General features: G+C 65.9%; 86 protein-coding genes and 1 tRNA gene. 52 read left to right on the top strand and 35 right to left on the bottom strand.

Annotated elements, in window-relative coordinates; all coding sequences use genetic code 11:
• Window positions 1-179 precede the first annotated feature (179 nt).
• On the bottom strand, window positions 180-629 hold the full coding sequence (locus tag AC1DS6_RS21195; protein ID WP_441636727.1) for an Lrp/AsnC family transcriptional regulator: 450 nt from the start codon (window positions 627-629) through the stop codon (window positions 180-182).
• A gap of 154 nt (window positions 630-783) precedes the next feature.
• On the opposite strand from AC1DS6_RS21195, the gene AC1DS6_RS21190 reads away from it, so the two are divergent.
• Complete coding sequence (locus tag AC1DS6_RS21190; protein WP_441636729.1) at window positions 784-1,392, top strand: glutathione S-transferase; 609 nt, start codon at window positions 784-786, stop codon at window positions 1,390-1,392.
• Window positions 1,393-1,414: 22 nt separating this feature from the next.
• Here AC1DS6_RS21190 and AC1DS6_RS21185 read toward each other — a convergent pair whose 3' ends face one another.
• The gene (locus tag AC1DS6_RS21185) at window positions 1,415-2,146 is read right to left on the bottom strand and encodes an oxygen-binding di-iron domain-containing protein (RefSeq protein ID WP_441636731.1); all 732 of its coding nucleotides are present in this window, start codon (window positions 2,144-2,146) and stop codon (window positions 1,415-1,417) included.
• A 220-nt stretch (window positions 2,147-2,366) separates the two neighbouring features.
• Here AC1DS6_RS21185 and AC1DS6_RS21180 point away from each other — a divergent pair, with 220 nt between their 5' ends.
• The gene (locus AC1DS6_RS21180; protein ID WP_441636733.1) at window positions 2,367-3,530 is read left to right on the top strand and encodes a CapA family protein; all 1,164 of its coding nucleotides are present in this window, start codon (window positions 2,367-2,369) and stop codon (window positions 3,528-3,530) included.
• A gap of 4 nt (window positions 3,531-3,534) precedes the next feature.
• Here the strand turns inward: AC1DS6_RS21180 and AC1DS6_RS21175 are convergent, their stop codons facing one another.
• The 4 genes from AC1DS6_RS21175 to AC1DS6_RS21160 form a co-directional block, all read right to left on the bottom strand.
• Window positions 3,535-3,993 (bottom strand): GNAT family N-acetyltransferase, encoded by a 459-nt coding sequence (locus tag AC1DS6_RS21175; protein ID WP_441636735.1) that lies wholly within the window; start codon window positions 3,991-3,993, stop codon window positions 3,535-3,537.
• 295 nt (window positions 3,994-4,288) lie between these two features.
• Window positions 4,289-5,767 carry an efflux transporter outer membrane subunit gene (locus AC1DS6_RS21170; RefSeq protein WP_441636737.1) on the bottom strand — a complete coding sequence of 493 codons (1,479 nt, stop codon included), beginning with the start codon at window positions 5,765-5,767 and terminating at the stop codon, window positions 4,289-4,291.
• Window positions 5,768-5,769: 2 nt separating this feature from the next.
• A complete protein-coding gene (locus AC1DS6_RS21165) occupies window positions 5,770-8,922 on the bottom strand; it encodes an efflux RND transporter permease subunit (protein ID WP_441636738.1) in 3,153 nt (1,050 codons plus the stop codon).
• Window positions 8,923-8,952: 30 nt separating this feature from the next.
• Window positions 8,953-10,185 carry an efflux RND transporter periplasmic adaptor subunit gene (locus tag AC1DS6_RS21160; RefSeq protein WP_045241947.1) on the bottom strand — a complete coding sequence of 411 codons (1,233 nt, stop codon included), beginning with the start codon at window positions 10,183-10,185 and terminating at the stop codon, window positions 8,953-8,955.
• Window positions 10,186-10,618: 433 nt separating this feature from the next.
• Between AC1DS6_RS21160 and AC1DS6_RS21155 the strand changes: the two genes are divergently transcribed.
• Window positions 10,619-11,362 carry a TetR family transcriptional regulator gene (locus AC1DS6_RS21155; RefSeq protein WP_441636740.1) on the top strand — a complete coding sequence of 248 codons (744 nt, stop codon included), beginning with the start codon at window positions 10,619-10,621 and terminating at the stop codon, window positions 11,360-11,362.
• Window positions 11,363-11,383: 21 nt separating this feature from the next.
• Here AC1DS6_RS21155 and AC1DS6_RS21150 read toward each other — a convergent pair whose 3' ends face one another.
• Entirely contained in the window at window positions 11,384-12,526 is a 1,143-nt protein-coding gene (locus AC1DS6_RS21150; RefSeq protein ID WP_477103014.1) for an ABC transporter substrate-binding protein, read from the bottom strand.
• 300 nt (window positions 12,527-12,826) lie between these two features.
• Here AC1DS6_RS21150 and AC1DS6_RS21145 point away from each other — a divergent pair, with 300 nt between their 5' ends.
• The 9 genes from AC1DS6_RS21145 (at window position 12,827) to AC1DS6_RS21105 (ending at window position 22,804) form a co-directional block, all read left to right on the top strand.
• Window positions 12,827-13,501, top strand: coding sequence for a response regulator (locus AC1DS6_RS21145; RefSeq protein ID WP_035865540.1), 675 nt, complete (start codon window positions 12,827-12,829; stop codon window positions 13,499-13,501).
• A complete protein-coding gene (locus AC1DS6_RS21140) occupies window positions 13,501-14,970 on the top strand; it encodes a sensor histidine kinase (protein WP_477103013.1) in 1,470 nt (489 codons plus the stop codon). Before AC1DS6_RS21145 ends, AC1DS6_RS21140 begins: the two co-directional genes overlap by 1 nt.
• 371 nt (window positions 14,971-15,341) lie before the next feature.
• The gene (locus tag AC1DS6_RS21135) at window positions 15,342-16,310 is read left to right on the top strand and encodes a Bug family tripartite tricarboxylate transporter substrate binding protein (RefSeq protein WP_441636762.1); all 969 of its coding nucleotides are present in this window, start codon (window positions 15,342-15,344) and stop codon (window positions 16,308-16,310) included.
• Between the two features lie 259 nt (window positions 16,311-16,569).
• Window positions 16,570-17,043, top strand: coding sequence for a tripartite tricarboxylate transporter TctB family protein (locus AC1DS6_RS21130; protein WP_035865703.1), 474 nt, complete (start codon window positions 16,570-16,572; stop codon window positions 17,041-17,043).
• Window positions 17,044-17,056: 13 nt separating this feature from the next.
• Window positions 17,057-18,571: a tripartite tricarboxylate transporter permease gene (locus AC1DS6_RS21125; protein WP_441636765.1), complete on the top strand. Its 1,515-nt coding sequence runs from the start codon at window positions 17,057-17,059 to the stop codon at window positions 18,569-18,571.
• Window positions 18,572-18,725: 154 nt separating this feature from the next.
• Window positions 18,726-19,784 carry an AbrB family transcriptional regulator gene (locus tag AC1DS6_RS21120; RefSeq protein WP_441636767.1) on the top strand — a complete coding sequence of 353 codons (1,059 nt, stop codon included), beginning with the start codon at window positions 18,726-18,728 and terminating at the stop codon, window positions 19,782-19,784.
• Between the two features lie 51 nt (window positions 19,785-19,835).
• Window positions 19,836-20,264 carry a PaaI family thioesterase gene (locus AC1DS6_RS21115; RefSeq protein ID WP_441636769.1) on the top strand — a complete coding sequence of 143 codons (429 nt, stop codon included), beginning with the start codon at window positions 19,836-19,838 and terminating at the stop codon, window positions 20,262-20,264.
• A 30-nt stretch (window positions 20,265-20,294) separates the two neighbouring features.
• The gene (locus tag AC1DS6_RS21110; RefSeq protein WP_441636771.1) at window positions 20,295-21,227 is read left to right on the top strand and encodes a patatin-like phospholipase family protein; all 933 of its coding nucleotides are present in this window, start codon (window positions 20,295-20,297) and stop codon (window positions 21,225-21,227) included.
• 83 nt (window positions 21,228-21,310) lie between these two features.
• Window positions 21,311-22,804: an FAD-dependent oxidoreductase gene (locus AC1DS6_RS21105; protein WP_441636773.1), complete on the top strand. Its 1,494-nt coding sequence runs from the start codon at window positions 21,311-21,313 to the stop codon at window positions 22,802-22,804.
• A 13-nt stretch (window positions 22,805-22,817) separates the two neighbouring features.
• On the opposite strand, the gene AC1DS6_RS21100 is transcribed toward AC1DS6_RS21105, so the two are convergent.
• The 5 genes from AC1DS6_RS21100 to AC1DS6_RS21080 form a co-directional block, all read right to left on the bottom strand.
• Entirely contained in the window at window positions 22,818-23,699 is an 882-nt protein-coding gene (locus AC1DS6_RS21100) for a ChaN family lipoprotein (RefSeq protein ID WP_441636775.1), read from the bottom strand.
• Window positions 23,700-23,766: 67 nt separating this feature from the next.
• Window positions 23,767-24,087 carry a DUF2149 domain-containing protein gene (locus AC1DS6_RS21095; protein ID WP_477103012.1) on the bottom strand — a complete coding sequence of 107 codons (321 nt, stop codon included), beginning with the start codon at window positions 24,085-24,087 and terminating at the stop codon, window positions 23,767-23,769.
• The gene (locus tag AC1DS6_RS21090) at window positions 24,084-24,593 is read right to left on the bottom strand and encodes a MotA/TolQ/ExbB proton channel family protein (protein ID WP_035865554.1); all 510 of its coding nucleotides are present in this window, start codon (window positions 24,591-24,593) and stop codon (window positions 24,084-24,086) included. The genes AC1DS6_RS21095 and AC1DS6_RS21090 overlap by 4 nt, the downstream gene beginning before the upstream one ends.
• Window positions 24,594-24,599: 6 nt before the next feature.
• Complete coding sequence (cobN, locus tag AC1DS6_RS21085; protein WP_477103011.1) at window positions 24,600-28,649, bottom strand: cobaltochelatase subunit CobN; 4,050 nt, start codon at window positions 28,647-28,649, stop codon at window positions 24,600-24,602.
• A 21-nt stretch (window positions 28,650-28,670) separates the two neighbouring features.
• Window positions 28,671-30,947 carry a TonB-dependent hemoglobin/transferrin/lactoferrin family receptor gene (locus AC1DS6_RS21080; RefSeq protein WP_441634332.1) on the bottom strand — a complete coding sequence of 759 codons (2,277 nt, stop codon included), beginning with the start codon at window positions 30,945-30,947 and terminating at the stop codon, window positions 28,671-28,673.
• On the opposite strand from AC1DS6_RS21080, the gene AC1DS6_RS21075 reads away from it, so the two are divergent.
• The 7 genes from AC1DS6_RS21075 to AC1DS6_RS21045 all read left to right on the top strand — a co-directional run bounded on the left by AC1DS6_RS21075 (window position 30,946) and on the right by AC1DS6_RS21045 (window position 38,822).
• Window positions 30,946-31,077 (top strand): hypothetical protein, encoded by a 132-nt coding sequence (locus AC1DS6_RS21075; protein WP_441634330.1) that lies wholly within the window; start codon window positions 30,946-30,948, stop codon window positions 31,075-31,077. The two genes, AC1DS6_RS21080 and AC1DS6_RS21075, sit on opposite strands and share 2 nt — an antisense overlap.
• A gap of 446 nt (window positions 31,078-31,523) precedes the next feature.
• The gene (locus AC1DS6_RS21070; RefSeq protein ID WP_441634329.1) at window positions 31,524-32,798 is read left to right on the top strand and encodes a beta-barrel domain-containing protein; all 1,275 of its coding nucleotides are present in this window, start codon (window positions 31,524-31,526) and stop codon (window positions 32,796-32,798) included.
• Window positions 32,799-32,918: 120 nt separating this feature from the next.
• A complete protein-coding gene (locus AC1DS6_RS21065) occupies window positions 32,919-33,158 on the top strand; it encodes a hypothetical protein (RefSeq protein ID WP_441634327.1) in 240 nt (79 codons plus the stop codon).
• Window positions 33,159-33,266: 108 nt separating this feature from the next.
• The gene (locus AC1DS6_RS21060; protein ID WP_441634325.1) at window positions 33,267-34,289 is read left to right on the top strand and encodes a radical SAM protein; all 1,023 of its coding nucleotides are present in this window, start codon (window positions 33,267-33,269) and stop codon (window positions 34,287-34,289) included.
• A complete protein-coding gene (locus AC1DS6_RS21055; RefSeq protein ID WP_441634323.1) occupies window positions 34,286-35,230 on the top strand; it encodes a cupin domain-containing protein in 945 nt (314 codons plus the stop codon). The genes AC1DS6_RS21060 and AC1DS6_RS21055 overlap by 4 nt, the downstream gene beginning before the upstream one ends.
• Window positions 35,230-36,747 (top strand): S41 family peptidase, encoded by a 1,518-nt coding sequence (locus tag AC1DS6_RS21050; protein ID WP_441634321.1) that lies wholly within the window; start codon window positions 35,230-35,232, stop codon window positions 36,745-36,747. Before AC1DS6_RS21055 ends, AC1DS6_RS21050 begins: the two co-directional genes overlap by 1 nt.
• Window positions 36,744-38,822, top strand: coding sequence for a peptidase domain-containing ABC transporter (locus AC1DS6_RS21045; RefSeq protein WP_441634319.1), 2,079 nt, complete (start codon window positions 36,744-36,746; stop codon window positions 38,820-38,822). Before AC1DS6_RS21050 ends, AC1DS6_RS21045 begins: the two co-directional genes overlap by 4 nt.
• 178 nt (window positions 38,823-39,000) lie before the next feature.
• Here AC1DS6_RS21045 and AC1DS6_RS21040 read toward each other — a convergent pair whose 3' ends face one another.
• From AC1DS6_RS21040 to AC1DS6_RS21025, 4 genes are all read right to left on the bottom strand, one after another.
• Window positions 39,001-42,204: an efflux RND transporter permease subunit gene (locus AC1DS6_RS21040; protein ID WP_441634317.1), complete on the bottom strand. Its 3,204-nt coding sequence runs from the start codon at window positions 42,202-42,204 to the stop codon at window positions 39,001-39,003.
• Window positions 42,205-42,222: 18 nt separating this feature from the next.
• Window positions 42,223-43,458, bottom strand: a complete 1,236-nt coding sequence (locus AC1DS6_RS21035; RefSeq protein WP_477103010.1) for an efflux RND transporter periplasmic adaptor subunit — start codon at window positions 43,456-43,458, stop codon at window positions 42,223-42,225.
• A 195-nt stretch (window positions 43,459-43,653) separates the two neighbouring features.
• A complete protein-coding gene (locus AC1DS6_RS21030) occupies window positions 43,654-44,283 on the bottom strand; it encodes an MOSC domain-containing protein (RefSeq protein ID WP_441634313.1) in 630 nt (209 codons plus the stop codon).
• A gap of 120 nt (window positions 44,284-44,403) precedes the next feature.
• Entirely contained in the window at window positions 44,404-45,579 is a 1,176-nt protein-coding gene (locus AC1DS6_RS21025; RefSeq protein WP_441634311.1) for an MFS transporter, read from the bottom strand.
• 247 nt (window positions 45,580-45,826) lie between these two features.
• On the opposite strand from AC1DS6_RS21025, the gene AC1DS6_RS21020 reads away from it, so the two are divergent.
• Genes AC1DS6_RS21020 through AC1DS6_RS21010 form a run of 3 tightly spaced genes read left to right on the top strand, consistent with a single transcriptional unit; the run spans window position 45,827 to window position 49,165 of the window.
• Complete coding sequence (locus AC1DS6_RS21020) at window positions 45,827-46,822, top strand: glycosyltransferase (protein ID WP_428178334.1); 996 nt, start codon at window positions 45,827-45,829, stop codon at window positions 46,820-46,822.
• Window positions 46,819-47,211, top strand: a complete 393-nt coding sequence (locus AC1DS6_RS21015; RefSeq protein WP_441634309.1) for a GtrA family protein — start codon at window positions 46,819-46,821, stop codon at window positions 47,209-47,211. Before AC1DS6_RS21020 ends, AC1DS6_RS21015 begins: the two co-directional genes overlap by 4 nt.
• Window positions 47,212-47,251: 40 nt before the next feature.
• A complete protein-coding gene (locus AC1DS6_RS21010; protein WP_441634307.1) occupies window positions 47,252-49,165 on the top strand; it encodes a hypothetical protein in 1,914 nt (637 codons plus the stop codon).
• 3 nt (window positions 49,166-49,168) lie between these two features.
• Here the strand turns inward: AC1DS6_RS21010 and AC1DS6_RS21005 are convergent, their stop codons facing one another.
• Window positions 49,169-50,182, bottom strand: a complete 1,014-nt coding sequence (locus tag AC1DS6_RS21005; protein ID WP_035865572.1) for a D-2-hydroxyacid dehydrogenase family protein — start codon at window positions 50,180-50,182, stop codon at window positions 49,169-49,171.
• Between the two features lie 565 nt (window positions 50,183-50,747).
• On the opposite strand from AC1DS6_RS21005, the gene AC1DS6_RS21000 reads away from it, so the two are divergent.
• Window positions 50,748-52,604 carry a phosphoenolpyruvate carboxykinase (GTP) gene (locus AC1DS6_RS21000; RefSeq protein WP_441634305.1) on the top strand — a complete coding sequence of 619 codons (1,857 nt, stop codon included), beginning with the start codon at window positions 50,748-50,750 and terminating at the stop codon, window positions 52,602-52,604.
• A gap of 107 nt (window positions 52,605-52,711) precedes the next feature.
• Here the strand turns inward: AC1DS6_RS21000 and AC1DS6_RS20995 are convergent, their stop codons facing one another.
• On the bottom strand, window positions 52,712-53,374 hold the full coding sequence (locus AC1DS6_RS20995; RefSeq protein WP_035865578.1) for a response regulator: 663 nt from the start codon (window positions 53,372-53,374) through the stop codon (window positions 52,712-52,714).
• Window positions 53,371-54,777, bottom strand: a complete 1,407-nt coding sequence (locus AC1DS6_RS20990) for a cache domain-containing protein (RefSeq protein ID WP_441634303.1) — start codon at window positions 54,775-54,777, stop codon at window positions 53,371-53,373. Before AC1DS6_RS20990 ends, AC1DS6_RS20995 begins: the two co-directional genes overlap by 4 nt.
• A 393-nt stretch (window positions 54,778-55,170) precedes the next feature.
• On the opposite strand from AC1DS6_RS20990, the gene AC1DS6_RS20985 reads away from it, so the two are divergent.
• The 3 genes from AC1DS6_RS20985 to AC1DS6_RS20975 all read left to right on the top strand — a co-directional run bounded on the left by AC1DS6_RS20985 (window position 55,171) and on the right by AC1DS6_RS20975 (window position 58,130).
• Window positions 55,171-57,243 carry a carbon starvation CstA family protein gene (locus AC1DS6_RS20985; RefSeq protein WP_441634301.1) on the top strand — a complete coding sequence of 691 codons (2,073 nt, stop codon included), beginning with the start codon at window positions 55,171-55,173 and terminating at the stop codon, window positions 57,241-57,243.
• Between the two features lie 58 nt (window positions 57,244-57,301).
• Window positions 57,302-57,496, top strand: coding sequence for a YbdD/YjiX family protein (locus tag AC1DS6_RS20980; RefSeq protein WP_013958452.1), 195 nt, complete (start codon window positions 57,302-57,304; stop codon window positions 57,494-57,496).
• A 157-nt stretch (window positions 57,497-57,653) separates the two neighbouring features.
• The gene (locus AC1DS6_RS20975) at window positions 57,654-58,130 is read left to right on the top strand and encodes a hypothetical protein (RefSeq protein ID WP_477103009.1); all 477 of its coding nucleotides are present in this window, start codon (window positions 57,654-57,656) and stop codon (window positions 58,128-58,130) included.
• Window positions 58,131-58,526: 396 nt separating this feature from the next.
• Here the strand turns inward: AC1DS6_RS20975 and AC1DS6_RS20970 are convergent, their stop codons facing one another.
• A complete protein-coding gene (locus AC1DS6_RS20970) occupies window positions 58,527-58,832 on the bottom strand; it encodes a hypothetical protein (protein WP_441637266.1) in 306 nt (101 codons plus the stop codon).
• 192 nt (window positions 58,833-59,024) lie between these two features.
• Between AC1DS6_RS20970 and AC1DS6_RS20965 the strand changes: the two genes are divergently transcribed.
• Window positions 59,025-59,927, top strand: coding sequence for a LysR family transcriptional regulator (locus AC1DS6_RS20965; protein ID WP_045241972.1), 903 nt, complete (start codon window positions 59,025-59,027; stop codon window positions 59,925-59,927).
• Window positions 59,928-59,990: 63 nt separating this feature from the next.
• Here the strand turns inward: AC1DS6_RS20965 and AC1DS6_RS20960 are convergent, their stop codons facing one another.
• The 4 genes from AC1DS6_RS20960 to AC1DS6_RS20945 all read right to left on the bottom strand — a co-directional run bounded on the left by AC1DS6_RS20960 (window position 59,991) and on the right by AC1DS6_RS20945 (window position 65,712).
• Window positions 59,991-62,675, bottom strand: coding sequence for a DNA topoisomerase III (locus AC1DS6_RS20960; protein ID WP_441637268.1), 2,685 nt, complete (start codon window positions 62,673-62,675; stop codon window positions 59,991-59,993).
• A gap of 214 nt (window positions 62,676-62,889) precedes the next feature.
• A complete protein-coding gene (locus AC1DS6_RS20955; RefSeq protein WP_441637272.1) occupies window positions 62,890-63,306 on the bottom strand; it encodes a thioredoxin family protein in 417 nt (138 codons plus the stop codon).
• Window positions 63,307-63,400: 94 nt separating this feature from the next.
• Window positions 63,401-64,543 (bottom strand): DNA-processing protein DprA, encoded by a 1,143-nt coding sequence (dprA, locus tag AC1DS6_RS20950; protein WP_441637270.1) that lies wholly within the window; start codon window positions 64,541-64,543, stop codon window positions 63,401-63,403.
• The gene (locus tag AC1DS6_RS20945) at window positions 64,540-65,712 is read right to left on the bottom strand and encodes a LysM peptidoglycan-binding domain-containing protein (RefSeq protein WP_441637274.1); all 1,173 of its coding nucleotides are present in this window, start codon (window positions 65,710-65,712) and stop codon (window positions 64,540-64,542) included. Before AC1DS6_RS20945 ends, dprA begins: the two co-directional genes overlap by 4 nt.
• A gap of 162 nt (window positions 65,713-65,874) precedes the next feature.
• Here AC1DS6_RS20945 and def point away from each other — a divergent pair, with 162 nt between their 5' ends.
• From def to AC1DS6_RS20895, 10 genes are all read left to right on the top strand, one after another.
• A complete protein-coding gene (gene def / locus AC1DS6_RS20940; protein WP_441632555.1) occupies window positions 65,875-66,390 on the top strand; it encodes a peptide deformylase in 516 nt (171 codons plus the stop codon).
• 110 nt (window positions 66,391-66,500) lie between these two features.
• Entirely contained in the window at window positions 66,501-67,514 is a 1,014-nt protein-coding gene (gene fmt, locus AC1DS6_RS20935; RefSeq protein ID WP_477103008.1) for a methionyl-tRNA formyltransferase, read from the top strand.
• 43 nt (window positions 67,515-67,557) lie between these two features.
• Complete coding sequence (locus AC1DS6_RS20930) at window positions 67,558-68,199, top strand: LysE family translocator (RefSeq protein ID WP_441632551.1); 642 nt, start codon at window positions 67,558-67,560, stop codon at window positions 68,197-68,199.
• Between the two features lie 185 nt (window positions 68,200-68,384).
• Window positions 68,385-69,245, top strand: a complete 861-nt coding sequence (gene htpX / locus AC1DS6_RS20925; RefSeq protein WP_035865619.1) for a zinc metalloprotease HtpX — start codon at window positions 68,385-68,387, stop codon at window positions 69,243-69,245.
• A 210-nt stretch (window positions 69,246-69,455) separates the two neighbouring features.
• Complete coding sequence (gene rsmB, locus AC1DS6_RS20920) at window positions 69,456-70,808, top strand: 16S rRNA (cytosine(967)-C(5))-methyltransferase RsmB (RefSeq protein WP_035865621.1); 1,353 nt, start codon at window positions 69,456-69,458, stop codon at window positions 70,806-70,808.
• A gap of 19 nt (window positions 70,809-70,827) precedes the next feature.
• Window positions 70,828-71,697: a DUF4390 domain-containing protein gene (locus AC1DS6_RS20915; protein WP_441632548.1), complete on the top strand. Its 870-nt coding sequence runs from the start codon at window positions 70,828-70,830 to the stop codon at window positions 71,695-71,697.
• Window positions 71,694-74,162: a sensor histidine kinase gene (locus AC1DS6_RS20910; RefSeq protein WP_477103007.1), complete on the top strand. Its 2,469-nt coding sequence runs from the start codon at window positions 71,694-71,696 to the stop codon at window positions 74,160-74,162. Before AC1DS6_RS20915 ends, AC1DS6_RS20910 begins: the two co-directional genes overlap by 4 nt.
• Before the next feature lie 52 nt (window positions 74,163-74,214).
• On the top strand, window positions 74,215-74,919 hold the full coding sequence (locus AC1DS6_RS20905) for a response regulator (RefSeq protein WP_045241983.1): 705 nt from the start codon (window positions 74,215-74,217) through the stop codon (window positions 74,917-74,919).
• 60 nt (window positions 74,920-74,979) lie between these two features.
• Window positions 74,980-75,055, top strand: a tRNA-Phe gene (locus AC1DS6_RS20900).
• Between the two features lie 606 nt (window positions 75,056-75,661).
• Window positions 75,662-76,450 carry an aquaporin gene (locus AC1DS6_RS20895; protein WP_441632559.1) on the top strand — a complete coding sequence of 263 codons (789 nt, stop codon included), beginning with the start codon at window positions 75,662-75,664 and terminating at the stop codon, window positions 76,448-76,450.
• Here AC1DS6_RS20895 and AC1DS6_RS20890 read toward each other — a convergent pair.
• Window positions 76,434-78,227: a carbohydrate porin gene (locus AC1DS6_RS20890; protein WP_441632544.1), complete on the bottom strand. Its 1,794-nt coding sequence runs from the start codon at window positions 78,225-78,227 to the stop codon at window positions 76,434-76,436. The genes AC1DS6_RS20895 and AC1DS6_RS20890 overlap by 17 nt on opposite strands.
• 416 nt (window positions 78,228-78,643) lie before the next feature.
• Between AC1DS6_RS20890 and AC1DS6_RS20885 the strand changes: the two genes are divergently transcribed.
• Both AC1DS6_RS20885 and rarD read left to right on the top strand, forming a co-directional pair.
• Window positions 78,644-79,777: a TRAP transporter substrate-binding protein gene (locus tag AC1DS6_RS20885; RefSeq protein WP_441632542.1), complete on the top strand. Its 1,134-nt coding sequence runs from the start codon at window positions 78,644-78,646 to the stop codon at window positions 79,775-79,777.
• Window positions 79,778-79,885: 108 nt separating this feature from the next.
• Window positions 79,886-80,776 (top strand): EamA family transporter RarD, encoded by an 891-nt coding sequence (gene rarD / locus AC1DS6_RS20880; RefSeq protein ID WP_441632540.1) that lies wholly within the window; start codon window positions 79,886-79,888, stop codon window positions 80,774-80,776.
• A gap of 275 nt (window positions 80,777-81,051) precedes the next feature.
• On the opposite strand, the gene AC1DS6_RS20875 is transcribed toward rarD, so the two are convergent.
• From AC1DS6_RS20875 to AC1DS6_RS20860, 4 genes are all read right to left on the bottom strand, one after another.
• Window positions 81,052-82,035: a 2-dehydropantoate 2-reductase gene (locus AC1DS6_RS20875; RefSeq protein ID WP_441632538.1), complete on the bottom strand. Its 984-nt coding sequence runs from the start codon at window positions 82,033-82,035 to the stop codon at window positions 81,052-81,054.
• A gap of 53 nt (window positions 82,036-82,088) precedes the next feature.
• Entirely contained in the window at window positions 82,089-82,853 is a 765-nt protein-coding gene (locus AC1DS6_RS20870) for a class II aldolase/adducin family protein (RefSeq protein WP_441632536.1), read from the bottom strand.
• A 169-nt stretch (window positions 82,854-83,022) separates the two neighbouring features.
• Window positions 83,023-84,000, bottom strand: coding sequence for a DUF2272 domain-containing protein (locus AC1DS6_RS20865; protein WP_441632534.1), 978 nt, complete (start codon window positions 83,998-84,000; stop codon window positions 83,023-83,025).
• A 238-nt stretch (window positions 84,001-84,238) separates the two neighbouring features.
• Window positions 84,239-84,517, bottom strand: a complete 279-nt coding sequence (locus tag AC1DS6_RS20860) for an HU family DNA-binding protein (RefSeq protein ID WP_006162250.1) — start codon at window positions 84,515-84,517, stop codon at window positions 84,239-84,241.
• A gap of 1,475 nt (window positions 84,518-85,992) precedes the next feature.
• Between AC1DS6_RS20860 and AC1DS6_RS20855 the strand changes: the two genes are divergently transcribed.
• Entirely contained in the window at window positions 85,993-86,559 is a 567-nt protein-coding gene (locus AC1DS6_RS20855) for an SET domain-containing protein (RefSeq protein WP_441632531.1), read from the top strand.
• 51 nt (window positions 86,560-86,610) lie between these two features.
• Here AC1DS6_RS20855 and AC1DS6_RS20850 read toward each other — a convergent pair whose 3' ends face one another.
• The 4 genes from AC1DS6_RS20850 to phhA form a co-directional block, all read right to left on the bottom strand.
• On the bottom strand, window positions 86,611-88,242 hold the full coding sequence (locus AC1DS6_RS20850; RefSeq protein WP_441632529.1) for a sensor histidine kinase: 1,632 nt from the start codon (window positions 88,240-88,242) through the stop codon (window positions 86,611-86,613).
• A gap of 24 nt (window positions 88,243-88,266) precedes the next feature.
• Window positions 88,267-88,971 carry a response regulator transcription factor gene (locus AC1DS6_RS20845; RefSeq protein WP_035865653.1) on the bottom strand — a complete coding sequence of 235 codons (705 nt, stop codon included), beginning with the start codon at window positions 88,969-88,971 and terminating at the stop codon, window positions 88,267-88,269.
• 143 nt (window positions 88,972-89,114) lie between these two features.
• Window positions 89,115-89,432 (bottom strand): 4a-hydroxytetrahydrobiopterin dehydratase, encoded by a 318-nt coding sequence (locus AC1DS6_RS20840; RefSeq protein ID WP_045241992.1) that lies wholly within the window; start codon window positions 89,430-89,432, stop codon window positions 89,115-89,117.
• A 177-nt stretch (window positions 89,433-89,609) separates the two neighbouring features.
• Window positions 89,610-90,542, bottom strand: a complete 933-nt coding sequence (gene phhA / locus AC1DS6_RS20835) for a phenylalanine 4-monooxygenase (RefSeq protein WP_441632557.1) — start codon at window positions 90,540-90,542, stop codon at window positions 89,610-89,612.
• Between the two features lie 266 nt (window positions 90,543-90,808).
• Between phhA and AC1DS6_RS20830 the strand changes: the two genes are divergently transcribed.
• The 4 genes from AC1DS6_RS20830 to pbpC all read left to right on the top strand — a co-directional run bounded on the left by AC1DS6_RS20830 (window position 90,809) and on the right by pbpC (window position 100,429).
• The gene (locus AC1DS6_RS20830; RefSeq protein WP_035865659.1) at window positions 90,809-91,282 is read left to right on the top strand and encodes an Lrp/AsnC family transcriptional regulator; all 474 of its coding nucleotides are present in this window, start codon (window positions 90,809-90,811) and stop codon (window positions 91,280-91,282) included.
• Window positions 91,283-91,368: 86 nt separating this feature from the next.
• Window positions 91,369-97,401, top strand: coding sequence for an alpha-2-macroglobulin family protein (locus AC1DS6_RS20825; RefSeq protein WP_477103006.1), 6,033 nt, complete (start codon window positions 91,369-91,371; stop codon window positions 97,399-97,401).
• Entirely contained in the window at window positions 97,398-98,099 is a 702-nt protein-coding gene (locus AC1DS6_RS20820) for a lysoplasmalogenase (RefSeq protein ID WP_441632524.1), read from the top strand. Before AC1DS6_RS20825 ends, AC1DS6_RS20820 begins: the two co-directional genes overlap by 4 nt.
• Window positions 98,096-100,429, top strand: a complete 2,334-nt coding sequence (pbpC, locus tag AC1DS6_RS20815; protein ID WP_441632522.1) for a penicillin-binding protein 1C — start codon at window positions 98,096-98,098, stop codon at window positions 100,427-100,429. Before AC1DS6_RS20820 ends, pbpC begins: the two co-directional genes overlap by 4 nt.
• Here the strand turns inward: pbpC and AC1DS6_RS20810 are convergent.
• Window positions 100,341-101,885 (bottom strand): MFS transporter, encoded by a 1,545-nt coding sequence (locus AC1DS6_RS20810; protein WP_477103005.1) that lies wholly within the window; start codon window positions 101,883-101,885, stop codon window positions 100,341-100,343. The genes pbpC and AC1DS6_RS20810 overlap by 89 nt on opposite strands.
• Before the next feature lie 153 nt (window positions 101,886-102,038).
• Between AC1DS6_RS20810 and AC1DS6_RS20805 the strand changes: the two genes are divergently transcribed.
• From AC1DS6_RS20805 to AC1DS6_RS20795, 3 genes are all read left to right on the top strand, one after another.
• A complete protein-coding gene (locus AC1DS6_RS20805) occupies window positions 102,039-102,929 on the top strand; it encodes a LysR family transcriptional regulator (protein WP_441632518.1) in 891 nt (296 codons plus the stop codon).
• 260 nt (window positions 102,930-103,189) lie between these two features.
• A complete protein-coding gene (locus AC1DS6_RS20800) occupies window positions 103,190-104,167 on the top strand; it encodes a delta(1)-pyrroline-2-carboxylate reductase family protein (protein WP_441632516.1) in 978 nt (325 codons plus the stop codon).
• Window positions 104,168-104,447: 280 nt separating this feature from the next.
• Window positions 104,448-105,176: an OmpW/AlkL family protein gene (locus AC1DS6_RS20795; protein ID WP_045241997.1), complete on the top strand. Its 729-nt coding sequence runs from the start codon at window positions 104,448-104,450 to the stop codon at window positions 105,174-105,176.
• Between the two features lie 91 nt (window positions 105,177-105,267).
• On the opposite strand, the gene AC1DS6_RS20790 is transcribed toward AC1DS6_RS20795, so the two are convergent.
• The gene (locus tag AC1DS6_RS20790; protein WP_035865681.1) at window positions 105,268-105,468 is read right to left on the bottom strand and encodes a heavy-metal-associated domain-containing protein; all 201 of its coding nucleotides are present in this window, start codon (window positions 105,466-105,468) and stop codon (window positions 105,268-105,270) included.
• Between the two features lie 260 nt (window positions 105,469-105,728).
• On the opposite strand from AC1DS6_RS20790, the gene AC1DS6_RS20785 reads away from it, so the two are divergent.
• The 5 genes from AC1DS6_RS20785 to AC1DS6_RS20765 form a co-directional block, all read left to right on the top strand.
• Window positions 105,729-108,203 (top strand): heavy metal translocating P-type ATPase, encoded by a 2,475-nt coding sequence (locus tag AC1DS6_RS20785; RefSeq protein ID WP_441632513.1) that lies wholly within the window; start codon window positions 105,729-105,731, stop codon window positions 108,201-108,203.
• Window positions 108,200-108,667, top strand: coding sequence for a Cu(I)-responsive transcriptional regulator (cueR, locus tag AC1DS6_RS20780; RefSeq protein ID WP_441632511.1), 468 nt, complete (start codon window positions 108,200-108,202; stop codon window positions 108,665-108,667). Before AC1DS6_RS20785 ends, cueR begins: the two co-directional genes overlap by 4 nt.
• A gap of 76 nt (window positions 108,668-108,743) precedes the next feature.
• A complete protein-coding gene (locus AC1DS6_RS20775) occupies window positions 108,744-109,712 on the top strand; it encodes an alpha/beta hydrolase (RefSeq protein ID WP_441632509.1) in 969 nt (322 codons plus the stop codon).
• Window positions 109,713-109,880: 168 nt separating this feature from the next.
• Complete coding sequence (locus tag AC1DS6_RS20770; protein WP_441632507.1) at window positions 109,881-111,581, top strand: GMC family oxidoreductase; 1,701 nt, start codon at window positions 109,881-109,883, stop codon at window positions 111,579-111,581.
• 357 nt (window positions 111,582-111,938) lie between these two features.
• On the top strand, window positions 111,939-112,179 hold a 241-nt coding region (locus AC1DS6_RS20765), incomplete at its 3' end, for an ATP-binding cassette domain-containing protein (protein WP_441632505.1).

Here is a 112,179-nt window from a genome sequence, read left to right as displayed (position 1 = left end):
GACCTTGGCACGGATGACTTTCTGTTCCTGAGTCATGGCGGACTCCTTGTGGATTCCGCCGCACACTGGCACTCTGGGCTACGCCCTTCGCACCGATGTGCGGCGGCATGGATAACCAACCACTGTCAGATTTAGTCTAGGCTATTACATTTTAAGCCTTTGAAGTTAAGCAGCCAAATTCACCTCACTTGCCCCCCAATCGTCACCACCTTCCGCACCGGACTCGACAACACCAACGACGTAGTCACCGCCCCATGCACCGCCAGCGCATCCACCACACGCTCCAGCCCGCTAGGATCGCCAATCGCGCAACGCACAATAAAGCAATGCTCTCCGGTCACACGATCGGCACTCAACACCTCCGGCATACTCTCAAAGAGCCTCACATACTTCTGGATATAAGCATGCGTGGTCTCGATATGGATGATTGCCTGCAGGCCAAGCCCCACCGCCCGCAAGTTCACCCTCGCCCCATATCCCTCGATCACCCCCGCGTCCTCCAGCTTGCGCACCCGCTCGCTCATGGCAGGCTGCGACAGCCCGATGCGCTTGCCGAGCGCCGCCAGGCTCTGGCGCGCGTCGGCCTGCAAGGCTTCGAGGATCAGTCGGTCCTTCTTGTCCAGCTCCATCCAGCGCTCCCTTGACGCCCGGCGCGCGCCGCCGATGACTCATCGGTACGCCGCGCTGTTTTCCAATGCCTTCCCATGTATCGCAATGGCATGCCCCGATTATGCTGGAACACGCCCGGCTCGATGCAGGGCCCCATTCTCTTGCGGAGACAATATGCAACTCGTAGGCATGCTCGATTCCCCCTATGTGCGCCGCGTCGCCATCTCGCTGCGCCTGCTGGATTTGCCGTTCGAACACAAGCCGGTCTCGGTGTTCAGCACGTTCGCGGAATTCCACGCGATCAATCCCGTGGTGAAGGCGCCCACGCTGGTTTGCGATAACGGCGTGGTGCTGATGGAGTCCGGCCTGATCCTCGACTACACCGAAACGCTGGCCAGGCGCAGCCTGATGCCAGCGGATCCCGGCCGGCGCCAGCACGCGCTGCGCTTGACCGGGCTGGCACTGGCCGCCTGCGAGAAGACGGTGCAGATCGTCTACGAGCGGAACCTGCGGCCGGCGGACAAGCAGCATGAACCGTGGATCGGGCGCGTGCAAGGCCAGTTGCTCGCGGCGTACTCGGCACTGGAAGTGGAACTGGCGGGCGCGGCGCTTCCAGCGGACGAGCGCTTGCTCACGCAAGCCGACGTGACCACCGCCGTGGCGTGGAGCTTCACGCGGATGATGCTGCCGGAATCCGTCGATGCGCGCACGTACCCGGCGCTCGCGTCGTTCAGCGCCGCCGCGGAACGGCTGGCCGCGTTCAAGGACACGCCGCAGACGTGACCCCTTCCGCGCCGGCCGGTCATCAGTGCGCCAACGCCTGTGCAAGCGCGCGCAACAAGCCGGCGCCATCGCCCCGCCAGGCACTGCCATGCATGCAGGCCAGGGTCGTGGGCTCGAGCAGCGCCATGCGCTCAAGCATGGCGCCTGCGTTCGGCGTGTGTGAGAAATAATCCATGCCGCGCCGGAACGCTTCGCTGGGCCCCAGGATATCGGCGTCGGTGAGAGGGGGAAGGCCGGAACCGCCCTGGGTGAACAAGTCGCCGCAGAGCAGCGTGCCGGTGCGCTCTTCCATCAGGAACCCGCACTCCCAGGCATGCGGCAGATGCGGCGTATCGAGCCAGCGCACGGTATGGCGGCCAAGCGCTACGGCTTGCCCGTCCGCCAGGCCCTGCGCGGGCCGGTCGGCCAGGTCGTTGATGGACACCATCGCCGCAATGCTGCCGCACAGCGGCGATGCGTGGGGCGCCGCGGCCAGCCAGTCATTGAGCGAGCCGCATTCGTCGGCCTCCACGTGCGAAAAGGAAATATGGCGCAGCCGGTCTGGCGCCATCACGCTGGCCAGGGCTTCGCGCACCAGCGGGAACATCTTGCGCGGCCCTGTGTGGAACAACAGCGGCTCGTCATCAAGGATCAGGTACTGGTTGAAAGAGAAGCCGCCGGGACCGCCGTCGATGGTGACCGGGGTATTGATCCGATAGATCCCGTCTGCGATTTCATGGACATTGGTACCCGACAGGGCATTGGTGACAGTCATCGTTGTCTCCTGGAGATCGTCGGGGCGCGGGGCCCGGCCGTCGGTGCCGGCCTGCTTCATTCTAGGCATTGAAACACCGCTGGCACGCCCCCTTTTGCCTGCCTGGATGCACATCTGCTGCCGGCGCATTTTCCCGCGCACCAGCGCAAAATGGGAATGGCTGCGATCTCGCAAGCGGGTAATCGCGTATCCGCGCCAGCCTGGAAGACGGAAGTGCACGATGAATGACGTCAGCGGGACAACCTCCGGCAACGCGGCTCCGGCCGGCAACCGTGCCTGCGTGCGCTTGTTCCTGTGCGGCGACGTGATGACCGGCCGCGGCATCGACCAGATCCTGCCGCATCCGGGCAGGCCGCGCCTGTACGAGCGCGGGGTACGTTCGGCAATCGGCTATGTCGAGCTGGCGGAGCGCGCGACAGGCCCGATGCAGCGGCCCGTTGACCATGCCTATCCCTGGGGCGACGCGCTCGCGCTGCTCGATCACTTCCAGCCGGATGCGCGCATCGTCAACCTGGAAACCGCGGTCACCACCTGCGAGGATGCGCAGCCGGGCAAGGGCATCCACTACCGCATGCACCCCGCCAATGTGCCGTGCCTCACCAGCGCGCGGCTGGATTGCTGCGTGCTCGCGAACAACCACGTGCTGGACTGGGGATGCGCCGGGCTCGACGAAACCCTGGCTGTCTTGCACGGCGCCGGCTTGCTTACCGCCGGCGCGGGACGCGACGAGACGCAGGCCGCCGCGCCCGCCGTGATCCGGCTCGCGCGAGGAGGAAGGGTTCTCGTGTTTGCCTATGCCACCGCGACCAGCGGCGTGCCGGCGGACTGGGCCGCGGCAGCAGGCCGCGCCGGCGTAAGTTTCCTGCCGGACATCTCGGCGCGCGCCGCCGATCGGGTTGCCTGCCAGACAGCGGCGTTACGGTGCGCGGGCGACATCCTGGTGGTGTCGCTGCATTGGGGTGGCAATTGGGGGTTCGATATTTCGCATCAGGAGCGGGCCTTCGCGCACCGGCTGATCGATGCTGGCGGCGCCGACATCGTGTACGGGCATTCGTCACATCATGTGAAAGGCATCGAGGTGTACCGCGAGCGCCTGGTTCTCTATGGCTGCGGAGACTTCCTCAACGACTACGAAGGCATCGGCGGCCACCAGACATACCGGCCTGACCTGGTATTGATGTACGTCCCGCTAGTGGACGCCGCGACCGGCGCATTGCGCGCGCTGTCCGCCGTGCCGATGCAGATCCGCCATTTCCGCCTGCACCGCGCGCCGGAGGAGGGCGTGGCATGGCTGCACGCCACGCTCGACCGGGAAGGCGGCAAGCACGGCGCGCATGTGATCCGCGCAGCGGACGATACCCTGGTGTTGCGCTGGAACGGCTAGCGCGCTACGCGCGAACGGCCTTGGCCATCTCGCTGGTCGCATGCCAGCCCAGCGCCACATACAAGGAGCGGCCCATCTCCGTTGCGTGCAGGATGGCGAACTGGATCTCGCGCCTGGCGAATTCATCCTCGGCCAGTTGCATCAGCCTGCGCCCCAGCCCCTGCTTGCGGTGCGTCTTGTCCACATACACGTTCAGCACGTACCCGCGCTTGTCCTGCGTGGGATGGGACGGATGCGGCGGCCAGTCGATCCCCATCAGGCCGATGCCGGCCACGGGCAGGCCCTGATCCTCCAGCACGAATCCAAAATAGCTGCCATCGCGCAGGCGCGGCTCCAGCCACGGCCGGAACTGCCGCGTCATGGTCTGGAGAATGTCATTGTCGCGGCCGGCCTCGCGGAACATTTCCTCGCGATGGCGGCAGACCAGTTCGACATCGTCGACACCAAGCGAGCGGACTTCCATGGACGGCTTCCTTCGGGTAGCGGGTTGGAGAGAAGTGCGCGCGGCAAGATATTGTCCAGGCCGCGCCAGCACTATCCTAGCGCACGCTCCGCGATTCGAAAATTCTCCGCACCGGCAGCGTGGGCGCTCGCAGCGATTGGCATGCATCATGGTTCGCCGTGGATCCGGAATTGCACTGGCGCGCCAGAACGCATGCAGGGAACCCAGGAAGAAAAAAAGCGAAGCACCAAAGGCGCTTCGCTTTGAGGCCATCCGGCAAGCACGCGCCGGATGGCAGGACGAAAAACTGTCTGTCTTACTGCGTCGTCACTGCTGGCTTGATGCCGTCGGCCGAAGCCACCGGACCGGTCTCGCTCAGGCCGCCGCCAAGCGACCGGTACAGGTCGATGGCGTTGTTCAGGCGCAGTTGCCGCGCCTGGATCAGGTTCTGCTCGGCGGTGAACAGCTGGCGCTGCGCGTCGAGCTGGTCGAGCTGGCTGGAAATGCCGCTGCGGAAGCGACGCGTCGACAACTCGAAGCGCGCCGCCTCGGCGTCGCGCACCTGCGCCTGGCTTGTGACCTGACCTTCCAGCGTGCCGCGCGCCACCAGTGCATCCGCCACTTCCGCGAAGGCCGTCTGGATGGTCTTCTCGTAGTTGGCGATCTGGATATTCTTGCGTGTCTTGGTCAGGTCCAGGTTGGACAGGTTGCGACCGTAATCGAAGATCGGCAGTACCAGTTGCGGCGCGAACGACCACGCGCCGGTGCCTGAGTCGAACAGGTTCGAGAAGACCGGGCTGATCGCGCCAGCATTGGCAGTCAACGTGATGCGCGGGAAAAAGGCCGCGCGTGCAGCGCCGATATTGGCGTTTGCTGAAAGCAACTGCTGCTCGGCCTGGCGGATATCGGGACGCTGCTCGAGCAGGTCCGACGGCAGCCCTGCCGGGATGTCGCTGATGATGCGTTCGTCCGACAGGCGCATCGCTTCGGGCAGGTTCTCGATGGTGCCCAGCGGCTTGCCCACCAGCACTTCGAGCGCGTTCTGCGCCTGCGCGCGCTGGCGTGCCAGCTGCGCCGCGGAGACGCGGGCCTGCGCCACCAGCGATTCGTTGTCGCGCAGGTCCAGCGCCGACGTGGCGCCCGCTTCGAAGCGCTGCTTGGCCAGGTTCAGTGTGTACTCGCGTGTCTTCAGCGTGTTCTGCGCCAGTTCATACTGCTCGGCAAAGGAACGCTCGGACAGGTAGGCCTTGGCAACTTCCGAGACCAGCGAGATCTGCGCGGAACGGCGCGCCTCCTCGGTGGCGAAGAACTGCGACAGCGCGGCATTGGAAAGGCTGCGCACGCGGCCAAAGAAATCGAGCTCGTACGAAGCGATCGACCCGCCCGCCTGGTAGTAGTCGACGATATAGGAATTGCCCGTGGCCGACTGCGCGCGCGCGAACCCCTGGCGCGTCCAGCCGGCCGTAGCGTTGACGGTCGGCAGCAGGTCGGAGCGCTGCACCTGGTACAGCGCGCGCGCTTCCTCGATGCGCAGCGCGGCGGTACGCAGGTCGCGGTTGTTTTCCAGCGAGGTGGCGATCAGCGTTTGCAGGCGCGGATCGCGGAAGAACTCGCGCCAGCCGATCTCGCTCGCATGGCGGCTTTCGCCGGTCTTCACCTCGGCGGCCGCGTACCCTTCCGGCGCGTCCGGATAGTGCGTGGCCACCGGCGGGGCCGGGCGCTCATAAACGGGTGCCAGTGTGCAACCCGAGAGGACGCCCGCCACCAGCAACAGCGTGGTCAGTGTCTTTGTCATTGTCAGATTCCCTCTTTGGGTTCGAGCCGCTGCTGGTCCAGCATATGCTCGCGCTTGCTGCCCTTGAAACGGCTGCGGATCACCACGAAGAACACCGGCACCAGGAAAATCGCCAGCACCGTGGCGGTGATCATGCCGCCGATCACGCTGGTACCGATGGCGCGCTGGCCACCCGAGCCCGCGCCGGTGGCGATCGCCAGCGGCAGCACGCCCAGGATAAAGGCCATCGAAGTCATCAGGATCGGGCGGAACCGCAAGTGCACGGCTTCAAGCGTAGCGTCGATGACGCTGCGGCCCTGCGCCTGCAGATCCTTGGCGAATTCCACGATCAGGATGGCGTTCTTCGCCGACAAGCCGATGGTCGCGATCAGGCCCACCTTGAAGTACACGTCGTTGGGCATGCCGCGCAGGGTCACGCCCAGCAGCGCGCCGAGCACGCCCAGCGGCACCACCAGCAGCACCGCGACCGGGATCGACCAGCTCTCATAGAGCGCGGCCAGGCACAGGAACACAATGATCAGCGACAGCGTGTACAGCATCGGTTCCTGCGAACCGGCCAGGCGCTCCTCATAGGACTGGCCGGACCACTCGAAGCCGAAGCCCGGCGGCAGCTTGGCGAAGTTCTCTTCCATGATTTTCATGGCTTCGCCGGTACTGCGCCCCGGTGCCGCCTGGCCAGCGATCTTCACTGCCGGCAGGCCGTTGTAACGCTCCAGGCGCGGCGAGCCCATGATCCACTTGGAAGTGGCAAAGGCGGCGAACGCAACCATGTCGCCATTCTTGTTCTTCACGCGCAGCTTGGTCAGGTCGTCGGGCAGCTTGCGGTCGCTGCCTTCGGCCTGGGCAATCACCTTGCGCACTCGGCCTTCGTAGATGAAGTCGTTCACGTAGGCGGAGCCGAACGCGATGGCCAGCGTCGAGTTGATGTTGGCAACCGAAACGCCCAGCGTGCGCGCCTTCTCGCGGTCGATGTCGATCTGCAGCTGCGGCGCGTCTTCCTGGCCTTCGGGGCGTACACCCACCAGCGCAGGATTCTTCGCGGCCATGCCGAGCATCATGTTGCGTGCTTCCATCAGCTTGGTGTGACCCTGGCCGGTGCGGTCCTGCAGGCGGAAGTCGAAGCCCGAGGAGTTACCGAGCTCGGAAATTGCCGGCGGGTTCAGCGGGAAGATGATGGCGTCCTTGATGAAGGACAGCGCACCGAACGCCCGGCCAACCAATGCCTGCGCGGTCTCGTTGGCACCCGTGCGCTCCTTCCAGTCCTTCAGGCGCACGAACGCGATACCGCCGTTCTGGCCGCGGCCGAAGAAGGAGAAGCCCGCCACGGTGATCATCTGGTCCACCACCTTGGATTCCTTCTGCAGGTAGTAGTCCTCGATCTGCTTGAGCACGCCGATGGTGCGCTCCTGCGTGGCACCGTTGGGCAGCTGCACCACCGTGATCATGTAGCCCTGGTCTTCCTCGGGGAGGAAGGACGAAGGCAGGCGCTTGAACAGCACCACCATGCCGACGATGATGAGGGCGTAGATGATCAGGTAGCGGCCGCCACGCTTCAGGATGCGTGCCACCGTGCCCTGGTAGCCAGTGGCGGCGCGCGCGAAGGTGCGGTTGAACCAGCCGAAGAAACCCTTCTTCTCGTGATGATGCCCGGCCTCGACCGGCTTGAGCAGCGTCGCGCACAGCGCCGGGGTGAGCGTCAGCGCCAGCAGCGCCGAGAACGCGATCGACGAGATCAGCGACAGCGAGAACTGGCGATAGATGTTACCCACCGAACCCGAGAAGAACGCCATCGGGATGAACACGGCGGTCAGCACCAGCGTGATGCCGACGATGGCGCCGGTGATCTGGCCCATGGCCTTGCGCGTGGCGTCACGTGGCGAGAGTCCTTCCTCGCTCATGATCCGCTCGACGTTTTCCACCACCACGATCGCATCGTCCACCAGGATACCGATCGCCAGCACCATGCCGAACATCGTCAGCACGTTGATGGAGAAGCCGAATGCCAGCAGCATGCCCGTGGTGCCCAACAGGGCCACCGGCACCACCACCGTGGGGATGATGGTGGCGCGCATGTTCTGCAGGAACAGGTACATCACCAGGAACACCAGCACCACGGCTTCGACCAGGGTCTTGATCACTTCCTCGATCGAGATCTTGACGAAGGCCGAGGTGTCGTAAGGCACCGAGTACTGGTAGTCGGCAGGGAAGAACTTGGACAGCTCTTCCATCTTGGCGCGCACCGCGGTGGCGGTGGCCAGCGCATTGCCGCTCGGGGCCAGCTTGATGGCGATGGCCGCCGACGGCTTGCCGTTGGTACGGGCCAGCGTGGAGTAATCGGCACCGCCGAGCTCGACGCGACCGACGTCCTTGACGCGCACCGAGGAGCCGTCCGGGTTCGTGCGCAACAGGATGTTGGCGAACTGCTCCGGCGTGCTGAGACGGCTTTCCGTGGTGACAGTGGCGTTGAGCTCCGTGCCCTGGGGCGACGGCGTGCCGCCAAGCTCACCCACGGCGACCTGCACGTTCTGCTCCGAGATGGCAGCGGTCACGTCTTGCGGCGTCAGGTTGTAGCCGGTCAGCTTGGCCGGGTCCACCCAGATGCGCATGGCGTACTCGGTACCGAACAGGTCGGCCTGGCCGACGCCCGGCACGCGACGGATCGAATCGATCAGGCTGGCCGAGACGTAGTTACCCAGCTGGATAGCATCGGCCTGCCCGGACTTGGACGAGACCGTCAGGAACATCATGTAGTTGTTCCCGGCCTTGTCCACGCGCACGCCCTGCTGGCGCACCTCCGCCGGCAGGCGCGCTTCCACGCGCTTGAGGCGGTTCTGCACCTCGACCGAGTTCAGGTCGATGTTGGAGCCCGGCTGGAAGGCGATCGTGATCGTCGACAGGCCGGTGGCTTCGCTGGTGGAGTTGTAGTAAAGCAACCCGGGAATGCCGTTGAGCTCTTGCTCGATCACCGAAGTGACCGAGTCTTCAAGCGTCTTGGCGGATGCGCCCGGATAGGTCGCCGTCACCGAGATCGTCGGCGGCGCGATGTTGGGGTACTGGGCGATCGGCAGTTGCACGACCGACAGCAGGCCCCCCAGCACGATGATCAGCGCGAGCACCCACGCGAACACCGGCCGGTCAATAAAAAACTTGGCCATAAAACTGGCTCCCTTCGTTTTGCGCTGTGATTAGCCCTGCTTGGCGTCGGTCTTGTCAGCGGTCACCGCGGCTGGAGCAGAAGCGCCGCCGGCGGCAGGCTGCGCGGCAGGCGCCGAAGCGGCGGCGGTCTTCGAGACAAACGGCACCGCCTTGGCGGGCGCGCCGACCTTGACCTTCTGCAAGCCCTCGACGATCACCTTCTCGCCACCCTTGAGGCCTTCGGTGACGATCCAGTTCTCGCCGATCGCCTGGGGTGCCTTGACCGGCACCGAAGCCACGTTGCCGTCGCCGCCGACCACCAGCACCGATGCGCCCTGGCCGGTGCGGATCAGCGCGCGCTGCGGCACGGTCAGCGCGTTCTCGTCCACGCCCTGCTCGATCTTGACGCGCACGAAGGTGCCCGACAGCAGTTCCCGCTTGGGATTGGGGAATTGCGCGCGCAGCGTGATGGCGCCGGTGGTCGGGTCGACCGTCATGTCCGAGAACAGCAGCTTGCCGGTTTGCGCGTACTCGCGGCCATCCTCGATAAACAGATGGACGCGCGCGCCGCCGTCGACGCCCTTGACCTGGCCGCTCTCGATGGAGCGGCGCAGCTTCATCACTTCGCTGGCGGGCTGGGTGAAGGTGACCCAGATCGGGTCCACTTGCTCGACCGTGGTCAGCTTGGTGGCTTCGCCGCTGCCTACCAGCGCGCCTTCGGTCACCAGCGCACGGCCCACGCGGCCACTGATGGGCGCGGTCACGGCCGTGTAGCCGAGATTGATCTGGGCGGTGGAGACGGCGGCCTTGGCCGAGGCGATGTCGGCGGTGGCCTGGCCGGCGGCGGCCACGGCTTCGTCATATTCCTGCTTGCTCACCGCATTGACGGCGACCAGTGGCTTGTAGCGCTCGGCCTTCTGGCGCGCCGCCACGGCATTGGCCTCGGCACGGGCAAGGCTGGCCTTGGCCGACTCGAGTTGGGCCTGGTAGGGCGCAGGGTCGATCTTGAACAGCAGCTGGCCAGCCTTCACCTCGCCGCCCTCGCTATAGTTGCGGGACAGCACGATACCTGCGACCCGCGCCCGCACTTCGGCGGTACGCACGCCTTCCAGGCGGCCAGGCAGTTCGTTGATGACGGAAACGGTGGTGGGCGTGACGGTGACGACACCCACTTCCGGCGGCGGCATGGCGCCGCCCTGCGGCTTCTTGTCGCCACAGGCGGAGAGCGCGAGCGCCGACAGAACAGCGGCGGCAACGCAAGTGATACGTTGGGACTTCCTCATCGATAACCCCATGATGGCAATTTGAGATCGGCCGCATGAGTTCCCGGTGTCGTGTCCGGATACGGCGCGGCCCGCCGTCCTGCAAAGCGCCGGAAAGCGGGCAAAAAGTTTGATGCTAGCCACAATTGGCAACGCTGGCGTGACGCTTGCGACGAACGGTTGCCAATTAGTAACGACATGCCGACATGGCACCGCGAAATGAAGGAGGGCGCTGCGGTGCCGTTCGGCCGATAGACTGGCCGAAAGTCAGGCGAACGCGTATTATATATACATTCAAGCATGTATGTAAGAACTTGTTGCAATGCGGCGATAAGCACCCCGCACACCGGTCCTCATGTACCGGCACGGCGCGCACGTGCACAGGCGGACCCCACCCCTGCATTCAGGGAGACAGAACCAGACCGGTCCTTCGTGGCCGGCATCAGAGAACATCATGGTCAGACGCACCAAGGAAGAGGCGCTTGAAACACGCCATCGCATTCTCGACGCGGCCGAGGCCGTCTTTCACGCCCGCGGCGTTGCCCGTCCCTCGCTAGCCGATATCGCCGAAGCAGCCGGCGTGACGCGCGGCGCCATCTACTGGCATTTCAAGAACAAGAGCGACGTTTTCGCCGCCATGTCCGACCGCGTCCACCTGCCGCTCGAAGCACTGTGCGAGCCGGAACGCATTGCGAGCCAGGAAGACCCGCTGGGCAGCATTCGCGACATCTGCGCCTTTGTGCTGCGCCAGACCGTGGAAAACCCGCAATGGCGGCGCGTGTTCGAGATCGTGTTCCACAAGTGCGAAATGGTGGAGGACAACGGCGCCATCTTCGAGCGGCAGCGCCAGTCGCACCAGGAAGGCACGGTGAAGATGCGGGAGCATCTGCGCATGGCCGTGGAGCGCGGGCAGTTGCCGGCCGACCTGGACCTGGACTTGGCCGTCAATGTGTTCCACGCCTCCATCGGCGGCATGCTGTCGCACTGGCTGTTCGCGCCCGACGATTTCGATCTCGAGACCAATGCCGAGCGCGTGTCCGACGCCTTCATCGACACCCTCAGGCTGTCGCCGGCCCTGCGCAAAGGCTATGTGCCGCGCCCCGTCCCGGAGCTCAAGGCGGAAGTGGATTCAATGTGCCAGGAAGCACAGAAAGCGCAGACCGCTCTGAGCGCGCAGAAGCTAGCCGGGAAATCGTAAGCGGCCATCGCAAGCGGCCGCTCAGCCGCGCACGGCGTCGCGCCAGCGCGCCAGGAAGGTCCGTTTGCGCAGCGTATCCTGCGCCGCCAGCAGGCCGGGGCCCACGCTGATCGGCTTGAGCGCGTAGCCCAGCCGCTCGGCCAGCGCCGCGGCGGTGTGCTCGCTGTCGGTATCGGTACGGATCGTGTAGAGCTGCGAGGCAGTCTGCCCGAGCAGGGTCTGGCCAGCGCGCGAGAGCAGGAAATCCAGCCATAGCCGCGCCGCGTTGGGATGCGGCGCGCGGCGCGCGACAAACGCCACGCGCGACATGACCAGCGTGTAGTCACGCGGGGCAATCACATCGATTTCGGCGCCGCGCTCCATCAGCGAGAGCGCGTAGGAGCCGAGCAGGTTGTAACCCATCACGAATTCACCGGAAGCGATGCGCTCGATCATGCTCGCGGTCGATGCCGACAACTGCACGCCGCAGCGGCCCAGGGCCTGGGCCAGATACCAGAACTCGTCGCCCATGCGTGCGTCCTGCTGCGCCAGCAGATAACCCACTCCTGACTTTTCCACATCGTAGGTCACTACCCGCTGGCGCCAGCGCGGCGTGTTCTCCTGCAGCAGGCGCGCCAGGCCGGTGCGGCTTTTCGGCACTTGCATGCCGGCGAAATGGCGGCGGTTGTAGACGATCACGGCGGGCTCGAAGGTAGTGCCCCAGGCTTCGTCGCGCCATGCCGCCCAGGCCGGCAGGCCGGCGCGCTCCGGCGAGGCGTAGCGCAGGGCATGGCCATCGTTGACCAGCTTGATCTGCAGGTCCATCGCCGTGCTCCACAGCACGTCGGCATAGTCCGGTCCGGCCGCCTGCCCCGCGCCCAGGCGCGCGCTCTCCGTCAGGAAACGATCGTTCAGCTCCAGCGTATTCAGATCCTGGTAGCGCACCTTGAGGCCGGGGTAACGCGCCTCGAACGCTGCCACCAGCGGCCGCGCGATCTCCACGTCGGTGGAAGCATGCACATTGACCATGCCCTCTTGCAGCGCCCGCGCAATGATCTCGGCATAGCCCGCCGGGTAGCCGGCCGGCACCGGCGGGCCGGCCTGGGCGCGCGCGCCGCCGCTTAGCCCGGCACCCAGCGCGGCGGCGCCGGCCAGCACGCGGCGCCGCTTCCAGCTTGCCGGCATACCGGCGACAGCGGACGCCGCCGGGAGCGAAGGCGAAGCCGGCGGCTGTACGGGCAGCTGGGACAGGTGAGGGGACAGGTACGGGGACAGGAAAGGGGGCAGCTTGCGCAAGGCAGGAACCATCGGTGCTGACATCGGTGGCTGGAAAGGGCCATGGCACGCTCGCCGCGCGCGGCCCGGGGCGGAGGTATTATAGGCGCCCGCGGCGTGTCCCCGCGGCGGGCGCGGCGTTGCCAGGCTTGGCAGCGCCGCGAAACGTATTTGTTGAAACGGACGCCTATCGAGCAGGGGAGGACCGCCGTGCGCTTGTTGCTGGTGGAAGACGAGATTGAACTGGCGCGCTGGGTGGCGCGCGCACTGGAGCAGGGCGGCTTCGTGATCGAGCACGTGGCCGACGGCCTGCAGGCCGAGGCGCGGCTGATGGCCGAGGAATACGATGTGGTGGTGCTGGATCTCCGCCTGCCCGGCAAGGACGGCCTGGCCGTGCTCAAGTCCATGCGTGGGCGCGACGACCGAACGCCGGTGCTGATCCTGACCGCGCAGGACACGCTCGACGAGCGCGTGCGCGGCCTCAACCTCGGCGCCGACGACTACCTGCCCAAGCCCTTCGCCATTGCCGAACTCGAAGCCCGCATCCTGGCGCTGATCCGGCGCAGCCGGGGGCGAGCCCACCCGCGCCTGCAATGCGGCACGCTGGTATTCGACGGCGAGACCCGCAGCTTCACGCTGGCCGGCGCGCCGCTGGCGCTGACGCCGCGCGAGTCGACCTTGCTGGGCGCGCTGCTGGCCAAGAGCGGCCAGCCGCTCACCAAGGCGCAGCTGCTTGACAAGGTGTTCTCACTCGATGCCGACGTCAGCCCGGACGCCATCGAAGTGCTGGTGTACCGGCTGCGCAAGAAGCTCTCCGGCCACGGCGTGACCATCGTCACGCTGCGCGGCTTCGGCTACCTGCTGGAACCGGAAGGTCAGCCCTGATGCTGCGCCGCCTGCCACGGCACTGGCTGCGGCGCTGGCTGCAGGGCAGCCTGCGCCGCCAGTTGCTGTTGCTGCTGGTGCCCGCGCTGGCGGCAATGATGGCGCTCGACACCTGGCTGACCTACGGCACGCTGCGCGACGCCGCCAACGCCGCCTACGACCGCTCGCTCTACGGCTCCGTGCGCGCCATCGACAACGCCATCGGCATGGCCGGCGAAAGCGTGCAGATAGCACTGCCGGACGCCGCCATGGAGATGTTCGAGACCGCGGCCCAGACCCACGTCTTCTACCGCGTATCGCTGGAACGCAATGGCCGGATCGAAACCGTCACCGGCTACGATGACCTGCCGCTGCCCAAGGGTGGGATCGCCAGCAACCAGCCGCATTTCTACGATGCCGACTATCGCGGCGATCCGGTGCGCATTGCCGTGCTTGCGCATCCGGTGTACCGGCCCAACGCGCATATGCGCGTCATCGTGCAGGTGGCGGAAACCGCCGAGCCGCGCTTCGAACTCATCGCCACCGTGTGGCGCGGCGCGCTGGCGCGCGGCGTGCTGCTGATCCTGGTCAGCGCCGGCATCCTCGTGGCCGGCATCACCTATGTGCTGCGCCCGCTGGCACGCGTGCGCGACGATGTGCAGGCACGTTCCGCCGGCGACCTGACGCCGCTGGCCTTCGACCACGTGCCGATGGAAGTCCGCCCCCTGGTGGACGCCGTCAACCTGCATGTCTCGCGCTCCGACGCGATGACGCAGGCCCAGGCGCAGTTCATTGCCGACGCGGCCCACCAGTTGCGCACGCCGCTGGCCATCCTCAAGACGCAAGCCGAGTTTGCCCAGCGCCAGCTTTCCGCCGGCGCCGATCCCGCTCACGCGCGGGATGCCGCCGGGGAGGCGGTAGGCGGCATCGTCACGCAGCTGGAGCAGGCCGCGCGCCTGACCAACCAGCTGCTGGCGCTGGCGCGCGTACGGCAACACCCGGGCAGCGACACACCTGGCGACGCCGAGCCGCCGGACCTGATCGATGCCGTGGCCGTGGCAGAGCAGGTGGCGCTGGACTACTTGCCGCTGGCGCGCGGCAAGCAGCAGGACTTTGGCTGGGAGCGGCCGCAGGGGCTGGTGCTGCCGGTACGGGCCGATGCCGCGCTGCTGCGCGAGGCATTTGCCAATCTTGTCCACAACGCGATCCAGTATTCGCCGCGCGGCAGCAGGATCACGCTTTCCGCCGCGCGTTTCGCGGATAGCGCCTGCCTGGTGGTGGAGGACGATGGGCCGGGCATTCCCGTCGAGGAGCGCGAAAAGGTATTTGCGCGGTTCTACCGGCGGGTCGGGAATGTCGAACCGGGCTCCGGCCTGGGGCTGGCGATTTCCCGCGAGATGGCCGCGCGGTTCGGTGGCACGGTGGAGCTGGGAGTCGCGGTGCAGGGCAAAGGGGTTCGGGCGGTGCTGGCGCTGCCGATCGGGGAGTGAGACGGCGCCAGAAAGACCAGAAAGTCCAAAAGAACCAAATGTCCATACATCCACCCCCACGTAAACCCCACCCCATTCCCTGACAAATTGACAGCCTTTTGACAGTTTCCACCCCATAGAATCGCGCCATGGTCGCCGTACGGGCCAGACCAAGTCAGAAAACCAAAGAACAAGTCCGGCATGCAAGCGCTGCCGGGGACAGGAGACAACGCCAAGCCGGCCGCCCAACGCAGGCAGCGCCGGCGCACCGCACGACTCTCCCGCCCCCGACAGCCAGCTTCACCGCCAGCCGGACACCTCCGGGTCGGTCCTCGCCAGCATCGCCGGCAACCGTTCACCGGCAATCCTCTGAAAAAGAACAGGAGACCGTAATGCGTCGTTCGATTCATCGCTTTGCCCACGTCGTCATGGCTTCGGCCGCGATCACCGCCAGCGTGGCTGCCGCGCCCGCGTTCGCGCTCGACAGCGTGAAGTTCATGATCGGCGCCAACCCGGGCGGCGGCTTCGACCAGACCGGCCGCTCGCTGGGCGCGGCGCTCGTTGCCGCCGGCGTGGCCAAGACGGCCTCCTACGACAACAAGGGCGGCGCGGGCGGCACCATCGGCCTGACGCAGTTCGTCAATACCGACAAGGGCAACCCGAACGCGATGATCGTCACCGGCGCGGTGATGGTGGGCGCGATCGAAACCAACAAGCCGCCGGTCACGCTGAAGAACGCAACCCCGATCGCTCGCCTGTTCGCCGACACCATGGTGATCACGGTGCCGGCCAGCTCGCCGCTGAAGTCCATCAAGGACCTCACCACGCAGCTCAAGGCCAACCCGGGCAGCGTCAGCTGGGGCGGCGGCTCCAAGGGTTCGATCGACCACATCCTCGCGGGGCTGGTGGCCAAGGAAAGCGGCGTGGATCCGAAGAAGATCAACTACGTGCCGTTCCAGGGCGGCGGCGAAGCCTCGGCCTCGATCCTGGGCGGCCACGTGACGGTCGGCATTGCCGGCGTGTCCGAGTTCCTGCCCTTTATCAAGAGCGGCAAGATGCGCGCGCTGGCCGTGACCTCCAAGGAGCGCACCGCCGATATCCCGACCCTGAAAGAGCAGGGCATCAATGTGGAGATCTACAACTGGCGCGGCGTGTACGGCGCGCCCGGCATCACCGCCGAGCAACGCAAGGCGCTGGTGGATGCGGTGGTGAAGGCAACCGAGACGCCGCTGTGGAAGGAAACCCTGGCCAAGAACGACTGGACCCCGTTCCTGCTGACCGGCGACGAGTTCGGCAAGTTCGTGGACAGCGAGTCGGCCCGCCTGGGTGGCACGCTGCGTGAACTGGGCGTGGCGAAGTAAGCAGCCCGGTCTTACCGCTTCATTGCTTCACCGCTTCACCGCTTCACTGTTCGAACGTTTTACCTGTCGGCCCTGCCTGCGGCGCACCATAACGCCCGGTGCGCATGCAGCTGGCGGGGGTCCGGTGTCCACCTGCGATACCCAAAAGACCAAACTACAAATCGCCGGGCCCCCGCCTTAAGCGGGGACGACAAACCGCGGCAAGCCAAGGGTCGGCCAACACGACCGCAGGCGCCGCATGAAGGAGCCACTTCACATCATGAAACCCTCGCACCTGGCGATCGGCATAGCCGTATTGCTGCTCTCCGTTTTCTATTTCGTCGGCCTGTCTGGCATCTCCGGCGACGAAGGCTATGCCGGCCTGTCGCCGCGCTTCATGCCGACGCTGGTCGCCATCGGCCTGGCCGTGTGCGGCGCGGCGCTGACCTGGCAGGGCATTCGCGGCGGCTTTCGCAATATGCCCGAGGAAGACGCCGAGCTGCCCTCCGCACCGCATAACTTCCGTGGCTTCCTGTGGGTGGCTGCCGGGCTGGTGGCCAATATGGCGCTGATCGGCACGCTTGGATTCGTGCTGGCGTCGACCCTGCTGATGATCTGCGTGGCACGCGGCTATGGCAGCAAGCGCTTCCTGCGCGATGGCCTGATTGGCCTGTGCATTACGTTGCCGATGTGGGCACTGTTTGAATTCCTGCTCGGCATCAATTTGCCGCTGCTGCCCGTCGCCGGGTTCTGACCGGAGCTGATCCATGGATACTCTCAACCTGCTGATGCATGGCTTTGCCATCGCCATCACGCCAATCAACCTGATGTGGGCCCTGGTCGGCTGCTTCCTGGGCACCGCCATCGGCGTGCTGCCGGGCATCGGCCCGGCACTGACCGTGGCGATGCTGCTGCCGCTGACCGCCAAGGTGGAACCCACCGCGGCGCTGATCATGTTCGCCGGCATCTACTACGGCGCCATGTACGGCGGCTCCACCACCTCCATCCTGATGAACACGCCGGGCGAGTCGTCGACCATGGTCACGGCGATGGAAGGCAACCTGATGGCCAAGAGCGGCCGCGCCGGCCCGGCGCTGGCCACCGCGGCCATCGGCTCCTTCGTGGCGGGCACGATCGGCACGGTGCTGCTGTCGATGTTCGCGCCGGTGGCGGCCGACGTGGCGCTGCAGTTCGGTCCCGGCGAATACTTCATGATCATGCTGCTGGCCTTCACCACGGTGTCGGCGGTGCTGGGTTCGTCGTTGCTGCGCGGCATGACCAGCCTGTTCCTTGGCCTGGGCATCGGCCTGATCGGCATGGATTCGCTGTCGGGCCAGACCCGTTACTCGATGAACGTGCAGGAACTGTACGATGGCATCGATATCGTGGTGGTCGCGGTGGGCCTGTTCGCGGTGGGCGAGGCGCTGTTCAATGCCTTCTTCCCGCAGCCGGACGGCAGCTTCAACAGGCTCAGCTCGATCATGATGACCAAATCGGATTGGAAGCGCTCGGTGCCGGCATGGATCCGCGGCACCATCATCGGCTTCCCGTTCGGCCTGATCCCGGCTGGCGGCGCTGAGATCCCGACCTTCCTGTCGTACGCCACCGAGAAAAAGCTGTCCAAGCACAAGGGCGAGTTCGGCACGGTAGGCGCGATCGAAGGCGTGGCCGGCCCCGAGGCCGCCAACAACGCCGCGGTGACTGCCACGCTGGCACCGCTGCTCACGCTGGGCATCCCGACCTCGAACACCACCGCGATCCTGCTGGCGGCGTTCCAGAACTACAACCTGCAGCCGGGCCCGATGCTGTTCCAGACCTCGGGCGACCTGGTGTGGGGCCTGCTGGCTTCGCTCTACATCGGCAACGTGATGCTGCTGGTGCTGAACCTGCCGGCCATCGGCCTGTGGGTGCGCATGCTGCGCATTCCCACGCCGCTGCTGTACGGCGGCATCCTGATCTTCGCGGGCCTGGGCGCCTACGGCATCCGCCAGTCGTGGTTCGACCTGCTGCTGCTGTTTGTGATCGGCGTGCTGGGCATGGCCATGCGCCGCTTCGACTTCCCCACCGCGCCGGTGATCGTGGGCATGATCCTGGGACCGATCGCGGAGAAGCAGTTGCGCAATGCATTGTCGATCAGCCAGGGCGACTGGTCGATCTTCGTGACCCAGCCGATCTCGGCCACCATCCTGGCCATGACGGTGGCGGTGGTGCTGATCCCGCGCATCCTGGGCTGGCTGTCCCGGCGCTCGGCGCGCGGCAAAGTGGCTGACGCCACCGGTTGATTGGCGCAAAATGCGGGCAAGGCCCGGCACTCCAGGGTGCCGGGCCTTTTCGTTTGTGGCGCCGTGGCAGGCCATCGCATCGGCGCTGTTGTCCCTACATTCCGCTTCATCACAAGAACACCGCGCCGGCGCCCGCGCGCCAGGCCGCTGCGACATGCCTTCTCTTCTTCACCGCTGGCGTCCGGTCCTGCTGACGCTGCTGCTCGGCCTGGCCGCCGCGCTGCTCTGCACGCTGCTTCACACGCCCCTGCCATGGATGATCGGGCCGTTGCTGGCGGTGGCCACCGCGCGCATGCGCGGCGCCGACCTGCGCGCGCCCACGCAGGCGCGCAATGCCGGGCAGTGGGCCATCGGGACTTCGCTCGGGCTGTACTTCACGTCCGACGTGGTGGAACGTCTGCTGGAGTTCCTGCCGTATATCGTGGCGGGTTCGCTGTTCGCGCTGGTGCTCGGCTGCGGGGGCGCGTTCCTGCTGCGCAGGAGCACGGGCGTGGCGTTCAAGACGGCGTACTTCTCCACCGCCATCGGCGGCGCCTCGGAGATGGCAAACCTGGCCGAGCGCAACGGCGCGCGCATCGACCAGGTGGCCGCCGCGCATTCGCTGCGCGTGCTAATGGTGGTGGTGGCGGTGCCCGCGCTGTTCCAGTACGGCGGCATCCATGGGCTCGATCCCTATATCCCCGGTCCGCGCACGGTGGACTACCTGGGGCTGCTCGGGCTGATCGCGATCACCGTCAGCGCAGCGCTGGTGCTCAAGCGCTTCAACCTGCCCAATCCCTTCGTGATCGGCACGCTGCTGGCGGCAGCGGTGCTGACCGCCTCGGGCGTGGAACTGTCGGCCATCCCCACCTGGATGAGCCGCGCCGGCCAGTTGCTGATCGGCGTCTCGCTGGGGGCGCGCTTCTCGCGCGACTTCCTCCACACGGCGCCGCGCTTTCTCACCGGCGTGGCGCTGTACACGCTGGTCGCACTGGTGCTCTCCGCGCTGTTCGGCTGGGCCTTGTCGGCGCTGTCTGGCGTGCATCCAGCCACCGCCATTCTCGGCACCACGCCCGGCGGCATCGCGGAGATGTGCATCACCGCCAAGGTGCTGGAACTGGGCGTGCCGCTGGTGACGGCCTTCCACGTGATCCGGATGGCGTTCGTGGTGCTGTGCACCGGCCCCCTGTATCATTGGCTCAAACATCGCGCCGCGCCGGAGGAGACGGAATAGCAACCTGGCCCGGCCCCACCCCAGACAAACGGGAGTGCCATGCCAGAGTCAATGCCAAGACCCAAGCCGGAATCCAGCCTGACGCTTGCCGATATCGACGGCATCTTGCAACGCGTACTGGCGCCGTGGGTGCGCCAACTCGGCCTGCGTGCCGAAGCCGTTGATGCGCAGGGCGTAACACTGCGCCTGCCTTTCGACGAATCGTTTCGCCATGCGGGTGGCGTGGTGTGCGGCCAGGTGCTGATGGCCGCCGCCGATACCGCCATGATCGTGGCGGTCGCCAGCGCGGCGGGCGGCTTCCGCCCCATGACCACCGTCACGCTGACAACCAACTTCATGCGCCCGGTGATCGACGGCGACGTGCTGGTGCGCGCCAACGTGCTGCGCCTGGGCAAGACCGTGGTGTTCGGCGAAATCGAGCTGACCGGCACCGACGGCAAGCTGGCCGTGCAGGCCACCACCACTTATGCGCTGCTGTGAGCGGCGCCATCACTGAATTGCATGCAATCCATGTATGAGCCCCGCAGCGTAGTTCCTGCTTCCGTCCAGCCCGCCGCGGCAGCCTCTCCGTTCGACCAGGTGGTGTTCGCCGGCGGCGGCAACCGCTGCTGGTGGCAGGCGGGCTGGTGGGATAGGGTGGCGCCCGAGCTGGGCCTGCGCCCGCGCGTGATCACGGGAATTTCCGCCGGCGCCGCCACGGCCTGCATGGTCTACACGCACGATTCCCGCGAGGTGATGGCGTACTACCGCGAGGTGCTTGCCGGCAACCGGCGCAATGCCTACTGGGGCAACCTGCTGAACAGGCAGCGCGTGTTCCCGCACTACGGCATCTACCGCACCGCCCTGCTGAGCATCTTCGGCGAGGGCCGCCTGGCGCGCTTGCAGGCGGCGCCGGAAATCCGCATCGGCGTGGCCCATATCCCGCGCTGGAGCGGTCCGCGGCTGGCGGTCATGGCTGGCCTGGTGGCCTACAACATCGAGAAGCACTGGCTCAAGACGCTGCACCCGCGGCTGGGCCGCAAGCTGGGCTTCCATCCGGAGTTCGTGCGCGCGCAGGACTGCGGCTCGCCCGAGCAACTGGCCGACCTGTTGCTGCAATCTTCCTCGACGCCACCCTTCACGCCGGTGCTCCGGCGCGACGGCCGGCCCGTGCTCGATGGCGGCATGGTCGACAACGTGCCGGTCGACGCGCTCGACGCAACGCCCGGCGACGTACTGGTGCTGGTGACGCGGCTCTATCCGCGTCCACGGCGCTTTGTTCTGCAACACGGCGCGCAGCGCCGGCTCTACCTGCAACCTTCGCAACGGGTACCGATCTCGAGCTGGGACTACACCCAGCCCGGCGCGATGACCGGTGCCTACGATCTCGGCCAGCGCGATGGGGAGACCTTTCTGCGCGAATGGCCGTCTGTCCTGAAGACGGAGCTTGGCACCGCCGCGTAGCGTTCAACCAGCGCGACGGCCGCCCTAGCGGCTCCGTCATCACGATGTGCAATGCGGCCTTCGCGCCGCAACAGGAGGCATTGATGACGAAACGCCAGGCAAGACCCACGACCGAGCGCCGCAGCGCGCGCAGGGCGACATCCGAGCAAGTGGTGGAGCACGTTCCCCGCCGCGGCAAGCGCCGCGCCGGCGCGCAGCGCGAAGCGGACTTCGTGGTAATCGGCGCAGGCTCGGGCGGAGTGGCGGCTTCGCGGCGCGCGGCCTCGCACGGCGCGCGCGTGGTGCTGGTGGAGCGGGATGCCATCGGCGGCACCTGCATCAATCGCGGCTGCGTCCCCAAGAAAATGCTCTCATATGGCGCCAGCCTGGCCGCCGTCCTGTCGGGCTGCCTGTCGCACACCGGCGGCAAGGAGGACTGGAGCGATGCCATCGTGCGTGTCAATGCGGAGATGGCGCGGCTGCACGTGGCCTATACGCACCACCTGCAGGAAGCCGGCGTGGAACTGCTGCGCGGCGATGCCACGGTGATCGCGCCGGACCAGGTACAGGTGGGCGCGGAGGTCATCCAGGCGAAACGCATCCTGATCGCCACCGGCGCGCGGCCGCGTGCCTTGCCGGTGCCAGGCGGCGAACTCGCCTGCACCTCCGACGACATCTTCACCTGGCAAAGCCTGCCGGCTTCGCTGGTGGTGATCGGAGGCGGCTACGTGGCGGTGGAACAGGCCTCGATCCTGTCGCGCTACGGCGTCAAGGTGGAGATGCTGGTGCGCGGGGAACGCCTGCTGCCGCGCTTCGACCATGAAGTTGCCGAGGCACTGGCCGAGGCGCTCGCCGCCAAGGGCGTGCGGCTGCATTTCAATACCGAGGTAACGCTGCTGAACCAGGCCAACGGTGCCATCGATGTGTGCTACCGGCAGCATGGCAATGGCGGCAATGGCAACACTGGCAACACTGGCGCCGGCGGCAGGGACCGCATCCAGACCGTGCGCGCGCAGGCAGCGCTGGCTGCCATCGGGCGCGACCCGCATTGGGACGGGCTCGGCCTGGAGGCGCTTGGCGTGCAGAAAGCCGAACAGGGCGGCATCCAGGTGGACCGCTCGTTCCGCACCAAGGTCCGCGCGATCCACGCCATCGGCGATACCATCGACGGCCCGCACCTGACACCGGTGGCCAGCGCGCAGGGCCGCTGGCTGGCGGACCGCCTGTTCGGCCGCCGCGGCGACCGATCGGATTTCGACCTGGTGCCTACCGCGGTGTTCTGCGAGCCGGCCATCGGCAGCGTGGGCCTGAGCGAGCAGGCCGCCATTGAGGAGGCGGGCAAGCCGGAGCGCATCCACACCGTGGTGCGCCGCTTCGTCTCGCTGGAGAACCGCTTCGCCGGCAGCGAGCAGGCGTCCATGGTCAAGCTGGTGGTGAATACGCGCAGCGGCCGCGTGCTGGGCGCGCACATGATGGACAACGCCGCGCCGGAAATCGTGCAGGCGTTCGCCGTGGCGCTGCGGCTGGGAGTGAGGCTGTCGCACCTGCAGACCACGGTGCAGTTGCATCCGACCGTGGCCGAGGAACTGTTCGGCTAAGCGGCCCCCGGACTCAAGCCGGCGCGGCTCCCGTCGCCGGCTTGGCGCCAGCGCAGGGATCGGCCCGCTTGTGCGCGGGCACCAGCACCACGCGGTCGTAGGCGCCGGCCTCCTGGCCGCTGGCCTGCTCCAGGTAGCCCACGCTGTAGATACTGCCCGGCTCGGCGGCGAGCCAGCGCGGCGCGCCCACGTCGCGCCGCACATGGCCGTTGCCGGCGATCAGCACCGCGCCGCGTTCGGCGTATTCGCGCATCGCGGCCGCCATCACCGCATCGCGCGCGGCCTGGGCATCGAGCATGCCCGGCAGCATGGCCTTGGGGAAATTGCCGCAATGGCCGCGGTCGAGCACCGCGGTCTGTTCCGTCACGATGTCTTGGGGCAAGGGCGCGGCAAGGCCGAGGCGCTTGCGCTCGGCTGCATCGAATACGCCATCGAGCCCGCCGCGCACGATGCGCCCCGCATCCGCCCGCGACAGGTTGGCCGCCACCAGCGGCAGGTCATAGCGCAAGGCCAGGGCCACCACCGGCGTGTAAAGCTCCCACTGCCAGTTCTTGCCGCCCGCCTGCGCCACCACATACGCCGCGTCACCAGGGCGCTCGCGGCGGGCGCGGTCGATATCGGGCTGGCGTTCGCGGTCGAACTGCTCCATTGCGATGGCCGGGCGCCAACCCGCTTCGAGCGCGCTCGACAAGGCAAGCAAGCGCCGCTTCTGGCCATCGGCGTTGTCGTGGACCTCGCCCAGCAGCACGTAGGTCTTACCGGTGAACTGGTGCGCGACGTCGCCAGCCACGGCGGCCGGTGGCGTACCCGCGCAGCCGGCGAGCGCGGCAAGCAAAGCGGCGGCGAGCGCCACGCCGGCGGCGCGGGCAATGGCAAGGCGTGAGCGAGTCTGCATGGCGGCGGTAATCCTGGTTTCTGCGGTTTTTTGCCTATGGTCCGCGGGCATGCCGCGGACCTGCCTATTATTGCCCAGTTGCCGCTTCCGGCACATAGACCATCGAGCCGTCCTTCAGCCGATAGGCAACGCCGGCCTTGGTGCCATCCCCGCTGCCGACTTGTCCGCTCGCCTGGTAGCGCACGACCTTCTCGCCCTGCTTTGAGACGATCTCCATATTCGGCTTGCCGGGATTGGTGATGACGGTGACGTCCGCATGCGTGAACGGGTTCATCGGGTTCTGCGCGATCGCCACCAGCAATGCGGCGATCACCACCAGGAACACGTCGATCAGGTTGACCACCGACAGGATGGGATCGTCGGCTTCGCTTTCTTCCAGGAACTTCATGCGTCGACCTCCCACTGCGGCTGGTGCTTGCCCAGCCACACCAGTTCCTCGGCCAGCCAGCGGCGCCGCACATTGACCACCCAGAACGTGATGCTGGCGGCGATCAGCGCGAGGATCACGGCAGAGAAAGCGATGGTGAGGTTCTCGCCCACGTTGGCGAGGTTGCCGCCCGACAAGCCTTTCAACGCCGGCCCCATCGGGATCATGGTGGCTACAAGCCCCAGCATGGGCGCCACGCGCGTGGCGATGCGCGGCCACTCCAGCAACCGATGCGCGGTCACGTCGAGTGTGTCCGGGTCCTTCACGCGATGGCGCAGCGCATACGCCACCAGCACGTAGCCGCGGCCGGTTTCGATCGTGTTGCGGCGGCGCTGCCAGCCTTGCATGGCGAACTCGCCGAGCGCCCAGAAGGCGTAGAGGAAGAGCAGCCCGATCAGGGCAAGCGTCGGGTACAGGAACAACTGGCCGACGTCGTACATCAGGGTTTCAAGCAGGGTAGGGGTCATGATGCCTCAGTAGGGTTTTGTTGGATTCCGGAAGAGTGGTGCGGCGCTGGCGCGGCGCCGCGCGCTGAGGGCGCCGCCGAGCACGGCCCCGGCCAGCGCGATGCCGGCGGCGAGCCACGACAGCACCGGCACGAGCGCCGCGGCGGGCGGCTTGCGCTCCACCAGTTGCATGCCTTGCACGGGTACGGATTGCGATGGCGGCGCGGGCTTTGGCTCGGGCTGCGTTTTCGCTTCAGGCTGCGGCGGCTGCGGGGCAGCCTGCGCAGCCGCGGCCTTCGGTGCGCCCGCCGGCGGTGCCGCGGGAGCTTGCGTGCCATAGCCCGCCGCGCCGGGGGCCGTGGCCTGCTGTTGCACGTAGCGGTTGAAGCTGCGGTTGCCGCTGCGGATATCGTGCCGCTGCGAGAGCGTCTGCCAGCGGTCGGCCAGCGTCTTGAGCATCTCGGGGTCGGCTTTCCAGTAGCCCTTGCGCGCGGCTTCCAGCATGCGCTCGATCACCTGGGCCTGGGCCTGCGGCGCATGCTTCTCGAACCATTCATCAAGGCCGAGTTTGTGCTTGTCCTTGACGTAGACCTCGGCGAACTCGGTCCACTGGTCGTCGCGCACGATCTCCGGCGCGACCGCGGTCCAACCCCAGAAGTTGTTGACGGTGTCGAGCATGTTGAGCGCGCCGCTATAGCCTTCGGCCTTCATGCCTTCGATCCAGCCCGGATGGAAATAGCGCGTGCGCAGTTCGGTGGCGAGGAAGGAAGCCGCCGTTTCCGTGCGCGCACTGTTCGCATCGCGCAAATTGGAGATCAGCAGCTCCGGCGCCTTGCCCGTCAGATGGCGCACGGCCAGGCCGATGCCGCCGAGATACTGGAAGGGATCGTCGGTGGTCAGCATGCCATACAGGTTGGAGCTGCGCGCCAGCAGCGCGCCTTCCACGCCCTTGAGGTTCTCGGCGTAGAGGTTGAGCTGCGGCAGCTTCTCGCCCCAGGTTTTTTCGTCGGGCCCGTAGCCGTACTGCATGCGCGAGAGATAGAGATTGGCGAGCTTGGCGTCCGCTTGCTTGCCGCTGCCGAAGCTGTCGCTGGCGAGCGTAGCGTCGTTGAGACCGGTGCCGTAGTTGCCCGACTCGCTGGCAAAGATGCGCGTCAGCGCCAGCGACTCGATGCGCTCGGGATTCATCTCCGCCGCCTTGAGTTGCGCCAGGCGCTCGCGCACCGCGCGCGTGCTCGCGGCCACCGCGTTGTCGGGCTCGGGTTGCGCGGCGGCCAGCTTGACCGCTTCGGCCAGCCACTTGATCAGGTTGGGAAAGTGATCGCGGTACAGGCCGGTGGCGGACAGCACCACGTCCACGCGCGGATGCTTGAGCTCCGCGGCGGGAATCGCTTCCACCCCGACCACGCGGCCACCGCCGTCCCACTTCGGGCGGATGCCCATGGCCGCCAGCGCCTGCGCTTCGAGCATGCCCTGATGGCGCATGGTCTCCACGCTCCACAACGAGAAGGCCAGCTTGGCGGGCCACTTGCCGTGACGCTTGCGCCAGTCGGCAATCATGGCTTGCGCCGCTGCTTGTCCGGCCTGCCATGCTTCCCGGCTGGGCACCTTGGAAGGATCGAAGCCATACAGGTTGCGGCCGGTCGGCAGCGCATCGGGATTGCGCACCGGATCGCCGCCTGTGCCGGCCAGCACGTAGCGGCCCGCCAGCGCGGTGAGAATGGCTTCGCTCTCAGGCGCGGCATCGAGGCTGGCGTAGAGCGTGCGTGCGCGCCGCATGTCTTCACGCTGCCTGGCGTCGGAAAGGCCCGTCAACGGCGCGCCGTCGATGACGTAGCGGTGCAACATGGCGTAGGGTTCCGACCGCGCCAGCTGCTTGTAATCGAGCGCGAAGAGTTCCTCGGGCTCATCGGGAAACACGCGCTTGAGCCAGGACTGGCCAAGCATGGCCATCACCGTGTACAACCGCAGCCCGGGATCCTGCGACTGGCCGAACGTGTGCAGCCCATAAGGCTGCAATGCGCCCGCGAGTTCGTGCAGGTGCGTGTGCAACGCATCCAGGTACTCGGTGAACTGCGCGCTCGCACGCGCCTGCGGCCAGCCCATGTCGTCGAACAGATGCATGCGCGCGCTGCGCTTGAGGATGTCCTCGCGCAGTGTGTCCTTCACCGCGCCGTTGTCCTGCTGCAGGTAGTTGTGCAACTGATCATGCAGCGCCGACAGGTCGGTGTGCAGGCCGGCCGGCTTGAACGGCGGCGTCTGGTGGCTGACGATGGTGGCGCGGCCCCGGCGCTTGGCCTGCAACGCCTCGCCGACGTCGTCGACGATGTAGGGATAGATCACGGGCACGCTGCCGAGCACCATGTAGGGCTGGTCGGTCACGGACAGGCCGCGCTCCTTGCCCGGCGTCCATTCCTGCGTCCCGTGGGTGCCGTAGTGCACCAGCGCCTCGCGCCCTTCGCGCGCCCACAGGTAGGCCGCCATGTAGAAATGGTTGAGCGGCGTCTTGGTGGAGTGATAAAGCGCCTTCTCGGCGGCTTCGTCGCGCTCGCCGCGTGGCGGCACCGGCATCAGCGCCACGTTGCCGAGCTGCAGGCGCGGGATGGCGAAGCCGGCCACGCCGTTGCGCCTGATCGCCATCGACGAGGCTTCGGGCTCGCCCCAGCGCGCGCTGACCTCGGCGCGGAACGCGGCGGGCTGCGCGTCGTACCAGCGGCGGTATTGCGCCATCGGCATCCACGCGGCGCGGTCCGCATCGAGCAGCGCGCCGAGCTGGCCTTCGCGGTAGAAGGGCGCGAGCAACGCGCCAAGATCGCGCTGCAGCGCGAGTTCGCCGGCGGCCTCGGTGCGGTAGCCCGCGGCATGCAGCGCGGCCAGGGTGGAAGACAGGCTGCGCGGCAGGTTGAGGAAGGATGCCGACAGGTTCTTTTCGCCAGCGGGATAGTTGTAGAACAGGATCGCCACGCGCTTCCCGGCATTGGGCGTGCGCTGCAGACGTGTGAGCGCCAGTGCCTTGTCGGCCACGGCATCGAGCTGCGCCGGCAGGCTGACGATGCTGCCGTCCTTGTGCGAAGTGGCGGCGGCCAGCATGGGATCGCTGACGCCGGCCAGTTCGGGCTGCACCAGGTAGAAGGGTGTATCGGTGAGGCTGATGCCGTGCGGATCGCGCTCCCAGTCCTGCGCATCGCCCTTGCGGTAGGGTATGACCTGCAGCACCGGGATGCCTAGCGTTTCAAACTCCGCCTTGCGGCCCGCCGCATTGAGCATGATCTGGCCGTTGACCAGCACATCGACAATGCGCTTGCCGCCGGGCGCGGCCATGCGCAGCACGCCGTCCGCATCCATCACCGGGCTGTAGAAGACGAGCGCGCGCGCGCCACGCGCTTCGATGCTCGCGATCAGGTCGTCGATAAAGGCGCTGTCCAGGCCGGAGACATAGGCCTGGTGGATGGCGACGCCGATCACCGGCGTGCCAGCGTGGCCGGATGCGCCGAGCGCCTCGTCCGGCGATTCGGTCACCACGCTGGCCAGGCGCGGATGGTAGTAAGCGGCTTTTGGAAACACCACCGGCGCGGGAATCGCGCCGTCCGCGCGCAGCTTGAACTGCTGCGCGGCCAGCGTGCGCATCATGGCGTCGAAGTTGGCGCGGCCACCGTTGACATAGTACGCATGCAGCTTCGCACCCAGCGCATTGTCGAGGCCGTGCGCCTCGAAGCGGTCGGTGGCGATCAGCAGGCGCGGCACGCGCGCATTGGTCCATTGCGGCCCCAGCTTCGCCAGCATCTCGGTGACAATGTGATCGCGCGGCGCATCGAGGATCAGCAATCCCGCGCCGTCGATGAATGGCGCCACATCCTGCGCGCTCATCCGTTCGAGATAGCGCGCATCGAGCGTCATGCCGTGCGCGCGCGCCATCGCCTGCAGGGGCTCGAACTTGCCCGCCGGCACCGGCGAGGTGGTCAGCACGGCAATCTTCGGCGTGGCCCGCGCCTGCTGCATGCCGAGCGCCAGAAGGGCAAGCCACAGCAGGCACAGCGCGCGGATCAGCCGCATCTTGGTTTTGTTTTGTGGGGACATGTCGGGTCGAATCGCCTCAGGTCAGAACGACAGCTTCACGCTGGCGGCGAAGGTACGCCCGGGCTGCGTATAGAAATCCAGGCCCGGCTCGCTGGCGGCCACGCTGCCCTGGCGCACATCGCCCCACAGCCAGTATTTCTTGTCGAACACGTTGTTCACCGACAGCACCAGGCTGGCGTAGCGGTTGAAGCGCCACCAGCCCTGCAGATCGACCACACCATAGCCGCCCGGCTTGAAGTAGGTGAAGGACGTGTCGTCGGTGCGCGTCACCGGGCGCGCTCCACGCCAGCGCAGGCTAGCGCCCTGGCCCTGGCTGTCGCTGCCGCGTTCCCAGGTCAGTGCGGCGCTGGCGCGCAGCGGCGAGACGCTGTTGAGCGGCTGGCCGGTCTGTTCGTTGTTGCCGTGCGCATAGGCCACGGCGCTGTCGACGCGCCACTGCGGCAGGAAGCGGTAGCTGCCGCGCCACTCGGCGCCGTAGATGCGCACGCTGCTCTGGTTGCGGTACTGGTACGTGGCTCGCAGGCCGGCGAGACAGGCGGGGTCGGACGGGCAGTTCAGCGCCACCTGTTCGATAAAGTCCTTGTAGCGGTTGTCGAATACCGCGACGCTGGACTGCACGCGCTCGTCGGTGTAGCGCGCACCGATCTCGAAGGAGCGGCTCTTCTCCGGATTCAGATCGCCATTGGGCGCGGCGCCGTAGCCCTGGATGGTGTTGCGGAAGCTGCCGTTGATTTCCTGGTAGTTCGGCGCGCGGTAGCCGAAAACGTACTGGGCCCACACATTGATGCGGTCGGTGGCTTGCCACAGCGCGGACAGCTTGGGCGAGACCGCCCAATCGCTCTTGCTGATGGCGGGCTTGGCGGCGACGCTGTTGTAGAGCTTGTCTTCGTCCGGCCCGAGCGCGTAATGGTCGAAGCGCAGGCCGGGCGTGAGCGTGAAGCGGCCGCCGGCGAACTGCAGTTCATCCTGCACGAAGATGCCGGTCTGGCGGGTCTCGCCCTTGGGGAAATCGTGGATCGGGAAGTTGTCGCCGGCCAGCGATTTCGACACCACGCCGGTGGTGCGGTTGTAGGCGGTGCCATCGCGCATCTCGCTGGTCTGCGTGCGCAGGAAATCCACGCCGGTGATCAGCCGGTGGCCTACGAAGCCCGTGTTGAACGACTTGTCGGCCTGCAGGTTGAAGCCGGTCTGCTGCTGTCGGAAGCCGAACAGCAGGTTCACGTCGCACAGGCTGCTGCCCGCCGTGGAGCCTGAGCAACCGGAGCTGGTCCTGCTGCGCACCTGGTTGGTCACGGTGTTGGACTCGCTCTCCTGATAGAACACGGTGGCGCCGAGGCGGTCGATCACGTGGCTGCCCGGCTTCCACTCGTAGTCCAGGCTGACGCGGTTGCGCGACAGGTCCTCGGTGCCGCTGGCGGCGGTCACGCGCGGCAGCGCGGTGGACAGGCGCAGGATATCGGTAAAGGTGTCGCTGTCACGATGCTCGTAGGTCAGCCTGAAGCGGTGGCCGGCGGCAGGATCGAGCACGATCTTGCCGAGCCAGGCGTTGGTCTCGCTGTTCTGCGGATTGGGCTTGGTGCGGCCGGTCGAGGTGGAACCGTTGCCGCCCATGTTTTCCACCTCGTGCCCCTTGCGGTGCGCATACATGAACAAGCCCTTGATGGTCTCGTTGCCGCCCGCCACGCCGGCGGTCTGGCCGAAACCGCGGTCGATGCCGTTCCACGACAGGCCCGCCTCGCCGCCCACCGCGCGGCCGCGCATCAGGTCCTCGGGATCCTTGGTGACGTACGAGACCACGCCGCCGATGGCGTCCGAGCCGTACAGGCTGGAGGCCGGCCCGCGCAGCACCTCGACCCGCTTGAGGAAGGAGAACTCGGGCGCGTCCCGGGTGGCGCTGGACAGGTTGGAGGGGCCGCCGCCGTTGTAATAGTCCGGCAGGCGCACGCCGTCGACCATCAGCAGCACGCGGTTAGCCTCGATGCCGCGGATATTGATGCTGCCGGCGCCAAAGCGGCGCCGGTCGCGCGGTACGTCGATATCGGGTTCGTCGGCAAACAGGCCGGTCTCGTCGACCGGCTGGGCGCGCTCGATGCGGCTGCCCTCGATGACGGTGATGGTGGAAGCGACGGCATCGGCGCGTTCCTCGGTGCGGGTGGCGGTGACCACCACCTCGCCCAGCGGGCGGACCGGATCGACGGCCGGTTCAGCGGCCAGCGCCGGACCACCGAGGGTGGCGCAGATGGCGATGGGCGTGACTCGTACGGAGGCGCGCAAGCGCGCCAGACAGCGGCGTTTCATGGATTTTCCCCAAAAGAAAACGAAACGCTGGCTGGCGGACACCGGGTCAGAACGGCTGGCTGGCGTAGTGTTGGCGCAGGTGCAAAGCGAGCCTGATCAACTTGAGAATGCGAATTATTCTCAACTTTGAGCAAGAAGTAAAGCCCCCCTTCCTGGGAGAGGGCGCATGGTGCCGACGAACGGTAGCAACTCGCTGGGAGCCACTGTCCGCCAACACCCATTCCTCAGCCACCGCAGCCGCCCGCTACCCTCGCTACAGCCGGGTCCAATTGACGGAGCGAGGCGTAGCTCATCCTCATTTTTTGCCGTTACAGCGCGAGGCGGGTTCATCGGCGCGAGTCAGAAAAATCGCCAGTAACTTTGGGAAATTTCTGCTGGCTGGTGACTATTTGCTTTTCTACAAATAAGGGCACTACCCAGCAATCTTGTCGTCTGGATGCTCGCAATAGCGGATGGGCGCCTCCGTGGGCTCTAGCGTTTGTTGCGCGCGAAGGTGCTCAACACGAGCATTGGCCCGATTTTTCCACGATTCTCGGGGCAGTCCACTTGTGTCGTCACAACAAAAAGGAGGGCTCTATGAACGAGAAGGCTCGACGAAGTATTTTTCGGCGAGAGGTATTGCAAAGGCACGACCAACAGGAACACGGGCCGATTCTCTTGGCGCAGTCAAGCCATAGTTGGCTGCTTGTTGGGCTGGCTGCCGCGATGTCTCTGGCGATTTTGCTGTACCTATTCTTTGGTAGCTACAGGCCTCGTACTGCTGCTACCGGCGTCCTAGTTCCTGAGGGGGGTGCGATTAGAATCCTTGCCCCCACCGGCGGCATTGTTTCTGAGCGTCACGTTCGCGAGGGGGAAATTGTGAAACAAGGTGCCGTTCTCTTTGTTCTTGCCGATGAACGAAGGCATGTCGGACAGCAGGAAAATACGAAGATCTCCGAATTACGTACGGCTTCGCTCAGTGAGCGCCGGGCAAGCCTGATGCGGCAGCGCGAAGCTGCGCACGAACTTGGTGTGACGGCGGAGCGTGGACTCCGCGCACAGTCTGAGAACGTCATGGACGAGCTGCGGCACAACAAGCAGGAACTGGACCTCCACGCGAAACGATTGACCGCATCAGAGTTATCTATCGAGAAACACAGAACACTGGCGAAATCGAACTACATATCTCAGGTGGCATTGCAGGAGAAGGAAGATCAGGCAGCCGCTCTTCAAGCGCAATTTCTCTCGATGCAGCGAACGCGCTCCCAGCTTTCAAGAACCCTCGCAACATTGAAAAGTGAGCTGGACCAGGTCTCTCTCAAGACGGCAGCTCAGATTGCTGAAATTAGTCGGGATCTGGCGATGCTCTCTCAGGAGACCACTGACGTGCAATCCCGCGACGTCTTCGCTATCACGGCACCGATGACGGGCAGGGCCACAGCCATTAATGCAGAACCTGGAGAGACCGTCTCCACGCAAACGCTTGCGGTGATTATCCCGGAAGGCGTGCCATTGGTAGCGCACTTGTTCGCGACCTCAAAAGCTTTCGGATTCGTACAAGTCGGCCAGTCAGTCCGATTGCGGTATCAACCCTATCCCTATCAAAGATTCGGACTGCAACGTGGCACTGTCGTTGAGGTTGCCAGCAGTCCCCTGCAGTCTGAAGAGGTCGCGGCGATGTCGGGGCTACCTGACAAGGAGGCCATGTATCGCATCATCGTCAGGCTTGACAGTCAAAGCATCCAAGCCCATGGGCGGCAGATTGATCTGTTGCCAGGAACCCTGCTCGACGCGGACATTGAACAAGAGAAGCGGCGCCTTATTGACTGGGTTCTTGCCCCAGTCGCGAGTGTAAGCAGCAGATATCTGTAGTTATCAATGGACAGTGGATTTGTCCGCTGTTTCCGCGGGCTCTAATCCGCATAACGGAGCGTCCTGCTCCGCAGGCGAACTCGTCCCGCCCTAGAACGGACGGTCATGGAAGGAAAACCAATGAATAAGTCGACCACGTTACCCATGGCGATTGAAAACATGCAATTCGATGAGTTCGGCCGCTACGAAGTGACCGAACTCATTATAGATGAGGAGCTCGATCTTGTAAGCGGAGGCTTTACCATCGGACAAATAAACATTGGCTATTGCCCACCTAAATCCAATGCCGGCTATTGCCAAGAACGACCTCCTCCTCAACCCAACAAAAAATGTGGAGAGGACGGCGATGAAGAGGGTTAAACAGAGCCACTAGCCGCAGACTTCGAGTGTCGGTCTCCGACCGACTTTTTTAACGCTCTGGCCGTCGGCTGTATAAATGGATGAGTCAGATTAAAGTTGCAGGACATTATGTTTCAGACCAACAATCAGTTGCTCTGGTCGACCCTCGACCCTAGATGCCTTGAACTCACACTTATGCCGACGGAACAGTGCAACTTTCGTTGCACCTACTGTTATGAGGATTTCTCCATCGGGAAGATGAGTCCCAGGGTGCAGGCAGCCTTGAAGCGATTCATGATCAATCGTATGGAAGGCCTCAAATACCTCAGTTTTCAATGGTTTGGCGGTGAGCCGCTGGCTGCCAAGAACATTGTTTATGAACTCAGTGCGTTCGCCCAAAAGCTGTGTCTGGACCACGGTGTGGGATTTGGCGGTGCTTTGACAACCAATGGCTATCTGCTGGACATGCAGACGGTTCAAAAGCTGTTCGGCTTGGGGCAGAGGGGTTATCAAATTTCCCTGGATGGCATGGGAGATGCACACGACAGAACCAGAAAGCTGACCTCCGGCACGGGTACATTTGATCGGATCTGGACCAACCTGAAGAGGCTCCGGGATAGCGAGCTGGGCGTATCGGTACTGCTTCGGGTGCACCTGACACCAGAGAACGCACAATCCGTGAAAGCGCTTGCGGTAATGTTGCGCGAAGAATTCCTCCACGACCCGCGGTTCTCCGTGCTGCTCAAGCCCATTGAAAATCTGGGTGGCCCTAACAGCGCGAGCATCGCGGCGTTGAACAAAGCGGAGCGGGCCAAGCTACTGGGTGAAATGCGAAGCCTGTTGTACCGCGACATGCCTTCCGCCGAGCCGTCTAAGACAACGGTCGGGGAGGTCTGTTACGCGAGCCGGCCGAATTCGTTCGTGATTCGCGCGGACGGCCGTGTACAGAAGTGTACGGTCGCACTGTCCGAGGCGCACAACACGGTTGGAAATCTGACCGACGATGGCAGCATTCGGCTCGACAGGCCACTCATGGGCCAATGGATGCGAGGCTATGAAACCGGTGATTCTCGCGACTTGCGTTGTCCCGCAGAACGTTTTCCCCAGCGCAACAACCATGAAAAGTTCATTCCTGTCGCACTGATTTCATGAAAAAGCACATCAATTTCAATATTGCCAAAGAGGAATTTATTTCCGACTTTGCTGATCGCAAGATGTACGTCGTACGAGCCGCGGTTGCGCCTTCGCTCTTGAGTTGGTCTGACCTCAACGCAGCGCTCTATTACATCGATCCCGTGCCACCCCATGTCCGGGTGCATCACAATGGCCTGGTCTCCGAGTCACGCTATGTGGAAGACTGTTCGATCGGAGGTCTTGCGGGGAAACGGCTCAACACCAGTGTGGTTCAAGGCTTGCTGTCCAGCGGCGCGACGATCGTACTCAATCGTATTGACGCCCGCCTTGAGCGAGTCCGACATCTGTGTGCGGAGGTCGGCGAATTTTCGAACGCCGAGACGCTGGCGAATGGTTACCTGGCCTTTTCCGGACGGGGCAGTTTCGGGCCCCATTGGGATACACACGACGTCATGGCCATCCAACTCATAGGCCGTAAACGGTGGAAGGTATATAAGCCAACTTTTCCATTGCCACTCCCGGGTCAAACCAGCAAGGAACACAAGGCCGATTGTCCAGCTGAACCCGTCTTCGACGGAATCCTGGAGGCGGGCGACCTGCTCTATCTTCCCCGAGGCTGGTGGCACGATGCCATACCTATTGGCGAGACGTTCCACGTTGCGATCGGCATGTACACGGCAAACGTGTTGCACTTTGTTTCGTGGCTTTGCCAACATGCCCTTCGCGAACACGAAGAACTGCGAAGAACCTTAAAACCTGGATGCGATGTGACTCAAGGGATTGCGGCGGCCGGCAAAGTCATTGAGAGACTGGTGAATGATCCCAGGCAACTTGCCCTTTTCATGGAGAAACTGAACAAGGCGAGAGTCACGCCCCATCAACCCTTCTCTCTTGAGTCTCTGGTGAGCTCAGCATCTATGAAGGAGCGGGAATCCGCCACAGTGAAAGGAGTTTGTTAGTGGTCCGCCCGCTTGTGATTCTGCTGTCGTCCTTTTTTTGGATCTTGTCGTGTCACGCGGACACGGCGACGAATCTTGGTGCCAAAGAGAAGGAACACTCGTCCACGGACATCAACTGGAGCAAGAGCGCCATTCAAGACATCACGCGCGCGCACGAAATCATCCGGGAGGCACATCCCGGCGTTCTGGACCCGACGGATCACGGCTTTCAACAGTGGTTTAAGCAAGGGTACGACGAAGCGACGGCGCTCGCCCTCCGTGCGAATTCCGAGGGCAAGGCGTTGGCGGCGCTACGCTTCTACATCGCGGGCTATAGGGATGGACATCTGGTCGTATGGAAGGAAGGCCAAGTTGGTGAGTCCCCTCGCTGGGCGGGATGGATCGTGCAGCGCCGCAATGGCAAGTACCGCGTTGCGGCGCGGGCCTCGGACTGGCCCGTCGACGTGCCCCAAATAGGCGATGAACTGCTTTCCTGCGACGGCCAGCGCATTGACGATTTGCTGGTGGAAAAAGTCGCTCCGTTCGTGGATAGACGTGTGGACCTGGAGGGCTCGCTGTCTCGTCTTGCGCTGCATCTGACCAGTGAGCCGCACTACGAAACGCTGTGGGAACCTTTGCGGTTGAAACACTGCGAGGTTCGATCCCCCTCAGGGAAAATTCGCCAGTTCTTGCTGAAGTCGCAGCTCTTCACGGAGGAGTTTCAAGCGATGACCAGGCCAGCGATGCCACGCCAAGGTATCAAGCAACCACGGCAGGGCATCCACTGGATTCATGCTACGGATTTCACCTTGTCGAGTAGCAAAGACATTGCATCGTTCGAAAGACTGTTGAACAGGGTCCGGGCTCTGGGAGAAGCCGATGCTGTGGTGCTTGACATTCGAGGCAATAACGGCGGAAAAACTTTGGTGGGCTACCGAATCCTATCGGCGCTATTCAAGGATGCCGTAGGGCGGAAACCCTCATCTGAACAAGTAGAGTCCAAGGCGTACTGGCGCGTTTCTGCGACCGCCCGCGAAGCGCTTGAGGCATACAAGACTGCGTTCAGCCAGGCGGAAGGCCCGGCAAGCCTGACTTACAGACTCCTGGACACTCTCCTGTCCCGCATGAATGAAGCCGCATCACTCGGCCAGGCGTTCGTCGAGCAAATGGATGTACCGCTCGATGAACTGACTGAGCATGGCAGTCCCTTTGATGGCAAGCTTGTGCTGGTCACAGGCCCGAACTGTGCGAGCGCTTGCCTGGACTTTGTGGAGATGGTGTTAAGCATTCCCGGAGCGGTTCACGTTGGGAGCGTGACCAGCGCGGATACGCGGTATTCGGACATAGCGCACGTATCGCTTCCAAGCACGGCGAAGATGTGGGTTCCACTCAAGGTTTGGAAGAACCGTAAACGCGCAGACAATGAACCTTATGTGCCGAAGTTCACCTTCGACGGCGATCTCAACGATACGGCGGCTGTTCAGGCATGGGTGATTGATCGCGTGTTGCCATCCATCACAAAAATTTCAACCAAGTGAATACCTATCTGCAAACTACTGCAGCAGAGTGCGGGCTAGCCTGCCTGGGCTACATAGCGGCTCACCACAAGCATGAGTTCTCGATGAGCGAACTTCGAGCTCGATTTTCTGTTTCCATCCGTGGCACGTATCTGCGCGATCTGATTCGATTGGGAGGTCTTTTGGGGCTAGGCGCAAGACCGGTTCGCCTTGAACTCGACGGACTTTCAAGGCTCTCTCTGCCATGCATACTTCACTGGGATCTCACGCATTTCGTGGTCCTGATGAGGGTCTCTGGCAACAGGATCACGGTACATGACCCAGCGCGCGGAGAGCGCTCAATGGCCCAGGCAGAGGCTAGTCAGCACTTCACCGGAGTGGCATTGGAAATGTGGCCCACCACGGCCTTTCAACAAATTAAGCCGAAGCCGCCGATAAACTGGCGAGACCTGATGGGCCCTATCTTGGGTCTTAGGCGTAGTCTGTCGCAGCTCTTTATACTGGCAGCAGCATTACAAGTACTGGCTTTGGTACTACCTCTTTTCACTCAATGGCTTATCGACGGCCCCGTTGTCTCTGGAGATACTGAACTGATATGGGTAGTCATCACGGGCTTCGTGATGGTAACGCTAATGCGGGTCGTGCTCGAATGGACACGTGGCTGGCTCGGAATCATTGCTATGCACCAACTCGGCATTCAATGGGCGTCGCGTGTGGTTGGGCATTTGCTTCGATTACCGACGAAATGGTTCGAGGTTCGACACACGGGAGACGTACTCTCGCGCTTTCAGTCCGCACAAAGCATCCAGCAAACCGTGACTGGAAAATTCGTCGACATACTACTGGATGGCCTGTTCGGTACTGTGACTGCCATAGTGATGGCGATCTATAGTCCAACGTTGGCAGCCGTCGTCGTAGCCACGATTGCAGGCTATGCCGCGATCCGTCTATTAGCCCACGACGCGTTTCACCGGGTTAGCGATGAGGCAATGACACATGAGGCGGTTGCGCAAACCCATTTCCTGGAGAGTTTGCGAGCCATGCAGGCCATAAAAATTGCTGGTCTGGAAGAGCAAAGAGCCTCCCGCTGGTCAAATCTCGTTGTTCGAGCAGTCAATAAGCGAATGCAGGCAAACAGGATGACATTGAGCTTCGGAGCGAGTTACGGATTGTTGTTTGGTATGGAAACTGTCACTGTGCTTGGCGCGGGTGCTTACATGACCATTCAAGGCGGACTAACCGTGGGAATGTTGATGGCCTTTATAACCTATAAGGACGAGTTCTCGTCGAGGATGCAGAGATTTATCGACAATATGATGTCGGTAAGAATGCTTCGCTTGCACGTGGAGCGACTGTCTGACATCGTAATGGCCGAACCCGAGAAGACGACTGGTGCAATGCCTGAGCGATTCGATACTGATGGCTGGCTGGTCCCCGATATTTATCTCGATAGTGTGAGCTTTCGCTACGCCGAGGGTGCCGATTGGGTTCTAAGGAATATCACTCTCACCATTCGATCTGGTGAGCACGTGGTGATCATTGGCCCGACTGGATGCGGGAAGACGACGCTGGCCAAAATCATTCTTGGCCTTCTGGAGCCGACGGAGGGCACCGTGCGCGTGGGAGGCCATCCACTTTCTCACGTCGGGCTTGCAAACTGGCGGCGCCACGTAGGTGCGGTGATGCAGGACGATCAGCTGTTCTCAGCGAGCTTGAAGGAAAACATCGCGGGGTTTGACGACGAGATCGACATGGATCGCGTCCAAGCTGCAGCTGAATCTGCGGCCATACATGATGAAATTCTTGCGATGCCAATGGGATACCATACGCTCAACGGCGACATGGGCAATACCCTATCTGGCGGCCAGCGGCAGCGACTCCTTTTGGCACGCGCGCTGTATCGCCAGCCACGCGTCCTTGTCCTGGACGAGGCCACTAGTCATTTGGACGTGGCGCGAGAACGGCAAGTCAATGACGCGATTTGCAACTTGCCGGTAACGCGCATCACCATTGCACATCGCCCAGAAACGATTGCCATGGCCGAGCGAGTTATTGATATCACGCGGCTGGAATCGACCGCCATCGCCACTGACTAGTGGCCCTTAACACAGCCGAAGGTCACTGTCTTGGTGAAGCAAAGCTTCGCGGCGGACGCCGAGCTTTACTCTCTCTCTCGGGTTCGTGGTCGATCTTGCATACCGCACCGCCGCTGGGCGGCGGATGCGCACGAAATCCCTTGGCCCCGCGACGGCGGGGCCAAGGAGAAAGGAAGGCTCAGCGCTGCGGCGCCACTTCCCCGCCCACCAGGGCCGGCAACCGATTACCCTCCGCATCGATCTGCAGCGGGCCGGTGCCCGAGAAGCGATCCAGCGCGAGGTAGATCACCGGCGTGATGAACAGCGTGATCACCTGCGAGAACAGCAGGCCGCCCACCACCGCCAAACCCAGCGGCTGGCGCAGTTCGGCGCCGGCGCCCAGGCCCAGAGCCAGCGGCAGGGCGCCCATGATGGCCGCCAGGGTGGTCATCATGATCGGGCGGAAGCGCAGCAGGCAGGCCTGCCGGATCGCGCGCGCCGGGGCCATGCCCTGTTCGCGCTGCGCCGCCAGCGCGAAGTCGATCATCATGATGGCGTTCTTCTTGACGATGCCGATCAGCATCAGCACGCCGATGGTGGCGATCAGCGACAACTCCACGTTGAAGATGAACAGCGTGAGCAGCGCGCCCACCGCCGCCGACGGCAGGCCTGCCAGGATGGTCAGCGGATGGATGTAGCTTTCATACAGCACGCCCAGCAACGTGTAGATCACCGCGATGGCCGCCACCAGCAGCAGCACCTGGGTCGCCTGCGAGGACTGGAACACCGCAGCGTCGCCGCCCCAGCTCGTGAAGATCGCGGTGGGCATGGCGATCTCCTGCTTGTAGGCATCGATCCTGGACGAGGCATTGCCCAGCGCCGCGCCCGGCGCAAGGTTGAACGACACCGTCACGGAGGGCAACTGGCCCTGGTGGTTCACGGCGATCGGCCCGACCCGGCGCTCGGTGGTGGCGAAGGCCGAGATCGGCACCATCTGCCCGGTCTTGCTGCGCACGTAGATCTTGGAGAAGGCGGTCTCGTCGGCACGGTCGATATCGGCCGCCTGCAGGATCACGTAGTAGTTGTCGATCGGCGTGTAGATGGTGGAAACCTGGCGCTCGCCAAAGGCGGAATACAGCGCCTGGCGCACGTCCTGGATCTGCACGCCCAGCGCGTTGGCCTTGTCGCGGTCGATGGAGAGCTGCGCTTCCAGGCCCGACTGCTGCGAATCGCTGGTGACGTCGCGGAACAGCGGGTCGGCGCGCATCTTGCCCATCAGCTTGTCGGAGTACTCCTGCAGCTGGCCGGCCTTCACGCTCTGCAGCGTGTACTGGTAGCGGCTCTTGCTCTGGCGCCCGCCCAGGCGCAGGTTCTGCACCGGCGAGAAGTAAACCGCCAGCCCGGCGATCCCGGAGACATCCTTGCGCAGCGACTCCACTACCTTTGCCATCTTGGGCCGCTCGCCGAGCGGCTTGAGCTCGACGAACATGCGGCCGGTGTTGATGGCGGGGGAGGGCCCGCCGCCGATCGACACCACGATGCTGCGCACCGCGGGGTTCTTGCGCATGCGCTCCGCGGCATCGCGCAGGCGGTCGGCCATGGCGTCGAAGGAGATGTCCTGCGGGCCTTCGGCGTTGACCTGGATCTGGCCGATGTCTTCTTCCGGGAAAAAGCCCTTCGGAATGGTCGCGAACAGCACGGCCGTCAGCACGAAGGTCAGGCCGGCCACCGCCAGCACCGACTTGCGGTGCGCCAGGCACCAGTCGAGCCCGCGCGCGTAGCGGTGCAGCGTGAATTCGAACAGGTTTTCGAACCACTGGGTGGAGCGCAGGCCGATGGTCTGCTTCTGCTTGATGGCTGGCGCATGGGCCGCGCCGGCATGGTCGCCATAGGCGTGCTGGGACTCGTCGATCGGCACGTTCTCGGCCGACAGGAAGCGCGCGCACAGCATCGGGATCAGCGTCAGCGACACCAGCGCCGAGACCAGGATCGACAGCGACACCACGGCGGCGAATTCATGGAACAACAAGCCGATCACGCCCGGCATGAAGAAGATGGGGATGAACACCGCGACCAGCGAGATCGAGATCGACAGGATGGTGAAGCCCATCTCGCGCGAGCCGACCAGCGCGGCCTTGAGCGGAGGCACGCCTTCCTCGATGTGCCGCACGATGTTTTCCAGCATCACGATGGCATCGTCCACCACCAGGCCCACGGCGAGCGTGATGGCCAACAGCGAGACGTTGTCCAGGCTGTAGCCGAAGGCCTTCATCAGCGCCACCGTGCCGATCAGCGAGATCGGCAGCGACACGGTGGGGATCAGCGTGGCGGCGGCGCGCCGCAGGAACAGGAAGATCACCATCACCACCAGCCCCACGGTGAGGGCCAGCGTGAACTGCACATCGTGGATGGACTCGCGGATCGATTGCGAGCGGTCGTTGACCACGCTCACGTTGACCGAGTCCGGCATCTGCTGGATCAGGCGCGGCAGCGCGTTCTTGATGGCGTCCACCACCGCCACCGTATTGGCGTCGGGCTGGCGCAGCACGGCCAGCACGATCGAGCGTTCGTTGTTGAGCCAGCTGCCGGTCTTGATGGTTTCGACGCTGTCTTCCACGTCCGCCACGTCGGACAGCCGCACCAGCGCCCCGCTGGGCTGGCTGGCCACGATGATGTTGCGGAAGGCATCGGCGCTGGCGAGCTGGCGGTTGGCCTGGATGGTCAGCGTCTGGCGCGCGCCGTCCAGCGTGCCGACTGGCGTGTTGGCGTTGGCGCGGTTCAGCGCCGTGGCCAGTTCGTCCAGCGTGAGGCCGCGCGCGGCGAGGGCATCCGGGTGGGCACGCACGCGCACCGCAAAGCGCTTCTGGCCAAACACCTGCACCTGCGCCACACCCGGCAGGGTAGCCAGGCTGGGCGAGATCAGGTTGTCGCCGAAGGCATTCAGCTCGGCCAGGCTCATGGCCGGCGAGTTGATCGCCAGCAGCAGCACCGGCGCATCGGCAGGGTTGACCTTGCGGTACGACGGCGGCACCGTCATCTCGATGGGCAGCGCGCGCTGCGCGCGGAACAGCGCCGCCTGCACGTCCACGGCCGCGGCATCGATGTCGCGGTCGTTGTTGAACTCGATGGTGATGCTGGAGTTGCCGAGCGTGTTGGACGAACTGATCACCGACACGCCGGGGATGGTGGCGAACTGCTTTTCCAACTGGGTCGCCACCGAGGCCGCCATGGTCTCGGGGCTGGCCCCTGGCAGCGTGGCGGTGACCTGGATCACCGGCGAATTGAATGACGGCAGCGCCGCGATCGGGATGGTGGGATAGAGCGCGATACCGGTGACGATCACTGCCAGGCATAGCAGGATCGTCATCACCGGACGGCGGATACAGAGCTCGGACAGGGTCATGATGTCAGCGCCCCGGGCTCAATGCCTGGCGTCGGCGGCCGCCGCGCTGGCGGCACCTGCCTTGGCGGCTGGCGTGGCTTCCCGCACCAGGCTGCCGGCACGCAGGTTCTGCGCGCCTTCGACCACCACGCGCGTGCCTGGCGCCACGCCTTCGATCACGGCGGCGCTGGCGGTCGAGACCTGCACCTTGACCGGCATCGGCTTGACGCGGCTGTCTGGCTGCACGGCGTAGACGAAGCGCCCCTCGGGTCCGGTCACCACCGCCTGCGGCGGCACGGAGAGCGCATCCTTCAGCGTCTGCACCACCGCCTCCACGTTGGCGTAGGTGCCCGGCCACAAGCGCTGCAATTCATTATCGAACTGCGCCTTGATGCGGATGCTGCCGTACTGCGGGTCCACCGTGTTGTCGACAAAGCTGATCTTGCCGGTCACCGGGACCTTGCTGCCGTCGTTGGGCAGGGCGGTGACAGCGACGGGGCCGGCGTGCAGCGCCTCGCGCAGCGCGGCGAGCTGGCGCTCGGGCAAGGTAAAGGTGACGGCAATAGGCTGTACCTGGGCGATGGTGACCATCGGCAGAGCGCTGTTGGGCATCACCAGCGAGCCGGGGAACATGTTGATCACGCCGGTGCGCCCGCCGATGGTGGCGCGGATGGCGCCGTAGCTGACCGCCACGCGACTGGCCTCGATGGCGGCCTGGTCGGCGCGGATGGTGGCCTCGAAGCCGTCGACCTTGGCCTGTGCGGTATCCACCGCGCTCTTGGAGATGAAGTTGCGCTCCAGCAGTTCCTTGCTGCGCGCCAGCGTGCGGCGCGCATCGGACAAGTCGGCCTGGTCACGCATCAGCTGGGCCTGCGCCTTGGCGAGGTTGGCCTCGTCCATGCGGGTATCCAGCGTGAAGAGCAGGTCGCCAGGCTTGACGGTCTGGCCTTCCTTGATATGGACAGTGCGCACCGTGCTCGACACCTGCGGGCGGATTTCCACCGTGGCGAGCGCGCTCACCGTGCCGTTGGCCGTGACCCGCAGCGGCACGTCGCCCTGCTGCACCAGGGCGGTGCTGACCACCACCACGGGGGGCGCCTTGGCCGCCGGCTTGGGCGCCATCCAGGCGCGCCAGCCGAACCATCCACCTATGGTCAGCGCGATCAGGACCGCGCCGGTCATCCATGGTGAAACACGTCCTTTCCCGGTACCCATGGCCGGACTCCACTTGCCGTCGACAAAGCCCTTGGCCTGGTCGATCCCGTTCGTTTTCATGTGTGGACTCTCTTACAGTGCGCGCACGAATGCGCCCGCTCCCCGGCGGCCCGGCTTCTGGGGTCCGGTGCCGCGCCGCGACAAAACTGCTACTAGTACAGGATCAGGGGCTTCGACCGCTAGTGCCCCTGCCATCCATGCCATTACAAAGTATTACAGGGATGGATGCCTGCTTGTATCGAGAGTCAAACATTATCAGAAAAGCTGGCTCTGGCGGCCATTGCGTTGCCTGGCATTGATGCTGGCAATCGATACTTCGCGCGGTCCCGGCTCGATGCGTACCGCTTCGCCCGCCCGGAGCTGGCCCGGCGTCACCACGCTGAGATAGATGCCCGAATAGCCGCTTTGCACCATGTGCTGGACCGCGTGCCGGTAGCCCATCACCGCATTCAATTTGTAGCAGGGCCGGCGCGGGGACTCCACTTCGAGCAGCACATCGCCGATCCGCAGGTGGTCCCCCACCCACAAATCGGTCTCCAGCACGCCTTCCAGGGTCAGGTTCTCGCCCATGGCACCGTAGGCGAGCGGCCTGGCGGCGTCGGGGAGGTGAGCTTCCCGGCGCCGCTCGTTCCACCAGGCGAAGTGCTCGGCGGGGTAGGCATAGACCGCTTTATCCAGCCCGCCATGCACGCTCAGGTCGGCCTGTTCGTCACCCGCCAGCCCGAGCGGGCGCACCGCGACCGCGAGCGGATGGAGCAGGGTACTGAGCGGGTGCTTGCGGATGCCCGACATCACGACCGCCTCGGTACCCGCCGCCGCCACGAAGAGCGGCAGGGCCCTGCCGACATTGATGGCGAGCAGGCGCATGCCGTTGGGTGTGCTCATGACGTCTCCCCTGGTCGTTTTTCTCCCATCTTAGCGCGGCGAGTCTGGGGAGGGCGGCGCCAGGCGGATGCCCCGTGTGCGGCGCCGCACGGCCAGGCGGCCGGGAGGCGCCGGGTTGCGTCAGGCCTGCGGCTGCACCGCTTTTCGGCTGCGCCACAGGCAGCCCAAGGCACTCGCCCGTTGCGAAACCACCACCGCCAGCAGCATCAGCGCCGCCGCGCCCCAGTGCAGGGCATTGGCGCCGGCGGTGGCGTAGATCGCCGCGCCGCCCATGGCGCCCAGGGCCTGGCCGAGATAGATGGAGGAGGAGTTGAGCGAGATCGATACCGAAGCGCGCTCTGGCGCCAAAGCCACCAGCCGCGCCTGTTGCGCGCTGTTGGTGGCAAAGCCGCCCACGCCCCACAGCATGAAGATCAGCACCAGCGCCACCGGCCCCAGCGTCGCCAGCGGCCACAGCAGCATGGCCGCCAGCGAAGTCAGCATGGCAAACAGGACAATGCGGGCGGGCGTTACCCGGTCCATGCGCGAAGCCGCCAGCACATTGCCGCTGACACCGCAGGCACCGTAGGCCAGGAACATCAGGCTGAGCGCGCCGCCGCTGATGCCATGCACGTCGCGCAGCAGCGGCGCGATATAGGTAAACAGGGTGAACATGCCGGCCGACTGGATCATGGTAGTGGTCACTACCAGCACCATCGGCGTGTGGCGCAGCACCGCGCCCCAGGCTGCCCGCCCCACCGGTTCGACGTAGAGCCGGGGCGGCAGCGCACGCCATACGCCCACCGCCGCGCCCAGCGCCAGCAGGCCCACCAGCCCCATGCTGAAGCGCCATCCCAGCGTGCTGGCGATCCAGGTACCCAGTGGCACGCCGACCACGCTGGCGACGCTCCACCCCAGGAATACAAAGCTGATGGCACGCCCGCGCGTCTGCGCATTGACCAATAGCGGCAGGGTCGCGGCGGTTTGCGGCGTGTAGATGGCAGCCCCGATCGCGGTCAGGAAACGGATCGCCATCAGGCTGGCGAAGCTTGGGGCAAAGGCCGCCGCCACATGCATCACGGCATACACCAGCAGCGAGCCCGCCAGCAGCAAGCGGCGGTCGATGCGCGAGCCGAGCGTGGCGAACAGCGGCGCGCCCACGCAGGTGGCCAGCGCGAACACGGAGATCAGCTGCCCGGCGGTGCCGGCGCCAAGCTGGAAGTCGCCGGCGATGTGATTCAGCATGCCGGTGACGATCATCGCGCCCGTACCGATGACAAAATTGCCAAGGCACAGCATCAAGAGCCTGGGATCCATGGCGACCGGGGCAGGTAGGAGACGGTGGAAGGACGAAAAGCGCGGCCAGAGGCCGCGCGGAATCTCCCGAGTGTAGCGGTTTTGTTTCGTTCGCGTTGAGCGCAGCGCACTCAGGCGCGGCAGGGGGAACGACCGGGTGCCGGGTATCCGACTTGATTAATCCCGCGCCAGTCGGTAGCGTATCGGCTTTCCCGAGCGCCTGGCCGTCGGCCGCTCCGGCACTTTCTGCTGTAATTCCCCACCCTGTATGCCCGAACTCAATCCGCCCCGCGTGGCGGTCATCATCCCCTGCTACAACGAAGCGGCGACCATTGCCGGCGTTGTGCAATCGTTCCGCCAATACCTGCCGGATGCCGGGTTGTACGTCTTTGACAACAATTCCAGCGACGACACGATCGCCCAGGCGCGCGCCGCTGGCGCAGTGGTACGCTCGGTACCCCTGCAGGGCAAGGGCAACGTCGTACGCCGGATGTTTGCCGATGTCGATGCCGACGTCTATGTCATGGTGGACGGCGATGGCACCTACGACGCCAGCGTCGCCCCGGAACTGGTCCACCGCCTGTGCGCCGAGGGCCTGGACATGGTGGTCGGCGCGCGCGTCAGCGAAGAGCAAGCGGCCTATCGCTTCGGCCACCGCTTTGGCAACGTGCTGCTGACCAGTTTTGCCGCTACCTTGTTTGGCCGCACCTTCACGGACATGCTGTCGGGCTACCGCATCTTCTCGCGCCGCTATGCGAAGTCGTTTCCGGCGCATTCGTCCGGCTTCGAGATCGAGACCGAACTGGCGGTGCACGCGCTGGAGCAGCGCATGCCCGTGGCGGAACAGGAAACCATCTACTATTCGCGCCCGACCGGTTCGGAGAGCAAGCTCAATACATACCGGGACGGCTGGCGCATCCTGATGACCATCCTGCGTCTGTTCAAGTCGGAGAAGCCGCTGGCTTTCTTCTCCACCGGCTTCATGGGTTGCTCACTGCTGTCAGTGATCCTGGCTGTGCCGCTGTTCGAAACCTACCTACGCACGGGCCTGGTGCCACGCCTGCCAACGGCGCTGGTGTGCGTGGCCCTGGTCCTGCTGGGCATCATCCTGCTCACTTGCGGCATCGTGCTCGACACGGTTACGCGTGGCCGCCTGGAGATGAAACGGCTCGCCTACTTGAGCCTACCCGCGCCGCTTGCCCCCCCGGCGGTCACCGCGCAGGCACCGGTCACGCCGCCCGCCGAGCCAGTTGCCGCACCGTGATTCGCAAGCAACTGCTCACGTTCGCCCTGGCGGGGGCAACCGGGTTCGTCGTCGATAGCGGCGTGCTATATGGCGCCCTGGCACTGGGCGCCGGCCACTACCTGGGGCGCCTGCTGTCCTTCCTGGTCGCGGTCTTCGTCACCTGGCGCATCAATCGCCGCCTTACGTTCCCGACGCGGCCAGGAGAATCGGCCTGGCACGAGTGGTGGCGCTATCTGGTGGCGATGTCCGCCGGCGGCGTCATCAACCTGGCCGCCTACAGTGTCGTGATCGCACGCCTGCCCGCCGCCGCCTGGGCGCCGTTGCTGGCGGTTGCCTTCGGCACGGGTTGCGGCCTGGTCTTCAACTTCTTGTCCGCCAAATACTGGGTATTCCGCAAGAAGTCCTGAATCCCTGCCGCCCTTGGCGCGGCAGCCCACCCCGTCAACCATGCCCGTCTTCCCCCGCCTCGCCGCGCTTGTGTCCCGGACCTTCATGCGGCTGCAGCAGCCGCGCGCCCCGTTGCTGGCGTGCATCCTGGTACCGCTCGCCTTCGGCCTGTTTTCTCTCGCGCTGGGCCAGGACCGCAACTGGGACTTGCTCAACTATCACCTGTACAACCCGTACGCATTGCTGAAGGGCCGCATCGGCACCGACCTGGCGCCAGCGCAAATGCAGAGCTACTTCAACCCGCTGCTGGATATCCCGTACTGGCTGATGACGCAGTACTGGCCCGCGCCCCTGGCGGGGTTTGCGATGGGGGTGCTGCACGGGCTCGCCTTCGTGCTGGTGTTTGGCATTGCCCGGCGGGTACTGGTGCCGGCCGGGGCAGGCCAGGAACAGACGCGGCATGGCAGCGCAGTGGCCTTGTTGCTTGCGTTGGCGGGCTGCCTGGGACCGGGCTACCTGTCGGAATTGGGCAACACCATGGGCGACAATGCCACGGCACTGCTCGTATTGGCCGGCTTGTCCGTGCTGCTGCACGGCTGGGAGCGCCTGGGGAGCGCCCATGCCGCCTGGGCTCTGGCCGCGGCAGCCGGTGTGCTGGTGGGCGCAGCCACCGGGCTGAAGCTGACCAATGCCATCTACGCGGTAGCGCTTTGCGCTGCCATGCTGAGCCTGCCGCTGCGCTGGCCGCGCCGGCTCTGGCTGGCCTGGGTGTTCGGGCTGGGCGTGCTGGCGGGGATCGCCCTGACCGCGGGATACTGGTTCGCCCTGATGTGGTCGAATTTCGCCAATCCGCTCTTTCCGCAGTTCAATGCGTTTTTCCACAACACGCTGGCGGCGCCGATCTCGGTGGCGGACACGCGGTGGCTGCCACGCAGCGCGATGGAAGCCGTGATGTTTCCCTTCGTCATCGTCGCCGATGCCAAGCGCGTGGGCGAGGTGCCGACGCGGCCGTTCGTGTGGCCGCTGTTGTATGCGCTGGTCTGCTGCTGGACTGTGCGCGCCGGCTGGCGGGCGTGGCGCGGCAAGCCGTCAGGCGCCGCCAGCGCTGACTTGCCGCCGCTCGCGCCGCAAGCGCGCCTGGTGCTGGCGTTCGTGGCAGCGGCATTCCTGACCTGGCTGGCTTTGTTCAGCATCTACCGCTATTGCGTCGCCATGGAGCTGCTGGCGCCCCTCGCCGTCTGGCTGGTGGTGCAACGCCTGCTGCCAGCCCGTGCGGCCGGGCGCACGGGTGCCATTGCGCTCGCCATGGTGGCGCTTGCCGCACTGACTGGCATGAAAACCTGGGGCCACGAATCCTGGGCACGGCAGGCCTTCAGACTCACGCTCCCGGATGTGCCGCTTGACACAAATACCACCGTCTTCCTGACTGGCGGGGCTGTGGCCCAAGGATGGCTGGCAACGCAATTTCCGGCTGCAGTGACATTTGCAGCGCTCAACTCCAACTTTCCGGAAGGGCCAGCCTATGTCGGGCGCGTGCAAGCCATGCTGGCCCAGCGGCCGGGCCAGGCCTACGCGCTGCTGCCCGCAAATGTGAACTGGCGTGCGCAGAGCGTGGCGCGGATGAACGATTCGCTGGCGGGAATCGGGGTGTCGGCCAATGGCAGCCTCTGCAAGATGCTGGGTTCGGCACTTGGCCGGCTGCGCGTCCATGCACAACTGGCCGCGCCACAGCCGGGCGGCGAAGGCGCCACCTGCACCCTGGCCCCGCTGCCGCAGGACCTGAGCGACCTTGCCGCCGAAGATCGGGCGGAAGTGGCGCTGCAAAGCCCCGGCCTGCTGCGCTATGGTCTGGTGCTCCAGGCCGGAGGCTGCCGCACCTATGATGCCTTCATCGGCGCGGACGCGCGGCCTTACCAGTTGTGCCCGGTAAAGCTGGGCCATCCGGCAGGCGGTTCAGCCGCACCTGGCGCCTAGCGCCTAGCGCGACAACGCCGGCGTCAGCGCCTTGGGGTTGGCGATGCTGTCGTGCTTGCCGGACAGCACATCGAGGATGTTCTGGAACGCGATGCGGAAGTACATCTCGTAGCTTTCGCGCTCGACATAGCCCAGGTGCGGCGTGCAGATGCAGTTTTCCATGCGCAGCAGGGCATGGCCCTGCAGGATGGGTTCGGACTCGAACACGTCGACCGCCGCCATGCCGGGGCGGCCGCGGTTGAGACCGGTCAGCAGGGCGTTTTCCTCCACCAGTTCGGCCCGGCTGGTGTTGACGAACAGCGCGGTCGGCTTCATGCGGGAGAAGTCTGCCAGCTTGACCAGTCCGCGCGTCTCGTCATTAAGGCGCAGATGCAGCGACAACACATCGCTTTCGGTAAACAATTGCTCTTGCGACTCCGCCACGGCCAGGCCATCCTCGCGGGCGCTTTTCTGCGAGTTCTCGCGTCCCCAGACCAGTACGTTCATGCCGAAGGCGCGGCCATAGCCCGCCAGCAACTTGCCAATCTTGCCGTAGCCCCAGATCCCGAGCGTCTGCCCGCGCAGCACCTGTCCCAGGCCGAAGTTGGGCGGCATGGTGGTGGACTTGAGCCCGGACTGCTGCCAGGCGCCATGCTTGAGGCTGGCCACGTACTGCGGAATGCGGCGCTGGGCCGCCATGATCAGGGCCCAGGTGAGTTCGGCCGGGGCCACCGGCGAGCCCGCGCCTTCGAGCACGGCCACGCCGCGCTCGGTACAGGCTTCGACATCCACATGGCTGCCAATGCGGCCGGTCTGGCTGATGATCTTGAGTTTGGGTAGTTTTTCCAGCAGTTGGCGGGTGATGCGCGAACGTTCGCGAATCAGCACCACGGCCTCCACGTCCGAAAGGCGCGCGGCCAGCTGGCCGACGCCCTTGACGGTGTTGTTGAACACCTTGACGTCATGGCCGTCAAGCAGGCTGAAGCAAGACAGCTTGCGCACGGAATCCTGATAATCGTCGAGTACGGCAATCTTCATCGGAAACTCTGGTTTGGCAATCGCAAGGTGCGCCCACCCACAGAACAGGGCACCCATCAACGTTATAGTTTTTACCACCTGTCGCGCGACACCGCGGTGGATGCGGGGCGCAGCGGGAACGGCGAGAACAATTCGGCACAACAACGGAAGTGCGCCGCCAGACAGGGAAACGGGACAAAACGACAAGGCCGGAATCGCGCACGAACATTGCTGCGGAGCAAAAAACAGCGGCGTGCGGCAGTGGTATCCTTGCCGGTTCCGATTCGGGAACGGATTGTCGGTCGAGCCTCGCTCCCGCCACCCGGACCGCGTCGGACAATGCTTGCCGGCCCCTGTCATGGGCGAAGCGCCACTGTAGCGCAGCCGCAGGGCCAGCCGCGACCTTTTGCGCAGTTCCGGTCGCTGTGGAGTTGTAACGGGATGTGACGATCCACCGGCCCGGCGCGGAACCAGCGGCGAGCCGCCGCGGTCTGCTCTGGCAAGGAGGCTCGCCGCCAGCCGTTTCCGGCGGTGGCAGTGCGGGCCAGGCTTTGCAAGAATTCTCTCTACGCTTTGGAGTTGCAGTATGAACCACCCCACAATGCAGGGCACGCCCGCACTCAACGTTCCAGCCTGGGTCAAGCACCAGAAGCTGATTGCCTGGGTTGCCGAGTTCGCGGCCCTCGCCAAACCCGACAATATCCACTGGTGCGACGGCTCGCAGGAAGAGTACGACCGCCTGTGCGAGCAGATGGTCGCCGCCGGCACCATGAAGCGCCTCAACCCGGCCAAGCGCAAGAACTCGTTCCTGGCGCTGTCCGATCCGTCCGATGTGGCGCGTGTGGAAGACCGCACCTTCATCTGCTCGCAGAAGAAGGAAGATGCCGGCGCCACCAACAACTGGACCGCCCCGGCGGAAATGCGCCAGACGCTGGCCGGCCTGTTCGATGGCTGCATGCGCGGCCGGACCCTGTATGTGGTGCCGTTCTCGATGGGCCCGCTGGGCTCGCCGATCGCCCACATCGGCGTGGAACTGTCGGATTCGCCATATGTTGCGGTCAATATGCGCATCATGACGCGCATGGGCCGCGCCGTGTTCGACGTGCTGGACACCGATGGCGAGTTCGTACCGTGCGTGCATACCGTGGGCAAGCCGCTGGCTGCCGGCGAGAAGGACGTGGCGTGGCCGTGCAACGCCACCAAGTACATCGTGCATTTCCCGGAAACGCGCGAGATCTGGTCCTACGGCTCGGGTTACGGCGGCAACGCGCTGCTGGGCAAGAAATGTTTCGCACTGCGTATCGCTTCGACCATGGGCCGCGATGAAGGCTGGCTGGCCGAGCATATGCTGATCCTCGGCGTGACCTCGCCCGAGGGCAAGAAATACCATGTGGCCGCGGCGTTCCCGTCGGCCTGCGGCAAGACCAACTTCGCCATGCTGATCCCGCCCAAGGGCTTCGAGGGCTGGAAGGTCACCACCATCGGCGACGATATCGCCTGGATCAAGCCGGGCCAGGACGGCCGCCTGTACGCCATCAACCCGGAAGCCGGCTATTTCGGCGTGGCGCCGGGCACCAGCGAGAAGACCAACTTCAACGCGATGGCCACCCTGAAGGAAAACGTCATCTTTACCAATGTCGCGCTGACCGACGACGGCGACGTGTGGTGGGAAGGCATGAGCAAGGAAGCTCCGGCCCACCTGATCGACTGGCAGGGCAAGGACTGGACGCCGGCCATCGCCAAGGAAACCGGCGCCAAGGCCGCGCACCCGAACGCCCGTTTCACCGCGCCGGCCGTGCAGTGCCCGTCGATCGACGAGAACTGGGACAACCCGGCTGGCGTCGCCATCGACGCGTTCATCTTCGGCGGCCGCCGCTCCACCACGGTGCCGCTGGTGACCGAAGCCCGCAACTGGACCGAAGGCGTCTACATGGCCGCCACCATGGGCTCGGAAACCACCGCCGCCGCTGCCGGCCAACAAGGCGTGGTGCGCCGCGACCCGTTCGCCATGCTGCCGTTCTGCGGCTACAACATGAGCGACTACTTCGGCCACTGGCTGGCGCTGGGCAAGAAGCTGGAAGCCAGCGGCGCCAAGCTGCCGGGCATCTACTGCGTCAACTGGTTCCGCAAGGACGCGGACGGCAACTTCGTGTGGCCGGGCTTCGGCGAGAACATGCGCGTGCTGTCGTGGATGATCGACCGCGTCGAAGGCCGTGGCCAGGGCAGTGACCACGTGTTCGGTACCTCGCCGCGCTACGAGGACCTGAACTGGCAAGGCCTGGATTTCACCAAGCAGCAGTTCGACCAGGTCACCTCCATCGATCACGCCGCCTGGCAACAGGAACTGGCGCTGCACGAGGAACTGTTCACGCAACTCAAGCACAACCTGCCGCAAGCCCTGGTGGATGCCAAGGCCGCGCTGGCCAAGCGCCTGTCTGCCTAAATAGCAGGCAACCTGGCTGGCAACCCGGGTCCGTCCCGGGCACCGGCAAAAGGAAGCCCACCCCGGCAACGGGGTGGGCTTTTTCCATTGTGGCGCCGCCGGCAGCGTCAGCCCGGGCTGCCGCCCTGCGCATCGCCATGCTCCACGGCATATTTCACCAGTTCCGCGCGGCCTTCGATGCCGAGCTTGCGCCGCAGGTTGAGCCGGTGCGTCTCGATGGTGCGCACCGACACGCCGAGCGCCGCGGCGATGTCCTTGTTGGCCTGCCCCTGGCCGATGCAGTTGAAGATATCCCGCTCGCGCGGAGTGAGCGCGTCGAGCGGGCCGGCGGCAGGCGTCTGCTCGGCCATGCTGCGGGCGATGCGCGCGCTGTAGAAGACGCGTCCGGCCAGCACCGCGGCAATGGCGGCCATCAGCTCGTCGGCCGGCGCATCCTTGAGCACATAGCCGCGCGCGCCGGCACGGATCGCCTGGCGCACGTATTCGAGGTTGTCATGCATCGACACGATCAGCACGGCCAGTTCGGGATAGTCCTCGTGCAGAGCGGCAGCCAGCGCGATGCCGCCCATGCCCCGCATGCCGATATCGGTGATGACCAGGTCCGGCATGCGCTCGGCGCCGGCGTGCGCCAGCCAGGCCAGCGCGGCTTCGCCGTCGTCGGCTTCGCCCACTACCGCGAGTTCGGGCTGCAGGCCCAGGCGCATGCGCATGCCGTCGCGCACCAGCGCATGGTCGTCGATCAGCAGGACACGGGCGGGTGCATGGCTCATGAGTGTGTAGTTCCAGGTAAGTCTTGGGGGGCCTGCCGCGATGGGGCGGGCACGACCGGCACCGCGGCGTGCAGCCGGGTCGTGCCCGGCGCGGAGACGATATCGAACTCGCCGCCCAGCGCGGCAATGCGTTCGCGCAGATTGCGCAGGCCAATGCCGCGCTTGGGATCATGCTGCATGCGCGCCACGTCGAAGCCGGCGCCGTCATCCTGCACCGTCAGCCGGGTAGCGTTGGCGTCGAACGCCAGCACCAGGGTGACATGGCGCGCATGCGCGTGACGCTCCACATTGGTAAGCGCCTCCTGGGCGATGCGGAACAGCGCGGTGGCCTGCTCGTCGGCCAGTTCGCGCGGCTTGCCGGTACGCGATACCGTGATCTGCAGCCCGCTGCCCTCCTGCATCTCGCGAGCGAGATGCTCAAGCGCGGCGAACAGGCCGAGGTCGTCCAGCAGGGCGGGGCGCAGGTTGCGAGCCACCCTGCGCACTTCATTGAACACGGTGTCCAGACGGACCAGCGCCGTGCCAAGCACGGGCGCAACCGAGGTGCCCTCTGCCGGCGCCATGCGCAGGCGGTTGGCGGCGGTCTCCAGCAGCAACTTGACCGACACCAGCAGTTGGCTGATGCCGTCATGCAGTTCGCGAGACAGGCGCGCGCGTTCCTCCTCCTGCGACTGCACCACGCGCTGCGCCAGTTGCCGGAGCTTGGCGTCGGCCTCGCGGTGCTCGCTGACGTTGAGGGCGAGCCCGCTGGCGGCGACCAGCAGGATGCTGATGGCGGCGATCACGCCGATCCACGCCATGGTTTCCCGGATGTCGGTCTCCGCCCGCGCATCCAGCTGGCGCAGCGTGCGCTCGACGTCGTCGAGGTAAATGCCCGTGCCCAACATCCAGTTCCATTCCGGCACGGCGACCACATAGCCAAGCTTGGGGGCCAGTTGCTGCGAGGAGGGCTTCTTCCACTGGTAACGCACCGACCCGCCGCCCGCCCGGGCCGCCGCGATCAGCTTCTGGATGGTGAGAGCGCCCTGCGGGTCACGCATGCTCCACAAATCCTGCCCCACCAGCTCGGGCTGGCGTGGGTGCATCAGGTTGCGGCCCTGCATGTCGTAGAGGAAAAAATAGCCATCGGGACCGTAGTCGAGGCGCGCCAGCGCCTGCATGGCGGCATCGCGCGTGGCGGCATCGATGCGGCCGGAATGCACCATCGGCGCAATCGCGCTTTGCGCCAGTTCCACGTAGTGGCGCAGCTCGGTTTCCTTGCTTTGCAGGTAGGCTGCCTCGACCAGCACGCGCTCATGGCGGGCCAGTTCGCTGGCCTGGTAGCGCACGGCCAGGGCGATGCCGAGCATGGCGACGGCGAGCGGCGCGACGGCCAGCAACAGGATTTTTTGACGGAGTTTCATCGGTACCGGGGTAAACACGGATAACGCGCAAGCGGCATGTGATCGTCGATCTGCGTAGTAACACGCAGCGCCGCTGCGTAGTTCCGCGCTTGTGCCGCCAGGGACGGGTGTCAATACTACACGCCGGACGCGCGATCTCTGCCCGGCAGTGGTTTGCATGCGTCCTGCGCAGTGGGTGCGCCCAGCGACAAAGCTGTTTGCATCGCCCGCCTGCGACGACGGAACCGGAACTTGCGAGACATACCGGGCGCCGGCGAAAGATCTGGCAGGGAACAGCTTGTGCCGCCCGCCTCCCTTCGCCCGCCGCCGCCAGGGACACCAACCGCGTGTCCCGCTTGCTTGCCTGCCCTGCCGCCGCTGGCTCCCAATAAATGGTCTGAGGAGATCCTCATCATGAATCGCATCGGGCAACACCTGGTGTGGCTGGCCGTCGCCATCCTTGGCGCCTTCGCCTTTGCCACCGTTGCACTGTCTCGCGGCGAAGCCGTCAGTGCCTTGTGGATCGTGGTCGCCGCGGTCTGTATCTATCTGATCGCCTACCGCTACTACAGCAAGTTCATCGCCGAAAAGGTGATGCAGCTGGATCCCAAACGCATGACGCCAGCCTGGCGCCACAACGACGGGCTGGACTACGTGCCGACCAACAAGGCCGTGCTGTTCGGCCACCACTTTGCCGCCATCGCCGGCGCCGGCCCGCTGGTGGGCCCGGTGCTTGCGGCGCAGATGGGCTACATGCCGGGCATGCTGTGGATCCTGGCCGGCGTGGTGTTTGCCGGCGCGGTACAGGACTTCATGGTGCTGTTCATCTCCACGCGCCGCGACGGCCGCTCGCTGGGCGACCTGATCAAGTCCGAAATGGGCACGATACCCGGCATGATCGCGTTGTTCGGCTGCTTCATGATCATGATCATCATCCTGGCGGTGCTGGCGCTGATCGTGGTGAAGGCGCTGGCGGACTCGCCCTGGGGCACCTTCACGGTGGCGGTGACGATTCCCATCGCCCTTTTCATGGGGATCTACACGCGCTACATCCGCCCGGGCCGCATCGGCGAAGTGTCGGTAATCGGTTTCGTGCTGCTGATGCTCGCCATCATCGGCGGCCAGTATGTGCATGAAAGCGCCGTGCTGGCGCCGCTGTTCACCTACGACGGCAAGGCGCTCACGTGGATGCTGATCATCTACGGTTTTATCGCCGCCGTGCTGCCGGTGTGGCTGCTGCTGGCCCCGCGCGACTATCTGTCCACCTTCCTGAAAATCGGCACCATCATCGCGCTGGCCATCGGCATCCTGATCGTGGCGCCGGAGCTGAAGATGCCGGCGTTCACGCAGTTCGCCAAGGGCGGCGGGCCGGTGTGGTCGGGCAACCTGTTCCCGTTCCTCTTCATCACCATCGCCTGCGGCGCGGTATCGGGCTTCCACGCGCTGATCTCGTCGGGCACCACGCCCAAGCTGCTGGAAAGCGAAGCGCATATGCGCTTTATCGGGTACGGCGCGATGCTGGCCGAGTCCTTCGTCGCCATCATGGCGCTGGTGGCCGCCTCGGTGATCGAACCGGGCGTGTACTTCGCCATGAACAGCCCGGCGGCCGTGATCGGCACCTCGCCGGAATCCGTGGCCCAGGTGGTATCTGGCTGGGGCTTCGTCATCACCCCGGACGTGCTGATCCAGACCGCCAAGGATGTCGGCGAAAACACCATCATCTCGCGTGCCGGCGGTGCGCCGACGCTGGCGGTGGGCATCGCCCACATCCTGCACCAGGTGGTGGGCGGCCAGGCCATGATGGCGTTCTGGTACCACTTCGCCATCCTGTTCGAGGCGCTGTTCATCCTGACCGCGGTGGATGCGGGCACCCGTGCCGGCCGTTTCATGCTGCAGGACCTGCTGGGCAGCTTCGTGCCCTCGTTCCGCCGCACCGACTCGCTGCCGGCCAACCTGATCGCCACGGCGCTGACCGTGTCGTTCTGGGGCTACTTCCTGTACCAGGGCGTGGTTGACCCGCTGGGCGGGATCAACACGTTGTGGCCGCTGTTCGGCATCTCCAACCAGATGCTGGCCGCGGTGGCGCTGGTGCTCGGTACCTGCGTGCTGGTGAAGATGAAGCGCGGGCAGTACGCCTGGGTTACCCTGGTGCCCACCATCTGGCTACTGATCTGCACGCTGACCGCCGGCTGGCAAAAGCTGTTCGACGCCGATCCCAAGGTCAGCTTCCTGACCCACGCGGCCAAGTTCAGCGACGCCATCGCCCAGGGCAAGGTACTGGCGCCGGCCAAGTCGATGGAGCAGATGCACCGAATCGTCTTCAACGATTACCTGGACGCCGGCCTGTGCGCGCTGTTCATGTTCGTGGTGCTGTCGATCGTGTTCTACGGTTTCAAGACCGCCATGAAGGCCCGCGCGGTGAACCGCCCGACCGACCGCGAGACGCCGTTCGAACCGATGCCGGCTTCGGCCTCGGCGCAGTCCTGAGTTCGCGCGGCAGCCACTGGCAAGCGCAAACCCGATATTTGGAAACAGGAGATCCAGCATGCTTGAGCAACTTGGAACCATGGGACGCTACCTGGGCCAGTCCCTGCGCCTGATGGTGGGTTTGCCGGACTACCAGACCTATGTGGCCCATATGGAGTCAACCCACCCCGACCGCGAGCCCATGAGCTACGAGGCATTCTTCCGCGAACGCCAGGAAGCGCGTTACGGCGGCGGGCAGGGCAAGTGCTGCTGAACCGCATGATATCCACGTAACATCGTGGACGGGCCGCCCCAAAAGGCGGCCCGTTTTACGTTTCCCCAGGGGTTACAGGGCCTTACACGTGGTTACAGCAAGTCCGGAGCGACTTCTCTACACTTGCGCCATCGTTGCTAACCCAAGGAAAAAGAACATGTCTCGCCACACCGTTCGCAGTTTCACCCTGGCCATCGCCCTGGCGGCATCCGCGCTGCCGGTGTTCGCGGGCGATATGAACAATGCCCTCGGCGGCGCGCTCGGCGGTGTCGCCGGGGCGGCGGTGGGCGGCGCGCTTGGCGGCTCGACCGGTGCCGTGATCGGCGGCGCGGTAGGCGGCGGCGCTGGCGGCGCGGTCACCTCCAACCGGCGCGAGCGCACCGGTGCCATCATCGGTGGCGCGCTGGGCGGCGGCGCGGGTACGGCAGCAGGCAACGCCATGGGCGGGCGCACCGGCGGCCTGCTGGGTGCCGCGGTAGGTGGCGGCGCTGGCGCCGCACTAGGCGGCAACGTCTCGCGCAGCAACTCCTATGCGGACGAGCGCGCCCGCGGTTATCGCGACGACCGCTATTACCGCAGCGGCTACAAGCGCAAGCATGGCCGTGGCCACTACCATCACGATCACGACGACTGATCGGCCTGGTGGGGCCGTTGCCCCGCGCGCAGGCGGCCGGTGTGCAATGCCGGCAGGAAAACGGGCCATTCGCGGCCCGTTTTTTTATGCCCGCGAGGCCCGTCAGCAGAGATTTCAGGAAAGAGGACAAGGCAAGGGATGAGCATCGGGGCGTATGATGCATCACCTGCAGGCTACGTCCGTAGCAGGACACCACGCGGACGGGATAGTAGGGCAGGGGCAATGCCGGACAATGAGGTGCCCAAAAACAAACATGCCCGTACCGGCGCGGTACGGGCATGTCCTCCGGTTAGTACGGGGAGAGAGCTTCCGCTCCCTCCCCGTCGGCCTGTGGAGATCAGCCGAAAGGGGTGAAAACCGCCGGCAGAGACGATGCCTGCCGGCTGGCCAGCGGCCTTACAGGCTTGCTGCGCCGTCGCTGAACACGTCGAACTTGCCGGCCTTGGCGCCGTCGGTGTACGGGTCGAACTTGCCGGCGCGGGCGCCATCGGTGAATGCGTCGAACTTGCCGGCGCGGGCACCGTCGGTGAAGCTGTCAAACTTGCCGGCCCTGCCGCCGTTGCTGTAAACCGAGGTCTGGGTGGCGCGGGCGCCATCGGTATAGGGGTCGAACTTGCCGGTCTTGGCGAAAGCGGGCGCGGCGGTCAGGGCAGCGGCGAGCGTGGCGGCAGCGGCGATCAGGGCGTAACGTTGGTTTTTCATGATTGAGTCCTTTCCACAGGCAGGATGCCTTGTCTTCTCAGCAGCCTTCGCTGCAATGCGGCATCCGATGGCTCCATATTAGGTATTTCCCTGATATGAATAAAGATTGCCCCCGACAATGATTAGTTGTAGTTTTAACAATAAATAACCCACTTCTCGTAAAAGTTCGCGGGCAAGACTGGAGACTATGTCATGGACCGGCTGCAATCGATGCGCGTCTTTTCCAAAGTGGTCGAGCTGGGCAGCTTTGCTCGTGCAGCGCAACAACTGGAAATGTCCAATGCGGTGGTGACGCGTTATGTGGCCGACCTGGAGAGCCACCTGGGCACCCGGCTGCTCAATCGCACTACCCGCAGCCTGTCGCTGACCGACGCCGGCGAAACCTACCTGCAGCGTTGCCAGCAGATCCTGGAAGACGTGGAGGAGGCCGAATCGGTAGTGACGGCGCGCAGCCAGTCGCTCTCGGGCACACTGCGGCTGGTGGCGCCGGTGATGTTCGGCCTGCACCTGCTCCCGGCCACGCTGGCGCGTTTTCAGGCCCTGTACCCCGAAGTGGTGTTCGATGTGCTCTTATCGGACCGTATCGTCGATATCGTGGAAGAGGGCCGCGACGTAGGCGTGGTGTTGTCTGACCTGGGGTTGGGCTCGCACCTGGTGGCGCGCCCGCTGATCTCGGCAGAGATCATCCTGTGCGCCTCGCCAGGCTATCTGCGCCAGCACCCGCCGCTGCGCCACGCGCACGAACTGGCCAACCACCGCTGTATCGCGATGCGGATTCCCACCGCGGAGCATGAATGGACGCTGTCGGGGCCGGAGGGCGAGGTGACGGTGCCGATCCGGCCTGGCCTGCTGTGCAGCAATGCCGAGCTGGCGCACCAGGCGGCGCTGGCCGATATGGGGGTGGCGATGCTGTCTGCCTATCTGGCGCGGCCGAATATCGAATCAGGGCGGTTGACGCACATCCTCCAGCAATACCGACTGCCTCGGCGCGATGTCAGCGTGGTCTATCCCAGCCGCAAGTTCCTGCCGACCAAGGTCCGCGCCTTTATCGACTTCCTGCTGGAAGAAGGCAAGATCCGCGGCAACGATCAGTAAAGGATCGAGACTGGCGCAAGGACAGGATTCGCGGAACCGGCGCGAAGCCGGTTCCGCGGCGGCTCACTCCTCGGCGTCGGCGGTGGCCTCGCCGCCGGCGCGCGACTTGCCGGTAGCACGCTTGGCCGCCGGCGCCTTGGCTGCGGCCTTCTTGGCTGCGGGCGCCTTCTTCACGGCAGCCGCCTTCTTGGCTGGTGCCTTGGCCTTGCTCGCCGTTTCAGCGTCCTGAACGTCCTCGCCGCCCGCCTTGGCGGAAGCGGTCTTGGCAGCCGTCTTCGCACCTGCCTTGGGCTCGCGGGCTTCGAACTCGAAGCCGATCTTGCCATCAGGCTGCTTGACCAGGAAGGCCTTGAAATTGCGCCCGGTGCGCGATGACTTGAATCCCGTCAGCAAATCCGTGCGTCCCGCGCCCAGCAGCTTGCCGATCTGCTCGCGCGAGATCTCCTGCTGCAGGATGATCTTGCCAGTCGTGAAGTCGCAAGACTTGGGACTGGCAACCGAGTTCTCGCACACGTACTTCATGCCATGCTCGAACACCGAGCCACTGCACTTGGGACAGGTGCCAACCGGTTCCTGGCCGCTGAAATCGACCGGCTCGCCATCGTTATCGTCGTCGTTCTGGCCGAAGTCGAATTCCATCTTGTAATGGCCTTCGTCGTCCTTGCCCAGCTTCAGGATGGCGGCGAAGGGCCGGCCCATCTTGCTGCGGAAGCCTTGCAGCGGACCGATTTCCTTCTTCAGCAGCAGCTCTTCGACCTCGTCGATCTCGAACTGGCGGCCGCCCGGGATCTTGCTGATCGAGAACTCGCAAGCGGTGCAGGCAAAGCGGCGGTAGTTCTCCTTGACCTGGCTGCCGCACTGCGGGCACGGCGTGGCCAGCGTGGCGTAGTCGCCCGGGATGGTGTCGCTGTCGTACTCCTTGGCGCGCTTGACAATCTGCTGCGTCATCTGCGCGATCTCGCGCATGAACTCGTCGCGCTTGAGGCCGCCGCGCTCGATCTGCGACAGCTTGTGCTCCCATTCACCGGTCAGCTCAGCCTGGGTCAGTTCGAGCACGCCCAGGCCTCGCAGCAGCGTCATCAGCTGGAAGGCCTTGGCGGTGGGGATCAGTTCGCGGCCCTCGCGCACCAGGTATTTCTCGGCGAGCAGGCCTTCGATGATGGCCGCGCGCGTGGCTGGCGTGCCCAGGCCCTTGCCGGCCATGGCCTCGCGCAGCGCGTCGTCGTCCACCAGCTTGCCTGCGCCTTCCATGGCGGAGAGCAGCGTGGCTTCGTTGTATCGCGCCGGCGGCTTGGTGGTCAGGCCAAAGCTGTCGACCTTGTCGACCTTGACGCGCTCGTCCTTGGCCACCGCCACCAGGTTGGCGTCGTCGCCTTGGGCTTCGCGGCCATAGACCACCAGCCAGCCCGGATTGACCAGGACCTTGCCCTCGGTCTTGAAATGATGGCCGGCCACTTCGGTAATCCGCGTGGTGACCTGGAACTCGGCCGCCGGGAAGAACACCGCCAGGAAGCGGCGCACCACCAGGTCATACAGCTTCTGCTCCGGCTCCGAGAGGTTCTTCGGGGCCTGCAGCGTCGGGATGATAGCGAAGTGATCGCTGATCTTGCTGTTGTCGAAGATCTTCTTGTTCGGCTTGACCCAGCCGCTCGCCAGCACCTTCTTGGCATGCGGCAGGTAGTTGGGCGAGCTCTCGGCAAGCATGTCCATGGTCTGCTTGACCGTGTCCATGTAGTCCTCTGGCAGCGCGCGCGCGTCGGTACGCGGGTAGGTCAGCACCTTGTGCTTTTCGTACAGCGCCTGCGCCAGGCCAAGCGTGTTCTTGGCCGAGAAACCGAAACGCGAGTTGGCCTCGCGCTGCAGCGTGGTCAGGTCGAACAGCGCCGGCGACTGCTGCGTGGAAGGCTTGGACTCTTCGGTGACGGTGCCGGTCTTGTCACGGCAGGCCGCCACGATGCTCTTGGCTTCGGCCTCGCTCCACAGGCGCGACTCGCGCGCCTCGGGATCGAACTCGTTCTTCTTGAACTTGGGATCGAACCAGCGCCCTTCGTACAGGCCGGCGGCGGCGATGAACTCGGCGCGCACTTCCCAGTAATCGCGCGGGACAAACTTCTTGATCTTCTCCTCGCGCTCCACCACGATCGACAGGGTAGGGGTCTGCACCCGGCCAACTGTGGTCAGGAAGAAGCCGCCGCCCTTGCTGTTGAAGGCGGTCATGGCGCGCGTGCCGTTGATACCCACCAGCCAGTCGGCCTCGGAGCGGCAGCGCGCGGCATCGGCCAGCGGCATCATGTCGGCGTCGTCGCGCAGGCGCGCGAAGCCGTCGCGGATTGCCTGCGGCGTCATCGACTGCAGCCACAGGCGCTGCACCGGCTGCTTGGCCTTGGCATGCTGCTGGATCAGGCGGAAGATCAGCTCCCCTTCGCGCCCCGCGTCGCAGGCGTTGACCAGGGCGGTGACATCCTTGCGCTTGATCAGGCGATTGAGCACCTTCAGGCGCGATTCGGTCTTGGCGATCGGGCGCAAATCGAAGTGCGGGGGAATCACCGGCAGGTTGGCGAAGCTCCACTTGCCTCGCTTGACCTCGTATTCGTCCGGGGCGGCAATCTCAACCAGGTGGCCGACGGCCGACGAAAGTACGTAATCATCACTTTCGAAGTATTCGTCATGCTTGGTAAAGCCCCCGAGGGCACGGGCTATATCGGCAGCAACCGATGGCTTTTCCGCGATGATGAGGGCTTTTGACATGGATCGGGTCCTTGCTGGCCGCACTCTGGCGGCCTGCGAATTATTGCCACTAAGGGCTCTGCACTATATGTAAACAGCGAGCTCGGGGCTTTGAGGCGCCAATAATAAGCGCGGTTCCGACGGCGGTGCAAGCAAGCACGCCGCCGGCGCCTTCGTCAAACAGCCGTTGCCAGCATGCGGGCCAGGCCCGGTGCGGTTGCTGTCGGTTCTTTTTTCAATGCGAATCCAGGCCGTCGCCGGCACCCTGCGCCAGCCAGTCCAGCACTTCCGGCACCTCGGCCCCGGCCGCCACCGGCATGGCGGCGCCGCGCGCCAGCATACGCTCAAGCACCTCGATATGCGGCAACAGCGTACCGTAGAACTGCGGCCGGCCCCCTGCGGCCGGCTGCACCAGCACCGTGGGAAAGTTGTCGATGTCGAGGTCGCCCAGCCGGTCGGCATGGGTTTCGATATCGATCCACACGAAGCAATCGCCGGAAAAGCGCGCCGCCAGGGATGTGAACGCCTCCTGGTAGGTCTCGCAGGTGCCGCACCAGGCCGCGCACAGGCACGCGACCAGGCGGCCTTGCGGACGCGCTGCCAGCGCCTGGGCGATCGCGCCCGGGTCCTGCTCCGGAAAGTAAACGGTCATGGCGGGATAAACATGAGCCTTTTCAGGCACGGGAAATCGTTTGATTGTAGCGGTCGCGGGGAAAACCGTGCTTCGACCGGCCTTGCGGCACCCACTAGCTTACCCGGCGATAGAAATTGCCCGGCAGCCGCTCCACGGCGCCCGCCAGTTCCAGGTTCAGCAGGACGGCTGCCACCTGCTCGGGTGGCAGGGCGGTGCGGGCGCACAGTGCATCGAGCGTGACGGGATCGTGGGTAAGCGTGAGGCCGAGGACATCGTCCAGTGCCGGCATCGGCGCAGGCAACACGGTCCGGACACCGGCGCCGCCCCAACCGAGTTCCTCCAGCACATCGTGCGCGGTTTCCACCAGCTTGGCGCCCTGGCGTATCAGCAGGTGGCAGCCCTTGGACAGCGGCGCATGGATCGAGCCGGGAATGGCGTAGACCTCGCGCCCTATTTCGGCGGCCAGCCGCGCCGTGATCAGCGACCCCGAGCGCGCCGCCGCCTCCACCACCAGCACGCCGCGCGCCAGCGCCGCGATGATGCGGTTGCGCTGGGGGAAATGATGACTGCGCCCCGGCGCGCCGAGCGGAAACTCGCTGACGATGGCGCCATGGGTGGCAATGCGGTGGGCCAGCTCGCGATGGCGGGCGGGATAGACCAGGTCGGCACCCGTGCCGATCACCGCCACGGTGCCGCCGATGCCCGCCAGCGCGCCGTCATGGGCAGCGCCATCGATCCCCAGCGCCAGCCCCGACACCACGGCCAGCCCGGCATCGGACAGCACGCGGGCGAAGCGCCGCGCATCTTCCACGCCCTGCACCGTGGCGCTGCGCGCACCGACCATGGCGACGGCCGGAGCGCCAAGCGCGTCCAGCCGGCCTTTGATGTACAGCACCAGCGGGGGGTCGGAAAGGTCCAGCAAGGGGCGGGGATAGGCTGCGTCGGCCAGCGTCACCACATGGTTGCCGGGCTCGGCGGCCCAGGCCACGGTACGCTCGACCAGCGCCATGGTGGTAGCGTCGGGCGGGGCCAGCAAGGCGCTCGCTTGCTTCTCGGGGATGACCGCCGCCAGCGCGCTGACGCTCTGCGCCAGCAGTTGCCGCGGCAGCCCGAAGACGGCCAGCAACTGGCGCAGGGCGCCCGTACCGAGGCCGCGCGCGCCCGTCAGCCGCAGCCACGCCTCGATGTCCGCGGCGTCGCGCGTGGTGGCCGGCGCCTGCACCGGACCGGCGCAGGCTGCTGCTGGCCTGGTCAACGTGGCGAGGTCACGCGGTCGCCAACCTCGATCGCGTTCGTGGCATCGGTGACCAGGGCATAGGCCACACCGGGGAACACCCGGAACACGAAGGCCAGGCCGTAGCGCTCGTCGGGCAGCAGGATGGGGCGATTGCCGTCGGTACGATCGGGCACCAACTGGCCGGCGCGGGAAAGCGCAACCACGTGGCCTGGCTCAAGGCCCGCGGTGGTGCCGAGGTTGAGCACCACCACCTGCTTGGCGCCGCCAAACTGCACGCCGCCATAGACCGCCGCGATGCGGCCATCGAGCGCGACTTCCGGGGCGCGGGGCACATAGCGCACCGGCTCGCGCGCGGGCTGGGGCATCAGCAAGGTGCCGGTGCCCATCTCCTGCTGCGCCTGTGTCACCTTGATGGTGGTCACCGCGTCGAAGCCTTCCGGATGGCGCGACACGCGGACATTGCCCTGGTATTCGGCCTCGTAGCCCAGCACAACACCGCTGACGGGGTCCTTGATCGGCTTGACCGGCTTGAAGGCCTGCCAGTCGCTGCCGATCACCGCCTCGGGCGGGGCGATGCCGCGCGCATAGGCGATGTCGCCCATGGCCAGGTAGACCCGCGACTCGGGCAGGGCGAAGATGCGCGCCGAGGTCTCCAGCGTGCCTTGGTCCACCACCAGCGGGCGGATCAGGAAGGACTCGATGTCCTTGGCGGGAATGCTGGCGATGGCGCCTTCCGGGCCACCCTCGCCGCGCACGCCCGGCGTGAGGCGCACCGTGCCGCCGGCGTCCGGGCTGGTCGAGAGCCAGGCGCGTCCGTCGCGCTGAATCAGGTACAGGACCTGGCCGGGATAGATCAGGTGAGGATTGTGGATCTGCTGCCGGTTCATGCCCCACAGCTCGGGCCAGCGCCAGGGCTGGCGCAGGAAGCGGCCCGATATGCCCCAGAGCGTGTCGCCACCGCGCACCACGTACTGCTGTGGCGCGTCCGGTGCCAGGTCGGTGGCGGGTATGCCTTGCTGCCCGGTGACAGTGGCCTGGGCCAGCTGGGCAGGGGTGACGGTAAGCTCAGCGGCATGGACTGGCGCCCCGGCGGCGGCAGTGATGCCAGCCGCACACAACATCAATCGGGCAAACGCGTGCAGCCTGCGGCCCGGCGCCGCCTGGTGTTCTTTGGTAAGATCGCGCATTTTCTCGAACCGGCTGGCAGAACAGCCGGATTGACCCTGGAGAGCGTGCCTGTTGCGGCGCGCCTTGAATTTTTGTACTTGCGCCCCGATTCTGCATGTAAACACCCGTAGCCGCAACGCGCGGGTCACATGTGTGAGCGGCAGGCGTTGCGCCCCAGCATCATGGCTAAACTCGATATCCTGACCTACCCCGATCCCCGCCTGCATACCGTGGCAAAACCGGTTGCCGTGGTGGACGACCGCATCCGCAAGCTGGTGCAGGACATGGCCGAGACCATGTACGAAGCACCGGGCATCGGCCTGGCCGCAACCCAGGTGGACGTGCACGAGCAGGTGGTGGTGATCGACATCTCCGAAACCCGCGACGCGCTGCAAGTCTTCATCAACCCGGAAATCGTCTGGTCCAGCGAGACCCGCAAGGTATCGGAAGAGGGCTGCCTGTCGGTGCCCGAGGTCTACGACCGCGTGGAACGCCCGGACCATGTGCGCGTGCGAGCCCTCAACGAAAAGGGCGAGAGCTTCGAGATCGAAGCCGACGATCTGCTGGCCGTGTGTATCCAGCACGAGATGGATCACCTCAAGGGCAAGGTCTTCGTCGAGTACCTGTCACCGCTCAAGCTTCAGCGTATCAAGTCCAAGCTGGTCAAGCTGCACAAGCGCGAACGCACCCGCATGTAAGGTAGCCGCGCCCGGACGCCCCGGCACCGGTCTGCTATCGTATTGCCTTCCCGATGAATCAAGTTGCCGGCCGCTGATGCGGCCGGTGCCGCTTTATGCCGGAGCGCGCCATGTCCCAAGCCGCAAGCCCAACCCAAGCGCTGCGCGTAGCCTTTGCCGGCACGCCCGAATTCGCCCGCGTGGCGCTCCAGGCCATCCATGAGGCCGGCTTCCCCGTCGTGGCCGTGCTCAGCCAGCCCGACCGCCCGGCGGGCCGCGGCATGCAGCTGCAGGCCAGCCCCGTCAAGCAGTACGCGCTGGAGCATGGTCTGGGCCCGGTGCTGCAGCCGCGGTCCCTGCGCCGCAACGGTAAGTACCCGGAGGAAGCCGGCGCCGCGGTGGATACGCTGGCGCAGCTTGCGCCGGACGTCATGGTAGTGGCCGCCTACGGCCTGATCCTGCCAGCCGAGGTGCTGGCGTTGCCGCGCCACGGCTGCCTCAATATCCATGCCTCGCTGCTGCCGCGCTGGCGCGGCGCGGCGCCCATCCATCGCGCCATCGAGGCCGGCGACGCGCAAACCGGCATCACGCTGATGCAGATGGACGAAGGCCTGGATACCGGCGCGATGATCCAGGGCGAAACGGTGCCGATCGGGCCCGACGACACCACCGGCACGCTGCACGACACGCTGGCCGCGCTGGGCGGCCGCATGGTGGTGGACGCGCTGCGCCGGCTCGCCGCTGGCCAGCCGCTGCCCGGCACGCCGCAGCCTGCCGAGGGCGTCACCTATGCCGAAAAGATCGCCAAGGAAGAAGCGCCGCTGGACCTGCGCCGCCCGGCCACGGCACTGGCCAGCCAGGTGCGCGCCTTCAATCCCTTCCCAGGCGCCACCGTGCAGGTCGGCCAGACCGTCATCAAGTGCTGGCAGGCCCAGGCGACGGAGGCCGTGCCCGGTCTGCGGCAGGCGCCGGGCACAGTGCTGGCCGCGGATGCCGACGGCGTGGTGATCGCCTGCGGTGAGGGCGCGCTGCGCGTGGCCGAGCTGCAGAAGCCGGGCGGCCGCAGGCTGCCGGCCCAGCAGTTCCTGCAGGGCATGCCGCTGCCGGCTGGCACCCGCTGCGCCGTGCCGGAAGGCACGGCATAACCGGCGCCTGCCCGCCATTGCCAATCCAGCAGCCAGGAATCCCATGCTCGGTATTACTGACTTCCCCCTGTTCGTCGGCGCTGTGTTGCTGCTCAATGTGACACCCGGACCGGACACCGCCTACATCGTCGGGCGCAGCGTGGCGCAGGGCAGGGCGGCGGGCGTGGTCTCGGCGCTCGGCGTCAGCGCCGGCTGCTGCGTGCACTCGCTGGCCATCGCCTTTGGCCTGACCGCCCTGCTGGCGGCGTCGGCCACTGCCTTTACCGTGATCAAGTTTGCCGGCGCGGCCTATCTGGTGTGGCTGGGGCTGCGCCTCATCTGGCAGCAATCGGCGCCCCGGGAGGCAAGCGCGGCCCCCGCCGCGCAACCGGGTACGCACGGCCTGCGCGCCTTGTTCATGCAGGGCTTCCTGACCAATGTGCTGAATCCGAAGGTGATCCTGTTCTTCATTTCCTTCTTTCCGCAGTTCGTCGACCGTCATGCCGGACATCAGGCCCTGGCATTCCTGGCACTGGGCGGCGTCATGGTGCTGATGTCGACGCTTTGGAACGGCCTGGTCGCATGGATGGCGGGCACCCTGACCCGCCGCGCTAGCGAGGCGCCCCGGCTAAAGTGCTGGCTGGATCGCATTGTTGGCGCCGCGTTCATCGGGCTGGGTGTCCGCCTGGCGCTGGCTCAGCGCTGAGCCCCCGCTGGCGGACAAACGGCCGAAGGCGTCGCTAACTGTGGTATTGCTCTATTTTTAGGCACCCCACGGTTGAATTTCCGCCCAGGGGTACCATCTAATCATCACCGCGTCGCGCTTCGCAGGCCTGGCCAGCCCGGCCACCGGGTGCGCGCGCGAGGATGATTTTTTCGGAGATCACGACAATGTTCAACTGGGTCAAGACCTTCATGCTGATGGCAGCCATCACGGCGCTGTTCATCGTCATCGGCGGCATGATCGGCGGCCGCAGCGGCATGATGTTCGCGCTGATCATGGCGCTGGGCATGAACTTCTTCTCTTACTGGTTCTCGGACAAGATGGTCCTGCGCATGTACAACGCGCAGGAAGTCGACGCGAGCACGGCGCCGCAGTTCTATGGCATGGTGCAGGAGCTGGCGCAGCGCGCCCAGTTGCCGATGCCGCGCGTGTACCTGATCAACGAGGACGCGCCCAATGCCTTTGCCACCGGCCGTAATCCTGAGCATGCGGCCGTCGCCGCCACCACCGGCATCCTGCGCGTGCTGTCGGAGCGCGAGCTGCGCGGCGTGATGGCGCACGAGCTGGCCCACGTGCAGCACCGCGACATCCTGATCTCGACCATTGCCGCCACCATGGCCGGCGCGATTGCCGCACTGGCCAACTTCGCCATGTTCTTCGGCGGGCGCGACGAGAACGGCAACCGCTCCAATCCCATCGCCAGCATCGCCGTGGCAATCCTGGCGCCGCTGGCGGCCTCGCTGATCCAGATGGCGATCTCGCGCGCCCGCGAGTTCGAGGCCGACCGTGGCGGCGCCACGATCAGCGGCGATCCTCAGGCGCTGGCGATGGCGCTCGACAAGATCCACCGCTATGCCCAGGGCATTCCCTTCCAGACCGCGGAAGCGCACCCCGCGACCGCGCAGATGATGATCATGAACCCGCTCTCGGGCAGCGGCATCGCCAACCTGTTCTCGACCCACCCGGCCACCGAGGAGCGCGTGGCACGGCTGATGCAGATGGCCCAGACCGGCGTCTACCCGGTTTAGGGTCGGTTCAAGCCGTCCCGTTGCTCCAGGCGCCGGCCAGCCGGGCGCAAAAAAGCCGGCCCTGGGCACATACAGGGTAAACTGCCCGCCGTGCTTCCCTTCGAAGCGGCGGGCAGTGTTTTTTCCGGCCCCGCCCGGCCTTGCCGCCAGTCCACGCCGCTTGCGGCTTGCCTTTGCCACCCCGCGTTACCGTCTCACTGCCTCACTGTCATGCGCCTGCCACACGAATCACTCGCCTTCCAGATGCTCGCCGCCGCGGCCGCCGTACGCGGCGTCAACGAAGGCAGCGCGCTGCCGCTGGCCATCGACAACGCCGCCGCGCAATACCGCCTGGACCGCGTGCGCGACGCGGCCACGCGCGGCGCCTTGCAGGACCTGGCTTACCGTACCATGCGCCAGTTCGGCACGGCGCGCGCGCTGGTCACCAAACTGGTGACCCGGCCGCCCGGCGCGCTGGTGGATTCGCTGCTGGCGGTGGCCCTGGCGCTGCTGGTCGAGGATGAGCAGGGTGAGGGCGGCTATACGGAGTTCACCGTGGTGGACCAGGCCGTCAGCGCCGCCGCCTCCGAGCCCAAGACGGCTCATGCGCGCGGGCTGGTGAACGCCGTGCTGCGCCGTTTCCTGCGCGAGCGCAAGGCGCTGCTGGCCGAAGTGCGCCAGGACGACGAGGCGCGCTGGAACCTGCCCGCATGGTGGCTGGACGCGCTGCGCAAGGCTTACCCGGACCAGTGGACCGCGCTGGCCGAAAGCGCCAACGTGCGTCCGCCCATGACCCTGCGCGTCAATACCGCGCGGGTCACGGTCGCCGAGTATCTCAAGCGCGTGGCCAACGCCGGCATGGCTGGCGTGGCCATCGGTCCGCAGGCGGTCAGGCTGGTGCGCGCGTTTCCCGTGTCGCAGATCCCCGGCTTTGCCGAGGGAGACGTTTCGGTGCAGGACGCAGGCGCGCAACTGGCCGCGCCGCTGCTGGACCTTGCCGACGGTCAGCGCGTGCTCGATGCCTGCGCAGCGCCCGGCGGCAAGACCGGCCACATCCTGGAATTGGCCAAGGTCGAGGTGACGGCGCTCGAGAGCGATGGCCAGCGTGCCACGCGCATCGACGAGAACCTCGCGCGCCTGGGTCAGCAAGCCACCGTGGTAGTGGGCGACGCGAGCCGCCCGCAGGACTGGTGGGATAACCGCCAATACGATCGCATCCTCGCCGACGTGCCTTGTTCCGCTTCGGGCATCGTGCGCCGCCATCCGGATATCCGCTGGCTGCGCCGCGAGGTGGACATTCCCCGCCTGGTGACCGAGCAACGGCGCATCGTGTCGCAGCTCTGGAGCCTGCTCAAGCCGGGCGGCATCCTGGTTTATGTCACCTGTTCTATTTTCCCAACGGAGGGGGAAGAGCAGGCGCGCTGGTTTGGTGCACAGCTACCAGATGCGATACGATTGCAGGCACCCGGCCAGATGCTGCCTGGCAACAAGGACCAGGTGGCCGGCGGCGGCAATGCCAGCCAGGAAGGCCTGCCCACCGACCACGATGGCTTCTTCTACGCCCGCTTCCAGAAACGACCCTGACCGATCCGTATCGATCCCAATGCCGAGCCCGCTTCGCTTGTTCGTCCTTCGCGTCCCTGACGACAGTGCGTACGTGCCCGTGGCGGCAGGTAGTGCAATAGTCGGCGCCGCGCGCAAGGCGCGTACCTGGCTGGCAGCCTGGCGGCTTGCGTCGGCGATCATGCTGTGCGTGCTGATGGCACTGATGGTGTTGTCGGGAGCGGCGCGCGCCGATGGCATCGAAGTCAACGAAGCGCGCATCGAGTACCAGGACGGCGGCTTCGATCTTGCCGCGAGCTTCGATTTCGAATTGCCGCCACCGCTCGAAGACGCGCTGAACAAAGGTATCTCTCTGTATTTCGTGGTCGATTTCCAGCTCACCCGTCCGCGCTGGTACTGGTTCGATGAAAAACCGGTCAATGCCAGCCGCAGCGTGCGGCTGTCCTACCATCCGCTCACGCGGCAGTACCGCGTTTCCACCGGCGGCCTGCAGCTGCCGTTCATGCGGCTAAAGGGCGCGCTGCAATTCATCCAGCGCGTGCGTGGCTGGCGCGTGTTCGAGCGCAATATGGTCAAGCCGGGCGAGACCTACCAGGCCGAAACGCGCATGCGCCTGGACCTGACGCAACTGCCCAAGCCGTTCCAGATCAACGCCGTCAATACGCGCGAATGGAACCTGGCATCGGAATGGCGCCGCTTTAATTTCACTGTACCCACCGAGTTCCCGCAGCCCCCCGCGCCCACGCCACCGCCGGTGTTGCCAGTACCGGTGCCGCCCCCCGTGCCAGGACCGGCATCCGCCGCGTCCGCGGCAGTGGCCGGCGAAACGCGCGCGGTACCGTTCGCGCAGACCGTATCGACCGTGCTCTCCCCCAATACCCTGGTGCAGCCGGCCGCGGGCCAGCCATGAGCACCGCCCCCAGCCTTTGGGACAGCCGTTTCCGGCGCGTGCTTTACCGCGTCGTGGCCGGCATCATCGTGTTCCTGGCACTGGTGCTGGTAGCGCTGCTGGCAGGCGCCTCGGCCAATACGGAATTCTTCGACCGGTATTTCACGCTGCTGTTCAAGATCAACCTGGTGATCGGCATCCTGCTGGTGCTGATCATCGGGGCGCTGGCGCTGACCTTGTGGCTGCGCTACCGCCGCGGCAAGTTCGGCACGCGGCTGATGACCAAGCTCGCGGTGTTCTTCGGCGTGGTGGGCGTGCTGCCCGGCGTGCTGATCTACCTGGTGTCGCTGCAGTTCGTCTCGCGCAGCATCGAGTCCTGGTTCGATGTGCGCGTGGAAACCGCGCTCGAGGCCGGCCTGAATCTTGGACGCTCGACCATCGACAGTTCGCTGTCCGACCTGCAAGGCAAGGCGCGGCTGATGGCCGACCAGATCGCCAGCTCGTCGAATGTCGCCACCTCGCTGCAGCTCAACCGGTTGCGCGAGCAATACGGCGTGCAGGAAGCCGCCATCTTTACCGGCAGCGGCCGTGTGATCGCCACCGCCTCGAGCAACTATGCCTCGCTGGTGCCCGACCTGCCTTCCGGCGTGCTGGCCGAGCAGGCGCGGCTGGCCGGCGGCTACGCCGCGGTGGAGGGTGGCTCCGATCCGGTGGTGGACGGCCGCCACAAGCCCGAACGAACCGATGGCGGCCACTTGTACCGGCTGCGCGTCATTGTGCCGCTTGGCCCCGCGCCCACCGCGCAGACCAATGCGCAAACCCTCGCGGAAAGCGCCAGCGGCCCGGCGGCAAAGCAGCCCCTGAATGCAGCCAGCCGCTGGGCGGGCTCGGGGCTGGCCGTGGAACGCCGCCCGGAAGACGCGGCTTCTTCCGGCTTCGGGCTGGTGGGCGACACGGTGCGCGAGGAACGCTATCTGCAAGTCGTGCATCCGGTGCCGGCGGCGTTGGCGCGCAATGCCGACGAAGTCCAGCGGGCCTACCAGGAGTACCAGGAGAAGGCGCTTGGCCGTACCGGCCTGCGCAAGATGTATATCGGCACGCTCACGCTCACGCTGTTCCTGGCGGTGTTCATTGCCGTGATGCTGGCGCTGCTGCTCGGCGGCCAGCTGGCGCGGCCGCTGCTGATGCTGTTGCAAGGGACCAAGGAAGTGGCAGAGGGCGATCTCTCGCCCAAGCGCGAACTCAAGAGCCGTGACGAGCTCGGCATGCTGACACAGCAGTTCAACATGATGACGCGCCAGCTCTCGGAAGCGCGCATCGCGGTGGAACAGAACCGCAGCGCGCTCGAAAAATCGACGGCGTATCTCGAAAGCGTGCTGCAGAACCTCACCGCCGGCGTGTTTGTGTTCGACCGCCGCTTCGTCCTGATCACCGCCAATCCCGGCGCCGAGCGCATTTTCCGCCAGCCCTTCGCCGGCGCGCTGGGACAGCCCATCGACAGCATCCCGGTGCTCGGCGCATTCGGCGACATCGTGCGGCAGGCCTTTTCGGAGCAGACCACCAGTGAAATGCTGGGTGGCGCGCAGCACTGGCAAAAGCAGATCGAACTGCCGCAGGGCGATGAGGAACAACCGCTCACGCTGCTGGTGCGCGGCGCGCGCCTGCCCGGCGGACGGGGCGACGAGCAAGGCGAGCCCGGCTACGTGGTGGTGTTCGACGATATCTCGGATGTGATTTCCGCTCAACGCTCCGTGGCCTGGGGCGAAGTGGCGCGGCGCCTTGCGCACGAGATCAAGAACCCGCTGACCCCGATCCAGCTCTCGGCCGAGCGCCTGCAGATGAAGCTCTCGCCAAAGCTGGAAGGCCACGACGTGGACGTGCTCAAGCGCGGCGCCACCACAATCGTCAACCAGGTGCAGGCCATGAAGCGCATGGTCGACGACTTCCGCGACTACGCGCGCACGCCGCCAGCGCTGCTGCAGTCACTGCAGATCAACGGCCTGGTGGCGGAAGTGCTGCACCTCTACGGCATCGACGACACCGGCCCCCACGAGCATGCGGTGATCCATCCGTCGCTGGCTGCCAGCCTGCCTGAAATCAAGGGCGATCCGACCCAGTTGCGCCAGGTGATTCACAACCTGCTGCAAAACGCGCAGGATGCCGTGTCGGACAACGTTTCGGCGGCCAGAATGGCGCCCCATATCGCTCTGCACACCGAGACTGTAGAATACAAAGATTCTGCCGGCGAAGACCGGCAGGCCGTCAAGCTCACCATTGCGGATAACGGTCCTGGTTTCGCCCCGCGCATCCTTAGTCGCGCGTTCGAACCGTATGTGACCACCAAGGCCAAGGGAACCGGCCTCGGGCTCGCAATGGTGAAGAAGATCATTGACGAACACGGCGCACGCATCGAGTTGCGCAATCGCATGGAGGGCACCGAGATCATCGGGGCACAGATCTCCATCCTGTTCGTTAAACTGGCATAGTCAATGTGCGGCCCCGAACCCGGCAAGCCGCGGTAGGGTCAAGAGGGGAAGTATGGCAACCATCCTCGTAGTCGACGACGAAATGGGTATCCGGGAGTTGCTCTCGGAAATCCTCAGCGACGAAGGCCATGTGGTCGAAGTGGCAGAAAACGCGCAGAAGGCGCGCGAGTACCGTGCCGGCAATACGCCGGATCTGGTGCTGCTTGACATCTGGATGCCCGATACCGACGGCGTCACGCTGCTCAAGGAGTGGTCGGCCCAGGGCCTGCTCTCCATGCCCGTCATCATGATGTCGGGGCACGCCACCATCGATACCGCGGTGGAGGCGACCAAGATTGGCGCGCTCAATTTCCTCGAGAAGCCTATTGCCTTGCAAAAGCTGCTGTCGGCGGTCGAGCAGGGCCTGGCACGCGGCGTCGAGCGGCCACGCGCAGGCGTGGCCGCCGGCACGGCATTGCCCGCGAACGGCAGTGGTGAAGGCATCGCGGCGGTAGTGGCGGAAAGCGCCGCGGAAAGCGCCAATGGCGCCCCGCAACGGCTACCCGAAGCGGAGATGCACTTCTCCTTCGATATGCCGCTGCGCGAGGCGCGCGACCTGTTTGAGCGCGCTTATTTCGAATACCACTTGCTGCGCGAACACGGCAGCATGACCCGCGTCGCCGAGAAAACCGGCCTCGAACGTACCCACCTGTACCGCAAGCTCAAGCAACTCGGCGTGGAACTCGGCCGCAATAAGCCGGAGCCAGCAGAACAATGATGCGGTGATGCGCGCAGCGCTTGACTGATTCAAAATGCGCTGCTATGATTTCGCTTCTTTGGCCCGGTAGCTCAGTCGGTAGAGCAGAGGATTGAAAATCCTTGTGTCGGCGGTTCGATTCCGTCCCAGGCCACCAGCATTACGAAAAAGCCCAAGATCTGAAAAGGTCTTGGGCTTTTTTCATTTGCCGGTGTTCATTTTTTACCGACGCATAAGATGCGATGCGCTTCGCCGTATTGGCATTCCCATGTGCCGCCGCACGGTGGCGAAGAAGGCCATGGGCGCGTTGTCTCCCTGCTCCGGCTGTCCTGTATGCCCACGCGCAAACGGGGGCATGGACGTCCTTTCCAGTCCTCGCATGGCTATCGCCAGACGCCCGCTACGCCCTTGCTTTGTCCACTGTCACCGCCTATTGTTTAGGCACAATTTCCTCGACCAATGCTATCGCACCCGCGATTATCGGCATTGCGCCAAATACCCCTGAATTCCGGCTTCCGCATTTCAGCCTGACCTCCGAATTTCATCATTGCACGCTTCGTATCCGTGCCGTGCGGGTAGCCATCTGGCAAAACACGCCGCGCATTCGATACCACCAGTTCATTCAAAACTAGCCGCGCGTGCATTGACGCCGGAAGACGAAAAACGAACACTGCGCGCTCCCGCGGCGAGGACTGATTCCATGTCCGAGGCGGTTTCCAGGCCATGCCAAGCAAACCCGATGCGCAAGCACCCCGACGATGTAATGACCGCTGAACCGCATGGACGCGCCGTACCCGTGCCTGCGAGCACACTGGCCAGGCGCCTGGTGGCCGAAGCCTTGGGCACAGCGTTGCTGGTTGCAGTGGTGGTGGGTTCCGGCATTCGCGCGCAGCAGCTGGCCGGTGGCAATGTCGCACTGGCATTGCTGGCGAATTCGCTGGCCACGGGGGGTGGGCTCATCGCGTTGCTGCTGGCGCTGGGACCGGTATCGGGCGGTCATTTCAACCCCGTGGTAAGCCTTTGTGCATTGGTACAGGGCACGCTGCCGGCACGCGATGCGTGGCGCTATGCGCTGGTACAGGCTGCTGGCGCCATCGCGGGCGTCATCTGCGCGCATGCGATGTTTGGCGAGCCGATGCTGGCCTGGTCGGCACAAAGCCGCACCGGGACATCGATGTGGTGGAGCGAGTTCGTGGCCACCTTCGGCCTGATCAGCGTGGCCACCGGTACCGGACGCAGCCGGCCCGGCCTGGTTCCGTTCGCCGTGGCGGCCTATATCACGGCTGGCTACTGGTTCACAGCATCAACCTCTTTTGCCAACCCGGCACTCACCATTGCCTGTGCGTTGACGGCAACCTTCACAGGTATCCGTGCCATCGATGTGCCCGGCTTCATGCTGGCGCAACTGGCGGGAGGGTTGAGCGCCACGCTGATCTTCCACTGGTTGCTGCGCGCGCCGGCAGCGCTGCCGGGCCGTTCACATGCGAAGCAAACGGCGGCATGGCCGACGCCTGGCCCGGCGGCCACTCCGGCCGCTACCAGCGCCGATTGAGCTGGACGCCGAAGATGGAGCCGGACGTTTGCGAGGCCCACGTATCCGCCGGCGAGGCGAACGCTATGCCATCCACGTCGCTGGCCTTGCTGTACGTGTAGAAAGCGCGCAGGTTGGCATTGCCGGCCGCCTTGCCAAGCGTGAAAGTCGGCGCCACGGTCAGGGCGGTGCGTTGCCCGCTCGCGCCAAAACCCGAGGAAATCTGGTCACGCGCCACCTCGAAGGTAAGCTTGAACTGCTCGCTGGCGATGTAGGCGGGACGCACGCGCGTGGCTATCCATTGCAGCGTTCCGACCGGCGAGCGGTCGAACTGCATGCTGGACTCGACCGAGCCTGCCAGGCCCAGGCCGGAGCGTTGCTTCCATTCCATCGATTCGGCCAGGCGTACTCGGGACAACGCAGGACCCATGCCTGTGTAGCCAGTCAGCGCATTACGGCTGCCTTCGCCAAACTGCATGCCGAAACGATTGGTCCCGGCGAGCACGCCCTGTTGCTCGTGCATGGCCGACACCCACCATGCGCTGCCGGTCTGCTGGATCAGCGGCTGCGCTTCCACCCGCGTATAGCCGAGTTGCACCGAGCCTTTCTCGTTGGTCGTGATGGGGGCGGTGCGCAGCGAATGGTAACTAGGCAGGTTGGCGCCATTGAGATCGTTGCGCGCGGTGTACTGGTAATTGAGCGCGATATCGCCAAAGCGTGCATTGTCCACGCCGAAGCGCATTGCCGGGGAGGTGGGCGGAAGCAGTCCCGAGGACATCAGGAAGGCCGAGGTCTCGCGCCGGCCAGCCCACATGGTGGCGCCGTCGAGTACCGACAGGCCACTGACCGAGGTATAGATCTGGGGCAGCAGGGCATACGGATCGACCGCTGCCGGGCGGCCATTGACCGAGGTGGCATCCGTCCCCTTGGCCTGCGCCACCAGTTGCACCTGGCCGCCGCCATCCAGGGCGAACAGCGATTCCTTGAGCTTGACCTCGCCCGTGCTGCGGCAGGCCAGCCCTCCGCCTACGCCGGTGGACAGCGTGCCGCCACCGGCGCAGGCACGCGTGGCCGTGTTGCGGTCGTCATAGGCAGCTCGTCCGCTGTAACCTAGCCGCCAGACCTGGTCGCCGGCCGGATCGTCGACCGGCAACTGCGAGACCAGGGCGAAGCCCTCGCTGGCTGGCGCCTCGGGGGCATCGCCGTCGACCGGCTCGGCCAGCTTCGGCGATGCTTCCGCGACGAACTGGCCCAGGCGCTTCGGAAAGAACACGACAGGAGGCGGCGGCGCCATCACGGGCTCTGGGGGCAAGGCAGGCTCGGGCGGTCCGGCGAGTTCCATGCCGTCGTCGGCCAGGCCTGCGTTGGCCCAGGTGGCCGGAAGCGGCGGGGCTGGCAGGGCGGCGTCCGCGGCACCGGCCTTGGGGGCGTCTGGTGCACCGGACTCGGAAGGATCGGCGGGAGCAGGGGCCGCAGCGGCGGCAACGGGCACGGAAGGCGCTTCCATGACCGCAGGCGCGGCGTCAGCCAGGCGTACTACCGCTGGGCTGGTCTCGGCACCACCAGCTGACTCGCGCGCAACCAAGGCTGCCAGCGGGTCTGTCTCCGGATCTACCTGTGGCGAGGGCCGGGGCTGTACCGCCACGGCCGGAGGTGCCACCAGCGCGTCCGATGCCGCCAGACCCGTGCCGGCCTGCGCACACGCGTTTATCCCCCAGGCGGCCAGCACGGCAACGGCGAGGCGGCGAGAGTGACGAGGCAGCGGGCGGCCCGATTCGGCCGGGACAACAGGCAACATAGGCAACACCAGTAAGGCGTGATTTTTTAACAGTCGCCCGATTGGACAGCAAGCGGGGTTACAAAATCCGCGGCAAAGGCGGCCTTTTCACCATATGGAACAGGGCGGAGGAACCACCCGGAAAGCAGCGCTTTCCTAGCGAAAACCCGGACTTTCGCGGTTCCCCGTGGCGAAAGGGCCACCGCTATAATCATCGGGCTTGTCCGACGGGTACGGACCGGCGCCCCCCGAGCCTGTTACAAAGGCATGCCAAGGTCATCCGCGGATCCTGGCATGCCTTTGTAACAGGCTCATTAATTGCGCAGCCGCCGTACCCCGGCTTCATGCGCGACACGGTACAGAGCCGGATGCCCACGCATGACGTGAGCGTGCCTGACGCTGCTGCCGCACCAAAAAATTTATAAAGAGGAGAAGTTATGGAACGTCGTTCCTTTCTGTTGAAGGCATCGGCCGTGGCCGCCACCGGGGCGCTGGCCGCCTGCGGCAAGGAAGAAAAGGCTGCCGCGCCGGCCGCCGCCGGTGCCAGCGCACCGGCCGTGATCGGCAGCAACCCGGCCGTGGAATGGCGCCTGGCTTCCAGCTTTCCCAAGTCGCTCGATACCATCTTCGGTGGCGCCGAGCTGCTGTCGGCCCGGGTCAAGGAACTGACCGACGGCAAGTTCAACATCAAGGTGTTCGCCGCCGGCGAAATCGTGCCGGGCCTGCAGGTGCTGGACGCGGTACAGAACAACACGGTGCAGATCGGCCACACCGCCGGCTACTACTACTTCGGCAAGAACCCGACGCTGTGCTTTGACACCACCATCCCCTTCGGCCTGACCGCACGCCAGCAGAACGCCTGGATGCTGCAGGGCAACGGCATGAAGCTGATGCGCGAATTCTTCAAGGAATACAACGTCGTCAACTTCCTGGGCGGCAATACCAACGCGCAGATGGGCGGCTGGTTCCGCAAGGAAATCAAGACGGTAGCCGACCTGCAGGGCCTGAAGTACCGCATCGCCGGATTTGCCGGCGTGGTGCTGGCGCGCCTGGGCGTGGTGCCGCAACAGATCGCCGGCGGCGACATCTATCCGGCACTGGAAAAAGGCACCATCGACGCGGCCGAATGGGTTGGCCCCTACGATGACGAGAAACTGGGCTTCTACAAGGTTGCGCCGTACTACTACTACCCGGGCTGGTGGGAAGGCAGCGCGCAGCTGTCCTTCTATTCCTCGGCCACGGAGTACGAGAAGCTGCCCGCGCTGTACAAGCGCGCGCTGGAAACGGCCACCATCGAGGTCCACACCAACATGATGGCCAAGTACGATACGGTCAATCCGCAAGCCCTGGCGCGCCTGCTGGAGAACGGCGTGAAGCTGCGTCCGTTCTCCAAGGAGATCATGGAGGCCTGCTTCAAGGCCACCCAGGAAGCCTACGCCGAGGAAAACGCCAAGAATCCTTCGTTCAAGAAGATCTACGACGACTGGCGCGTATTCCGCAACAACGAAGCCGCCTGGTTCAATGTGGCCGAGCAGGCATTCTCGCAATTCAGCTTCACGCACAAGCTGTAAATGCCCTGACACATGCGGGCCGCTGCCCGCTGCGCCGCAAGCGATAAGCCCGTGCCAAGCACGGGCTTTTTTACGCCGGTAGAATCGCCCGATTCTTTGGGACTTCTCATGCAAACCGGCATCATCTACGCGCTGCTCGCCTACACCATCTGGGGCCTGCTGCCGCTTTATATCAAGTCCCTGCACGGCATCGCGCCGATGGAGATCCTGCTGCACCGGATGGTGTGGTCGCTGGTGTTCCTGGGCCTGGTGCTCACCTGGCGGCGCCACTGGGGCTGGCTGCGCGGGGTATGGTCCAATCCGCGCCTGCTGGCCGGCTTCGCCGCCAGCGCGCTGCTGCTTAGCGGCAACTGGTTTCTCTACATCTGGTCGGTATCGAACGGGCGGGTGGTGGACGCAAGCCTGGGGTACTTCATCAATCCGCTGTTCAACGTGCTGCTGGGCGTGCTGTTCCTGCACGAGCGGCTGCGCCCCGGCCAGTGGGCCTCGATCGCGCTGGCGACCGCGGGAGTGGCCTGGCTGACCGTGGCAGCCGGCCAGTTGCCGTGGATCGCGCTGGCGCTGGCCGCCACGTTTGGCGGGTACGGATTGCTGCGCAAGACCGCCACGCTTGGCGCGCTGGAAGGCCTGTCGCTGGAGACCCTGCTGTTGTTCCCGCTGGCGGCAAGCTCCCTGGCCTACCTGTTCGCCACCGGGCAGGCGGACTTCAGCCAAGCCAGCGGCGGCGTGCAGTTGCTGGCATTGCTGGCCGGTCCCGTCACCGCTGTCCCCCTGCTGTTGTTTGCGGCGGGCGCGCGCCGCATCCCGCTGTCCTTGCTAGGGCTGCTGCAATACACGGGGCCGACGCTACAGCTACTGCTCGGCGTGTGGCTGTGGAACGAGCCGTTCCCGGCAAGCAAGCAGGCCGGGTACGCAATGATCTGGATATCGCTGGCTGTCTATGCCATCGAAGGCATCTGGGCGGGGCGCCGGCGCAGCGCCGCCGTGGCGCAAGGCTGAGGGAAGGGGGGGCTCCTTCCGCTGGGGCCTCATCTTATTCTTGCCAGAAATAAATATAAGAACAAAAATCGAGTCATCATCCATTCTGTTGATGAATTTCGAAGATTTCCGACATTTTCACTGAGAGAACGGGTAGGCGGGGACCATCAGATCCTGACACAAATATTCGCTGCATCTATCGCGACAACCAAAATTTCGCGAGCATTCATTGATGTAGAGAATACTCATTCCCATCTATCAAATCGTTCAAAGCCCTGCCTGCAGTCCAATCCCCCTCAGTAAAGGCCGCGCACCTGCGCATGCAGACGCACCAGGCCGAGCAGCGCATCGATATTGGGCGTAGCAATCCCCACGTGCTCGCCAATTTCCCTCACTGAGGCCACCAGCGCGTCGATCTCCAGTGGCCGCCCCGCCTCGGCATCCTGCAGCATTGAGGTCTTGAAGGCTCCCAGCTTGCGCGTCACCTGGCTACGCTCCTCGCCGCTCTGCGCGATCGGGCAGCCAATAGCCGCGCCGATCCGTCCAGCTTCCTCCATCACCGCCAGGCAGAAGCGGTTGACCAGCGGGTCGTCGAGGATGCGGTCGCAAGTCGCGCCGGTCAGCACTGAGACCGGGTTCATCGTCATATTGCCCCATAGCTTGAACCAGATGTCCTGCTGGATGGCCGCGCTGCGCTCGATCTCCAGGCCACCTCGGGCGAGCAGGCTGGCCACCGTTTCGACCTTGCCGGCCGCCATCCCCGAATCGCCACCGGCGGCACCAAGGATCAGGCGCTCGCCAAAGCCATGGCGCACAGTGGCCGGCGCCGGCGTGGAGGCCGTCAGGTGCACCACGCAGCCGATCACCTGCGTGGCCGGAATGGCACGCGCGATGGCGCCTTCCGGATCCACGGTGTGCAGCGACAGCCCCGCGTGCGGGCCGGGGCGCTCGAAAAACCACCACGGCACGCCATTCATGGCCGTGACCACCACCGTATCGGGGCCGATCAACGGCCCTATGGCCCGCGCCAGCTGCGGCAACGCCGGGGCCTTCACCGCCAGGATCACCACGTCCTGCGTACCTAGCGCTGCGGGATCGCCTTCCGCGTGCACCTGGAAGGTCTCGCTACGTTCGCCTTCGACCAGGGTCAGACCCTGCGCGCGCAGCGTGGACAAGGTCTGGCCGCGCGCCAGCACATTGAGCCCCTGGCCGGAACGCGCAAGCCGCGCGCCAATAAAGCCGCCGACGGCGCCTGCGCCGACGATGCAAAGAGATGTCATGGCCGTCACTCTCGTGGGTTTCTTTGTTTATTTACGGAACGAATCATATGTATCTAATTACGATACGAACCATCGATAGCATCAATCTCTCGAGTCAGCGCCGCGAACACGTCTTCACCCGCGCCAAACTTCGGATTGAACTGCAGCGAGTCGCGCGTGCACTTGCGCTGGATCTCCTCCGGCACGGGCAGCGCGGCACCCATGGCCAGCGTGGCAAGCTGGATCTCGCAGGCGCGGTTTAGCAGCCAGAGGGTGGAGAAGGTGCGCGCGATGCTGTCGCCCCAGGCGAGCAAGCCATGGTTGCGCAGGATCACGGCCGGCTTGTCCCCGATATTGCGCACCAGCCTGGGCCCTTCCTCGTCGTGCACGGTAATGCCTTCAAAAGGATGGTAGGCCACCTTGTCGAACAATTGCGCTGCATAGAAATTGCTCATCGACAGGCCCTGCGCCGAGCACGCCACCGCCATGCCGGCCGTGGTGTGCGTATGCATTACGCAATGCGCGCCCGGAATACCGGCGTGGATCGCCGCATGCACCACGAAGCCGGCAGGATTGACCGGCCAAGGACTCTCACCGACAACCTGGCCGGCCAGGTCGATCTTCACCAGGTTGGAGGCGGTCACCTCCGCATAGCGCAAGCCGAACGGGTTGATCAGGAACAGTGGCTTGCCGGTATCGCCGCCGGCCTCGGGCGGCAGGCGCAGCGTGATGTGGTTGTAGATCAGCTCGGTCCAGCCCAGCCGGTCGAAGATGCGGTAGCAGGCGGCGAGCTTGACGCGCGCCTCCCATTCCGCCGGGTGACAGTTAGCGACAGCCATGCAGGTCTCCTCTGCGTTTTCGCGCGTCGGTGCGCGCACCGTGGGGTGCTATTCGGGTGGGGTCGGGCTACGGCACGCGCATGGCGATACCGATGCCTCGATTAATTACCATGTTAATGATTATATGGAGCCGGTCAAGCCGGAGGTACCCGCAGGCCCATATCGACACTCAAGGCAGGGTGTTGCGCATGATCAGCAGCCACGGCATGTGCGAGTTGGTCACGCCATCGATCATGCCGGAGTCTCCCAGCTCGATCAGTTCCATCGAGACCGATTGCTGGACATTGCCGCCAATCGCCTTGACCATCCGTGCCGCCGGGTCCACCTCGACGACGATGTCGCAATGCATGGGCGTAGTGCCAAAGCCGATTGCGGCCACGCTGGCCAGGTATTTGTCGCTGCCGCGCCCGGCGCAAAGCACATCGCCTGGCCGCGGCATGGCCGGCAGCGGTTCAATGCGGAAGGCTGGCGCGGGCAGGATGCCGTCGCGCGCGTCCACTACGTACATCGAGTGCGAATCGCCGGTGAGGAACTGGCGGTCGTCCAGGCCCGCCTTGCGCATCACCCAGGAAATAAAGACCGCGGACCAGGCCCAGCTGCCCTGGGTGATCTGGTGGCACGTGACCGCCTTGCCGACGATGGCCCAATAGCGCTGCGCCAGCCGGCACCCCTGGGCGGTGGCTTCCATGCCGGTGCCATCGGGAAAGTGCAGGCAGCTCGACTCGCCGCTTTCCTCATCCTCGCGGTCGGCCGTCCGCCCCGTCGCATCGCTGGCGTCCGGATTGCCCTCGGTATCCGTCGCCGCCGGCAGGCCAGGCAGCGCCGGCGCCGGCAGTGGGCTATCGGCCACGCAAGCGGTATCGTCGCGGCCCAGGCGCACGGTCTGCCCTCCCCAGCGCTGCCACTCCTGCCAGGCGATCTCGACAATGCGCTGGCGCTGCGTGGCGCCAGGTGTCGTCGCGGGGCGTTCGGTGTCAGGCAACGGGATAGCCTGGGGCCGCGCCGGCTGGGATGGCGTGGTGCAACCCGACAGTAGCGCGAGAGCCGTCAGCAAGCTCAGGCCGAGCCGGCGCGCCTGTGGAAAATTTTGTGGGAAACGCTGTGAATAAAACTGTGGAAATCTGCCTGGCGGCGATCGACGGGACATGAGGGGCCTACTGAGCAGGACGCCCGAGACCCTTGTATTTACTGAGGGAAGGCGCCGATAGGGCACGATCTTACCGGTCTTGCGCGGGGTGCGGCGTATACCGCGATGGCGCAGGATAACCAGTGGGCAAATATTGTGGATAACGCCCCCCGCCTGGCGCTCACCAGCGCCATCAGGCTACGGGTGGCGGCACGGCGGGGTAGATCCAACGGGGCTGGCACGAGACCGCCCGCGGGACTCACTGGTTCACTGCGTCCTTGAACTTCTGGCCAGCCTTGAACTTGACGGTCTTGGCGGCTTCCACCTTGATTTCTTCGCCGGTGCGCGGGTTACGCGCCATGCGCTCGCCGCGCTCGCCCTGGCTGAAGGTGCCAAAGCCGATCAGGCTCAGGGTGTCGCCCTTGGCCACGGCTTCCATGATGGCGCCAAGCGTCACGTTCAGCGCTTGTTCTGCCTTGGCCTTGGTCAGGCCGTCCACGCCGGCCGCGATGGCGTCGATCAGTTCGGTTTTCGTCATGCTTCACTCCGTGTCGAGTTGATAAAACAAGGACGCCTGGCTGGGCCGGCCCACTGGGCACCGGCGTCGGCAAAGGCGCCGCGGGCCACATCATACCGTGTCGGGCAAGGCGGACTGGGAACAGATTGTTACAGCGCAGGCGCCGCCAGCCCGCGCTGGCTGGGGCTTTGGGGGGATTTGGCGGGGCAGGCCGAGCCTTTGAGGGCGTCAGGATGGCCCTCAGGCGAAAGAACGTACATAGGTGCCCCACAGGGCATCCCAGCCTGGAAAACGGCTACAGCGGCCTCCTGGCCCCTCTCAGGGGCATTGGCACGATGGAGGTGTGGCCCAGGGCATCCGGGCGATTTCCCGGCGTATACCTGGACCGCAGGCGGCACCAACGGCAGGTGGCCGCCCTGGCAGGCGCTCTCTGCCCGCCAGAGGGCCTTAGCGGCGCTGTGAGCGACTCTTCAGCCGGAGTCCTGCCCCCGGCAACGCGTACCCAGTGCAGCGTAGCTACGGGGCGCAGGCGCTCCCGGGCAACCTCATGAACTATTGTGCATGTCCGATAGCCCCCGACGGGGAATGGATTTTCGCGGATATTCGCATCGTGCATGCCTTGCGTGCGGCGCTAACGGCATGCGTTTACGTCTTGGCCCGCAGATCCCCGCCAGCACAGAAATCCCCCGTTCCACGCAGCGCGCTCGTCGGTAAACCGGGGTCGAACGTATACGCAGCCTTCGAGGACGAGCGTATACCACCTCGCCTGGCCATCACCGCCATGCGGATACGTCGAGTTCCCGCGAAAAAACCTTTCGGGACATCGCAGTAAACCTCAGTTCGACAGGTCATTTCGCCTTGCTTAAAAAAGAAGCCCCGCCTGAAGCGGGTTTCCGGCAGTTTATTTTCCGGCTGCCTTCTTTCTTTGCCGATAGCAGGACGCTGTCCTTTCGGTTTACTTCTTTCTTTAATGTATACAAATAGTAGTAGTAGGTAAACGGCTGCCTTTTCTGTGGATAACCCGGTAAACACTTTTGAAATCAATGGGTTGTGGGAAGCAAAAGTGGTCGGACCGGATGTTGGCTGCCGTGGATGACTTGGCCTTTTGGATGAGGGGTCCAGGTGCAACCCTCCGACTTATGCCTGACGCGTCCCCATGCCAACCCCAGGCAGCCCACATGAATCGCATGTCTTTATCCACAGATTTTTGCCGGGTTATCCACATCGTCTGGGCTGGCCGATGGCGGTATACGTGCCGTATACGCGGGTGGACAAGGGCTTCTTAAGGCTGTTTGCCGGGCGGCAAATCGACGGGACGCACGACTTGCGGGCGGTACGTATACCTGCCTTGACGTATACGGGCCGGCCGGTTCATCCGTAAACGTCTATTTGCCGGCAAGGGGGATGCCGCGGCCAATATGGGCAGGTATCATCGCCATCGCGCCGGGCGGCGCACAGCCACGCGCAGTGGCAGGCGGATCAATACGGGATGGCACATGGCGGAACAGGCGAAGCAAGAGGAATTGAAGCAGGAAGGGACTGACGTGAAAGACGCAGGGAGCGGCAAGGGCGTCAAGAGTCCCAAGGAAGGCAAGCGCAAGACCGCTGCCGACCGCGTCGAAGTGCGTCGTTCGGGCGTGCACGGCAAGGGCGTCTACGCGATCGCGCCGATCGGTGAGGGCGAACGCATCATCGAGTACAAGGGCGAGCATATTTCGTGGAAGGAAGCGCTCAAGCGCCATCCGCACGATCCGGCGGATCCTAACCACACCTTCTATTTCAGCCTGGAAGACGGCGATGTGATCGACGCCAAGTTCGGCGGCAACCGCGCGCGCTGGATCAACCATGCTTGCGAACCCAATTGCGAGGCGCGTGAGAAGAAGGGGCGTGTATTCATCCACGCGCTGCGCGATATCGCCGGTGGCGAGGAATTGTTCTACGACTATGGACTGGTGATCGACGCGCGCTACACCAAGAAGCTCAAGAAGGAATTCGAGTGCCGCTGCGGCAGCCCGAAGTGCCGCGGGACCATGCTGGCGCCGAAGGCAAAGAAAGGCCGGTAACAATGCCAGCCGCGGCGCAGATGCCGGATCTGCGCCGCAGCTTGATGCGGTTCAGGCGGCGCCCGCCGCCTCGCATGGAATGCGGATCACAAAACGCATGCCGCGCGCCTCAGCCTGCTCGCCGGTGGTGGGCACATCCTCGATACGGATGGTGCCGTGATGCAGCCCGATGATTTCATGCACGATCGCCAGCCCCAGGCCGGCGCCGCCGGGCGGTTGCGCCGGCGCATTGGGGCCCGGCGTATGGTCGCCCCGGAAGAAGCGCTTGAAGACTTCCTCGCGGCGCGCCAGGGCGATGCCAGGCCCGTTGTCTTCCACCATCACGACCGCCATGCCGCGATGGCCAAGTGCCTCGCCGCCGGCACGCACGGTGATGCGTCCGCCGGGCGGCACATATTTCACGGCATTGTCGATCAGGTTGCTGAGCGCTTCGCGCATCAGCAGCCGGTTGCCGCGCACGGTGGACGGTGCCGCGCCGGTAAAGGTGGGGCCGGGCAAGGTCTCGAAGCCCAGGTCGATCTGGCGCGCGAGTGCCTGCGGCACCCACTCGGCACCGGTCTCGAACGCCAGCGTGGCCAGGTCGAAATGCTCGATCGGGCCGAGCCGCTCCAGGGATAGTCCCGGTTCGGCACGCGCCAGCGACAGCAGTTGGTTGGACAGGCGCACCGCGCGGTCGGCCGCCGCTTGCAGCTCGCGCAGGGCGTGGTCCGTCACCGCGGGATCGTTCGACTGCACCGCGCGGTCGGCATGTAGCTTGACGGCGGTCAGCGGCGTGCGCAACTGGTGCGCGGCGTCGGCGATGAACTTGCGCTGCGCATCAAGCGCGTCGCGCAGCCTGGCCAGCAGCGCATTGAGCGCACGGATCAGCGGCTCCACTTCGGCCGGCACCTGGGTTTCATCGAGCGGCGCCAGCGAGCGCGCGGTCTGGCGATTGAGCTTGTCGGTGAGGATCTGCAAAGGCACCAGCTCTTCCTTGAGCACGTGCGAAAGGATCAGGCTGCCCACCACCAGCAGCAGGATCAGCGGCACCGACACCGACAGCAGGATCTCGTTGGCGGCGGTTTCGCGCCGGTCCAGCAACTCCGCCACTTCCACCACGATGGGCCCACGCGGGGCGCGGCCAGCCTCGCTGGTGGCCAGTTCGTCCGAAGCCGGGCTGGGCAGGTTGACCGGCAGCCGCACGGCGCGCACCTGGCGCCCGCTGAACCAGGCGTAGAACAGCCGCGCATCGTGCAGCGATGTCTGTCCGGTGCCGTAGCCCAGCCAGGTGTCCATGCCGCCGATCAGCCCGTCCGGGCCGTGGATGCGCCAGTAGATGCGGTCGGTGCCTTCGGCCTCGACCAGCGTCTGCGCGATCATCGGGATGTCCTGCTCCAGGCGCGGGCCGGCAATGCGGATCTGCTGGGCGATATTGTTGGCCACGCCGTACAGGGCGCGGTCGAATACCTGCGTGGTGTAGTGCGCGGCCAGCCAGTAGGAGAGCGAGCCGCTGGTCAGTACCAGCGCAAACAGCGGCGTGGCCAGCGCGCGCAGCAGGTGCACGCGCAGGCTTTGCGTGGAGGCGGTGCGCGCGGGTGCCGCCGCCGAGGGTTGTTCCGCCGCTGCGGCAGGCTTTCCGGATACGCCGCCAGCGGTGCCGGTCAGGCCCTCGGGCGGCTGGGGAGGACGTGGGCGCAGCCACATGGCGGGCTTGCTCTGTGCGCGGCGTCAGGTGCCGGCGCGAATCTGCAGCAGGTAGCCGAAGCCGCGCACCGTGACGATCTCCACGTCGCTTTCTTCCAGCTTCTTGCGCACGCGGTGCACATAGACTTCGATGGCGGTGTCGCCGACCGTGTCGCCGCCTTCGCCCGCGGGATGGGCGAAGGTGGCGAGGTGGTCCTGCAGCTGCGCCTTGCTGACCACGCGGCCCTGGCGCTGCAACAGCAGTTCCAGCACGGCGAACTCACGCGGGGAGAGTTCCAGCGGCTTGCCGTCGATAAACATGCGGCGGTCGTTGCCCGACAGGCGCAGCCGGCCCAGCCGCACGTCGCGCTCGGGCGCGGCCTCGCCATGCTGGCTGCGCCGCAGCAGCACGCGCACGCGTGCTTCCAGCTCCGGCAGGGCAAAGGGTTTGACGAGGTAGTCGTCGGCGCCGGCGTTCAGACCGGATAGCTTGTCTTCGAGCTCGTCGCGCGCAGTCAGGATGATGACGGGCGTGGTGCGGTTGCGGGCGCGGTAGCGCGCCAGCAGGGTCATGCCGTCGATGCCGGGCAGGCCCAGGTCGAGGATGACGAGGTCATGCTGTTCGCGCAGCAGGTGCTCGGTGGCGTAGACGCCGTCGTGCACCACGCGCACCTGATGGCCGGCCTGGGACAGGCCGGCTTCGACGCCACTGGCAATCTGGCGGTCGTCCTCGATCAGAAGGATACGCATGGGGGCAGGAGGAAGCTGGAAAGGAACGGGAAAGCAATAAACCGGTGCGTTGATTAACCGGTTAGCCACCGATTGTACAGGGCGGGGCCGCCTCCGACCTTTCGGTTTGCCTACAGTCCCCTGCGTTGCCGCATGCGGTGTGCTCAGGCTTTGGCCAGCGACGCGGCAGCGCGTTCGATAAAGCCCGCCAGGTCGGTATCGCGCCGGGTCAGGCCATTGGCGTCATGGGTGGACAGGGTGATATCGACCCGGTTGTAGACGTTGAACCATTCGGGATGGTGGTCGGCTTTTTCCGCCGCCAGCGCCACGCGCGTCATGAAGGCGAAGGCGGCGTTGAAGTCGGCAAAGGTAAAGCGCTTGTGGATCGCGTCGCGGTCTTCGACGAGGCTCCAGCCGGGCAGGGCAGCCAGCAGCGGTGCACGTTCTTCCAGCGAAAGGGGCACGAGGGGCGCAGGGGACATGATGGGCTCGATGGTCGGAAAGGGATAAGCAAAGGATGAAACCGGCCCGCCCGCGCAGCCTTCCAGCCTGTGCGACCTGGGTCGGGGCTGGGGGCCGGGCGGGCATGCCGTCATTGTTTCACAAAGTGCGTGCGTGGGCAGCCTGCAGCCGTTGTGCAAAGGCAGCCGGAGCCGGGATCAGACGTCGTCGCTGTCGGCCCAGCCTTCACGCGTGCCGCGGTTGAGCACGAGGTCGGTGGCGGCCACGTCGCCGGCGCCCAGCGTGGGCAGCGCGCGCAGTTCCTCGTAGAGCGGCGCGAAATCCGGGCGGGTAGCGTCGAACAGCTGGTCGAAGCTGTCGATCACGAAGTACGTCTTCTGGAAGGTGTCGATGCGGTAGCGCGTGCGCATGATGCGGCGCACATCGAAGCCGATGCGGTTGGGGCTGGCCGAATCCAGGCTGTAGATCGACTCGCCCTGGCTCGACAGGATCCCCGCGCCGTAGATGCGCAGGCCTTCCGGCGTGCGGATCAGGCCGAACTCCACGGTGTACCAGTACAGCCGCGCCAGCATGTCGAGCGCGCCCAGCGAGGCGGCCTTGAGCCCGCCCTTGCCGTAGGCTTCCATGTAGTTGGCGAAGACCGGGTTGATCAGCAGCGGCACGTGGCCGAACACGTCGTGGAAGCAGTCGGGCTCCTGCAGGTAGTCGAGCTGCTCGGGCTTGCGCATCCACCAGCTGGCGGGAAAGCGCCGGTTGGCCAGGTGCTCGAAGAACACGGCATCCGGCACCAGGCCGGGCACCGCCACCACCTGCCAGCCTGTGGCGCGCATCAGGGTCTCATTGAGCTGGTCGAAGCTGGGTACGCGGTCGCGCTCCATGCCCAGCGTGGACAGGCCCTGCAGGAATTCGTCGCAGACGCGGCCGCGCAGCATGGTGGCCTGGCGGTCGTACAGCTTGCGCCATACCGCGTGGTCGGTCTCGGTATAGCGCTCCAGCGGCTGTGCGATGGTGAAATCGTCGCGCAGCGCCTGGCCGGACAGCAGGCCGGCGTCGAACTGCTCTTTCAGCTTATCGGTCAGGGTGCCGGCAAAGCTGGCTTGGGCGTTGCTTGCCTGGGTGGCGGTAGCCATGGCGTCCATGATGTCTTATCTCCTGCAGATTTACCGCACAGTTTAGCGAGGAGATGACGCAGATGGCCCGCAAAAACGGCTTACTTTCGTATAGTGATGCATTGAGCGCGCAAGAATTTGTTATTTTATGCGTGAAATCTGCGCGGGTGCGTTGCTGCCGACAATCGGCGCGCCGCCACCAGGCCGGGAGGGTTAGCATTCCTTCCGGCGTAGTGCACAACAAGAAGCGATTCTGACTCGACTAACGCGATCGAAGCGACCCAACCATGATCAACCTCGACCCATTCGACCTCGCGCTGCTGGCGGCGTTGCAGACCGACGGCCGTTCCACCCACCAGCAGCTCGCCGAGCGCATCCATCTTTCACCCAGCCAGATCGGGCGGCGCCTGGCGCGGCTGGAAGCCGACGGCGTCATCACCGGCTACCGCGTGGTGCTGTCGCCGCCGGCGCTCGGCCTCGGCGTGCTGGTCTTTACCAGCGTCAAGCTGGCCCACCATGGCGATACCATCGTCGAGCGCTTTCGCGAGGACATCCTGCTGCTGGAGGAGGTGCAGGAGTGCTACTCCGTGGCCGGCGAGGCCGACTACCTGCTGCGCATCATGGTGCCGGACCTGCCGACCCTGGCCGAATTCACCATGAAGAAGCTGATGCGCGTGCCAGGCGTGGAGAGTGTGCGGTCCAACATTGTGCTGACCGCGCTCAAGCGCGACGGGCCGCTGCCGCTGTCGCATTTGCGATAGCCATCGGGCCCGCGCGTCCTGCGCGGACTTGCACTTGCCATCGGCGCATGTCACCCTCGCCGGGTGCCGTAAACGGGAGGGTCAGGATGACGCAGATCGTCGCTCGGATGGACAAGCGTGCGAAACGTGGTGAGTACTGGTGGGCCGGGTGGACCGCAGCGGCTTGCCTGCAGGTTGTGTTGGCGACGATGCCAGGTTCGGGCCAGGCCGCGCAGATTGCGCGCTTCTCGCCGGAGGGCGAGGTCTCGCGCGTGCGGCAGGTGGCGATCCGGTTCGACGAAGCGATGGTGCCGCTGGGCGACGCACAGGCAAGCCCGCCCGCGGTGGTGTCCTGCAGCGGCAGCGCAATCGCCGGACAGGCGCGCTGGATCGACGCGAAGAACTGGGTGTTCGATTTTGCGCGCGACCTGCCGCCCGGCGTCAAATGCGCGGTGCGCATTGTCGCGGGCCTGAAGAGCGAGGCAGGCAAGGCCTACGCCGGCAAGCCGGAGTACCGCTTCGAGACCGGCGGCCCGACCGTGGTGACGGCGCGGCCAGGTGGCGGCCAGATCGAGGAAGACCAGGTATTCGCGTTGCGCTTCAACGGGCCGGCCACCGCCGACTCGGTGCGCAGCGCCGCATGGTGCCAGGCTCAGGGCCTGGGCGAGCGCATTCCGGTGCGGCTGCTGGGCGGCAAGGAACGCGAGGCCGTGCTGGCCGCGCTGCACTGGAAGCTGAAAGCCGGCGAGGCCGACACCGTGCACCTGCTGGCCTGCCAGCAACGCCTGCCGTCCGGCGCGCGCATGCAACTTGTGCTGGGCGGCGGCATTGCCACGCCGTCGGGCCTGGCCACGCGCGACGAACGGCGCTTCGACTACACCGTGCGCGAGCCTTTCACCGCCAGCTTTACTTGCGAACGCGAACGCGCGCAGTCGCCTTGCACGCCGTTGCGCCCGATCTCGCTGTCGTTCTCGGCACCGATCTCGCGCAAGGATGCCGAGCATATCCTGCTCAATACGCCGAAAGGTCCGCGGGCTCCGCAATTCGAGCCGGGCGCGGCGCGCGACGCGCCCGTCAGCAGCGTCACCTTCACGCCGCCCTTTGCCGAGAAGACCGAGTTCACGCTGTCGGTACCTTCCGGCCTGAAGGACGACAGCGGCCGCGTGCTGTCCAATGCCGACCTGTTCCCCCTCAAGGTGAGCACGGCCGCGATGCCGCCGCTGGCCAAGTTCCCGGCCGCGCCGTTCGGCGTGCTTGAGCGTTTTGGCGAGCTGCCCAAGGGCAAGTCGCCGGCCGACTTCCCGGCGCTGTTGCCGGTGACGCTGCGCAATGTCGAAGCCGACCTGCCCGCGCTGGGCGTGCGCGCGCAAGCCGGCACCGTGCGCCGCCTCAAGGTGGATGACGACGGCGCCGTGCTGCGCTGGTACGGGCTGGTGCGCCGGCTGCACGAGAGCAGCTGGACCCGGAGCGAACTCGATGCCATTCTCGCGGGCCGGTCGCCGTCCGCCGTCAACAACCCGCGCAATGCGCCTTCCATCGAGACCCGTTCGATCTCGCTGCTCGATGGCGCGGCCGGCGCGCGCAAGCTTGCCATTCCGCAATTGTCGGAGCCGGGCGGCAAGGCGCCGCGGCCGTTCGAGGTGGTGGGCATTCCCTTGCCCGAAGCCGGTTTTCATGTGGTGGAAATCGCTTCGCCGATGCTCGGCGAGGCACTGCTCGGCAAGCCGGCGCCGATGTACGTGCGCACCGCCGCGCTGGTGACTAACCTTGGCGTGCATTTCAAGCTCGCGCGCGGCCCCGGCAAGATGACCGCGCTGGCCTGGGTCACCACGCTCGACGACGGCAAGCCGGTGGCCAATGCCGCCGTGGCGCTGCGCGATTGCAGCGGCAAGCTGCTGGCATCGGGCCGCACCGATGTCGCCGGGCTGGCCAGTTTCAACGGCGTGGACGACGTGCGCGAACGCAGTTGCGACGACACCGGGCTATCAGGCTATTTCGTCTCCGCCCGCATTGCCGCGGACCATCCGCAGGCGCGCGGCCAAGCCGACATGGCCTTCGTGATGTCCGGCTGGAACCAGGGCATCGAGAGCTGGCGTTTCAACGTGCCCACCGACACCAGCGTGGTGCCGGATGTGCGCGCCCATACGATCTTCGATCGCACCTTGCTGCGTGCTGGCGAAACGGTGTCGATGAAGCACGTGATCCGCACCGAGACCGCGAATGGTTTCGCGCTGCCGCCGGCAGGCGATCCCTTGCCGGAGAAGATGGTCATCCTTCACGAAGGCAGCGGCCAGACCTACGAGCAGCCGGTGCAGTGGCGCACCACAGCCACCGGCGGGCGCAGCGCCGAGAACACCTTCGCGATTCCGCAGGCGGCCAAGCTGGGTATCTACTCGGTATCGTTCAGCGATGCGAAGGATCGCGTGCTGGACAGCGGCAGCTTCCGTGTCGAGGCGTTCCGCCTGCCGGTGCTGGCGGGGACGCTCAAGGCGGGCAGCGGCGGGGCGCTGGTGGCGCCGCCTGAGGTGCCGCTCAACCTGGAAGTGCACTACGTATCGGGCGGCGGCGCGGCGGGCCTGCCGGTACAGGTGTCGGCACTGCTGCGCGACAAGTACGTGCGCTTTGCCGACTACGACGGTTACGCATTCGATGCGCCGCGCAAACCGCGCAAGGACAGCGGCGGCGACGAGGACGAAAGCGAGGACGGTGCCGCGCAGCGCGAAGAGGCGCAGAAGCTGGTTGCCGACAAGCTGCCGCTCAAGCTGGACAAGAATGGCAGCGGCACGCTGAACCTCAAGAACATGCCCAGGCTGGATGCGCCCAAGGACCTGGTGGTGGAATCGGGCTTTGCCGACCCCAACGGCGAGATTCAGACGCTACGGCAAACCGTGCCGCTGTGGCCGGCTGGCGTGGTGGCGGGGATCCGCACGGAGAGCTGGGTTTCGGTCAGGCAGAAACTCCTCGTACATGCCGTGGCGCTCGATCCGCAAGGGCGGCCGCAGGCCAACGTGCCGATCGCCCTGCGCGCGCAACTGCGCATCACCACGTCTGTGCGCAAGCGCGTGGTGGGCGGTTTCTATCGCTACGACAATCGCAACGAGAGCAAGGATCTCGGCAGCGTGTGCGAGGGCAGGACCGACGCGCAAGGCCGCATGCAATGCGAGGTTTCGTTGCCCGAGGCCGGACAGGTGGAGCTGATCGCGCAGGCCAGGGATAACGCGGGGCGCGTATCGCAGGCGGCTACCTCGGTGTGGGTGACGCGGCAGGGCGAACTGTGGTTCGGCGGCGAGAACAACGACCGCATCGATCTGCTGCCCGAGAAGAAGGCGTACGCGCCGGGCGAGACCGCGGTGTTCCAGGTGCGCATGCCGTTCCGCCACGCCACCGCGCTGGTGGCGGTGGAGCGCGAGGGCGTGCTGGAAACCAGCGTGGTGGAGCTCAACGGACGCGATCCCACCGTGCGGGTCAAGATCAGGCCGGAGTGGGGGCCCAATGTGTATGTGTCGGTACTGGCGCTGCGCGGACGCTTGCGCGAGGTGCCCTGGTATTCCTTCTTCACGTGGGGCTGGCGCCAGCCGGGCGAGTGGTGGCAGGCGTTCCGCAGCGAGGGCCGCGAGTATGCCGCGCCCACCGCGCTGGTCGATCTGTCCAAGCCGGCGTTCCGCCTCGGGCTGGCGGAGGTCCGCGTGGGCAACGAAGGCTACAGGCTTGATGTGAAGGTGACGCCGGACAAGACCAGTTATCCGGTGCGCGGCAAGGCGCAGGTGGCGGTGCAGGTGAAGCTGCCCGACGGCAAGCCCGCGGCCAATGGCGAAATCGCGCTGGCCGCTGTCGATGAAGCGCTGCTGGAGCTGATGCCGAACACAAGCTGGAACCTGCTCGACGCCATGCTGCGGCGGCGCAGCTACGGCGTGGAGACCGCTACCGCGCAGATGGAAATCATCGGCCGGCGCCACTACGGACGCAAGGCGGTGCCGGTCGGCGGCGGCGGCGGCAAGAGCCCCACGCGTGAGCTGTTCGATACCTTGCTGCTGTGGAACCCGCGCGTGCAGCTCGACGGCGATGGGCGGGCCACGCTGACGGTGCCGCTTAACGATTCGCTCACGCGCTTCCGCATCGTCGCCGTGGCGGACCTGGGCGTGAGCCGCTTTGGCAGCGGCAGTGCCAGCATCGCCGCCACGCAGGATCTGCAACTGATTTCGGGCCTGCCGCCGCTGGTGCGCGAGGAGGATCGTTACCGCGCGATGTTCACCTTGCGCAACACGACGCAGCGCGCTATGACGGTGCAGGCCGTGGCGCGCGTCAGTCCGCCGGGGCAGTCCGGACAGTCTCAGGCGCTGCCGGCGCAGACCGTGGAGATTCCCGCCGGCGAATCGCGCGAGACCGGCTGGGACGTCAACGCGCCGCTGTTGGCAGCGGGATCGCTGGTGCAGGAGGGCACGGTGCAGTGGGAGGTGGAAGCCACCGAGACCGGCAAGGCCGCCGGCGCCAGCGACCGCGTGAAGCTCTCGCAGCAGCTGGTGCCCGCGGTTCCACTTACCGTGCAGCAAGCCACGCTGGCGCAACTGGCGCCGGATCTGTCGGTGCCGGTGCGTGCGCCGCAGGGCGCGCTCGCGGACGCCACGGGCCAGCCTCGCGGTGGCCTGCAGGTGAACCTGCAAGCTTCGTTGGCGGGCGGCATGCCGGGCGTGCGCGACTGGTTCCGCAATTATCCGTTCTCGTGCCTGGAGCAGCGCGCCTCGCGCGCGGTCGGGCTGGGCGATGCGGTGCAGTGGAACGCGCTGACGGCGCAGTTGCCGGGCTATCTCGACGACGACGGGCTGGCCGCGTATTTTCCGCTGCAAAACGAGGGGAATGCCGGCAGCGAAGTGCTGACCGCATACCTGCTGGCCGTGTCCGACGAAGCCGTGCGCGCGGGCCTGCCGCTGCGCCTGCCCGACGAGACGCGCGAGCGCATGGAACGCGGGCTGGCCGCCTTCGTCGAGGGCCGCATCAAGCGCGAACGCTGGGCGCCCACGCAGGACCTGGAAGTGCGCAAGCTGGCCGCGCTCGAGGCGCTGTCGCGCAACGGGCACGCGCAGGCACGCATGCTCGGGTCGATCCAGATCCTGCCCGCGCAGTGGCCGACCTCGGCGTTGCTCGACTGGATCGCCGTGCTGTCGCGCGTGCAGGATATCCCGCAGCGCGACGAGCGGCTGGCGCAAGCGCAGCAGATCCTGCGTTCGCGGCTGACAGTGCAAGGCACGCGGCTGGCGTTCTCCACCGAGCGCGACGACAACTGGTGGTGGCTGATGAGCGGCGGCGATTTCAATGCGGCGCGCCTGCTGTCGCTGTCGCTCGACCTGCCCGGCTGGAAGTCGGAAAGCGCGCAACTCGCAACCGGCCTGCTCGGCCGCCAGATGCGCGGCGCCTGGGGCACCACCACGGCCAACGCGTGGGGCGCGCTGGCGATCACGCGCTTTGCGCAAGCCTTCGAGAAGACGCCGGTGGCGGGCGCGACGCGCGTGACGCTGGAGGGCGTGCCCGAGGCCACGCGCAGCTTCGACTGGGTGCGCGCCGCGAAGGTCGATGGCGTGGCCGGAGGCAGCGTCAGCCTGCCGTGGCCGCGCGCGGGGGTTGCCGCCAACTTGCGCGCCGGCCAGGAAGGCGCGGGGAAGCCCTGGGCCACGGTGCGCGCGCTGGCGGCGGTACCGCTGGCCTCGCCGCTGTCGGCGGGCTACCGCATTACGCGCAGCGTGACGCCGGTGGATCAGGCGGTGGCGGGCAAATGGTCGCGCGGTGACAGCTATCGGGTGAAGCTCCAGATCGACGCTCAGGCCGATATGACCTGGGTGGTGGTGAGCGATCCGGTGCCTGCCGGCGCCACCATCCTCGGCAGCGGCCTCGGGCGCGATTCGGAGATCGCCTCGCGCGGCGAGCGGCGCAAGGGGGCATGGCCCGCATTCACCGAGCGCACGCCGCAGGCCTTCCGCGAGTACTACGCCTACATGCCGCGCGGCAGCGCCACGGTGGAATACACCGTGCGGCTGAACAACGCCGGCGAGTTCGCGTTGCCGCCCACGCGGGTGGAGGCGATGTACGCGCCCGATGTGTTCGGCGCGCAACCCAATGCCAGACTGACCGTAGGAGCACGCCCTTGAGCTGGCTTGCGATGATGATGCCCGCGCGGGTGCGCGAATGGTGGCTGGCAGGCACGATGGCCGGGCTGGTCTACGGCGGCCTGCTGGTCACTGTGGCGATGGATTCGCCGCCCGGTGCGCCGTTGAATGGGCAGATTGCCTTCCAGCCGGTATGGAAGACGGCGATGGCGCTGCTGCTGGTGCGCGCGGCGCATTTCCACCCGCCGCGCCGCGAGCGGCGCTGGCTGATGGCGGCGCTGCTGTTCTCGGCGATCGGAGACTTCCTGCTGGCGATGCCGTGGCTGTCGTTCTCCTTTATCGGCGGGTTGGGGGCCTTCCTGATCGCGCACTTCGCTTACCTTGGCTTGTTCTTGCCGATGGCGGGCGACTGGCGGGCGCATCGCCTGCTCGCCTGCGGCATGGTGCTGGGCGCGGCCGGCGTCATGCTCGGGCGCTTTTGGCCCAACCTGGGCACGCTGGTGGTGCCGGTCTCGGTTTATGTGGTGGCGCTGGCGTCGATGGTTTGCGCCGCGCTGGTGGCGAAGCTGCCGACGGCGCTGGCGGCTATCGGCGCGGTGTTCTTCGCCGTGTCCGACGGTTTGCTCGGCAGCGCGCGTTTCCTGGTGCCGTTCGATACCTTCGCGCTTGGCATCTGGTGGACTTACGCGGTCGCGCAGGTGTTGCTGGTGGCCGGCGTGGTAGCCAGGCGAAGCGAATGAACGCAAGCCGGTACGCCGTGCGCGCCGTCCTCCTCGCTGCCTGCGTGGCGAGCGCGCAGGCGCATGCACTACCCACCTTCGATAGCGTTCGCGCAAGCTGGCGCAGCGCCGACGTAGTGGTGCTCGACCGCCACGGCGAGCCTTTGTCGCGCGTGCGCGACGACTTCCGGGCGCGGCGCGGCGACTGGGTCACGCTGGCGGAGATTTCGCCAGCGGTGCGCACCGCCATCGTGCTGTCCGAGGACCGGCGCTTCTATGCGCATAGCGGTGTCGACTGGCAGGGTGTGGCCGCCGCCGCGTGGGCCAATCTGTGGAACACGCGCACGCGCGGCGCGTCCACCCTGACCATGCAGCTCGCGGGCCTGCTCGACGAAGACCTGCGGCGTGCCGAGGGCGGGCGCAGCGTGAGCCAGAAGATGGCGCAGGCCGTGCGCGCCGCGGCGCTGGAGCGCAGCTGGAGCAAGGACCAGATACTCGAGGCCTATCTCAACCTGGTGCCGTTCCGCGGCGAGCTGGTGGGATTGTCCGCGCTGTCGCAGGCGCTGTTCGGCAAGTATCCCAGCGGGCTCGACGCACGCGAGGCGGCGCTCGCGGTGGCGCTGGTGCGCGCGCCCAATGCACGCGCGCCACAGGTGGCGCAGCGCGCCTGCGGCATCCTGCGCGAACAGCAGTTGCCCAAGGCGTGCGACGGGCTGGACGGCTTTGCGCAACTGGCGTTGCTGCGCAGTGGCGGCGGTGCGGGCAGCGCATCTGCATCCTCCGCACAGGCGTCGGCCCTGGCGCCGGATCTCGCACCGCATCTGGCGCGCCTGCTGGTCGCGCAAGCGCGTGCCGCGGGCACCGTACCGCCCACCATCACATCCACCCTCGATGCCGGCTTGCAGCGTGCCGCTTCGCGCAGCCTGGACCGTCATCTGCGCGAACTCGCCGGACGCAACGTGGAAGATGGCGCGGTGGTGGTGATCGACAATGCCAGCGGCGACGTGCTCGCCTACGTCGGTTCGTCAGGCGTCCTGTCGGCGGCCGCGCAGGTCGACCACGCGGCGGCGCCGCGCCAGGCCGGCTCCACGCTCAAGCCTTTTCTGTACGAGCAGGCGCTCGAGGCGCGGCGGCTGACCACGGCATCCCTGCTCGACGACCGGCCGGTCAACCTGCCTACCGGCGGGGGCGGCGGGCTCTATGTGCCGCAGAACTATGACCGCCAGTATGCGGGTTGGGTCAGCATGCGCGCGGCGCTGGCTTCCTCGCTCAACGTCCCCGCGGTGCGCACGCTGGTGATGGTGACGCCGCATCGATTCCACCAGCGCCTGACGGCGCTCGGGTTGCCGCTTGCTCAGGCTGGCGACTACTATGGCTACAGCCTGGCGCTGGGCAGCGCCGACGTACCGCTGGCCGCGCTCACCAATGCGTATCGCGCATTCGCCAACGGCGGGCGCTACGCCCCCGCGCGATGGCGCACCGATGCGGCGCCCGGGGCGGCGCGCGCCGTGATGTCGCCGGCTGCCAGCTACCTGGTGGCGGACGTGCTGTCGGACCGCCACGCGCGGGCGCGCACGTTCGGTCTCGACAGCCCGCTCACCACGCGCTTCTGGACCGCGGTCAAGACGGGTACGTCGAAGGACATGCGCGACAACTGGTGCGTGGGCTGGTCGCAGCGCTACACCGTGGGGGTGTGGGTGGGCAATGCCAGCGGCGCGAGCATGCACGAGGTGTCGGGCGTGTCCGGCGCGGCGCCGGTGTGGCACGAAATCATGGACGCGTTGCACCGCTCGGTGCCGAGCGTGGCGCCGGTCATGCCCGCGGGCGTGGAACGTGTACCGCTGCGCTTTGCCGATGATCTCGAACCCGCGCGCGACGAAGTCTTCCTGGCCGGTACGGCATTGCGCATGGTCAACCTGGCCAGCGCGGATAGCGCGCGCGGCGCCGCGCGTACGGACAAGCAGGGCGGCAGCCAGGATCGCGCAGCCGCCATTGCAAGTCCCGCCGACGGCACCGTGTTCGCGCTTGATCCCGATATCCCGCCGACGGCGCAGCGTGTGTGGTTCCACGCCGAAGGGGTCAGCGGGCAGACCGCGCAGCGCGTCAGCTGGCGCATGGACGGCAAGCCGCTGGGGCGTGGAGGGCAACTGGCCTGGCTGCCCTGGCCGGGCCGGCACCAGGTGGAACTGCTGGATGCCGCCGGCAAGGTGGTGGACCAGATCGGCATCGAGGTGCGCGGCGCGGTGGCGAAGGCGCCGCTGACTATGCCGGCTCCGGCGCGGATCCGGAGCGATGCGGCAAGCGTGAATGACTCAGGAAGCCGAACACCAGCGCCGCCGACACCACGGTGATTGCCGCGAGGATATACAGCAGCAGGTGGAATGCGTCGCCGTAGCCTTGCACCAGCGCGTGCTGGCCGGCTTGGGGCAGCAGGGACATGGCGCGCGGCAGGTCGCCCATGGCGAGCCGGTGGGCGGCTTCCGGCAGTGCTGTGGCAGGCCCGGCGATGGGCAGGCCATGCAGCCTGGACTCGGCGAGCCCCGCGAGCGTGGCGCCGACGATGGCCAGCGCAATGCCTTCCCCGGCGACCCGCGTCGTGTTGAAGATGCCTGTGGCCATGCCGGCGCGCTCCCTGGGCACCACGCTCACGGCCAGGCCATCCATCAAACCCCAGGGCAGGCTGATGCCAAGCCCAATGGTCAGCATGGGCAGCACCAGCGCCGCGCCTGGCTGGCCGGGCGCGCATTGCGCCAGCCACAGCAAGCCGCCGGTGCAGACCAGCAAGCCCAGGCCTGAGATGAATCCCGCCGCGAGCCAGCGCGTCAGCTGGCCAGCCAGCAGCGGCACCACCAGCATGGGGGCGGAGAGGGCAATCATCATGCGGCCCGCTTCCATCGCGCTGTAGCCCTCGATGCCGATCAGGCGGATGGGGAGCAGCACTTGCAGCACCACGTAGGAATACGCTGGCGCGGCGGCGAGGAATTGCACGCCGACAAAGCGCGGATAGCGAAACAGCGACAGGTCCAGCATGGGTGCGCGCACGCTCCGTTCGATGACGATGAACGCCGCCAGCAGTACCACCGCGCCCGTCAGCTGGATGACCACCGGCGGGCTGCTCCAGCCGTTCTCCGGTGCGCTCAATACGGCATAGGTGAACAAGGCCAGCGCGCCCGTGAAGGTGGCCGCACCCGGCCAGTCGAGCCCGGTGGCGGCGGGGTCGCGCGACTCGCGCATGCAGCGGGCGCCCGACACCAGCGCGCATGCGGCGATCGCGGTTGCGCTGAGAAACACTGAGCGCCAGCCATGGTGCTGGATCAGGAATCCGGCTAGTACGGGGCCGAACGCCAGTCCGACGCCGAAGGTGGTGCCCAGCAAGCTGAAGGCGCGGGTAGCGGCCTGGCCCTCGAACTCTTGCGCCAGTGCTGCCACACCGCCGGACAATGCCGCGGCGCCGGCTACCCCCTGCGCTGCGCGCAGGAAGGCGAGCCAGGTGGTGTCGGGTGCCGCGCTCAGGGCCAGGGAGGCGAGTCCGAAGCCGGCGATGCCTGCGATGAAGATGCGCTTGCGTCCAAAGCGGTCCGCCAGTGCGCCGGCGGCCATCAGGCAACTCCCAAAACTCAGCATAAAGGCGTTGGTGACCCAGCTCAGCGCGATGGGGCTGCCGCCAAGGTCATCGGCAATCGCCGGCAACGCCACGGCGGGCCCGGTGAAGCTCAGCGGCATGGCCAGTGCCGCAAGGCAGACAGCGCCCAGGATCAACAGTTTTTGCGCGGTCTTGCGCACGGCGGGCTGTGCAGGTGTGCTCATCGGAAGTCCGTGTCGGGAGGCGAGGGGAGCGGGCACGTTCGATAGCCGACAGCGCCACTCCGCGAAAGTGCACTGATGATAGGATCGCTTTAATGTTGCTTAAAGCACCGTGATTTCCGCTAATAACGGACAAAAATTCTCTAATGGCCCGGTATGGATAGTCTCAGCGGTTTGTATGCCTTCGTGCGCGCAGCGGAGTCGCGCAGTTTCGTCGCCGCAGGGCGGCTGCTCGGCGTATCGTCATCCGCCATCGGCAAGAGCGTGATGCGGCTCGAATCCCGGGTCGGCATTCGCCTGTTTCACCGCAGCACGCGCCAGATCAGGCTGACGGAGGAGGGCGAGCTCTTCTTCGAGCGCTGCCGGCGCATCCTCGGCGAAATCGATGAAGCCGAACTCGAGTTGACGCGGCTGAAGGAGGCGCCGCGCGGCCGGTTGCGCATCAGCGTCCCGGCGATCGGCTATCGCCTGCTGCTGCCGGACCTGGCCGCGTTCTGCGCGGCTTATCCGGAGATCGAGTTCGACCTGGACTTCAGCGACCGCATGGTCAATGTGGTCGAAGAGGGCTTCGACATGGTGATCCGCAGCGGCGAACTGTCGGATTCCCAACTGATGGCCAGACGCCTGCGTCCATTCCGTTTTGTGGTTTGTGCTTCGCCCGGGTATTTTGCGAGTCGCGGCATGCCGCGGCTGCCGAAGGACCTGGAGCAGCACGCATGCCTGCGCTACCGGTTTCCCTCCAGCGGGAAACTCCAGGACTGGGTGCTGGTGGAGGATGCCGGTGCTGAGGCATTACGGTTGCCGGCCGCCTTCGCGTTGAACAATATCGAAGCCGTACTGGCTGCCGCAATCGACGGCCTGGGCATTTGCTATGTGCCGGATTTTGTCGCGCAAGACGCGCTGCGCGACAAGCGCCTGGAAACCACGCTGGACGAATACAACGTGGTCCAGGGTACGTTCTGGATGCTGTGGCCATCGAGCCGGCACATGCTGCCGAAGCTTCGGGTGCTGGTCGACTTCCTGTCCTGGCGGGAGGGTCAGGCTTGATCGTGAAGTTGTGCTTGGCTGGGGCCCGCCATGGTCCGCGGGGGTTCCCCTCGGCCCTGGCTGCATGGGCATGAGCAAGTTGACGGTGCCCATGATGATGGAATTTTTATTCGTGATATCAATCACGTGGCATCTAATTTAATCAATGATATTAATACGGGTGATGTACGTAGACCGCATCGCAGTAGCGGGTACGCGTTACCCAGGTGGCGAGTTCGCCGATAATCCAGCATCGCGAACCGCCTCCAGAGTTATCCGCCATGTCCCTTGCCCTGCTCGACGCCGCCCAGACCGCGGCCCGCCTGCCGTATCCCGCGCTGGCCCGCGCCATTGCCGGCATGCTGGCCGAACTGCGCGCCGGCACGGCCATGGCGCCGCCACGCATTGCCTTGCCGGTGGGCGATGCGGCCGGTGGCGAAGGCACGCTGCTGGTGATGCCGGCGCGTAACCGAGAACTGGTGATGACCAAGAACATCACCGTGCACCCCGGCAATCCGCGGCGCGGCCTGCCCAATATCCTCGGTGAAGTGGTGGTGGCCGACGCCCATACCGGGCGCCGGCTGGCGCTGCTGGACGGTCCCACCGTGACCGGCCGGCGTACCGCCGCCGTGTCGCTGCTGGCGGCGCAGACCTTCGCCCCGGAGCCCGGCGGCGAACTGTTGATCATTGGTGCCGGCGTGCAGGCCCAGACGCATCTGGAAGCCTTTGTGGCCGGGCTGACGCCGCGTCGCGTGTGGTTGCATTCGCGCACGGCCGCCAAGGCCGAAGCCCTCGCCGCGCACGCGCGCACGCTCGGTGTCGAGGCGCAGACGGTGGCGGACGTGAGCGCCGTGCTGCCGCGCGTGTCGATGGTGGTGACCGTGACGTCCAGCCTGACCCCGGTGCTGCCGGACCTGGATAGCGGCTTGTGGCGCGACGAGCATTTCATTGCCGCGGTCGGCGCTTTCCGCCCGGAGATGTGCGAGCTGCCACCGGCTTTGTGCCAGGCGGCTTCGGCGCATGGCCGGCTGCTGGCCGACACATCGTTCGGCATCGAGGAGGAGGCGGGCGACCTGCTGCAGGCGGGCATCGACTGGGCCACCGTGCAGCCCTTCGAGCAAGCCATCCTCGCCGCCGACGAACTGCGCGCGCGCAGGGGCAGCCCGCTGGTATTCAAAAGTGTCGGCTATGCCTTGTGGGACCTGGCCGCCTGTGTGCTGGCCAGCGCCGGACCCGAGGCGGGCAACCCGGCGGCCTGACACCTTCGTACTGTGCTTCGGGAGCCTCGCCGGCCGGTGGACTATGGGAATTCCCTTGTCCAAAGTAGGCCTATACCGCGCAGTAGGATTTTCGGCCGGCGGGCGTCGCATATTCGTTACAGTTTTGAACGCGATTTCGCCGTGATTTGTCGCTTTTTTAATGGTTAACCCGCACTTTAGGGTGAGCCTTCTACAAATGTGTTAAGCGCTTGAAACAGACGGGTCATACCAAGCAGGATAATGCGTGCCTCGGGTAGAGAATTAACTAGGAGTAAGAGGCATGTCCCATAAGAAGATCCTGCTGGCCAGCGTAGCCATGCTAATCGCCGGTGCCGCGCAAGCGCAAAGCGCCGGCAGCAACATCGTCAGCCTGGGCTGGTTCCGCGTGATGCCGACCAGCTCCGCCGACCCGCTGGTGGTCGATAGCATCAACGGTGCTCCCGTTGGCCTGACCGAGACCGGTACCAGCGCCAAGATCAAGTCCGCGGATACGCTTGGCATCGCGTTTACCCACTACTTTACGGACAATATCTCGGGTGAATTCGTGGCCGGCATCCCGCCGAAGCACGATGTGCAGGGCTCGGGGTCGTTTTCCAAGTACGGCACGCTGGGCAATGTGAAGCAATGGAGCCCGGCGCTGCTGGTGAAGTACCACTTCCTGGAAGCGAAGTCCAAGTTCCGCCCCTATGTGGGCATCGGCGTGAACTACACGTGGTTCACCGATGAGACCATCAGTAACCAGACGTTTGTGAAGTCCGAGTTCGGTCCGAAAGCCACGATGTCGGCCAGCGCCAAGAGCTCGTGGAACCCGGTCTTCAATATCGGCGCCAACTATGCCGTGACCGACAACTGGTTTGTCGGCCTGTCGGTTTCCTACCTGCCGCTGTCCAGCACCGCTACGCTGACTACGCAGAACGCCGGTCCGGCGGGCAATGCCACCGTGGTGTCGCACACCAAGATCAAGATCGATCCGGTAGTGACCTTCCTGAACGTCGGCTACCGCTTCTAAGCTGCCGTATCGCCAGAAAGCAAACGGGCGCCTCTCGCGAGGCGCCCGTTTTGTTTTCCGGGCAGCCGCGGGCCATGCCCGCGGTGCCAGCTTATGCGCTGGCTTTGACGGGATAGCCGGCCGCTTCAATCGCCTCGCGCAGCGCCTGGCTGCTTGCCGTGGCTTCGACCATAACCGCCTGCGCGGGAATGTCGGCCGACACCTTCGCGGCCGGATCGAGCGCCTGTACGGCGCGGGTGATGGCGCCCACGCAGTGGCCGCACGACATGCCTTCAACCTGGAACTGGATCATCTGGAATCTCCTGTAGGAAAGGATTCAATGAAAGCGTCCGGCGGCCCCGGAAAAAGCGTACCCACCGCTGCGCTGACCGGGCCGGACTGCATCTACCCCTGAAGTTTGCACCTTCCCACGGTGGCAAGCGCAAGGCCTTTTCGAAGCAAGGTCCGCTTGCGCGGGTGATTGAAGAGTGGCTTGTCTTCGCCCTTGACCTTCCCAGCATGGTAAGGTCCATCATGTGTTGGTCATCATTGAGGATCTCTTTCCTTCAGGCCATGCCCGCCAATTCCCAAGTTCTTCCCGTACCCGGCGCAGCGGCGAGCGCGCCGGCTTCCGAATGGCGCCTGCCGATCGGCGGCATGACGTGCGCCTCATGCGTGCGGCGTGTCGAAACCGCGCTGGGCAAAGTGCCTGGCGTGCGGCAGGTCGCCGTTAACCTCGCCACCGAAGAGGCCACGCTGCAAGCCGATAGCGCGGCGGTGTTGCCCGCCGCGGCCGAGGCGGTGAAGGCTGCCGGCTACGAGGTACCGCACCAGGCCATTGCCTTGTCCATCAGCGACATGACGTGCGCGTCCTGCGTGGCCCGCGTCGAGCGTGCCTTGAAAGCGGTGCCGGGCGTGGTGGATGCGCAGGTCAACCTGGCCACGGAGCAGGCCGAGGTCACGGTGCTGCGCGGTGCCGTGGACGCCGATGCGCTGGCCGCGGCGGTCGCGCGCGCCGGCTATGGCGCCGTGCCGGTGGGCGGCGAATTGCCCGCGGGCGCGGCAGGCGAGGGCTTCTGGTCCGGGCCGTGGCCGGTGGCGATCTCGGCGGCGCTGTCGCTGCCGCTGGTGGCGCCGATGGTGGCGCAATGGTTCGGCGTGCACTGGATGCTGCCGGCCTGGGTGCAATGGTTGCTGGCCACGCCCGTGCAGTTCGTCTTCGGCTGGCGTTTCTATAAGGCGGGCTGGAAGGCGGTGCGCGCGGGCGCCGGCAATATGGACCTGCTGGTCGCGCTCGGCACTTCGGCGGCCTATGGCTTGTCCCTGTGGCTGATGTGGCGCGGCGCGGACGGCATGCCGCACCTCTACTTCGAAAGCGCGGCGGTGGTCATCACGCTGGTGCGGCTGGGCAAGTGGCTGGAGACGCGCGCCAAGCGCCAGACCGCCGACGCCATCCGCGCGCTTGCCGCGCTGCGCCCCGATAGCGCGATCGTGCGTCGCGATGGCGGCGAAGTCACGGTGCCACTGGGCTTGGTACGGGTGGGCGACGAGATCGTGGTGCTGCCGGGCGCACGCGTGCCCGTCGACGCTCAAGTGATCGAGGGCAGCAGTCATGCCGACGAATCGATGCTGACCGGCGAGAGCCTGCCGGTGCCCAAGGAGCCTGGCACGCTGCTGACCGGCGGTGCCATCAATTACGAAGGCCGTCTGGTTGCGCGCACCGTGGCGGTGGGCGCTGAAACGGTGCTGGCCCGCATTATCCGCATGGTCGAGCACGCGCAGGCGGCCAAGGCGCCGATCCAGCGCATGGTCGACCGCGTCAGCTCGGTGTTCGTGCCGGTAGTGCTGGGTATCGCCATGGTCACGCTGCTGGGCTGGGGCGTGCTCGGCGGCAACTGGGAAGCGGCCTTGCTCAACGCGGTGGCTGTGCTGGTGATCGCCTGCCCGTGCGCGCTCGGCCTGGCGACGCCGACGGCGATCATGGCGGGCACCGGCGCGGGCGCGCGCGCCGGCATCCTGATCAAGGACGCCGAGGCACTGGAAGTGGCGCACCGGGTCAAGGTGGTGGCTTTCGACAAGACCGGCACGCTCACGGTGGGCAAGCCGGAAGTGGTGGCGCTGGCGGTGCCCGAAGGCGCCGGCGCGGACGAAGCGCAACGCTTGCTGGCACGCCTGGCCGCGCTGCAGGCCGGCAGCGAGCATCCGCTCGCGCATGCCGTGCTGGCGGCGGCCCGTGCGCGCGGCATCGAGGCGCCGACGGCTACCGATGTGCGCGCGCTGCCGGGCATGGGCCTGGCCGGCAAGGTGGACGGCGTGGCGCTGCAGCTCGGCAGCGAGCGCCTGCGTGCTTCGCTGGGCGCAGCACCGGGTACGCTCGGCGCACAGGCGCAAGCACTGCAGGACCAGGGGCGCACGGTGTCCTGGCTGATCGAGACGGGCGCGCAGGATGCGTCGCCTGCGCAAGGACTGCCGCGCGTGCTGGGCCTGGTCGCTTTTGGCGACGCCATCAAGCCCGGCGCGCGCCGCGCGATCGACCGGCTGCGTGCCGCTGGCGTGCGTACCGTGATGCTGTCCGGCGACAACAGGGGAGCCGCGGCACGCGTGGCCGAGACGCTCGGGCTGGACGAGGTGCAGGCGGAAGTGCTGCCGGCCGACAAGGCGGAGCGCGTCATCGGACTCAAGGCGGGTGGCACCGTGGTGGCGATGGTGGGCGACGGCATCAACGATGCGCCGGCGCTGGCCGCTGCCGATGTCGGGATTGCCATGTCCACCGGCACCGACGTGGCCATGCATGCCGCCGGCATCACGCTGATGCGCGGGGATCCGGCGCTGGTGGCCGATGCGCTGGCGATCTCGCGCCGCACTGTGCGCAAGATTCGCGAGAACCTGTTCTGGGCCTTCTTCTACAATGTGATCGGTATCCCCCTGGCGGCAGCCGGCTTGCTGAACCCGGTGGTGGCCGGCGCGGCCATGGCATTCTCCAGCGTGAGCGTGGTCGGCAATGCACTGTTGTTGCGGCGCTGGAAGCCGGCGGGAGACAGAGCATGAATATCGGTGAAGCGGCACAAGCTTCCGGCGTCTCCGCCAAGATGATCCGGCACTACGAAGCCATCGGCTTGCTGGCGGCGCCGCCGCGCAGCGAGGGCGGCTACCGGCGCTACGACGAGCGCGCGGTGCACACCTTGCGCTTCGTGCGGCGTGCCCGTAATCTCGGGTTCTCGCTGGACGAGATACGCGGCCTGCTGTCGTTGTGGCATGACCGCGCGCGGGCCAGCGCCGATGTCAAGGCGCTTACCTTGCGTCACGTGGCGGAGCTAGAGCAGCGCATCGCCGAGCTGGCCGCCATGCGCGACACGCTGCGCCAGCTGGCCGAGGCCTGCAGCGGCGACGCGCGGCCCGATTGCCCGATCCTGGCGGATATGGCGCGGGCCGGCCTGGACGAGGCTGGCGGCGTGGCAATGCCTGATTGCCATCGCCATGCCCGTGAAGGGGACGGCACGGCGGCCACCTAGCCGCGCGGCGCCGGCCAGTGGAACCGTAGCGCCGTACCAGCACCACCGTAGCGGAACAGATATGGAGACCAATCGCATGGATCGACCGAGTACCGCTGCTCCCGCCGGGGCTCCCGCGAGCATTGCTGGCGGTGGTGCCGGCGAGGCCGGTGGCGCTGGTTCCGGCGCCGCGGCACCGGCGCGGCCTGTCGTTCCCTCTGAAAGCCGCCAGCGCATGCGTGACGGCACGGAGCTGCTGCTGCGTACCTGGCAGCCCGATCCCGACTCCTTTCCCGAGGCCACTGGCTCGCTCTTGCTGGTTCATGGCCTGGCCGAGCATTGCGGCCGCTACCAGCACGTGGCCGAGCTGTTGTGCGGCCTGGGCCTGCGCGTGCGCGCCTACGACCAGCGGGGCCATGGCGCCAGCGGCGGTCCGCGCATGGTGGCCGGGCACCCGGACGTGTTTGTCGACGACCTCACCGAAATCCACGATGCGGCCTTGAGCCAGTGGAAGGAACTGCCATTCCTGCTGGGCCATAGCATGGGCGGCCTGGTGGCGGCGCGTTTTGCCACGGCACGGGTGCGGCCCGTGCGCGCGCTGGTGCTGTCGTCGCCGGCGCTGGCATTGAAACTCTCCGCACCGATGCTGACGCTGCACCACATATTGCTGGCGCTGGCGCCGCGCCTGCGCGTGCCGAACCCGATCGACGCGCGCTACCTCTCGCACGATGCGGCGGTGGTGGCGCGGTATCGCGCCGATCCGCTGGTGCAGGGCACCATCAGCGCCAGCGTGCTCGAGACGTTCCTGCGCGGCATGGCGCAGGCGCAGGCCGATGCGATCTTGCTGGAAGCGCCCACGCTGATGCTCGTCGCGGGCGACGATCGCATCGTCGACCCGGCCGGTAGCCGCCGCTTCTGCGATAGTGCGCCGCGCGACCTGTGCGAAGCGCGCTGGTTCGATGGCGCTTACCACGAGATTTTCAACGAGGCCCAGCCGTTGCGCGGCGAGGTTTTTGCCGCGCTCGCCGATTGGCTGCGCAAGCATTTGCAGCCGCAGGCTGCGTGAGCGCATGATGCGTTGCCGGCTGCGGCTTCCTGAACCATTGCGCGCGGCCATGGCCCAAGTTCCGCAGCCCGCGCAGGGCCGCATGGTTTCGCAAGCCCGGCGGAGCGTTCCCGTGCGGGCCCATCTTCAACCCTTTCAAACGCGGCGCAAGGCCTGACAAGAAAAAGCATGGAGACTTACGACTACATCATCGTCGGCGCCGGTTCGGCCGGCTGCGTGCTGGCCAACCGCCTGACCCTGGACCCCGAGGTGAGCGTGTTGCTGCTCGAAGCCGGCGGGCGCGACGACTATCACTGGATCCATATCCCGGTGGGCTACCTGTATTGCATCGGCAACCCCCGCACCGACTGGATGTACCGCACCGCCGCGGAGGCTGGCCTGAACGGCCGCACGCTGGGCTATCCGCGCGGGCGCGTGCTGGGCGGCTCGTCGTCGATCAACGGCATGATCTATATGCGCGGGCAGCGCGAGGACTATGACGACTGGGCACGCCTGACGGGCGACGACGGCTGGCGCTGGGACAATGTGCTGCCGCTGTTCAAGCGCAGCGAGGACCATCATCGCGGCGGCGACGAATTCCACGGCGCCGGCGGCGAATGGCGGGTGGAAGGGCAGCGTCTGCACTGGGATATCCTTGAGCGCTTCATCGAGGCCGCCGAGCAGGCCGGCATCCCGCGCACCGACGATTTCAATCGCGGCGATAACTTCGGCGTGGGCTACTTCGAGGTCAACCAGCGCCGCGGCATTCGCTGGAATACCGCCAAGGCCTTCCTGCGCCGCGCGGCCGAACGGCCCAACCTGACCATCGTCACCGGCGCGCAGGTCAGCGCCCTGACGTTCGATGGACGGCGTTGCAGCGGCGTGGCCTATCTCGGCGGCGGCACGCCGTTCACGGTGGCGGCGCGCGAGGAGGTGATCCTGGCGGCGGGCGCGGTCAATACGCCGCAGCTGCTGGAGCTGTCCGGCGTCGGCCAGCCCGAGCGGCTGCGGGCGCTGGGCATCTCTGTGCGCCATGCGCTGCCCGGCGTGGGCGAGAACCTGCAGGACCACCTGCAACTGCGCAGCGTGGTGAAGGTGGAAGGCGTGCGCACGCTCAATACCCGCGCGGGCAGTTGGTGGGGCAAGCTCGGCATCGGCCTGCAGTACGCGGTCAACCAGAGCGGCCCGATGAGCATGGCGCCGTCGCAACTGGGCGCGTTCGCGCGCTCGGACGCTTCGTACGCGCGGCCCAATCTCGAGTACCACGTCCAGCCGCTATCGCTCGACAAGTTCGGCGATCCGCTCCATCGCTTCAATGCCTTCACGGCCAGCGTGTGCAATCTGCGCCCGACCTCGCGCGGCAGCGTGCATATCGCCGATCCGGACTTCCGCCATGCGCCGGTGATCGCGCCCAATTACCTGTCCACCGATGCGGACCGCAAGGTCGCGGCAGATTCGCTGCGGTTGACGCGGCGCATCGTGGCATCGCCGGCGCTGGCACCCTACAAGCCGCTGGAATGGCTGCCCGGCGCGGCCCTGCAGACCGACGAGCAGCTCGCTCAGGCAGCGAGCGAAATCGGCACCACTATCTTCCATCCGGTGGGCACCTGCCGCATGGGGCGTCCCGACGATCCGCAGGCGGTGGTGGACCAGCGCCTGCGCGTGATCGGCATCGATGGTCTGCGCGTGGTGGATGCCTCGGTGATGCCGCTGATCACCTCGGGCAATACCAACTCGCCCACCATCATGATCGCGGAGCGCGCCAGCGACATGATCCGCGAAGACCGGCGCCTGCGCGTGAGCGGCGTGGCCGGCAAGGTGGCGGGGGATGCTGTTTCCCCGGCGGAAGCCTCGCTCGCCGTCAAGGCGGGAGCCGCAACCCAGGCCTGAATGCGCCGGCATCGCAAAACTGACGCGAACCTGACACCAACCTGACATCTGGTTCATGTTTCATAATTAGTGCAAACCCGGATGTTTTGCGACGCAGCAGACGCACACAATAGACGCCGAGATGCCGTGCAGTACCGCTCACATTGGCGCGCCCTCCCCAGGGCGCGTCGCGCGTTCAGGGAGGGCGGGGCACGGCGGGTAGAAAAAGACAAGCGGCGCCAACGCCGCAGCAGCCACGGGGAGCGCAACTGGATTGGCGCGACCCGTGCCGTGGTGGTGCGACAGGCACCACAGTTCTGACCATTTGGCGGTGCCGACCAGAAGCCGGGGCCGCAGCAAGAGGGCGGGCAGGAGACCATGAATCAGCAAGACACGATCCTGGAAACGCGGAACCTCACCAAGGAGTTCAAGGGGTTTACCGCGGTGAGCGACGTCAACCTGCGGGTGAGCCGCGGGTCCATCCATGCCTTGATCGGCCCCAACGGCGCCGGCAAGACCACGTGCTTCAACCTGCTCACCAAGTTCCTAGAGCCGACGACCGGCACGATCCTGTTCAACGGCATCGACATCACGCGCGAGAAACCGGCGCAGATCGCCC

This window comes from Cupriavidus sp. 05L310, assembly GCF_056398185.1.
This window is presented reverse-complemented; position numbering and strand designations above follow the sequence as displayed.

Bases quoted from the DNA above. Each gene is read 5' to 3' on its own strand.
- AC1DS6_RS21165 (WP_441636738.1), bottom strand. From the start codon at position 8,922: ATGGCCAAGTTTTTTATTGACCGGCCGGTGTTCGCGTGGGTGCTCGCG.
- rsmB (WP_035865621.1), top strand. From the start codon at position 69,456: ATGCGCCTGCCACACGAATCACTCGCCTTCCAGATGCTCGCCGCCGCG.
- AC1DS6_RS21060 (WP_441634325.1), top strand. From the start codon at position 33,267: ATGTTTCAGACCAACAATCAGTTGCTCTGGTCGACCCTCGACCCTAGA.
- rarD (WP_441632540.1), top strand. From the start codon at position 79,886: ATGCAAACCGGCATCATCTACGCGCTGCTCGCCTACACCATCTGGGGC.
- AC1DS6_RS20910 (WP_477103007.1), top strand. From the start codon at position 71,694: ATGAGCACCGCCCCCAGCCTTTGGGACAGCCGTTTCCGGCGCGTGCTT.
- AC1DS6_RS20850 (WP_441632529.1), bottom strand. From the start codon at position 88,242: ATGTGGCTGCGCCCACGTCCTCCCCAGCCGCCCGAGGGCCTGACCGGC.
- AC1DS6_RS20840 (WP_045241992.1), bottom strand. From the start codon at position 89,432: ATGTCCCCTGCGCCCCTCGTGCCCCTTTCGCTGGAAGAACGTGCACCG.
- AC1DS6_RS21180 (WP_441636733.1), top strand. From the start codon at position 2,367: ATGAATGACGTCAGCGGGACAACCTCCGGCAACGCGGCTCCGGCCGGC.
- AC1DS6_RS20870 (WP_441632536.1), bottom strand. From the start codon at position 82,853: ATGGCTGTCGCTAACTGTCACCCGGCGGAATGGGAGGCGCGCGTCAAG.
- AC1DS6_RS20775 (WP_441632509.1), top strand. From the start codon at position 108,744: ATGGATCGACCGAGTACCGCTGCTCCCGCCGGGGCTCCCGCGAGCATT.
- AC1DS6_RS20875 (WP_441632538.1), bottom strand. From the start codon at position 82,035: ATGACATCTCTTTGCATCGTCGGCGCAGGCGCCGTCGGCGGCTTTATT.
- AC1DS6_RS20890 (WP_441632544.1), bottom strand. From the start codon at position 78,227: ATGTTGCCTGTTGTCCCGGCCGAATCGGGCCGCCCGCTGCCTCGTCAC.
- AC1DS6_RS21070 (WP_441634329.1), top strand. From the start codon at position 31,524: ATGAACGAGAAGGCTCGACGAAGTATTTTTCGGCGAGAGGTATTGCAA.
- AC1DS6_RS21065 (WP_441634327.1), top strand. From the start codon at position 32,919: ATGAATAAGTCGACCACGTTACCCATGGCGATTGAAAACATGCAATTC.
- AC1DS6_RS20955 (WP_441637272.1), bottom strand. From the start codon at position 63,306: ATGACCGTTTACTTTCCGGAGCAGGACCCGGGCGCGATCGCCCAGGCG.
- AC1DS6_RS21090 (WP_035865554.1), bottom strand. From the start codon at position 24,593: ATGACCCCTACCCTGCTTGAAACCCTGATGTACGACGTCGGCCAGTTG.
- cobN (WP_477103011.1), bottom strand. From the start codon at position 28,649: ATGTCCCCACAAAACAAAACCAAGATGCGGCTGATCCGCGCGCTGTGC.
- AC1DS6_RS20965 (WP_045241972.1), top strand. From the start codon at position 59,025: ATGGACCGGCTGCAATCGATGCGCGTCTTTTCCAAAGTGGTCGAGCTG.
- phhA (WP_441632557.1), bottom strand. From the start codon at position 90,542: ATGGCTACCGCCACCCAGGCAAGCAACGCCCAAGCCAGCTTTGCCGGC.
- AC1DS6_RS21115 (WP_441636769.1), top strand. From the start codon at position 19,836: ATGCCAAGACCCAAGCCGGAATCCAGCCTGACGCTTGCCGATATCGAC.
- AC1DS6_RS20885 (WP_441632542.1), top strand. From the start codon at position 78,644: ATGGAACGTCGTTCCTTTCTGTTGAAGGCATCGGCCGTGGCCGCCACC.
- AC1DS6_RS20795 (WP_045241997.1), top strand. From the start codon at position 104,448: ATGTCCCATAAGAAGATCCTGCTGGCCAGCGTAGCCATGCTAATCGCC.
- AC1DS6_RS21025 (WP_441634311.1), bottom strand. From the start codon at position 45,579: ATGGATCCCAGGCTCTTGATGCTGTGCCTTGGCAATTTTGTCATCGGT.
- AC1DS6_RS20895 (WP_441632559.1), top strand. From the start codon at position 75,662: ATGACCGCTGAACCGCATGGACGCGCCGTACCCGTGCCTGCGAGCACA.
- AC1DS6_RS20960 (WP_441637268.1), bottom strand. From the start codon at position 62,675: ATGTCAAAAGCCCTCATCATCGCGGAAAAGCCATCGGTTGCTGCCGAT.
- AC1DS6_RS20805 (WP_441632518.1), top strand. From the start codon at position 102,039: ATGGATAGTCTCAGCGGTTTGTATGCCTTCGTGCGCGCAGCGGAGTCG.
- AC1DS6_RS21150 (WP_477103014.1), bottom strand. From the start codon at position 12,526: ATGCCGGCAAGCTGGAAGCGGCGCCGCGTGCTGGCCGGCGCCGCCGCG.
- AC1DS6_RS21140 (WP_477103013.1), top strand. From the start codon at position 13,501: ATGCTGCGCCGCCTGCCACGGCACTGGCTGCGGCGCTGGCTGCAGGGC.
- AC1DS6_RS20975 (WP_477103009.1), top strand. From the start codon at position 57,654: ATGTCTCGCCACACCGTTCGCAGTTTCACCCTGGCCATCGCCCTGGCG.
- AC1DS6_RS20945 (WP_441637274.1), bottom strand. From the start codon at position 65,712: ATGCGCGATCTTACCAAAGAACACCAGGCGGCGCCGGGCCGCAGGCTG.
- AC1DS6_RS21170 (WP_441636737.1), bottom strand. From the start codon at position 5,767: ATGACAAAGACACTGACCACGCTGTTGCTGGTGGCGGGCGTCCTCTCG.
- AC1DS6_RS21075 (WP_441634330.1), top strand. From the start codon at position 30,946: ATGGATTTTCCCCAAAAGAAAACGAAACGCTGGCTGGCGGACACCGGG.
- AC1DS6_RS20845 (WP_035865653.1), bottom strand. From the start codon at position 88,971: ATGCGTATCCTTCTGATCGAGGACGACCGCCAGATTGCCAGTGGCGTC.
- def (WP_441632555.1), top strand. From the start codon at position 65,875: ATGGCTAAACTCGATATCCTGACCTACCCCGATCCCCGCCTGCATACC.
- AC1DS6_RS20985 (WP_441634301.1), top strand. From the start codon at position 55,171: ATGAATCGCATCGGGCAACACCTGGTGTGGCTGGCCGTCGCCATCCTT.
- AC1DS6_RS21135 (WP_441636762.1), top strand. From the start codon at position 15,342: ATGCGTCGTTCGATTCATCGCTTTGCCCACGTCGTCATGGCTTCGGCC.
- AC1DS6_RS21020 (WP_428178334.1), top strand. From the start codon at position 45,827: ATGCCCGAACTCAATCCGCCCCGCGTGGCGGTCATCATCCCCTGCTAC.
- AC1DS6_RS21125 (WP_441636765.1), top strand. From the start codon at position 17,057: ATGGATACTCTCAACCTGCTGATGCATGGCTTTGCCATCGCCATCACG.
- AC1DS6_RS20810 (WP_477103005.1), bottom strand. From the start codon at position 101,885: ATGAGCACACCTGCACAGCCCGCCGTGCGCAAGACCGCGCAAAAACTG.
- AC1DS6_RS21040 (WP_441634317.1), bottom strand. From the start codon at position 42,204: ATGACCCTGTCCGAGCTCTGTATCCGCCGTCCGGTGATGACGATCCTG.
- htpX (WP_035865619.1), top strand. From the start codon at position 68,385: ATGTTCAACTGGGTCAAGACCTTCATGCTGATGGCAGCCATCACGGCG.
- AC1DS6_RS21155 (WP_441636740.1), top strand. From the start codon at position 10,619: ATGGTCAGACGCACCAAGGAAGAGGCGCTTGAAACACGCCATCGCATT.
- AC1DS6_RS21100 (WP_441636775.1), bottom strand. From the start codon at position 23,699: ATGCAGACTCGCTCACGCCTTGCCATTGCCCGCGCCGCCGGCGTGGCG.
- AC1DS6_RS21130 (WP_035865703.1), top strand. From the start codon at position 16,570: ATGAAACCCTCGCACCTGGCGATCGGCATAGCCGTATTGCTGCTCTCC.
- AC1DS6_RS21105 (WP_441636773.1), top strand. From the start codon at position 21,311: ATGACGAAACGCCAGGCAAGACCCACGACCGAGCGCCGCAGCGCGCGC.
- cueR (WP_441632511.1), top strand. From the start codon at position 108,200: ATGAATATCGGTGAAGCGGCACAAGCTTCCGGCGTCTCCGCCAAGATG.
- AC1DS6_RS21080 (WP_441634332.1), bottom strand. From the start codon at position 30,947: ATGAAACGCCGCTGTCTGGCGCGCTTGCGCGCCTCCGTACGAGTCACG.
- fmt (WP_477103008.1), top strand. From the start codon at position 66,501: ATGTCCCAAGCCGCAAGCCCAACCCAAGCGCTGCGCGTAGCCTTTGCC.
- AC1DS6_RS20770 (WP_441632507.1), top strand. From the start codon at position 109,881: ATGGAGACTTACGACTACATCATCGTCGGCGCCGGTTCGGCCGGCTGC.
- AC1DS6_RS20930 (WP_441632551.1), top strand. From the start codon at position 67,558: ATGCTCGGTATTACTGACTTCCCCCTGTTCGTCGGCGCTGTGTTGCTG.
- AC1DS6_RS20905 (WP_045241983.1), top strand. From the start codon at position 74,215: ATGGCAACCATCCTCGTAGTCGACGACGAAATGGGTATCCGGGAGTTG.
- AC1DS6_RS20800 (WP_441632516.1), top strand. From the start codon at position 103,190: ATGTCCCTTGCCCTGCTCGACGCCGCCCAGACCGCGGCCCGCCTGCCG.
- AC1DS6_RS21000 (WP_441634305.1), top strand. From the start codon at position 50,748: ATGAACCACCCCACAATGCAGGGCACGCCCGCACTCAACGTTCCAGCC.
- AC1DS6_RS21195 (WP_441636727.1), bottom strand. From the start codon at position 629: ATGGAGCTGGACAAGAAGGACCGACTGATCCTCGAAGCCTTGCAGGCC.
- AC1DS6_RS20830 (WP_035865659.1), top strand. From the start codon at position 90,809: ATGATCAACCTCGACCCATTCGACCTCGCGCTGCTGGCGGCGTTGCAG.
- AC1DS6_RS21005 (WP_035865572.1), bottom strand. From the start codon at position 50,182: ATGAAGATTGCCGTACTCGACGATTATCAGGATTCCGTGCGCAAGCTG.
- AC1DS6_RS20860 (WP_006162250.1), bottom strand. From the start codon at position 84,517: ATGACGAAAACCGAACTGATCGACGCCATCGCGGCCGGCGTGGACGGC.
- AC1DS6_RS21185 (WP_441636731.1), bottom strand. From the start codon at position 2,146: ATGACTGTCACCAATGCCCTGTCGGGTACCAATGTCCATGAAATCGCA.
- AC1DS6_RS20915 (WP_441632548.1), top strand. From the start codon at position 70,828: ATGCCGAGCCCGCTTCGCTTGTTCGTCCTTCGCGTCCCTGACGACAGT.
- AC1DS6_RS21010 (WP_441634307.1), top strand. From the start codon at position 47,252: ATGCCCGTCTTCCCCCGCCTCGCCGCGCTTGTGTCCCGGACCTTCATG.
- AC1DS6_RS20825 (WP_477103006.1), top strand. From the start codon at position 91,369: ATGACGCAGATCGTCGCTCGGATGGACAAGCGTGCGAAACGTGGTGAG.
- AC1DS6_RS21190 (WP_441636729.1), top strand. From the start codon at position 784: ATGCAACTCGTAGGCATGCTCGATTCCCCCTATGTGCGCCGCGTCGCC.
- AC1DS6_RS21030 (WP_441634313.1), bottom strand. From the start codon at position 44,283: ATGAGCACACCCAACGGCATGCGCCTGCTCGCCATCAATGTCGGCAGG.
- AC1DS6_RS21095 (WP_477103012.1), bottom strand. From the start codon at position 24,087: ATGAAGTTCCTGGAAGAAAGCGAAGCCGACGATCCCATCCTGTCGGTG.
- AC1DS6_RS20990 (WP_441634303.1), bottom strand. From the start codon at position 54,777: ATGAAACTCCGTCAAAAAATCCTGTTGCTGGCCGTCGCGCCGCTCGCC.
- AC1DS6_RS20970 (WP_441637266.1), bottom strand. From the start codon at position 58,832: ATGAAAAACCAACGTTACGCCCTGATCGCCGCTGCCGCCACGCTCGCC.
- AC1DS6_RS21035 (WP_477103010.1), bottom strand. From the start codon at position 43,458: ATGAAAACGAACGGGATCGACCAGGCCAAGGGCTTTGTCGACGGCAAG.
- AC1DS6_RS21110 (WP_441636771.1), top strand. From the start codon at position 20,295: ATGTATGAGCCCCGCAGCGTAGTTCCTGCTTCCGTCCAGCCCGCCGCG.
- AC1DS6_RS20855 (WP_441632531.1), top strand. From the start codon at position 85,993: ATGGCGGAACAGGCGAAGCAAGAGGAATTGAAGCAGGAAGGGACTGAC.
- AC1DS6_RS21160 (WP_045241947.1), bottom strand. From the start codon at position 10,185: ATGAGGAAGTCCCAACGTATCACTTGCGTTGCCGCCGCTGTTCTGTCG.
- AC1DS6_RS20865 (WP_441632534.1), bottom strand. From the start codon at position 84,000: ATGTCCCGTCGATCGCCGCCAGGCAGATTTCCACAGTTTTATTCACAG.
- pbpC (WP_441632522.1), top strand. From the start codon at position 98,096: ATGAACGCAAGCCGGTACGCCGTGCGCGCCGTCCTCCTCGCTGCCTGC.
- AC1DS6_RS20785 (WP_441632513.1), top strand. From the start codon at position 105,729: ATGCCCGCCAATTCCCAAGTTCTTCCCGTACCCGGCGCAGCGGCGAGC.
- AC1DS6_RS21175 (WP_441636735.1), bottom strand. From the start codon at position 3,993: ATGGAAGTCCGCTCGCTTGGTGTCGACGATGTCGAACTGGTCTGCCGC.
- AC1DS6_RS20980 (WP_013958452.1), top strand. From the start codon at position 57,302: ATGCTTGAGCAACTTGGAACCATGGGACGCTACCTGGGCCAGTCCCTG.
- AC1DS6_RS20995 (WP_035865578.1), bottom strand. From the start codon at position 53,374: ATGAGCCATGCACCCGCCCGTGTCCTGCTGATCGACGACCATGCGCTG.
- AC1DS6_RS21120 (WP_441636767.1), top strand. From the start codon at position 18,726: ATGCCTTCTCTTCTTCACCGCTGGCGTCCGGTCCTGCTGACGCTGCTG.
- AC1DS6_RS20790 (WP_035865681.1), bottom strand. From the start codon at position 105,468: ATGATCCAGTTCCAGGTTGAAGGCATGTCGTGCGGCCACTGCGTGGGC.
- AC1DS6_RS21055 (WP_441634323.1), top strand. From the start codon at position 34,286: ATGAAAAAGCACATCAATTTCAATATTGCCAAAGAGGAATTTATTTCC.